Annotated in this window: 90 protein-coding genes, 1 pseudogene and 1 riboswitch (2 of these 92 running past the window's edge); of the genes and pseudogenes, 45 read left to right on the top strand and 46 right to left on the bottom strand. The window is 70.5% G+C overall.

Annotation, left to right across the window (positions count from 1 at the left end; genetic code table 11):
* On the top strand, nucleotides 1–185 hold the end of the coding sequence (locus tag NR792_RS20525) for a hypothetical protein (RefSeq protein ID WP_375754356.1). It extends 358 nt beyond the left edge of the window; 185 of the gene's 543 nt are visible here — the last part of the coding sequence; its start codon lies off the left edge, out of view; it ends in the stop codon at nucleotides 183–185.
* A gap of 261 nt (nucleotides 186–446) precedes the next feature.
* Nucleotides 447–2,132 carry a right-handed parallel beta-helix repeat-containing protein gene (locus NR792_RS20530; RefSeq protein ID WP_375754357.1) on the top strand — a complete coding sequence of 562 codons (1,686 nt, stop codon included), beginning with the start codon at nucleotides 447–449 and terminating at the stop codon, nucleotides 2,130–2,132.
* An 8-nt stretch (nucleotides 2,133–2,140) separates the two neighbouring features.
* Here NR792_RS20530 and NR792_RS20535 read toward each other — a convergent pair whose 3' ends face one another.
* Entirely contained in the window at nucleotides 2,141–2,569 is a 429-nt protein-coding gene (locus NR792_RS20535) for a spore germination protein GerW family protein (RefSeq protein ID WP_375754358.1), read from the bottom strand.
* Between the two features lie 126 nt (nucleotides 2,570–2,695).
* Complete coding sequence (locus NR792_RS20540; protein ID WP_375754359.1) at nucleotides 2,696–3,451, bottom strand: DNA alkylation repair protein; 756 nt, start codon at nucleotides 3,449–3,451, stop codon at nucleotides 2,696–2,698.
* Between the two features lie 188 nt (nucleotides 3,452–3,639).
* Here NR792_RS20540 and NR792_RS20545 point away from each other — a divergent pair, with 188 nt between their 5' ends.
* On the top strand, nucleotides 3,640–4,059 hold the full coding sequence (locus NR792_RS20545; RefSeq protein ID WP_375754360.1) for a TerB family tellurite resistance protein: 420 nt from the start codon (nucleotides 3,640–3,642) through the stop codon (nucleotides 4,057–4,059).
* 14 nt (nucleotides 4,060–4,073) lie between these two features.
* Complete coding sequence (locus tag NR792_RS20550; protein ID WP_375754361.1) at nucleotides 4,074–5,330, top strand: M48 family metallopeptidase; 1,257 nt, start codon at nucleotides 4,074–4,076, stop codon at nucleotides 5,328–5,330.
* 30 nt (nucleotides 5,331–5,360) lie between these two features.
* Here NR792_RS20550 and NR792_RS20555 read toward each other — a convergent pair whose 3' ends face one another.
* The 5 genes from NR792_RS20555 to NR792_RS20575 all read right to left on the bottom strand — a co-directional run bounded on the left by NR792_RS20555 (nucleotide 5,361) and on the right by NR792_RS20575 (nucleotide 11,531).
* Complete coding sequence (locus NR792_RS20555) at nucleotides 5,361–5,633, bottom strand: hypothetical protein (protein WP_375754362.1); 273 nt, start codon at nucleotides 5,631–5,633, stop codon at nucleotides 5,361–5,363.
* 55 nt (nucleotides 5,634–5,688) lie between these two features.
* The gene (locus tag NR792_RS20560; protein WP_375754363.1) at nucleotides 5,689–7,749 is read right to left on the bottom strand and encodes an endo-1,3-alpha-glucanase family glycosylhydrolase; all 2,061 of its coding nucleotides are present in this window, start codon (nucleotides 7,747–7,749) and stop codon (nucleotides 5,689–5,691) included.
* Nucleotides 7,750–7,892: 143 nt separating this feature from the next.
* Nucleotides 7,893–9,371: an FAD-dependent monooxygenase gene (locus NR792_RS20565; RefSeq protein WP_375754364.1), complete on the bottom strand. Its 1,479-nt coding sequence runs from the start codon at nucleotides 9,369–9,371 to the stop codon at nucleotides 7,893–7,895.
* A 158-nt stretch (nucleotides 9,372–9,529) separates the two neighbouring features.
* A complete protein-coding gene (locus NR792_RS20570; RefSeq protein WP_375754365.1) occupies nucleotides 9,530–10,561 on the bottom strand; it encodes a fatty acid desaturase in 1,032 nt (343 codons plus the stop codon).
* A gap of 91 nt (nucleotides 10,562–10,652) precedes the next feature.
* On the bottom strand, nucleotides 10,653–11,531 hold the full coding sequence (locus NR792_RS20575) for a hypothetical protein (RefSeq protein ID WP_375754367.1): 879 nt from the start codon (nucleotides 11,529–11,531) through the stop codon (nucleotides 10,653–10,655).
* Between the two features lie 355 nt (nucleotides 11,532–11,886).
* Between NR792_RS20575 and NR792_RS20580 the strand changes: the two genes are divergently transcribed.
* Nucleotides 11,887–13,509, top strand: coding sequence for an FAD-binding oxidoreductase (locus NR792_RS20580; RefSeq protein WP_375754368.1), 1,623 nt, complete (start codon nucleotides 11,887–11,889; stop codon nucleotides 13,507–13,509).
* 52 nt (nucleotides 13,510–13,561) lie between these two features.
* Here the strand turns inward: NR792_RS20580 and NR792_RS20585 are convergent, their stop codons facing one another.
* On the bottom strand, nucleotides 13,562–14,284 hold the full coding sequence (locus NR792_RS20585) for a polysaccharide lyase (RefSeq protein ID WP_375754369.1): 723 nt from the start codon (nucleotides 14,282–14,284) through the stop codon (nucleotides 13,562–13,564).
* Nucleotides 14,285–14,507: 223 nt separating this feature from the next.
* Here NR792_RS20585 and NR792_RS20590 point away from each other — a divergent pair, with 223 nt between their 5' ends.
* Complete coding sequence (locus tag NR792_RS20590; protein ID WP_375754370.1) at nucleotides 14,508–14,885, top strand: hypothetical protein; 378 nt, start codon at nucleotides 14,508–14,510, stop codon at nucleotides 14,883–14,885.
* A gap of 290 nt (nucleotides 14,886–15,175) precedes the next feature.
* Nucleotides 15,176–15,274 (top strand): annotated as a pseudogene (locus NR792_RS20595) (IS5/IS1182 family transposase); the annotation flags it as partial.
* Nucleotides 15,275–15,390: 116 nt separating this feature from the next.
* Here NR792_RS20595 and NR792_RS20600 read toward each other — a convergent pair.
* Together NR792_RS20600 and NR792_RS20605 are read right to left on the bottom strand one after the other, a co-directional pair.
* Entirely contained in the window at nucleotides 15,391–16,551 is a 1,161-nt protein-coding gene (locus tag NR792_RS20600) for a hypothetical protein (protein WP_375754371.1), read from the bottom strand.
* A gap of 346 nt (nucleotides 16,552–16,897) precedes the next feature.
* Nucleotides 16,898–18,400 (bottom strand): acetyl-CoA acetyltransferase, encoded by a 1,503-nt coding sequence (locus NR792_RS20605; protein WP_375754372.1) that lies wholly within the window; start codon nucleotides 18,398–18,400, stop codon nucleotides 16,898–16,900.
* A gap of 158 nt (nucleotides 18,401–18,558) precedes the next feature.
* Between NR792_RS20605 and NR792_RS20610 the strand changes: the two genes are divergently transcribed.
* Nucleotides 18,559–18,999 carry a nuclear transport factor 2 family protein gene (locus NR792_RS20610; RefSeq protein WP_375754373.1) on the top strand — a complete coding sequence of 147 codons (441 nt, stop codon included), beginning with the start codon at nucleotides 18,559–18,561 and terminating at the stop codon, nucleotides 18,997–18,999.
* Between the two features lie 36 nt (nucleotides 19,000–19,035).
* Here NR792_RS20610 and NR792_RS20615 read toward each other — a convergent pair whose 3' ends face one another.
* Nucleotides 19,036–20,478 carry a PLP-dependent aminotransferase family protein gene (locus NR792_RS20615; RefSeq protein WP_375754374.1) on the bottom strand — a complete coding sequence of 481 codons (1,443 nt, stop codon included), beginning with the start codon at nucleotides 20,476–20,478 and terminating at the stop codon, nucleotides 19,036–19,038.
* An 83-nt stretch (nucleotides 20,479–20,561) separates the two neighbouring features.
* Here NR792_RS20615 and NR792_RS20620 point away from each other — a divergent pair, with 83 nt between their 5' ends.
* The 3 genes from NR792_RS20620 to sthA all read left to right on the top strand — a co-directional run bounded on the left by NR792_RS20620 (nucleotide 20,562) and on the right by sthA (nucleotide 23,882).
* Complete coding sequence (locus NR792_RS20620; RefSeq protein ID WP_375754375.1) at nucleotides 20,562–21,017, top strand: cupin domain-containing protein; 456 nt, start codon at nucleotides 20,562–20,564, stop codon at nucleotides 21,015–21,017.
* A 186-nt stretch (nucleotides 21,018–21,203) separates the two neighbouring features.
* Nucleotides 21,204–22,391, top strand: a complete 1,188-nt coding sequence (locus NR792_RS20625) for a PPC domain-containing protein (RefSeq protein ID WP_375754376.1) — start codon at nucleotides 21,204–21,206, stop codon at nucleotides 22,389–22,391.
* A 93-nt stretch (nucleotides 22,392–22,484) separates the two neighbouring features.
* Entirely contained in the window at nucleotides 22,485–23,882 is a 1,398-nt protein-coding gene (sthA, locus tag NR792_RS20630) for a Si-specific NAD(P)(+) transhydrogenase (RefSeq protein ID WP_375754377.1), read from the top strand.
* A gap of 64 nt (nucleotides 23,883–23,946) precedes the next feature.
* Here the strand turns inward: sthA and ahcY are convergent, their stop codons facing one another.
* Entirely contained in the window at nucleotides 23,947–25,377 is a 1,431-nt protein-coding gene (ahcY, locus tag NR792_RS20635) for an adenosylhomocysteinase (protein WP_375754378.1), read from the bottom strand.
* 92 nt (nucleotides 25,378–25,469) lie between these two features.
* Nucleotides 25,470–25,542: riboswitch (S-adenosyl-L-homocysteine riboswitch) on the bottom strand.
* 199 nt (nucleotides 25,543–25,741) lie between these two features.
* On the opposite strand from ahcY, the gene NR792_RS20640 reads away from it, so the two are divergent.
* From NR792_RS20640 to NR792_RS20650, 3 genes are all read left to right on the top strand, one after another.
* A complete protein-coding gene (locus NR792_RS20640; RefSeq protein WP_375754379.1) occupies nucleotides 25,742–27,061 on the top strand; it encodes an alpha/beta fold hydrolase in 1,320 nt (439 codons plus the stop codon).
* A gap of 103 nt (nucleotides 27,062–27,164) precedes the next feature.
* Entirely contained in the window at nucleotides 27,165–27,980 is an 816-nt protein-coding gene (locus NR792_RS20645; protein WP_375754380.1) for an SDR family NAD(P)-dependent oxidoreductase, read from the top strand.
* 86 nt (nucleotides 27,981–28,066) lie between these two features.
* Entirely contained in the window at nucleotides 28,067–30,850 is a 2,784-nt protein-coding gene (locus NR792_RS20650) for a cation-translocating P-type ATPase (RefSeq protein ID WP_375754381.1), read from the top strand.
* A 4-nt stretch (nucleotides 30,851–30,854) separates the two neighbouring features.
* On the opposite strand, the gene NR792_RS20655 is transcribed toward NR792_RS20650, so the two are convergent.
* Complete coding sequence (locus tag NR792_RS20655) at nucleotides 30,855–32,300, bottom strand: glycosyltransferase (RefSeq protein ID WP_375754382.1); 1,446 nt, start codon at nucleotides 32,298–32,300, stop codon at nucleotides 30,855–30,857.
* Between the two features lie 8 nt (nucleotides 32,301–32,308).
* Nucleotides 32,309–33,661, bottom strand: coding sequence for a universal stress protein (locus NR792_RS20660; protein ID WP_375754383.1), 1,353 nt, complete (start codon nucleotides 33,659–33,661; stop codon nucleotides 32,309–32,311).
* Nucleotides 33,662–33,942: 281 nt separating this feature from the next.
* On the opposite strand from NR792_RS20660, the gene ppsA reads away from it, so the two are divergent.
* On the top strand, nucleotides 33,943–36,300 hold the full coding sequence (gene ppsA, locus NR792_RS20665; RefSeq protein ID WP_375754384.1) for a phosphoenolpyruvate synthase: 2,358 nt from the start codon (nucleotides 33,943–33,945) through the stop codon (nucleotides 36,298–36,300).
* Nucleotides 36,301–36,307: 7 nt separating this feature from the next.
* Here the strand turns inward: ppsA and NR792_RS20670 are convergent, their stop codons facing one another.
* Nucleotides 36,308–39,196 (bottom strand): PAS domain S-box protein, encoded by a 2,889-nt coding sequence (locus tag NR792_RS20670; protein ID WP_375754385.1) that lies wholly within the window; start codon nucleotides 39,194–39,196, stop codon nucleotides 36,308–36,310.
* A 163-nt stretch (nucleotides 39,197–39,359) separates the two neighbouring features.
* Here NR792_RS20670 and NR792_RS20675 point away from each other — a divergent pair, with 163 nt between their 5' ends.
* Both NR792_RS20675 and NR792_RS20680 read left to right on the top strand, forming a co-directional pair.
* Nucleotides 39,360–40,658 carry a universal stress protein gene (locus NR792_RS20675; protein ID WP_375754386.1) on the top strand — a complete coding sequence of 433 codons (1,299 nt, stop codon included), beginning with the start codon at nucleotides 39,360–39,362 and terminating at the stop codon, nucleotides 40,656–40,658.
* An 18-nt stretch (nucleotides 40,659–40,676) separates the two neighbouring features.
* Nucleotides 40,677–41,732, top strand: coding sequence for a zinc-binding dehydrogenase (locus NR792_RS20680; RefSeq protein WP_375754387.1), 1,056 nt, complete (start codon nucleotides 40,677–40,679; stop codon nucleotides 41,730–41,732).
* Between the two features lie 15 nt (nucleotides 41,733–41,747).
* On the opposite strand, the gene NR792_RS20685 is transcribed toward NR792_RS20680, so the two are convergent.
* A complete protein-coding gene (locus NR792_RS20685; RefSeq protein WP_375754388.1) occupies nucleotides 41,748–42,680 on the bottom strand; it encodes a hypothetical protein in 933 nt (310 codons plus the stop codon).
* A gap of 117 nt (nucleotides 42,681–42,797) precedes the next feature.
* Here NR792_RS20685 and rraA point away from each other — a divergent pair, with 117 nt between their 5' ends.
* Together rraA and NR792_RS20695 are read left to right on the top strand one after the other, a co-directional pair.
* On the top strand, nucleotides 42,798–43,295 hold the full coding sequence (rraA, locus tag NR792_RS20690; protein WP_375754389.1) for a ribonuclease E activity regulator RraA: 498 nt from the start codon (nucleotides 42,798–42,800) through the stop codon (nucleotides 43,293–43,295).
* A 116-nt stretch (nucleotides 43,296–43,411) separates the two neighbouring features.
* On the top strand, nucleotides 43,412–43,648 hold the full coding sequence (locus NR792_RS20695) for a hypothetical protein (RefSeq protein WP_375754390.1): 237 nt from the start codon (nucleotides 43,412–43,414) through the stop codon (nucleotides 43,646–43,648).
* Here the strand turns inward: NR792_RS20695 and NR792_RS20700 are convergent.
* Entirely contained in the window at nucleotides 43,645–44,586 is a 942-nt protein-coding gene (locus NR792_RS20700; RefSeq protein WP_375754391.1) for a LysR substrate-binding domain-containing protein, read from the bottom strand. The genes NR792_RS20695 and NR792_RS20700 overlap by 4 nt on opposite strands.
* Before the next feature lie 130 nt (nucleotides 44,587–44,716).
* Here NR792_RS20700 and NR792_RS20705 point away from each other — a divergent pair, with 130 nt between their 5' ends.
* Both NR792_RS20705 and NR792_RS20710 read left to right on the top strand, forming a co-directional pair.
* Entirely contained in the window at nucleotides 44,717–46,186 is a 1,470-nt protein-coding gene (locus NR792_RS20705; RefSeq protein ID WP_375754392.1) for a catalase, read from the top strand.
* A 15-nt stretch (nucleotides 46,187–46,201) separates the two neighbouring features.
* A complete protein-coding gene (locus NR792_RS20710) occupies nucleotides 46,202–46,735 on the top strand; it encodes an ankyrin repeat domain-containing protein (RefSeq protein ID WP_375754393.1) in 534 nt (177 codons plus the stop codon).
* Between the two features lie 36 nt (nucleotides 46,736–46,771).
* Here NR792_RS20710 and NR792_RS20715 read toward each other — a convergent pair whose 3' ends face one another.
* The 7 genes from NR792_RS20715 to NR792_RS20745 form a co-directional block, all read right to left on the bottom strand.
* Nucleotides 46,772–47,533 carry an immunity 52 family protein gene (locus NR792_RS20715; protein WP_375754394.1) on the bottom strand — a complete coding sequence of 254 codons (762 nt, stop codon included), beginning with the start codon at nucleotides 47,531–47,533 and terminating at the stop codon, nucleotides 46,772–46,774.
* A 12-nt stretch (nucleotides 47,534–47,545) separates the two neighbouring features.
* Entirely contained in the window at nucleotides 47,546–47,836 is a 291-nt protein-coding gene (locus tag NR792_RS20720) for a hypothetical protein (protein ID WP_375754396.1), read from the bottom strand.
* Nucleotides 47,837–47,877: 41 nt separating this feature from the next.
* Complete coding sequence (locus NR792_RS20725; RefSeq protein ID WP_375754397.1) at nucleotides 47,878–48,066, bottom strand: hypothetical protein; 189 nt, start codon at nucleotides 48,064–48,066, stop codon at nucleotides 47,878–47,880.
* A 137-nt stretch (nucleotides 48,067–48,203) separates the two neighbouring features.
* Nucleotides 48,204–49,496, bottom strand: coding sequence for a serine/threonine protein kinase (locus tag NR792_RS20730; RefSeq protein WP_375754398.1), 1,293 nt, complete (start codon nucleotides 49,494–49,496; stop codon nucleotides 48,204–48,206).
* 175 nt (nucleotides 49,497–49,671) lie between these two features.
* Nucleotides 49,672–51,504 carry a serine/threonine protein kinase gene (locus tag NR792_RS20735; protein WP_375754399.1) on the bottom strand — a complete coding sequence of 611 codons (1,833 nt, stop codon included), beginning with the start codon at nucleotides 51,502–51,504 and terminating at the stop codon, nucleotides 49,672–49,674.
* 11 nt (nucleotides 51,505–51,515) lie between these two features.
* Nucleotides 51,516–52,418, bottom strand: a complete 903-nt coding sequence (locus tag NR792_RS20740; protein WP_375754400.1) for a DUF2381 family protein — start codon at nucleotides 52,416–52,418, stop codon at nucleotides 51,516–51,518.
* Nucleotides 52,419–52,483: 65 nt separating this feature from the next.
* Complete coding sequence (locus NR792_RS20745) at nucleotides 52,484–54,388, bottom strand: transketolase (RefSeq protein WP_375754401.1); 1,905 nt, start codon at nucleotides 54,386–54,388, stop codon at nucleotides 52,484–52,486.
* A 205-nt stretch (nucleotides 54,389–54,593) separates the two neighbouring features.
* Here NR792_RS20745 and tal point away from each other — a divergent pair, with 205 nt between their 5' ends.
* Nucleotides 54,594–55,715: a transaldolase gene (tal, locus tag NR792_RS20750; RefSeq protein WP_375754402.1), complete on the top strand. Its 1,122-nt coding sequence runs from the start codon at nucleotides 54,594–54,596 to the stop codon at nucleotides 55,713–55,715.
* Between the two features lie 117 nt (nucleotides 55,716–55,832).
* On the top strand, nucleotides 55,833–57,293 hold the full coding sequence (locus tag NR792_RS20755; RefSeq protein WP_375754403.1) for a hypothetical protein: 1,461 nt from the start codon (nucleotides 55,833–55,835) through the stop codon (nucleotides 57,291–57,293).
* A gap of 57 nt (nucleotides 57,294–57,350) precedes the next feature.
* On the opposite strand, the gene NR792_RS20760 is transcribed toward NR792_RS20755, so the two are convergent.
* On the bottom strand, nucleotides 57,351–59,159 hold the full coding sequence (locus NR792_RS20760; RefSeq protein WP_375754404.1) for a fibronectin type III domain-containing protein: 1,809 nt from the start codon (nucleotides 59,157–59,159) through the stop codon (nucleotides 57,351–57,353).
* Nucleotides 59,160–59,339: 180 nt separating this feature from the next.
* Here NR792_RS20760 and NR792_RS20765 point away from each other — a divergent pair, with 180 nt between their 5' ends.
* Complete coding sequence (locus NR792_RS20765) at nucleotides 59,340–60,599, top strand: ATP-binding protein (RefSeq protein ID WP_375754405.1); 1,260 nt, start codon at nucleotides 59,340–59,342, stop codon at nucleotides 60,597–60,599.
* 161 nt (nucleotides 60,600–60,760) lie between these two features.
* Here the strand turns inward: NR792_RS20765 and NR792_RS20770 are convergent, their stop codons facing one another.
* Nucleotides 60,761–61,939 carry a glycoside hydrolase family 5 protein gene (locus tag NR792_RS20770; protein ID WP_375754406.1) on the bottom strand — a complete coding sequence of 393 codons (1,179 nt, stop codon included), beginning with the start codon at nucleotides 61,937–61,939 and terminating at the stop codon, nucleotides 60,761–60,763.
* Nucleotides 61,940–62,032: 93 nt separating this feature from the next.
* On the opposite strand from NR792_RS20770, the gene NR792_RS20775 reads away from it, so the two are divergent.
* Nucleotides 62,033–63,028, top strand: coding sequence for a serine/threonine-protein kinase (locus NR792_RS20775; RefSeq protein ID WP_375754407.1), 996 nt, complete (start codon nucleotides 62,033–62,035; stop codon nucleotides 63,026–63,028).
* Nucleotides 63,029–63,386: 358 nt separating this feature from the next.
* Here NR792_RS20775 and NR792_RS20780 read toward each other — a convergent pair whose 3' ends face one another.
* Nucleotides 63,387–64,709 (bottom strand): sigma 54-interacting transcriptional regulator, encoded by a 1,323-nt coding sequence (locus tag NR792_RS20780; RefSeq protein WP_375754408.1) that lies wholly within the window; start codon nucleotides 64,707–64,709, stop codon nucleotides 63,387–63,389.
* On the opposite strand from NR792_RS20780, the gene NR792_RS20785 reads away from it, so the two are divergent.
* The gene (locus NR792_RS20785; RefSeq protein ID WP_375754409.1) at nucleotides 64,708–66,369 is read left to right on the top strand and encodes a serine/threonine-protein kinase; all 1,662 of its coding nucleotides are present in this window, start codon (nucleotides 64,708–64,710) and stop codon (nucleotides 66,367–66,369) included. The two genes, NR792_RS20780 and NR792_RS20785, sit on opposite strands and share 2 nt — an antisense overlap.
* On the top strand, nucleotides 66,366–67,328 hold the full coding sequence (locus NR792_RS20790) for a PEGA domain-containing protein (protein WP_375754410.1): 963 nt from the start codon (nucleotides 66,366–66,368) through the stop codon (nucleotides 67,326–67,328). The genes NR792_RS20785 and NR792_RS20790 overlap by 4 nt, the downstream gene beginning before the upstream one ends.
* 49 nt (nucleotides 67,329–67,377) lie before the next feature.
* On the opposite strand, the gene NR792_RS20795 is transcribed toward NR792_RS20790, so the two are convergent.
* The 6 genes from NR792_RS20795 to NR792_RS20820 form a co-directional block, all read right to left on the bottom strand.
* On the bottom strand, nucleotides 67,378–68,454 hold the full coding sequence (locus NR792_RS20795) for a FadR/GntR family transcriptional regulator (protein ID WP_375761655.1): 1,077 nt from the start codon (nucleotides 68,452–68,454) through the stop codon (nucleotides 67,378–67,380).
* 296 nt (nucleotides 68,455–68,750) lie between these two features.
* The gene (locus NR792_RS20800) at nucleotides 68,751–69,911 is read right to left on the bottom strand and encodes a hypothetical protein (RefSeq protein ID WP_375754411.1); all 1,161 of its coding nucleotides are present in this window, start codon (nucleotides 69,909–69,911) and stop codon (nucleotides 68,751–68,753) included.
* A 44-nt stretch (nucleotides 69,912–69,955) separates the two neighbouring features.
* Entirely contained in the window at nucleotides 69,956–72,121 is a 2,166-nt protein-coding gene (locus NR792_RS20805) for an Ig-like domain-containing protein (protein WP_375754412.1), read from the bottom strand.
* A 33-nt stretch (nucleotides 72,122–72,154) separates the two neighbouring features.
* Nucleotides 72,155–73,573 carry a glycosyl hydrolase gene (locus tag NR792_RS20810; RefSeq protein ID WP_375754413.1) on the bottom strand — a complete coding sequence of 473 codons (1,419 nt, stop codon included), beginning with the start codon at nucleotides 73,571–73,573 and terminating at the stop codon, nucleotides 72,155–72,157.
* Nucleotides 73,574–73,847: 274 nt separating this feature from the next.
* Nucleotides 73,848–74,234 carry a hypothetical protein gene (locus tag NR792_RS20815; RefSeq protein WP_375754415.1) on the bottom strand — a complete coding sequence of 129 codons (387 nt, stop codon included), beginning with the start codon at nucleotides 74,232–74,234 and terminating at the stop codon, nucleotides 73,848–73,850.
* A gap of 141 nt (nucleotides 74,235–74,375) precedes the next feature.
* On the bottom strand, nucleotides 74,376–74,804 hold the full coding sequence (locus NR792_RS20820; protein ID WP_375754416.1) for a hypothetical protein: 429 nt from the start codon (nucleotides 74,802–74,804) through the stop codon (nucleotides 74,376–74,378).
* A gap of 7 nt (nucleotides 74,805–74,811) precedes the next feature.
* Between NR792_RS20820 and NR792_RS20825 the strand changes: the two genes are divergently transcribed.
* On the top strand, nucleotides 74,812–75,840 hold the full coding sequence (locus tag NR792_RS20825) for a hypothetical protein (protein WP_375754417.1): 1,029 nt from the start codon (nucleotides 74,812–74,814) through the stop codon (nucleotides 75,838–75,840).
* 7 nt (nucleotides 75,841–75,847) lie between these two features.
* Here NR792_RS20825 and NR792_RS20830 read toward each other — a convergent pair whose 3' ends face one another.
* The gene (locus NR792_RS20830; RefSeq protein ID WP_375754418.1) at nucleotides 75,848–76,873 is read right to left on the bottom strand and encodes a serine hydrolase domain-containing protein; all 1,026 of its coding nucleotides are present in this window, start codon (nucleotides 76,871–76,873) and stop codon (nucleotides 75,848–75,850) included.
* 234 nt (nucleotides 76,874–77,107) lie between these two features.
* On the opposite strand from NR792_RS20830, the gene NR792_RS20835 reads away from it, so the two are divergent.
* Complete coding sequence (locus tag NR792_RS20835) at nucleotides 77,108–77,986, top strand: ATP-grasp domain-containing protein (RefSeq protein WP_375754419.1); 879 nt, start codon at nucleotides 77,108–77,110, stop codon at nucleotides 77,984–77,986.
* Between the two features lie 58 nt (nucleotides 77,987–78,044).
* On the top strand, nucleotides 78,045–79,367 hold the full coding sequence (locus tag NR792_RS20840) for a hypothetical protein (RefSeq protein ID WP_375754420.1): 1,323 nt from the start codon (nucleotides 78,045–78,047) through the stop codon (nucleotides 79,365–79,367).
* Between the two features lie 19 nt (nucleotides 79,368–79,386).
* Here the strand turns inward: NR792_RS20840 and NR792_RS20845 are convergent, their stop codons facing one another.
* Genes NR792_RS20845 through NR792_RS20855 form a run of 3 tightly spaced genes read right to left on the bottom strand, consistent with a single transcriptional unit; the run spans nucleotide 79,387 to nucleotide 83,478 of the window.
* Complete coding sequence (locus NR792_RS20845; protein ID WP_375754421.1) at nucleotides 79,387–81,291, bottom strand: DUF4038 domain-containing protein; 1,905 nt, start codon at nucleotides 81,289–81,291, stop codon at nucleotides 79,387–79,389.
* 48 nt (nucleotides 81,292–81,339) lie between these two features.
* The gene (locus NR792_RS20850) at nucleotides 81,340–82,590 is read right to left on the bottom strand and encodes a hypothetical protein (RefSeq protein ID WP_375754422.1); all 1,251 of its coding nucleotides are present in this window, start codon (nucleotides 82,588–82,590) and stop codon (nucleotides 81,340–81,342) included.
* Between the two features lie 45 nt (nucleotides 82,591–82,635).
* Complete coding sequence (locus tag NR792_RS20855) at nucleotides 82,636–83,478, bottom strand: helix-turn-helix domain-containing protein (RefSeq protein ID WP_375754423.1); 843 nt, start codon at nucleotides 83,476–83,478, stop codon at nucleotides 82,636–82,638.
* Nucleotides 83,479–83,694: 216 nt separating this feature from the next.
* Between NR792_RS20855 and NR792_RS20860 the strand changes: the two genes are divergently transcribed.
* A complete protein-coding gene (locus NR792_RS20860) occupies nucleotides 83,695–84,867 on the top strand; it encodes a zinc-dependent alcohol dehydrogenase (RefSeq protein WP_375754424.1) in 1,173 nt (390 codons plus the stop codon).
* A 68-nt stretch (nucleotides 84,868–84,935) separates the two neighbouring features.
* On the opposite strand, the gene NR792_RS20865 is transcribed toward NR792_RS20860, so the two are convergent.
* Together NR792_RS20865 and NR792_RS20870 are read right to left on the bottom strand one after the other, a co-directional pair.
* Entirely contained in the window at nucleotides 84,936–85,802 is an 867-nt protein-coding gene (locus NR792_RS20865) for a hypothetical protein (protein WP_375754425.1), read from the bottom strand.
* Between the two features lie 30 nt (nucleotides 85,803–85,832).
* On the bottom strand, nucleotides 85,833–86,786 hold the full coding sequence (locus NR792_RS20870; RefSeq protein ID WP_375754426.1) for a GNAT family N-acetyltransferase: 954 nt from the start codon (nucleotides 86,784–86,786) through the stop codon (nucleotides 85,833–85,835).
* 252 nt (nucleotides 86,787–87,038) lie between these two features.
* Here NR792_RS20870 and NR792_RS20875 point away from each other — a divergent pair, with 252 nt between their 5' ends.
* From NR792_RS20875 to NR792_RS20900, 6 genes are all read left to right on the top strand, one after another.
* Complete coding sequence (locus NR792_RS20875) at nucleotides 87,039–88,160, top strand: polysaccharide export protein (RefSeq protein WP_375754427.1); 1,122 nt, start codon at nucleotides 87,039–87,041, stop codon at nucleotides 88,158–88,160.
* On the top strand, nucleotides 88,157–90,364 hold the full coding sequence (locus tag NR792_RS20880; protein ID WP_375754428.1) for a polysaccharide biosynthesis tyrosine autokinase: 2,208 nt from the start codon (nucleotides 88,157–88,159) through the stop codon (nucleotides 90,362–90,364). The genes NR792_RS20875 and NR792_RS20880 overlap by 4 nt, the downstream gene beginning before the upstream one ends.
* Nucleotides 90,365–90,396: 32 nt before the next feature.
* Nucleotides 90,397–91,680: an O-antigen ligase family protein gene (locus NR792_RS20885; protein ID WP_375761656.1), complete on the top strand. Its 1,284-nt coding sequence runs from the start codon at nucleotides 90,397–90,399 to the stop codon at nucleotides 91,678–91,680.
* Between the two features lies 1 nt (nucleotide 91,681).
* Entirely contained in the window at nucleotides 91,682–92,905 is a 1,224-nt protein-coding gene (locus tag NR792_RS20890; RefSeq protein WP_375754429.1) for a glycosyltransferase family 4 protein, read from the top strand.
* Nucleotides 92,902–94,227: a lipopolysaccharide biosynthesis protein gene (locus NR792_RS20895; protein WP_375754430.1), complete on the top strand. Its 1,326-nt coding sequence runs from the start codon at nucleotides 92,902–92,904 to the stop codon at nucleotides 94,225–94,227. Before NR792_RS20890 ends, NR792_RS20895 begins: the two co-directional genes overlap by 4 nt.
* Before the next feature lie 68 nt (nucleotides 94,228–94,295).
* Nucleotides 94,296–95,042, top strand: coding sequence for a sugar transferase (locus tag NR792_RS20900; protein WP_375754431.1), 747 nt, complete (start codon nucleotides 94,296–94,298; stop codon nucleotides 95,040–95,042).
* Here NR792_RS20900 and NR792_RS20905 read toward each other — a convergent pair.
* Together NR792_RS20905 and NR792_RS20910 are read right to left on the bottom strand one after the other, a co-directional pair.
* Nucleotides 94,963–96,114, bottom strand: coding sequence for an aminotransferase class I/II-fold pyridoxal phosphate-dependent enzyme (locus NR792_RS20905; protein ID WP_375754432.1), 1,152 nt, complete (start codon nucleotides 96,112–96,114; stop codon nucleotides 94,963–94,965). The two genes, NR792_RS20900 and NR792_RS20905, sit on opposite strands and share 80 nt — an antisense overlap.
* A 122-nt stretch (nucleotides 96,115–96,236) precedes the next feature.
* Nucleotides 96,237–97,601 (bottom strand): hypothetical protein, encoded by a 1,365-nt coding sequence (locus tag NR792_RS20910; protein WP_375754433.1) that lies wholly within the window; start codon nucleotides 97,599–97,601, stop codon nucleotides 96,237–96,239.
* 358 nt (nucleotides 97,602–97,959) lie between these two features.
* On the opposite strand from NR792_RS20910, the gene NR792_RS20915 reads away from it, so the two are divergent.
* Nucleotides 97,960–98,763: a GNAT family N-acetyltransferase gene (locus tag NR792_RS20915; RefSeq protein WP_375754434.1), complete on the top strand. Its 804-nt coding sequence runs from the start codon at nucleotides 97,960–97,962 to the stop codon at nucleotides 98,761–98,763.
* Nucleotides 98,764–98,834: 71 nt separating this feature from the next.
* Here NR792_RS20915 and NR792_RS20920 read toward each other — a convergent pair whose 3' ends face one another.
* Nucleotides 98,835–100,817 (bottom strand): polysaccharide biosynthesis protein, encoded by a 1,983-nt coding sequence (locus tag NR792_RS20920; RefSeq protein WP_375754435.1) that lies wholly within the window; start codon nucleotides 100,815–100,817, stop codon nucleotides 98,835–98,837.
* 387 nt (nucleotides 100,818–101,204) lie between these two features.
* Here NR792_RS20920 and NR792_RS20925 point away from each other — a divergent pair, with 387 nt between their 5' ends.
* The 4 genes from NR792_RS20925 (at nucleotide 101,205) to NR792_RS20940 (ending at nucleotide 107,390) form a co-directional block, all read left to right on the top strand.
* A complete protein-coding gene (locus NR792_RS20925; RefSeq protein ID WP_375754436.1) occupies nucleotides 101,205–101,834 on the top strand; it encodes a histidine phosphatase family protein in 630 nt (209 codons plus the stop codon).
* Between the two features lie 120 nt (nucleotides 101,835–101,954).
* Entirely contained in the window at nucleotides 101,955–104,615 is a 2,661-nt protein-coding gene (locus tag NR792_RS20930; protein ID WP_375754437.1) for a winged helix-turn-helix domain-containing protein, read from the top strand.
* A 189-nt stretch (nucleotides 104,616–104,804) separates the two neighbouring features.
* A complete protein-coding gene (locus tag NR792_RS20935) occupies nucleotides 104,805–105,959 on the top strand; it encodes a trypsin-like serine protease (RefSeq protein WP_375754438.1) in 1,155 nt (384 codons plus the stop codon).
* 108 nt (nucleotides 105,960–106,067) lie between these two features.
* Nucleotides 106,068–107,390, top strand: coding sequence for a hypothetical protein (locus NR792_RS20940; protein WP_375754439.1), 1,323 nt, complete (start codon nucleotides 106,068–106,070; stop codon nucleotides 107,388–107,390).
* 1 nt (nucleotide 107,391) lies between these two features.
* Here NR792_RS20940 and NR792_RS20945 read toward each other — a convergent pair whose 3' ends face one another.
* Both NR792_RS20945 and NR792_RS20950 read right to left on the bottom strand, forming a co-directional pair.
* The gene (locus tag NR792_RS20945) at nucleotides 107,392–108,498 is read right to left on the bottom strand and encodes a ferrichrome ABC transporter substrate-binding protein (RefSeq protein WP_375754440.1); all 1,107 of its coding nucleotides are present in this window, start codon (nucleotides 108,496–108,498) and stop codon (nucleotides 107,392–107,394) included.
* 94 nt (nucleotides 108,499–108,592) lie between these two features.
* Entirely contained in the window at nucleotides 108,593–109,786 is a 1,194-nt protein-coding gene (locus NR792_RS20950) for an LLM class flavin-dependent oxidoreductase (RefSeq protein ID WP_375754441.1), read from the bottom strand.
* A 57-nt stretch (nucleotides 109,787–109,843) separates the two neighbouring features.
* Between NR792_RS20950 and NR792_RS20955 the strand changes: the two genes are divergently transcribed.
* Nucleotides 109,844–111,655 (top strand): DNRLRE domain-containing protein, encoded by a 1,812-nt coding sequence (locus NR792_RS20955; protein ID WP_375754442.1) that lies wholly within the window; start codon nucleotides 109,844–109,846, stop codon nucleotides 111,653–111,655.
* 58 nt (nucleotides 111,656–111,713) lie between these two features.
* Here the strand turns inward: NR792_RS20955 and NR792_RS20960 are convergent, their stop codons facing one another.
* Nucleotides 111,714–112,136 carry a hypothetical protein gene (locus NR792_RS20960; RefSeq protein WP_375754443.1) on the bottom strand — a complete coding sequence of 141 codons (423 nt, stop codon included), beginning with the start codon at nucleotides 112,134–112,136 and terminating at the stop codon, nucleotides 111,714–111,716.
* Between the two features lie 121 nt (nucleotides 112,137–112,257).
* Here NR792_RS20960 and NR792_RS20965 point away from each other — a divergent pair, with 121 nt between their 5' ends.
* Nucleotides 112,258–112,530 carry a DUF2277 domain-containing protein gene (locus tag NR792_RS20965; RefSeq protein WP_375754444.1) on the top strand — a complete coding sequence of 91 codons (273 nt, stop codon included), beginning with the start codon at nucleotides 112,258–112,260 and terminating at the stop codon, nucleotides 112,528–112,530.
* Between the two features lie 17 nt (nucleotides 112,531–112,547).
* Here the strand turns inward: NR792_RS20965 and NR792_RS20970 are convergent, their stop codons facing one another.
* Nucleotides 112,548–114,137, bottom strand: a complete 1,590-nt coding sequence (locus NR792_RS20970) for a family 43 glycosylhydrolase (RefSeq protein WP_375754445.1) — start codon at nucleotides 114,135–114,137, stop codon at nucleotides 112,548–112,550.
* Between the two features lie 162 nt (nucleotides 114,138–114,299).
* Here NR792_RS20970 and NR792_RS20975 point away from each other — a divergent pair, with 162 nt between their 5' ends.
* Nucleotides 114,300–114,501: the 5' end (the start) of a siderophore ABC transporter substrate-binding protein gene (locus NR792_RS20975; RefSeq protein WP_375754446.1), read on the top strand. Its footprint extends 803 nt past the window's final position; the window shows 202 of its 1,005 coding nt (coding positions 1–202); it begins with the start codon at nucleotides 114,300–114,302; its stop codon lies off the right edge, out of view.

Genomic DNA, 114,501 nt, shown 5'->3' on the forward strand with positions numbered 1-114,501 from the left:
TGCGGAAGGAGGAGCTCGAGACGCTGAAGGTGAAGCCGCTCGAAGTGCTCCTGGGTCCGCGGACGAAGGCCGCGGATCAGCAGCTCAAGTCCTATTACTGCCTCCAGCGCTCCGTCGGAAACATCCCCCCCGAAGCAGTCACCGCCCATGCCGCGTTCTTCAAGTGGCTGGACTGTGGGCCCTAGGTTTCCGCTCCGACGGTGATGACGACGCGGCCCACGGGCTTCACCTCCCCCCGGCACAGAGGCCTCCCTGCGGAACCATTGAATTCTTCCAGGATTGGCACTGTCCTCGGCATCCCGAGGGTCGGCTGACGAACGCGTTCGCCGGAAGTTTCGTCAGCCAGTCCCCGGTCGTCCCGGGGCGGGCGCTGTCCTGCGCCCGGACGTCCCCAAAGCGTGCACTCCTGGATTCGGATCATCCTCAAAGTCCAGGAGTGAGTCTCAATGACGCGGGTCAAGTCATCCGGTGCGGGCCTGTTGCGCACGTCGCGCACCTTCATCCTCACGTTGCTTTCGATGGGAGTCGCCGCAGGCTGTGCGGGACCGGAGGCGGAGGCGGAGCCGCAGGACGCAGAGGGGCGGCTGCTGTCCCAGCAGTCGGCGGCGCTGGTGACCTCCGCGGGGGCGGACCCGGCGGTGAAGCCTGGCTTCTCCTGGGTCCCCGCGGTCACGCCGCCCGCCACGCATTGGGTGAACAACGTCACCGGCGACGACGCCCGCGTGACGCCCACCGAGCTCCAGCCCTGGCGGACCATCAAGAAGGCGGTCGGCGCGGTGCCGGCCGGCTCCGTCATCCATGTGCAGAACAGCGGCATGCCGTACCGGGAGCACGTGCAGCTGTCGCGTGCGGGCTCCGCCACCGCGCGCTTCATGCTCGTCGGCGTGCCGTACGGCACCCACACCGACCTCCCCGAGTGGCGGGACGTGATCGGCGTGAAGCAATCCCAGGTGAAGTTCCTCTCCAGCTACTGGATCGTGAAGGGCTTCATCTTCAACAAGGTGGATTCCACGCATAACAACTGCGTGAGCATGTCTGGCTCGGACAATGCGCTCATCGAAGTGCACTGCCACGGTGCCCATGGCGTCCCCGCGGAGCATGCCATCAGCATCGCCGGCTCCAATCAGCTGATTCGCAAGTCCAAGTCCTACAACAACCTCGCGACGGGCTGCACGAGCAACTGCGACATCCACGGGTTCAGGGTGGGTCCGGGCTCCAAGCGCATCGTCCTCCAGCAGAATGAGGCGTGGAACAACAGCGGCGATGGGGTGCAGTGCATGGGCTCGGAGAGCGACGCCACGTTGGGGGACGCGGAGGATATCTGGATTGAGGACCACCGACTCCACGACAACAAGGAGCAGGCCGTCGACCTCAAGAGCTGCAACCGGGTGACGATCGCCGGGACTGACGGCGTGGATGGCAGCAAGTTCTACTCGCAGGCCCCGGGTGGCGCGATGGTCATCCACTTCAAGGCGCGCAACATCCTGGTCGAGAAGACCCGCTTCTGGAACAACAGCCACGGCGTGAACATCGGGGCGTATGGGACCGGCCACGACATCCAGAACGTCGTGCTTCGCCGCAATGTCTTCTTCGATTTCACCATCGACCCGGCGCAGCCCGGCACCCAGTCCGCCCCCAAGGGCTACGGCATCCTGATGTCGAAGGTCAACAACGTGGACATCTATCACAACACCTTCGACAACATGCCCGGCGGAGGCATCTACGTGGGCTTCGCCGCATGGACGGGCAGTCTCGTGAATGCCAGCTCCAACGTGCATGTCTGGAACAACATCTTCAACGACGTCTCGCTCTGGGCCATCAAGTGGAGGAGCGCGTACGGGCCTGGCTTCTCCAGCAAGTACAACCTCTATCACCGCGATGCGGGAGCGGCGGTGTTCGACATCAACCACGCCTCGAAGAGCTTCGCGGCGTGGAAGGCGGAGAGCGGGCAGGACACGGTGGGCAGCAGCGAGCAGAGTCCGCAGTTCGTCACCAACCCCCAGGCGAACGACTACTACACGCTGAGCACGTCGCCGGCGCGCAATGCCGCCCTCAACGACACCGGTCAACCGCAGCCGTGTGCCGGCACCCAGGCCCCTCCGGACATCGGCTTCAAGGAGACGTGCACCTGAACGACCGCTCACGATTCTCGATCGGCTCGGAGGGTACGCCAGGCGTGCCGCGGGAGGCGGGCGGAACGGCGTGCGCTCAGCAGGCGGCGGAGGCCGAAGAGGAGGAGCGCCGTGCCCGCGAGCAGCTGCGCTCCCCGGATGATGCGATTGACGTCCACGGCGGGAACCCAGGTGACGTTGCCCTCGCGGATGACGAAGGCGCCCGCGGGTCTGGCCTTCAGACCGAAGCCACTGCCGGAGCCGCTGCTCTTCAGGGCGTCGCCCTCCACTCCGGCCTGCTGGGGCACCGTCGGCCCTTCGCCGCCCCCTCCGCCGCCGCCGCCGGCCACCAGGGCCGCGGGAATCACGGTGACTCCGTCCTGCTGGATGGCCTCTCCGTAGACGCGCTTCACGGAGATGCTGTCGCGGGCCCGGTCGATGACCTCATTGACGTCCATGGCGTCCCCCCAGATGGGATGTCGGTGTCCTCTCAGCGAGAGGTGGACACGGTGCGGCATGAGGCCCGGATGGGCAGGCCGGCGGGCCGTGGGGCGACACGGGGAGCAGGGGCTCGCACCGCGAGCTCAGGACTTCTTGTACTCCAAGGCCAGCAGCGCCTTGCGTTGCTCCGGCTCCAGCCGCTCAATGGCATAGCGCAGGGTGTCCCGCTGCATCCCGGAGATGTTCTCCTGGATGAACCCCACCACCGCCTCCCGGTGGTGGTCCGCCGCGACCTTCAGCAGCCACCCCACGCTCTTCTGCACGTACGGCTCGGGATCCGATAGCAACTGGCGTGCATTGCCGAGGATCACCTCGCGGGGCAGCATGTATCGGGATGAGCGGATCTCGCGGCTCACGAACTTCACGAGCGCGACGTTCGCCGCCCTCCGACACCAGGGGGAGCGGGACCCGGTCCAGTGTTGGATCCGGGTGAGGGCGGGCGTCCGGGTGAGGAAGAACGGATACATCACCGTCAGACACAGGTCGTCGCACTGGGCCCAGGTCCAGACGGAGTGCTCCAACCAGTACCGGAAGCGGTCCAGCAGCGATTCGTCGAACGCGCGCCTGACCGCCTTGCGGACCATGGCAAACCCCAGGAGCACCTCCTCATGGTGGGTCGCATGGGCGAGCAGGTCCTCGGTCACCGCCAGGCAGTCCTCGGGCGACAGGCCCTTCTGTTTGACGAGCGCATCGGCGATGCGCCGCACCTCCGCGTTGCTGACCCCCAGGGCTCGGATGTCCGTGGGGAAGTAGCGGCGTGTCGCCTCGGCGAGGCGAGGGTCGCTCCGCGACTTCAGGGTGCTTCGAAGCTCGTCGCTCACGGCATGGGGCGCGCGCATGGACCAATCCAGCGAATGGAGGACCCAGGGTTGTACGCACGTTCAGTCAACGGCACCACCGCCTTCTTCATGAGGCGACCGTCACCCCATGGACCTTCTGTGGCGGCTGCGATTAGCCTCTTCCCCGTTCGCTTCACACCGGAAGCGGATTCCATATCAACGGGGGGAAAACCATGGGTCTTCTGAGCATGTTCCGCAGCGATGTACCGGCCAAGAAGGCGTCGGATGACGTGCTGCTGCTCCATACGATGCTCCTGATGTCCGGCGCCGATGGCTTCCTCGACCAGGCCGAGGTGGAAGCGGTCGAGGCCTACTTCACCCAACTGCCAGAGTTCGAAGGCAAACAGTTCCAGGACGTCTACGCCGAGGCCAAGAAGCTCGTGGCCCGCTATTCCAACCTGCGTGAATCCGTGAAGGCTCTCTCCGGATTCTCCAGCGAGAAGGTGCGCAAGAAGGCGTTCGTGCTTGCCGCGGACCTGGCCATGGCCTCGGGGGATGTGAGCGAGTCGGAGGACGAGCTGCTCACCGCCATGCAGCGTGTCCTGGAGATCGACGACGGCACCGTGCAGAAGGTGCTCGACGTGCTCGCCATGAAGTACGCCCGCTAGACAGGAGCCACGCCATGGCGAACGTGAATCCGAGCTCCTTCCAGTCCACCCTCGACCGCAAGCTGCGCACCGAATTGCTGGCCGACAAGGACGTCAAATGGGCGCTGCAGCGCGTGGACAAGGTGACCACGGGGCTCGGCTTCACCGCGCGACGACGGCTGCTCGCCAACTCGCTGCGGCTGACGCGCTCCATGGCGCCAGCGGTCGCCGAGGCGCTGGCCGACTGCAAGGAGATGCTTGGCTATGACAAGCCCGTCGAGGTCTTCGTCAAGCCGGATCCGATGATCAACGCCTCGGCGGTCCACAACCCGTCGGGGCATCCCCTCATCGTCCTCTCCTCGCGGCTCATCGAGGTATTCACCGAGGCGGAGCTGCGCTTCGTCATGGGGCACGAGCTGGGCCACCTGACGTTCGAGCACTTCGCCATTCCCATGCCCGTCACCGCCATCGCCGAGGACGCGGCGGGTGTCATCGTCCCGCGCCACACCGCCCTCAAGCTGTACCTCTGGTGCCGGGCGGCCGAGGTCAGCGCGGACCGGGCCGGCCTGCTGTGTGGCAAGGACCCGGATGCCGCCGCCAGCGGCTTCTTCAAGCTGGCCAGCGGGCTTGCCTCCGGCTTCGTGAAGCCGGACCTGGAGGCCTATTCGCGCCAGGTGGACTCGCTCGTCTCCGCGCCCTCGGCCCGCGCGAAGCCGCGCGACGACGACGACACGCTGGACTGCTTCAGCACCCACCCCTTCAGTCCCCTTCGCGTGCGCGCCGTCGTCGCCTTCTCGAAGTCGAAGACCTACCGCGCGCTGGTGGGCCACGCCGAGGGGGGCGAGGGCCTGTCGGACGAAGAAGTGGACTCCATCATCGAGCGAGACTTCCGGGAGATGGACGCGTCCTACCTCGAGGAGCAGTCCCCCCACGCCGAGTTGCTGCGGCGGGCCCTCTTCCTGGGCGGGCTGCTGGTGGCCCACGCGCATGAGGGCGTTTCCGAGCGGGAACTGCAGGCGCTCGCCGCGCTCCTCGGCTCCGAGCACGTCGGCGTCCTGCCCTCCATCGACGCCGCCCGGCGCGAGCTGACGGACGTGGCCGCCCGGGTGCGCGAGAAAGCCCCCACCTCCGAGCGGGCCCGGCTGCTGCAACACCTCACCCTGGTGGCGGCCGCGGATGGCAACGTGGCGGAAGAGGAGTTCATGGAGCTGCAGGGCCTGGCCGCGGCCCTGTCCGTTCCCGTGTCGCTCGTCGATGAGACGCTGCGCGGAGCCGCCCACCCGCTGGATTGAGGCGCTGATGCTGGCCTGGCCGCGGGCCCTTCAGTAGTAGCTCGCGCAGCCAGCCCAGTTGGCCATGTAGCACTCACCCTTGTAGACGCGACCCGCGTCGCCAGGGCACTTCCCCGGCGCCGAGGACTTCACCTTCACCCAGCACTTCGGGCGCTCCTCCAGGGAGGAGGCAAAGTCGTCGTCGTCCAGCTCTGATGCGAGGTCTTGCCCCTCCACCGTGCGGCCTCGAAGCACGACAACCGCCACTGCCGTCCCAGCAAGGAGGACGGCAATGACAATCGCGAACACCCTCATCCGGCTCATGACGGCTCCTGGCGAGGCAGGAAGGATACAGCGGTTCGGCGCTCCTCGAGCGTCTTCAGCGCTTCAGCCACATCGGCTCGCCGGGGCACAGCCGGCAGCGGGCCTCTCCGTTGGCACAGGAGGCCGCGCAGGACGGGAGCGCCGCGCGGGCCGAGCTTCCGGCGCGGTACAGCAGGTCCTGGTACGCGATGGAGCCCACGACGGGGTGCATGCTCTGCAATTGCACCACGGTGGCCCCCGAGCGCTTCAGCCGGAAGGTCGGCGTCCCCACCGCCAGCGCCGTCCGGATGGCCTGCACGCCGCCCGCCGTCTTGTCCTCGCCGTAGGTCGTCGTGCCCTGCGTGATTTCAAGCCGGCCCGCCGACGTGAGGAAGCCCACCAGCTCCACGTCATTCGTCGCCGGGCACCCTGCCTTGCACACCGCGAGGTTCGCGGACGTCTGGGTCGTGGGCACGAGGGACTGACGGTGGATGCGGTGGTTGTAATACAGCACGTCGCGCTCGATGGTCGGCCGCGTGCCCGTCTTGAACCACTGGATGTAATACGCGGTCATGTCGTACGCGGGCCACTGCTTCCCCGTCGACGGCCGGATGTTGTGGTGCTCGTGCTGGTCGTTCCAGGTGACGATCTGGACTTCATCCAGGCCGTCGGCAATCACGTTCTCCCAGATGGAGCGGAGCGTCAGTGAGTTGCGCGCCTCCCAGAAGGCCTTGTCCTTGGGCCGGTAGTCCTGGCTGCTCATCGGGTGTATCCACGACTTGCCGTATCCGGCCGCCTTCGTCTTCAGGCTCCCGGAGTACCCCGCCGTCGTCACCGGGACGGCCGTCCCCCACCCCGCGTAGGCATCCCCGACGTTCCTGTACTCCTCGAAGAGCGCCGTGCTCCCCGTGCCGAGGAAGACGGGCACCAGGTACAGGCTCATGCCCAGCTCCGTCGACGCGCGCTGCTTCACGGTGGCGTAGAACGCCGCCGTCCGGCCCTGCGCGGCGGGATTGAAAAGGCCAACGACATACTTCCCATCCGGCCGCCGCAGGAGCGCCGCGTAGCCCTTCAGCTGGCCCAGGATGCGAATCATCCGGTCCTGGTCCCCCGCCTGGCTCCCCGTGCTCAAAATCGTCATGTCGAAGTTGGGGATGATGTCGAAATTGCCGGCCTGCGAGGCCGCGTCGGCAATCGTCTTCGCCCGCGTCCACACCGCGCCGTTGCTCACGTCGCTGTCGGTCCACAGGTTCAGATAGAAGCCATCAATGCCAATCCTCGCCGCGAGCTCGATTTCGTCCTTCGCGTCGCGAAGCCGCCAGTCCGTCTCCGTGCGGGGCAGTCTCGGGAGCGGCCGCTCCCGCATCATGCCGCCGTAGGCCGCGTGGGTTCCGCCCTCGCCATTCACCGCGATGTAGTTGCGCTCGTAGTAGTCGTTGGACGTCGGGTTGGTGTTGTCCATTGACACCGGGTAGTAGTGCCAATGCGCATACACCCGCTTCGCCGAATTCCGGAGCGTGGTGCGCGGCACCGCGGTGAACGGCCACTCACACGGGCCACAGTCCGGCCCGCAGTCGACTCCCGTCTCCGTGCCGTTGCGCACCCGGTCCGAGCAGGTCGCGGCGGGCGTCACGCTCAGCGGAACGCTGTACTGGTTGTCGCTCTCGCTGGTCTCCGCCGGCAGGCGGTTGATGTCATCCACATGCGCGAGGAGCGTGTGGGCCCCCGCCGTGGCCGGCGCGGTCCACACCTTCGTCCCCGCGGGGCCGGAGTTGGCGGTGAGCGTGACGCTGGCCCCTGGCGCGAGTGAGCTTGTGTGCGTGTCCGACCACGACACCTGCGTGCCGTTCACCCAGAAGGAGAGGCCATGGATGATGCCCGCGGGCGTCGCGACGTTCCCCGCGTTCTGGATGGTCGCGCTGAAGGTGACGGCACTGCTCGGGGCCACCGCGGTCGGGCTCACGCCCGTGACGACGAGGTTGTAGCCGTCCACGAGCGCATCCTGCCGTGAAGCCAGGGGCTCTTGGAGCGGCTCCCCGCCACAGCCCATCCATGCGGCCAGCAGCCCCAGGGACAGGGCCTTCCATGCGCTCTTCGAGTCGTGCATCACCGGGTGCATCCAGAGGCTCCGTTCCATTTCCCGCCACCGACTGCCGCGCCAGCGCGGGCTGGCTGGCGCGTTCCATGGGCGGGCGGGCTCATTGTCTGGGTGAAGCGGAACGGGTTGCTTCGGGAACAGCGATGGCCGCGTCATTCCACCTGCGCGCTCGAAAGTTCTACCTACGCCGCACGCGGCGGCCCGAACCATCGGGTCAGGGCCTCACGCAGGCCCTGGTCCGTGCCCTCCCCGACCCACGCGACGTGTCCGTCCGGTCGGATCAGCACCGCGACGGGCGCCGTGACCGCGCCAAGCACCGGGAGTTCCCACGCCCCCGCGTAGCGAGCAGCGACCCTCCGAACCCGGTCCGCCCAGGGCGTGACGTCGAGGGTGCCGGGCTCGCCCAGGTCGAGCAGCACCGGCCGCGCTTCGTGCAACAGGTGGAACACGCGCCGGGGGCCGTCGGCGGTGACCACGTCGAGGTCCGGCATGCGGCGCCCGAGCAGCGGGTGTCCGTTGCCCAGGTCGTAGTGGACGTCCAGCCCTGACATCATCGCCGCGTACTGCTTGCGCGGCCCGTCCATCCGCAGCAACTCCGCCAGCGTCTCGCGCACGGCGTCCATCCGCGCGTCACCGCGGCTCAGCGCGGTCTGCGCCATGGTCTTGCGCAGCGCACGGGCCGCGACGGGGTGCCGCTCGGCCTGGTACGTGTCGAGCAGGTTCTCCGGCGAGACGCCGCGCACGACCTGGGCCAGCTTCCACCCCAGGTTCACGGCATCCTGCACGCCGAGGTTGAGCCCCTGCCCGCCCATCGGTGAGTGCACGTGCGCCGCGTCGCCGGCCAGGAGCACCCGCCGGTCCCGGTAGGACGCCGCCTGCCGCGTCATGTCGGTGAACCTCGAGAGGGACGTGGCGCCGCGCAGGCCGAAGTCCGTCCCGTAGAGCGCGACGAGCCCCTCGCGCAACCCCTCGAGGGTCGGCGCTTCGCCCGTGACGACCTGCTCCTCTCTCAGCACGACGCCCACGCGCCCGCCCTCCAGCGGGCCCATGGCGTAGGTGCCCTTCTCGTCCCGGCGGATGCCGAACGCCGGCGCTCCGGTCATCTCGACCTCGGCGATGAGGTAGCTGATGGACGCGTCCCAGCCCGGGAACTCGATGCCTGCCGCCTTGCGGACGAGGCTGCGCCCCCCATCGCACCCGACGAGGTACTTCGCCCGCAGCGCACGGCCGTCGGACAGCGAGACGTCGACGCCGGTGTCGTCCTGCGCGAAGCCCGTCACCTCGCACCCCCGGTAGATGGGCACCGCCAGCTCGCCCACCCACTCCGCCAGGATGCGCTCGAAGCGCTCCTGCATGAGCGCGAGCCCATGGTTGTGGCGCGTCGGGAAGTCGCTGAGGTCCAGGGGCGCCTGCCCGAACGCGACGTTCTGGACCGCCTGCCCTTGCGAGGTGAAGCGCTCGACGACCCCTCGCTGATCGAGCACCTCCAGGCTGCGCGCGTGCAGGCCGCGCGAGCGCGAGCCGGCGACGTCCTGACCGGCGCGCCGCTCGACGATGACCACGTCCACCTGCGCCAACGCCAGCTCCGCCGCCAGCATCAGCCCGGTCGGGCCCCCTCCAGCAATCACCACCGCGTGCTGCGTCACCACGTCCGTGTGCATCGCTCGGCCTCCCGCTCCTGGGTCGGAAACGGGCAATGGTGGAGCATGACCGGGGGGGCTTGCGGCAACACCCGGGGTCTGGCATTTGCTGGCAGTGGAGAGAAGGTCGTGCCCCCCCAATCCGGGAGCGCCGAGCGGCCGAGCCCCTGAGAAGGCTTCTACCGGGAGTAGATCCCCTGCAGAAACCTTCTCAGCCCGTCGATGACGCCCTTGCGGACATTCGCGTGGTAGAAAGAATCCTTCTCGAAGTGGGGAGACAAACGTCTCCTGGCTTCCGGAAGATGATGAAAGGGAATCGAGGGGAAGATGTGGTGGGTCATGTGGTACTGGGTTCCCACCGGACAGAAGAGAAGAGTGCTCAGACCTCTCTCTTCAATCTCGACACATTCCGCGATGTGCTCGTTCCAGGGAATCGGAGCGTCCCCCATGCTGAAATACTTGTGGGTCACCGCGAGAGCCCTGATGCCGTTGATCACGCCCACGAAGGTGATGATCGAAGCCCAGACGACGATGGCGCTCCAGTGAAGCCTGCCCGCCAGGACGAGGAGCACCAGGGCCCAGAGATAGACAAAAGTGACCATCTCCTGAAGCGACCAGGACTTCAGCACGGACGCATCTTCGCTGATTCGACGCGCGAACCGGGACTTCATCCCCATGAAGGAGGCCTCCCTCAGCACCAGCTGCCGGAGCTTGGAGTGAAGGTAGCTGACGGGCGTCAGGATGCAGAACCGGAGGATCCCCAGGTAGGGGAGGAACAGATTCATCCCCAGGAACTCAATGAGCCCCCAGGTCGGGGCCTTCTTGAAGTTGATGTACTCCGGGTCAAGGCTCGTTCCGTACTTCCTTGAGTGATGGTCCAGGTGGTTGTCACCGTAGATGAAGGCCGGAATCGCAAACAGGCCGCCTACGAGGATGTTCCAGGCCCAGAAGAACGAGCCGAACCTCCTTTGATCCAGGTGAGCAAGCTCATGGGTGAACGTCACGGCGTGGTAGACGCAGATGACGGAGACACAGAAGACACAGAAGAACACGAGGTCGAACCGGAGGCTGTTCGCCCTGTGGATCAGAAAGCCCAGGGAGGCCCAGGACAGGAGGGTCGCCAGGAGGAAATAGCTCCAGAACACCCTCATGTCGGGTTCCAGGAGGTCGTTCAAAAGCGGCTTCAACTCCTTGAATTTAATCTCGCTCACGGCTCGTCCTCGCCGTTCTCGTCCGGGGCCTGGGGGCGAGGAACGAACGAAACAGGATGTGTGTCATGGATGGATTTCGGGGGAACCGGCGTCAGGAGTAGGCCAGGGCAGGCACGGACTGGGACGGCCGGGAGGGGGGCATCGGGTGCGGGAGCGCGAAGGGCAGCACCGAGCCCAGGTGTGCCCGCTCTTTCGGACCGAGGGCGGCAATGACATCCGGGCGCAGCCGGGTCAGGTGCGCCACCGCACGCGCCCGAGGGCCCTGGAATCGCTCCAGGAAGTCCGGCTCCGCCGGGAACTGGAAGCCGGGCTCCTCCCGGACGATATAGAAGTGATAGGGGTTGGCGAGGGAGGGACGGGAGCCAAAGCGTTGCAGGAGCTCACGCGGGGCGTCCTTGACGCGCAACCGCAGGCAGATGCCCAGGGCCTTCTCCGACAGCCCCTGGTACCTGCGCGGCTCCCCCACGCGCTCGACCGGGAGGAAGCTGCGATACATCACCTCCGCGTCCGGGTGAACGGTCATCACCATGTCGTCCACGCCCAGCAGGGCCGAGGTCCGGTACACCATCTTGTTGAGCAGGTACACCACGCCCACGTTCCGGTGGCGGCGGGTAATGCACAGCGCCCCCACCTCCGCCAGCCGCCGGCCCTGGGCCCGCAGGCCCCCCATCACGTCCGCGAAGGTCTTGTCCAAGGGGATGCCCAGCGGGGAGTCCACATGCAGCGACACCGTCCCCACCACCTCGTCGTCGACCTTGGCCACGAGGACCACCGTCGAGGGGAGCAGCAGGTGCGGCGTGACCTGCACGCCCTCGGGGCGCGGGGAGATCAACCCGCGGTGCACGTAGCCTTCGTGGAGCACCCGCGCCGCGGCCTCCAGCTCCGCGGGGCTCTCCGCCACCTTGACGCTCACGCGCGACAGGCTCGCGGGGTCGATGCGCGAGAGCGAGCGGACCAGCTGCTCCTGCATTTGCTGGGGAAGCCATCGCAGACACTGTCGGACGAGATGTTTCATTGCCGGCCCGCTGAGCAAGTCCTGGACCACCCCCGAAGCACGCGATCCGTCCTTGTGGAGGCTCGCAGCGCGCGTCGAGCGTGACAGCCCTTGAACCGTGGACAGTTCCCCACAGTCTGTTGGGCACTGCCCACGAAAGGCCGGATCCGAGCGGCGGTGCGGTCGCGGGTCCTGGAGCTGAGTTCACAATTTTTTCATTGCACCTGGCGCGCTTCAATGCATCTTTAGACAGACGCATCCCCCAGCGTGCCTCGCAAGTGATTGCGACCCTGCCGCGTCCCCCACTCCGCCAGTTCACGGGTCCACTGCCATGTCCCTCGCTTCTTCCACTGAGTTGTCCGCGCAGACCCTGGAAGCCCTGGCCGGAGTTGTCGGTCCGCAGTGGCTCCGCACCGGAGAGGAGGCCTGGAAGCGGGGCACGAGCACCACCTCCGTGAGCAGGCGTGTCCCCGCGGTGGTCTTCCCCGCGTCGACGCGAGAGCTCGTGGCCCTGGTGGAGCTGGCCAACGCGAAAGGGCTGGCCCTGTACCCGGTGAGCACCGGCCGCAACTGGGGTTACGGCTGCGGGGCGCCCGTGCGGGATGACTGCGTGGTGGTGGACCTGTCGCGGATGAACCGCATCGTGTCGCTCGACGCGGAGCTGGGCCTCGTCACCGTCCAACCCGGGGTGACGCAGGGGATGCTGAGCCAGTACCTCCGGGAGCACCGGCTTCCCTTCCTGGTGCCCGTCACGGGGGCCGGCCCGGATTGCAGCCTGCTGGGCAACGCCCTGGAGCGCGGCTACGGCATCACCCCGCATGCGGACCACTTCGGCGCCATCACCCGGCTGGAGGCGGTGCTCCCAGACGGCTCGCTGTACCGGTCCGCGCACGGGGACCTGGGGGGACCGCGGGTGGACCAGGCCTTCAAGTGGGGCGTCGGCCCGTACCTGGACGGGCTCTTCTCCCAGAGCAACCTGGGCATCGTCACCGAGCTCACCTTCGTGCTCGCCCGGAGGCCCGAGCACCTGGAGGCCTTCTTCTTCTGGGTGCGCGAGGACGCGGCGCTGGAGGACGCGGTGGGTGCCATCCGCGAGACCCTGCGGGACCTGGGCGGCGTGGTGGGCGCCATCAACCTGCTCAATCCCCAGCGCGTGCTGTCCATGGTCGCGCCCTACCCGCGCAACCGGGTGCCGAGCGGGGACGTGCTCTCCACGGAGCTTCTGGCCGAGCTGTCCTCCCAGCATGGCGTGGCGGCGTGGACGGGCACCGGGGGCCTGTACGGCACGCGCGAGGTGGTGCGCGCCGCGCGGAGCACCATCCAGAAGAGGCTGGGGCCGGTGGCGCGTCGCCTCGTGTTCCTGGGGGCGGACCGGGCCCGCATGCTGAGCCAGTGGCTCCCCCGGCTGCCGCTGGGACTCGGCGCGAAGCTGTCCCCGCAGGTGCGCACCCTGTCCAACGTGATGAGCGTCCTGGAGGGTGTCCCCACCCAGATGGCCTTGCCGCTGGCCTACTGGAAGTCAGGCCGGCGCCCGCCGGAGGGGACGCCCCTGAACCCGCACGCGGATGGCTGCGGTCTGCTGTGGACCTCTCCGCTCGTCCCCATGGTGCCGGAGCTGGTGCGCACCTACGTACGGACCGTGCGGGAGGTCGCCGCGCGGCACCGCATGGAGCCGCTCATCACCCTCACCTCGCTGTCCGACCGCTGCTTCGACAGCTCCATCCCGCTGCTGTTCGACCGGGAGGATCCGGACGAGGCCTCCCGCGCGCTCGCCTGCCAGCAGGAGCTGCTGGACACCTGCCGCCGCGAGGGATTCCTGCCCTACCGCGTAGGGACCCACACCATGCGCTGGCTCGCCGAGCAGTCGCCCCAGGCCTGGCGGCTCACCGAGAACATCAAGCGCGCCCTGGACCCGCGCCAGGTGCTCGCGCCGGAGCGGTACTCCGGCCTGTAATCCACCGAGACACGGGCCCCTTCACGTCCTTGCTCCAGGCGGCGCGGTAGGACTAGGGAGCCGCGACCGGGGGCATCACTTCTTCCAGCGTCGTCGCCATGGTGAAACCATCATGGTAGAGCGAGGCTGTCTGCGGGATGGTCGCATCCCGGTAGTAGCCGAGCTGGAGGTAGCCCGCCGTGTCCGGGTAGCGCGTGGCGATGTTCCGCTTCGGCACCACCAGCTGGCCGTTGTAGTACAGCTCGATGAAGCCGACATTCGGGTCGGGCGACCACTTCACGTGCATCACGAAGTCGTTCCATTGATCCCGCTGCACCGGCGCCTGCCACAGCACCTCGCCCGAGCTTCCTCCGACGCGCATGTTCATCGTGTCGTTGATGACGAAGAACTCGAGCGGCGGGGAGCCACAGCAGCCGTCATGGTGCCATTGCGTGAACACCTGCCACCGCGGTGAGCTGGGGAAGTCCTGGGGAAACAGGGTGCTCCACTTGTAGAAGTACTCGGAGCCGTCCGGCTCATAGGTACCGTAGACCAGCTCGTTGCGATTGCCGCTGGCGTTGATGGGTTTGTCTCCCTGCTGGACGGTCACCTTCAGCGCCTTGTTGCCATCCCGGACAAGGTCGCCCTCCACCTGCATGCGGTCCGGGGTAACAGCCCAGGCCTCGCTGTACTGAGACAGGTCGCCGGTCTCGAAGTCTCCCTTCCAGACAACGGATGCCTGGGCAACGAAGGGCACCAGGAGCGCCAGGGGTGCGAGTTTCAGGAGTCGAAGCATCTTGGTCCTTTTGTCCGGGGGTTGAAGAGGACAGACAAAAGAAACCCGCCCGCGCTTCCCGCTGGCTTGCGCGCGCGGTCAGCGGAACGCCCCAGCAGTCGCCTCTCCTGGAGGCTCGCAACAGTGGCCCATGGCCAGGCCGTCACCTGTCCGGGCGATGAGGGGCGACGGGCAGTTCGTGCATTCGCCTCCAGCTTCCTGAGAGGACCCTCATGAGGCGCAAATGAAGAAGCTCGGATACAGCCTGCTCCTCGGGGCAGGGCTACTCACGGGGCCGCTCGCCGCGGCGCAGGGAACGTCCGCTCAGAAACCCGCTACCCCTTCCCTGGCCACGCCATCCGCGCAGTCACAAGCCGGCTGTCCCTGCTGGATGATGGGCGGCGGCATGGGAGGCGCGGGGATGAGCTACCCCATGCACGGCATGGCCGATGTGAAGGTCGAGCAGACTCCGACAGGAGCCGTCCTGCGGCTAACCGCGAAGGATCCCGCCAAGGTCAGCGAGGTCCAGCGCATGGCTCAGAGGATGGAAGGGTGCATGAGCTGGAGTGGTGCGCAGCAGGGCCGGCCGTCCGCGCATCCGCCTGCACAGCGGCAACCCTAGGAGGAAGATCGCGCGCTCCCGGCAGTGCTTGGCGAGGCGGGGCCTCGGCTTAAGCCCAGTGCCAGAGGATGTCCTCGCCGGGTCCGGCGACGGCGTGCCCTTCACTGCAGACAGGCTCCTCCTTCCGTTCCGCCTTCTGCTTCCTCAGGCGGACGACTCGCCTCTTGCGGCTTCGGCTACGCTCCCACTTGGAGATCCAGTCCGAAGGTTCCTGCCGAGCTGGAGCCGCCGGCAGATGCCATGCGTCGACTTGGGGTGTGCCTTCAGGCCTGCGCGCGAGTTGGCACAGGATCAGCCGCTACCGGCGCCTGCTGGCGCGTTGGGAGAAGCGAGAGGACGCCTACGTCGCGATGTTGCACTTCGAGCTGGGCATCATCACCCGAGTTTAAGAGCGCGAAAGAGCGTGCGGCGGCAGCTCTTTTGGGTAGGCCCAGGGCTTGAGCTCGGCGCCGGAGAGGACGCACACGGACACTTCGTGCGGGCTCCCTCCGGCGATCCAACGAAGCTACTTGCAGATGCTGCTGCCGTTGGGCGCATAACCGCACCGCTTCGGCGCGCAGCACTCGAGGCCATTATCGCAGACATCACACGACAGCTCGCAAGTCCCCCCAACACAGCTGCTAGGCCAGCCGCAATGGCTGCCACATGCCCCGCAGTTATCGCTTGAATTGAGGTTCGTCTCGCAGCCGTTACTGGAGACCCCGTCGCAATTAGCCCAACCCGCAGCGCAGGCGGCGCAAGTCCCCCCAGAACAGATGTTAGGCGAGCCGCAATGGCTGCCACATGCCCCGCAGTTATCGCTTGAATTGAGGTTCGTCTCGCAGCCGTTACTGTAGACCCCGTCGCAATTGGCCCAACCCGCAGCGCAGGCGGTGATGGTGCAGGAGCCCGCCGAACAGCTCGAGGCGGTCGCATTGGCTGTGTTCGCGCAGGTCAGCGGCTGGCCGCCACATGCACCAGCGCCGTCGCACACGTCACTCGTGGTGCAGGCATTCCCGTCGTTGCACTGGGTGCCAGCCGCCTTGGGCGGGTAGACGCAGCCATTCTGGGTCCAGGTGCCTGGCGACACACGGCATTCGCTCGGCGCACTGGGGCAGAGAATGAAGTTGGGGACGATGTTCAGCTTGAACGCGCCATTCCGCGAGGTCGGCGGCTCATAGCTGTCGACGACTATCCGGATCTGGGCACCAGCAGCAAGGTTCATCAGGGTGACCGATGAGCTGACGATGGGGTAAGGCGCATCGGCATTGTCATTGCACCCCAGCAACGCAGTCGCGCTGTTCTCGCTGAAGGTGTAGATGTGCAGGACGCTGTCGAGCAGAGAGCCCGTGCCCAGGGTACTGAAGGTGTAGCTGCCGGACTGCGGAGCAGTCCATTTGAAAGACAGGTCCGAGCCTCCAATGCCATCCGCACAGGACACGGGAGGGGTGAACTCGTTGGCCGCATTATACACGTTGCCGGACGTCACGGGCTCGCCCACGTTGGAGCCGAGGTCGACATAAAGCCTCTGCTTCATCTGCTCCAGGTTGGCCGGCTCCTTCCCCGCGGCAACCTCGTCTGCGACACCGCACGCGGCGAATGCCACGACACCAGCAACAGCCAGTGAAATTATCCAACGGCTATTCATATGCTTCATTTCAAAGCCCCCCAAGAGGAACAGGAGCAACCAGGATACATAGCTTTGCCTGGAAACGAAGCAGAATATTCCTATTGACAATCACAAATGGCGCCTGCGGAGCGAGACGCGGAGAGGCATAATCAGAGCCTGTTGAGCTGGACCAGAATGTTGCGGCAAGAGCGGTGCTCCCGCCGACGCTGCGAGGAGGACAGCGGTGTGACCCGATTCAACAGGCTCCAAGTTCGCACACGCCCTCTGCGGCGAGTCGCTTTTGCTGCTACGCACTTTGGAATTGGCACCTGCTATTGAAGGTGCCTCTTCGCTGTCCGCTTGCCTTCGAAGACCGCTACAAACAAGTGCTTCCCTCAGGCCATGAGCCCATCCGCTGTGAAGGTTATGCCCGGTGCCAGAGGATGTCCCCACCGGGTCCGGCGACGGCGTGCCCTTCACTGCCGACAGGCTCCTCCTTCCCGTCGCACAGGAAGTCGATGCCCGCGGTGTCCTGGGCCGGGACCTTCGCGAGGAAGCGCTCACCGGACGCGCCGCATCCGACGATGACGCCGAACCTGGGGCTGCCGTCGCGTTCGTACAGCACCGTGTACGTCTCGATGCGGCCGGGGCCGGTGAAGTCCTCCACGAACGGAGGGACGGGGCCGCGCGCGGCGTCCGCTTCCGCCTGATGCTCGAAGGATTGGGGGAGCGTTCCGGCGGGCGGCGGCTCCCGCGTGAGCACGAGGCTGTGATTGTGCGTCGCGAAGCCCCCGTTGCCGAAGAGCAGACCGTGACGCCCCTGCTCGCGCAGCCGCTGCACCATGCTGACCACAGCGTGGCTCATGTAATTGGCGATGGGGCCACCGCCGAACGTGAGGCCGCCGAACACGGTGGCGGGCTTCTCCAGCGGCCAGCCCAGCACCCGGCGCGCCATCTTCGGCACGCACGGGAAGCAGCTGTAGAGCTCCACGAAGTCCAGCGCGTCGACGGTCAGCCCGTTCAGCTCCAGCGTGCGTCGCAGGGAGACCGCCATGCTCGGCGAGCGCGCGTAGCCATCCCTCGCCAGGAAGTCTTCCGGTTCGTGCGCCGCCACGCCCCGCCCCACGTACACGAGGCGGTCCTCCGGCACGCCGTGCGCCAGGGCCTTCGCCAGGCTGGTGACGAGGAACCCCGCCCCCTGGTTGACGGCGCTGTTCGCCACCATCCGCTTGCAGTACGGAAACGCGATGGGCCGGTTGGACGGTGACGGCGTGACGATGGCCTCCACGGACGCGGGCTCGCGGATCCACGCGCCCGGGTTGCCCGCCGCGACCTGGGAGAAGCGCGACCAGAGTTCGCCACTCTCCCGCTGCGCCTCCGCCAGTGTCTGGCCATACGCGGCGCGACCGGCGTTCTCATAGAGGGGATAGACGTCGACGGGCGAATTGAGGCCGTAGCGCCGCCGGTAGGCCGCGTGCGCCTGGACGCCGATGGTGGTCGCGGCGTTGTGCGCGGAGGGTGCATCCCCGGCCGCCAGCGCCGCGCGCCGGGCCGCGGTGCGCAGCGCCTCGCCGCCCACGACCGCGGCGACCTCCGCCTCCCCGGAGGCAATCCGGTTGGCGGCCTCGTGGAGCAGTCGCACCGGGCTGTCTCCGTTGGCCTCCGCTGTCTGCTCGTGGAAGCGCGGCCGGGCCCCCAGCCGCTCCGCCAGTGGGAGCGGCAACGGCCCCATCTGGCGGAACGAGAGCTGATCCACCACCGCCAGCGAATCCAGCCGGGAGAGCCAGCCTCCGCCGGCGTCCACGTCCGCCGCCCGCAGCGCGGCCTCCATCAGCCCCAGCGAGTCCAACCCCCGCAGCGGATCCTCCGGACGGTCGTTGACCTGCCCCACGCCCACGATGACGGGAATCCTGTTCGCGTCCTTCATGCCTCGGCTCCGGGTCCGTTCCGCAACGCCCTGCTCCCACGATGCGGCCTTCACGGTCAATGCGCCACAGGTCGTCAACCGGGCAAGCAGCTGGTCCGCGTCGCGGCCCTTCCGTCGCCGCGATAGCCTGCGGTTTCCACCCACGCACGGAGCCTCGGATGAAACTCCAGACCACGCTGACCACCGTCCTCGCCCTCGCCACGGGCGTCGCGGAAGCCCGGGACCCCGCGCAGGACGAGCGCGAGCTGCTCAAGGTCGAGGCCGCGCTCTGCCGCGCCTTCGAGACCGCCGACGTCGCCACGCTGCGCAAGAGCCTGGACGCGCGCTTCACGCTCACCGACTCCAAGGGCACGGTGACGGACCTGGAGCAGAACCTCGCGGAGGTGGCGAAGAAGGACCCCGTCTACGAGGTCTTCCGCAACCACCACCAGAAGGTCCGCCTCTACGGCGACGCCGCCGTCGTCACCGGCATCACCACCCTCAAGGGCCACTCCGGCAAGACGCAGTTCGCGGGCGACTACCAGTTCACCGACACGTGGGTCTACCGCGACGGCCAGTGGAAGCTCGCCGCGAGCCACGCGACGCGCCTGTCCAAGTAGCCGGCTTCACGCCGCGTGCACTCACGGCATCGGCCTTCAATCCCTCATCACTCCCGCCCCCTGGATGAGGCTGGCCCCCAGCCGCTTCAAGCCTTCCGGGATGCGCGCGGCCGGAATGCCGCCATACCCCAACACCAGCCCCGCCCGCGCGCGCGGCCCCGCGAAGTAGCGCGACAGGGTGATGAGCCCGACCCCCGCGGCCCGGGCCCTCGCCACCGTCTCCCGCTCCAGGGCCAGGCCACCCCGCCGGAAGGTGGCGCTCAGGTGCAGGCCCGCCACGGAGGGCACCACCTGGAGCCAGTCCCCGCAGTGGCGCGCCAACCCCTCCGCCACACCGGAGTGCCGCGCCTCGTACTCCCTCCGCATCTTGCGGATGTGCCGCGCGAGCAACCCGCTGTCGATGAACCGCGCGAGCGCGGCCTGCTCAGGCACCGGGCTGTGCCAGTCCATCACGCGCCGGGCCCACCGCAGCTCCCGCTGGAGCGACGGCGGCGCGACAAGGAACCCCAACCGCAGCATGGGGACCATCACCTTCGAGAACGACCCCACGTAGAGCACGCGCCCGGAGCGGTCCATCCCATGCAACGTCTCCAGGGGCCGGCCGCCGAAGCGGAACTCGCTGTCGTAATCGTCTTCAATCACCACCGCGTCCCGCCGCTTCGCCCACTCCAAGAGCGCCACCCTGCGCGCTGACGACATGGGCATGCCCAGCGGGAACTGGTGTGAGGGCGTGACGTAGACGAGCCGCGCGGTGTCCGGCAGCGCCGCCACGTCCAGCCCTTCCGCATCCACCGGAATGGGCACGACGCGCGCGCCCAGCGACTGGAACACCTGCCGCGCGGGCGGATAGCCCGGCTCCTCCATGGCGACGCAGTCTCCCGGCTCGATGAGCACCCGGCCCACCAGGTCCAACGCCTGCTGCGCGCCATTGGTAATGAGCACGTCCTCCGCGTCCGCGCGCACGCCCCGCGCGAGGCCCACGTGCCGCGCCACGGCCTCCCGCAGCCCCCGGTGCCCCGCCGCGTCCACGTAGCCTCCGGACAGCGTGGACGCCCGCAGCTGGCGCGCCACCAGCCGGCGCCAGGACTCAAAGGGGAAGCGGGAGACATCCGGGCTGCCCACGCCAAAGTCATACGCGGCGGGGGCCAGGGGCGCGGGCAGGTCCGGCAGCGCGCGCCAGAAGGCCCGGGCGCGCAGCGGCACCTGCGCCTCCCGCCCTGCCCTGCCGCGCGGCCGGGACGCCTCTCCCCGCACGAAGCTGCCCGCCCGCGTGCGCCCCGCGATGAGGCCTTCGGCGGTGAGCCATTCATACGCCACGCCCACGGTGTTGCGCGCCACGTCCAGGCGCAGCGCCAGCTCGCGGGTGGGCGGCAACCGCTCCCCGCGCCGCAGGCGCCCGTCGAGGATGGCGGCGCGCATCCCCCGGTAGATCTGCCCGGCCAGGTCCCGGCGGCCCTGGAGCTCCACATGGAAGTCCATGCCGCATCCTTCCACGGATTGGCCCAATGGGATTCGTCAATCCTGGCCCCTCCACCGGGCCAGTGACGGAGCACTCTTCCGCCATGACCCATTCCTCCTACGCCTCCCACCCCGTCGACCCCGAACGCATGCCGTGGATCCCCATGGGCCGGCCCGGGCTCGCGTTCAAGCCGCTGCGCTTCTTCCGCGACGGCAGCGGCTGGATGTACCTCTTCCGCCTGGAGCCCGGCACCCGCATCCCCCAGCACCGCCACACCGGCGAGACGCACGCATTCAACATCTCCGGGCGCCGCCAGCTGCTCGACACCGGCGAGGTGATTGGCCCGGGCATGTATGTCTATGAGCCGCCCGGCAACGTCGACAGCTGGCAGGTCGTGGGCGACGAGCCCGTGGTCCTGCTCATCAACGTGAAGGGCGCCATCGAATACCTGGGCGAGGACGGCCAGGTGCTCAAGAGCGTGTCGTCCGCGGACCGGCTGGAGACGTACCGCCGCTGGTGCCAGGAGCACGGCGCAGAGTTCCTCGCCACCTGCGAGTAGCTTCCCAGGCCGCGAGAATCCCCCGCCCCGCGCCCCCTTCCGGCCCATGCGCTCCGTGCGGGCCGGCCTCACGCGGAATGTCAGACACGCTTGTTAGCTTTCGTGTTGTCCGAGGCCCGGCGAGGGCAGGCTTTCGCCGCCCCGGGCGACAAGCGTTCTCACAAACCGAGGAACATCTTGAAACGTATGGGATTGAAGTCTTTGGCGGCGGTGTGGCTGACGTGTGCCCTGACGGGCTGTGGCGCGGAGCTGGAGCAGGGCCCGGAGGCGGAGCTGGAGAACGCCCCCGAGGCCGTTGAACAGGCCCCGGTGACGCAGAAGGGGCCTCCGCCGGAGCGGCGGCTCCAGGCCGAGGCCGTGGACTGCACCAGCACCTCCACGCTGAGCAACGGCGTGCCCGCGTCCGGCGTGGGCCAGGAGGCAGGCGCCTGGTCCTGCACCTACAAGCTCTCCGTGCCCACCGGGGCCACCCAGGTGGAGTTCAAGACCAGCGGAGGCACCGGCGACGGCGACCTGTACGTGCGCCGGGGAAGCACGCCCACGGAGGCGGCGAACGACTGCAAGTCGGCCAGCGGCTCCAACACGGAGAGCTGCGCCCTCACGGTGACGTCCTCCGGCATCTACTACGCCCGGATGTATGGCTACAGCACGTTCTCCGGCGCGACCATCACGGGCACCTACACCCTGACCACCGGTCAGCCGGGCTGCACCAGCACCAGCCCCATCACCAACAACTCCACCACCTACGGCCTGAGCGCGGCTCCCGGGACCTTCTCCTGCGACTACACGCTCGAAGTCCCGTCGGGGGCCACGAGCCTCACGTTCAACACCTACCTCGGCTCCGGTGGCATGGCCCACCTCTACGCGAAGCGAGGCAGCGCGCCCACCCTGGCGTCCTATGACTGCAAGGGCACCACGGGCGGAGGCAACAACCAGTCGTGCACCGTCACCAGTCCCACGGCGGGCACCTGGCACGTGCGCCTGTACAACGCGGACTCCTCCATGACGCTCACCGGCGCGGCCCTGCGCGGGTCCTATGTCACTGGCGGCACGGGCAACCCGGGCACCGGCACGCTGACGAGCGGCGTTCCGGTGACGGGCATTTCGGGCGCGCAGGGGTCGTACCGCTACTGGACCATCACCGTGCCGGCCGGGAGGGCCTCGCTCCTCGTGCAGACGTATTTCGGCACGGGAGACGCGGACCTGTACGTCCGCCAGGGGACGCAGCCCACGGAGTACACGTCCACCTGCAGCTCCGCCGGCACGGGCTCCACGGAGTCGTGCCTCATCAACGCCCCGACGGCGGGCGTCTACCACGTGATGATCAAGGGCTACTCGGACTACTCCGGGCTGACGCTTCAGGCGTCCTACTGAAGTCGTCCCATGAACCCTGATGTGTGAAGCAGTGCCCGGCCCTGGGGGTGATTTCTTCCCCTGGGGCCGGGGTTGGGGGAACACTCCGGCCCCATGAGCGCTCGGCGGTTCGACGTGGTGGTCCTCGGCTCCGGTCCGGGGGGTGAAGGGGCTTCGATGAAGGCGGCCAAGTCCGGCCGCAAGGTGTGCGCCGTGGAGCAGGGCGCGCTGGTGGGCGGGGCCTGCACGCACACCGCCACCATCCCCTCCAAGGCCCTGCGCCACGCCGTCCAGCGGCTGCTGGACGTGCAGCTGGACCACCCGGAGCTGAGAGCGGACCTGGCCCGGCACACCACCTTCAAGGACATGGTGCGCAAGGCGACCAACGTCGTGTCCAAGCAGGTGCAGCTGCGCACGACCTTCTACGAGCGCAACCGGGTGGAGCTGGTGGTGGGCCGCGCGAAGTTCCGGGACGCCCACACGGTGGAGGTGACGGAGCCGCGCGGGTCCATGGAGCTGCTCACCGCGGACGCCTTCGTCATCGCCACGGGCTCCCGGCCCTACCGGCCCGCGGGCGTGGACTTCCGCCACCCGCGCATCTTCGACTCGGACACCATCCTCAAGCTGAGCGAGTCCCCGCTGTCGATGATCATCTACGGCGCGGGCGTCATCGGCTGCGAGTACGCCTCCATGTTCCGGATGCTCGGCGTGAAGGTGGACCTGGTGAACACGCGCGACCGGCTGCTGTCCTTCCTGGACGACGAGATCTCCGACGCCCTCTCCTACCACCTGCGGGAGCAGGGCGTGCTCATCCGCCACCAGGAGGAGATGGTGTCGGTGGAGCCGCACGACGACAGCGTGGTGCTGCACCTCAAGAGCGGCAAGCGGCTGAAGGCGGACGTCTTCCTCTGGGCCAACGGCCGCTCCGGCAACAGCCAGGACCTGGGGCTGGAGGCGCTGGGCATCGCGGTGGACTCGCGCGGGTGCATCCAGGTCAACGACGGCTACCAGACGTCCGTGCCCCACATCTACGCGGTGGGTGACGTGGTGGGCGCCCCGTCCCTGGCGAGCGCCTCCTATGACCAGGGCCGCTTCGCCGCCACGCACATCGTGGAGGGGCGGATGGAGCTCAAGCTGGTGAAGGACATCCCCACCGGCATCTACACCAGCCCCGAAATCAGCAGCCTGGGCCGCACCGAGCGCGAGCTCACCGCGGCGGGCGTCCCCTACGAGGTGGGCCACGCCTTCTTCAAGAGCCTGGCGCGCGCGCAGATTACCGGCCGCACCGTGGGCATGCTGAAGCTGCTGTTCCACCGGGAGACGCGAGAAATCCTGGGCATCCACTGCTTCGGGGACAACGCCTCCGAAATCATCCACATCGGCCAGGCCATCATGGCGCAGGACTGGCCGGGCAACGGCATCGACTACTTCATCAACACGACCTTCAACTACCCCACCATGGCGGAGGCGTACCGCGTGGCGGCGCTCAACGGCCTCAACCGGCTGTTCTGAAAGCACGAAGGGCACCGCGGGCCTCAAGCCCACGGTGCCCCGGGTGTGTCACGTCAGGCAGCGGCTAGTAGCGGTAGGTGTCCTGCTTGTACGGGCCGCTCTTCTGCACGCCGATGTACTGCGCCTGCTCGGGGGTGAGCTCCGTGAGCTGGGCGTTGAGCTTCTTGAGCTGGAGGCGGGCGACCTTCTCATCCAGGTGCTTGGGCAGCACGTACACCTTGCCCACCTGGTACTTGTCGCTGTGCGAGTACAGCTCGATCTGCGCGATGGTCTGGTTCGCGAAGGAGCTGGACATCACGTAGCTGGGGTGACCGGTGCCGCAGCCCAGGTTCACCAGACGGCCCTTGGCCAGCAGGATGATGCGCTTGTTGTCCGGGAAGATGACGTGGTCGACCTGGGGCTTGATCTCCTCCCACTTGTACTTCTCCAGGGAGGCGACCTCGATCTCGTTGTCGAAGTGGCCGATGTTGCAGACGATGGCCTGGTCCTTCATCTTGGCCATGTGCTCATGGGTGATGACGGACTTGTTGCCCGTGGCGGTGACGAAGATGTCCGCCTTGTCCGCGGCGTAGTCCATGGTCACGACGCGGTAGCCCTCCATCGCGGCCTGGAGCGCGCAGATGGGGTCGATTTCGGTCACCCACACCTGGGCGGACAGCGCGCGCAGGGCCTGCGCGGAGCCCTTGCCCACGTCGCCGTAGCCCGCGACGACGGCGATCTTCCCGGCCACCATCACGTCCGTGGCGCGCTTGATGCCGTCCACCAGGGACTCACGGCAGCCGTAGAGGTTGTCGAACTTGCTCTTCGTCACGCTGTCGTTGACGTTGATGGCGCGGAACAGGAGCGTGCCCTTGTTGGACATCTCCTGGAGGCGGTGCACGCCCGTGGTCGTCTCCTCGGTGACGCCGAGAATCTTCGCGCTCTTGCGCGAGTACCAGGTGGCGTCCTCGGCGAGCTTGGCCTTGATGGAGGCGTACAGCTCCGTCTCCTCCTCGCTCTGGGGGTTGGCGATGACGGACAGGTCCTTCTCCGCGCGCTTGCCCAGGTGCATGAGCAGCGTGGCGTCACCGCCGTCGTCGAGGATCATGTTCGGACCCTCGTGGTCGCTGCCGGCGGGGCCGAACTCGAAGATGCGGTGGGTGAAGTCCCAGTACTCCTTGAGGGACTCGCCCTTGTGGGCGAACACCGGGGTGCCGGCCTCCACCAGCGCGGCGGCGGCGTGGTCCTGCGTGGAGAAGATGTTGCACGAGGCCCAGCGCACCTGCGCGCCCAGCGCCTGGAGCGTCTCCACCAGCACGGCCGTCTGGATGGTCATGTGCAGGGAGCCCGTGACGCGCGCGCCCTTGAGCGGCTGCTGCTTCGCGTACTCCTCGCGGATCGCCATGAGCGCGGGCATCTCGCTCTCGGCGATGCGGATCTCCTTGCGGCCCCAGCTGGCGAGCTTGAGGTCGGCGATGGCGTAGTCGTGATTCTGCTGCTTGGTAACCGCGGTCATGGTGTGGCTCCGGATCCAGGGGGCGCGCCGTGCTGACAAGAAAGAGGCCGCGCCCTGGAAAGAAAGGCCGCCTCACCCTCGCAAGAAACGCGTACAGGTGAGCGCCGTTGGGTCATTCGGCTTCGAGCCTGGGGCCGGGAAGGCCTCGCAACGCTCCTCGAAGTCGCGGGGGAAACTACGGGAAGGCGCCCCGAATTTCAAAGGGAGATTGCCTTTCTGGAGGACAGCCGGAAGTCGCACCTGGAGGTGTCCTGGCGGACAACCGGAGGGGGTGTCCTGGGGAGTGGGAGGACCTGCCCTTCCAGGCCATGGGCACGCGAAGGGGCTGTCACGGAATCTTCGGATTCCACTTTTCCCAGGAGTCATGATGTCCGCCTCGCACCGCTCGCTGTGGGCGCTGGCCGCGCTCGCCGTCCTCCCCTCCGCCTGTGCGCACCGGGGCCCCCCGACACCCCGGGAGGGGGACATCGACTGGGACGTGCGCGAGTTCTACCGGCCCCCCTCCCCGCTTCCGAACGAGGCGCCCGGCCATGTGCTCGCCCACGAACCGCTCACGGGGCCGGCCGCGTTGGAGGACACCTCGCGGAACGAGCGCGTGCTCTACCTGTCGAACAGCGGGGGACCGGGCGAGGCCCCCATCGCCGTGTCGGGCATCATCGCGGTGCCGGAGGGAGACGCCCCCACGGGGGGCTGGCCCGTCGTGACGTGGGCGCACAGGACGCTGGGCATCGCGGACAAGTGCGCGCCGTCGCGGGACGAGCTGGGCGCGACCCCCCGTTACTACAACCAGGCTCCGCACCGGCTGCTCAACCAGTTCCTGAAGCAGGGCTGGGCCGTCGTCATGACGGACTACGAGGGCCTGGGGACGAAGGGACGGCACCCGTACCTGCTGGGCAACTCCGAGGCCTACGGCGTGCTGGACATCGTGCGCGCCGCGCATGCGCTGCATGGCGGAAGGCTGTCGAAGAAGTTCGCCATCGTGGGGCACTCGCAGGGCGGACAGGCCGCGCTGTTCGCCGCGGCGAGGGCGCCCGAGCGGCTGAAGGCAGACGGCCTGGAGCTGGTGGGCGTGGTGGCCTACGCGCCGGCCGCCAACATGGAGACGCTGTTCTACGCGGGCACGGTCCAGCCGAAGGCGAACCCCAACTCCGCGTTCATGCCCCTGTTCCTGACGGGCGCCATCGCGGGCAACCCCTCCGAGCTGACGCCGGAGGACATCCTCCAGGCCGGTGCCCAGCGGTTGTACGCGAACGTCGACACGCAGTGCCGTGTGGAGCTGAGCGAGCCAGGCTCCTGGGGCGGCCTCGTTCCGGCGGGGAACGTCCTCAAGCCGGACGCGCCCAGGCTGAAGCTGAGCGCCCAGCTCCGCGCGATGGAGCCCGGCGTGCTGACCCTCACCACGCCCGTGCGGCTCGTCCAGGGTGCACAGGACGAGCGCATCAACCCCGCCCAGACCGCGCTCGTGAGCGCGGGGCTCATCAGCCGCGGGGCCCAGCTGGAGTACGTCGGGTGCCCGGTGGCGGACCACTTCGGCGTGCTGGGGGATGACCTTCCCGGAACCCTGGCCTGGCTGAAGCAGCGGCTCACCGGTGAGGCCCCCACGGGGCCCGTGCTCAGCTCCTGCCAGCTCATCGACCCGCCCCCCGGGACGCCGCCGTCAGTGCCCGCGTCCCCGGCCCGCTAGCGGGGGCCCGCGCCGTGGCCCAATCACAGACAGCCAGGCCTGGCGCGCGCGTGATGGGCACGCCGACCTTCAATCCCCGAGCGCACCCTGTCAGGCTGGGAGCATGACAGACCTCATCCTGACCGGTGCCTCCCGTGGGATTGGACATGCATTGGCCCTGGCGCTGGCTCCGGCCAGGGACCAGCGGCTGCTGCTCGTGGCTCGTGACGCAGGCCGGCTCCAGGCGCTGGCGGCGGACGTCGAACGCCTTGGCGGTCAGGCCCTGGCGGTGCCGGGGGACCTGGGGACGGTGGAGGGGGCGCGGAAGCTGGGCGAGCGCCTGGCGGAGCTCGTCACGCCGGGGGCGACGCTCGTGCACAACGCGGGGCTGTGGCCGTCACAGCGGGTACTCAACGCGGACGGGTTGGAGACGTCGTTCGTCACCAACCACCTGGGGCCGCTGGTGATGCAGCGCTCGCTGCTGGAAGCCGGCCGGCTGCGGCGCATCCTGGTGGTGAGCGGAGGCCTCCTCGTCATGGGCCGCTTCGATGCCGCGCGCACCCCCACGGGCGAGGACTTCTCCAGCCTCCGCACCTACTGCAACACCAAGCTGTGCTTCGCGCTGGCCATGCGGGACGTCGCCGCCGCGCACCCGGAGGTGGACGTGGTGGTGCTCCACCCGGGCGTGGTGCGCACGGACCTGGCCGCGCGGCCGGGGCTCGTGGGTTGGCTGCTGTCCCAGGTGAAGCGCGCCTGGGAGCGCCCGGAGGTCTGCGCCGCGCGGCTCGCGCGCATCCTCCAGCGGGAGCGCTGGTCCCCTCCGGGGGATGCCCGCTGGCTGATGGAAGAAGCCGAGCAGCCGTGGCCCGCCGTCACGCAGGACGCGGCCACGCGGCAGGCGCTGCGGGACACCACCGCGCAATTGCTCGCGTCGCGCTGACGGACAGCCCTGCCCGTGGAGGCCTGGCGCCTCCTCAGGCCCCTTCCGCGCGCGGGCGTGGCCAGCTTCCCCGTGGGAGGCACGCCATGCAGGAGCCGTCACACCCCAGGAAGCAGGCCGGCCTTCGTGCCCCCGACGCGCCCTCCGTGCCGTGGCATGCGCTGCCCCCGGAGGCCGTGCTGGAGCGGCTCTCCAGCGCGCCCCAGGGGCTGACGGAGGAGGCGGCCCGGGAGCGGCTTGCGCGCCACGGCCCCAACGTGCTGGAGCGCTCGCGGCCGGACAGCGCGTGGAAGCTGCTGTGGCGGCAGATCGACAGCCCGCTCATCTGGGTCCTCATCGCTTCGGCGGGACTGGCCATCCTGCTGGGCAAGGTGACGGACGGGCTGGTCGTGGCGGCCGTCGTGGTCCTCAACACCGTCATCGGCTTCGTGCAGGAGTACCGCGCGGGCCGGGCCATCGAGGCGCTGAACCACATGGTGCCGGAGACCGCGCAGGTGCTGCGGGACGGACACCCCGTGGCACGGCCCGCCGCGGAGCTCGTCCCCGGTGACGTCGTGCAGCTCGCGTCCGGCGACCGCGTGCCCGCGGACCTGCGCCTGTTGCGCTCCCGCAACTTCCAGGTGGAGGAGGCCGCGCTCACCGGAGAGTCCGTCCCCTCCAGCAAGCACGTCGCGGCCGTCGCCGGGGACGCGGTGCTGGGAGACCGGGCGAGCCTCGCCTTCGGCGGCACGCTGGTGACGTCCGGCACCTCCACCGCCGTGGTGGTGGCCACCGGCGGCGCCACGGAGCTGGGCCGCATCTCCCACCTCATGGAGCAGGCCGCGGACCTGAGCACGCCGCTCACGCGCGAGCTGGCCCGGCTGGGCCGCGTCATCTCGGCCGGCATCGTCGTGCTGTCCGCCGTGCTGCTGGGGGTGGGGATGTTCCGGGGCTATGCCTTCAGCGACGCCGTGCTGGTGGCCATCACCCTGGCGGTGGCCGCCATCCCGGAGGGCCTGCCCGCCATCGTCACCATCGCCCTGGCCATCGGCGTGCAACGCATGGCGGCCCGCCGCGCCGTCATCCGCAAGCTGCCCGCCGTGGAGACGCTGGGCAGCACCACCGTCATCTGCACCGACAAGACCGGCACCCTCACCCGCAACGAGATGACCGTGCAGGCGCTGTGGACCGGGCGCGGGCACTACGCGCTCACCGGCGTGGGCCATACCCCGACAGGACAGCTCCTGCGCAACGGGCGCCCCGTGGAGGAGCTGCCCGGGGACGTGCACGCGCTGCTGCTCGCGGGCGTGCTCTGCAACGAGGCCGACCTCCAGCCGCGCGAGGGGCGCTGGGGCATGACGGGCGACCCCACCGAGGGCGCGCTGCTCTTCGCCGCGAAGAAGGTGGGCCTGGGCGTGACGGAAGCGCGCGAGCGCCATCCCCGCCTGGACGCCATCCCCTTCGAATCCGAACACCAGTTCATGGCCGCCCTCCACGCGGACGGCCCGGAGGCGCGCGGCGAGCTGTTCCTGAAGGGCGCCCCGGAGGTGGTGCTGCGCCGCTGCGGACCGGGGACGGACCGGGACACCGTGCTGACGGAGGTGGAGCGCATGGCGCGGCAGGGGCTGCGCGTGCTCGCCTTCGCGCGCAAGGGCATGCCCCGGGCGGACGCGCTGCGCCCCCAGGACGTGGAGGACGGCTTCACGCTGCTGGGCCTGCAGGGGATGATCGACCCGCCGCGCGAGGAGGCCGTGGCCTCCGTGAAGGGCTGCCACGCCGCGGGCATCCGCGTGAAGATGATGACCGGCGACCACCTGGGCACGGCGGAGGCCATTGGCCTGCAGCTGGGCATCCACTCCCCGGGACACCCGGGCCTCACCGGCGCGCACCTGGCCAGCATGAACGACGCGGAGCTGGCCCAGGCGGTGAAGGACACGAACGTGTTCGCGCGCCTGGCCCCCGAGCACAAGCTGCGGCTGGTGAGCGCGCTCCAGGCGCAGGGGCACGTGGTGGCCATGACGGGCGACGGCGTCAACGACGCGCCCTCGCTCAAGCAGGCGGACATCGGCGTGGCCATGGGCATCACCGGCACGGCGGTGTCCCGCGAGGCCGCGGACCTGGTGCTGACGGACGACAACTTCGCCACCATCGTCGCCGCCGTGGAGGAGGGCCGCCGCGTCTACGACAACCTCGTCAAGTCGCTCGCCTTCGTGCTGCCCACCAACCTGGGGCTCGCCCTCATCCTCATGCTGGGCGTGACGTTCTTCCCCCTGCAGGAGGCCGGCGGCGTGCGCGAGCCGCTGCTGGCCATGCGCCCCACGCAGCTCTTGTGGATCAACCTGGTGGCCACCGTCACGCTGGCGCTGCCCCTGGCCTTCGAGGCGAAGGAGCGCCACGTCATGCGCCGCCCGCCGCGCGCGCCGGACACGCCCGTCCTGAGCCGCTTCGTGGTGATGCGCACCGGGTTGGTCGCCCTGCTGATGGCGGCGGGCGCCATCGGGCTGTTCCTCTGGGAGTTCGAGCGCCAGGGCGGCACCCGCGCGGCCTCCAGCGGGTACGCCCTGGCCGAGGCGCGCACCATGGCCGTCAACACCGTGGTCAGCTTTCAAATCTTCTACCTGTGGCTGTGCCGCGCGCTGACGGGCTCCACGCGCGAGGTGGGCTTCACCAGCAACCGCACCGTGTTCGTGGGCATCGCGGCGCTGGTGGTGCTCCAGGCCGCCTTCATGTACGTGCCCTTCTTCCAGCGCCTCTTCGGCTCCGCGCCGCTGTCGTTGGGGGACATCGCGCGCTCGGTGCTGGTGGGCGCCTGCGTGCTGCCCGTCGTGGGCCTGGAGAAGTGGCTGCGCTCCCGGCGTCAGGAGGCGGGACGGAGCGTGGGCGCCACCTGAGCCGCTACGAAGCGTCCGCGCGCACGTCCAGCTCCCGCAGCAGGGCCGCGAAGTCGGTGAGGTGGCGGACGGCGGTGAAGCGGGAGCGCACGTGCTCGTGGGCCTGGGCGCCCAGGCGGAGCGACAGGAGCGGGTCGTCCAGGAGCCTGCGCACGGCGGCGGCGAACTCCGGCAGGCAGGACGGGTCCCGCACGAGCAGGCCATCCACCTCGTGGCGCACCTGGTCCTGGAGGCCGCCCACCGCGCTGGCCACCACGGGCCGCGCCTTCCACATGGCCTCCGTGACGGTGAGCCCGAAGCCCTCCCGCAGGCTCTTCTGCACCACCACCGCCGCCTGCCGCTGGAGCGCGTTGACGATGGCGGCGTTCTCCTCCAGGTCCACCATGGGCAGGCAGGCCAGGTGGACGCGCTGGCGCAGCAGGCGCGGCTGCTCGCGCAACGCGCCGAGGACGGACTCGAACGTGGCCGCCCCTTCGGGATCATCCGTGACGGACGTCACCGAGGGGCCGGCGAGCACCAGCTCCGCGCGAAGGCAGGGCGACTGCCGCAGGAGCAGCGCGAAGCCCCGCAGCACGCCCACCGGGTCCTTCAGCGAGTCCCACCGCGACACCTGCACCACCAGCGGCGCGTCCGGCGCGGGCGCGGTGCCCAGCCGCACGATGTCCGCTCCGCGCGACACCCGGGCCGGCACCCCGTCCGTCCGGGTGAAGACGGGCTCGGGGAGGCCCGGCGTCAGGCCCAGGAGCCCGGTGTGGCCCAGGATGGCGCGCGCGACCTCCGGCGCCAGGGGCTGGTTCTTCACCGCGAAGATGTCGATGGACGGCGGGATGACGACCGAGCGGTCCGCGAGCAGCGGCGGCACGTAGGCGGCACGGGAGAAGACCGCGAGCCGCGCGGCGGCGAGCCCCGGCGCGAGGAAGGCCCACGCCTCCTCCACCTCCGCGTTGGGTGAGTCCCGCCCGATGTGGCACCGCCAGACCACCCGGGCCCCCACGGCGGCGAGCGCCGGGGCCAGCCCCGCGGTCTGCGGGTCGTGCAGCAGGACCACGTCCCCCGAGCGCACCAGGACGAGCAGCTCCTCCGCGTTGTCGCGAAGCACCTCGTCGTAGCAGGCGCGCTCCGCGGGCCCCAGCGGCGAGCCGTCCCCCGGCGAGCCATGCAGCGCATGGTGCAGCCGCTTGGTGATGCGGAAGAAGTCGGGCGTGCCCTCCAGCACCATCCAGCGCGTGTCCACCCCCGCGCCCCGCGCGTAGGCGAGCAGCCGGGGCAGCATCTCCGCCACCCCGCCGCCCCGGTCCGTGGAGTTCACGTTCCAGAACGTGCGGCCCCGCATGAGCTCCCGGGCATGCTCCGCGTTCAGCTGGAGCGCCTGCCACTCCGCCGCCGTGAGCTCCGGCTGGAACCGCGCCAGTGAGCCGGCCTGCACGTGGACCTCGAAGGGCTTGAGCATGGAGGCCGTCACGGCAGCGCCGGGTGTTTGACCACCAGCACCGGCCGGCGGCTCCGGGCCACGACCTCCTGGGCCACGGACCCGAGCACCGCGCGGAGCACGCCCGTCCGTCCATGGGAGCCCAGGCAGAAGATGTCCGCCGCGTACCGCTCCGCGGCCTGGCAGAGGGCCTGCGCGGCCTGGACCCCCGACAGCAGCTCCACCCGGACGGTGACGCCCCGCCGGGCCGCTTCGCCGGGAACCAGGGCCTCCAGCTGGCGCCGCAGCGCCTCCTCGTCCCCCGCGTCGCCCAGCGTCACCGCGGGCCAGAAGTCCGCGTAGACGACGGGGAGGGGGGACTCGATGACGTGCGCCAGGATGAGCTCCCCGCCCCGGGGCAGCAGCGACAGCGCGTGGGGGATGGCCAGGTTCGCCAGCCGCGAGAAGTCCGTCGAGACGAGGACGCGCTGGATGGACGGGATGTCCATGGGCACCGCGGCCTCCCGCGGTCCCTCCACCGGCACGCACGCGACCGCCGCCACCGGCGCGAGCTGGAGCGAGGGGAGCGACACGGAGCCGTGCCACATGCGCCGCATCCCCCGGCGCTGGTGGGTGCCCAGCAGCAGCAGGTCCGCCTTCGCCTCCTGCGCCAGCGTGGCGAGCGGCTCCACCACGCTCCCGTAGCTCATGGCCATCCGGAGCTCCGCCCGGGGCTCCCCGATGCGCGCCAGGCGCTCGCGCAGGTCCCGCTCCAGGATGGCCTCCACCCCCGGCGGCCCCTGCTCCGCGCGGTACAGCCCGAGCCGTCCGTACTCCGTGGCGGGGTTGTAGACGTGGGCGACCGTCAGCTCCACGGGGCCCGCGCGGCGCAGCTCCGGGAGCCAGCGCAGCGCGACCTCCGCGCTCTGGGAGAAGTCGTCCGCCACGGTGACGCGCAGGGGGCGCCGACCTTCGCACCACTCGAGGAAGGGCGCGGCCAGGCGGACCATCAGGAACGGGCAGTGCGCGGCCTGCGCGACGCGCGCCGCGATGCTGCCCAGCCGCCAGCGCTTCTCCGAGCGCCAGCCCAGGGCCGACGTGACAATCAGCCGCGCCCGCAGCTGCTCGGCGTGCGCGACGAGCGCCTCGTCCGGCAGGCCCAGCCGCACCCGCGGCTCCACGCTCAGGCCCTCGCGGCGCAGCGGGGCGGCCTCGGCCTCGAGCCGCGCTTCGAGCTCGGGGATGGCACCGTCGTGCTCGGCCGGCCAGTCCCGCCGGAGCATGCGGGGCTCCGCGGCATGCACGAGCGACAGCGGCACGCCCGTCTTCCTCGCGATGGCGGCCGCGACGCGGACGGCGCCCTGGGCGTGCTCCGAGAAGTCGGTTCCGACGACGATGGCCATGCCGCCCCCTTTCCGGGTGGCTTGCCCTCCGAGCGCCGCGAAGAGGAGCCCCCGAGCGGAACGTCTGGCCCGGGGCCCGCGGGCGCAAGGCCCCCGGGGGAGGTGCGGGGGGCCGGTCAGGGCCTCGCGTCGGCGCCCACCGGTGCGCGCCCGCCTCCCGCGCGTGGTGGCCTGCGTTCCGGACGCGACAGGCCCAGCTTCAAACGGAGCGCGGCCGCACCGTCCCGCTGGCCCCCACGGGATGAGGCCTTCCCTCTTCTTCCGCGCCAGGAGCCGCGACCATGGACCCGTCCCTCGATGTGGAGCCGCTTGCCCGGGAGCCAGCATCCCAGCGGATGCCGCCCGCCTCCATCCTCTGGTTCGACGCGCTGTCCCGGGAGGACGTGGCCCAGGCCGGCGGCAAGGGCGCCAACCTGGGCGAGCTGACCCGCGCCGGACTGCCCGTGCCCCGCGGGTTCGTCATCACCGCCGCCGCCTTCCATTCCGCGATGGAGCCCGTGCGCGACCGGCTGCGCGAGCTGTGGAGCCGCGTGGATCCGGACGAGCCGCGGTCGCTCGCCCGCCTCACGCAGGACCTGCGCGACGTGGTGCTCCGGGCCCCGCTGCCTGACTGGCTGCGCATCGCCGTGCTCGCGTCGTACCACCAGCTGCAGGAGTGCCCCGCCGTGGCCGTCCGCTCGTCGGCCACCTCCGAGGACACCGCCACCACGTCCTTCGCGGGGATGCACGAGTCGTTCACCAACGTGGTGGGCGACGACGCGCTCCTCGACCGGCTGCGCGCGTGCTGGGCGTCCGCCTACGGCGAGCGCGTGGTGGCCTACCGCAAGGCGCAGGGGCTCACGGAGGAGCCGGAGATCGCCGTGGTGGTGCAGTCCATGGTGGACTCGGCGCGCTCGGGCGTCATGTTCACCGTGGACCCCGCCAGCGGCAACCCGCGGCACATCGTCATCGAGAGCGCCTTCGGCCTGGGTGAGGTCGTCGTGGGCGGCCAGGTGGAGCCCGACACCTACGTCGTGGACCGGACGGGCCCGCGCCTGCTGGAGACGCGCGTGGGCGTGAAGGCCTTCCAGTGGGTGCGCGACGGGGAGGGCCGCGAGAAGCGCGAGGTGCTCCCGCCGGAGCGCGCCCGGGCCCGCGTCCTCACGGACGCGGAGGTGCTGGAGCTGGCGCGGCTGGGGCTGCGCGTGGAGCGGCTCTACGGCGCGCCCCAGGACATCGAATGGGCGGAGCAGGACGGCCGGTTCTACCTGGTCCAGTCGCGTCCGGTGACGACCGTGGGCGCGGCCCCCGGCGAGGCTCCCAGCGAGCCTGGCCCCGTGGCCTCCCCGGGAAGGCCGCTCGTGTCCGGGCTGGGCGCGTCCCCCGGCACCGTGTCCGGCCGCGTGCGCGTGCTGCGTGAGGCGCGGGAGGGCTCGCGGCTGGAGGCGGGGGAAATCCTGGTGGCGCCCATGACGTCCCCGGACTGGGTGCCCGCGCTGCGGCGCGCGGCGGCGGTCGTCACCGACAGTGGCGGCATGACGTGCCACGCGGCCATCGTCAGCCGCGAGCTGCGCAAGCCCTGCGTGGTGGGCACGCGCACCGCCACGAAGGTCCTGCGCGACGGGGAGGAGGTCACCGTGGATGGCGCCACCGGCACCGTGCGAGAGGGCCGCGCCCCGGCGGTGCCGTCCGGCGCCGAGGCGGGACCGCGGGCAACAGCAGGCGCGCCGCTGCGGCGCGAAGCCGCCGCGCCGGAAGCGCTGGGCACGCGGCTGTACGTGAACCTGGCCCTGCCAGGGCAAGCCGAGGAGGCGGCGGCGCTCCCGGTGGACGGCGTGGGACTGCTGAGGGCGGAGTTCATGCTCACCGAGGCCCTGGGCGGCGTGCACCCGCGAAAGCTCATCACCGAGGGCAGGGGCCGCGAGTTCGTCGAGCGGATGTCCGGCGCGCTGCTGTCCATCACCCGCGCCTTCCGGGGCCGCCCGGTGGTGTACCGGACCACGGACTTCCGCACGAACGAGTTCCGGGGGCTGGAGGGCGGAAGCGACTTCGAGGCCACCGAGTCCAACCCCATGATTGGCTTCCGGGGCTGCTACCGCTACCTGCGCGAGCCCGAGGTGTTCCGGCTGGAGCTGGAGGCGCTCGCCCGCGTGCGCGAGGAGACGCCCAACCTCCACCTGATGATTCCCTTCGTCAGGACGAAGTGGGAGCTGGAGGCGTGCCTGGAGGCCGTGGACGCAAGCCCGCTGGGACGGCAGCGCGGGCTGGAGCGCTGGGTGATGGCGGAGGTGCCCTCCGTCGTCTACCGCATCCCCGAGTACGCGCGCATGGGCATCCGCGGCGTCTCCATCGGGTCCAATGACCTGACGCAGCTCATGCTCGGCGTGGACCGGGACTCGGAGCTGTGCGCGGAGCTCTTCGACGAGGAGGACGCGGCGGTGCTGGACGCCATCGTCCGCATCATCCGGGCCTGCCACGCCGCGGGCATCACGTCCTCCCTGTGCGGCCAGGCCCCCTCCAACCGCCCCGCCTTCGCGGAGCACCTGGTCCGCGCGGGCATCACCTCCGTGTCCGTGGACCCCGCGGCCGTCGGCGCCACGCGAAGGGTCATCGCGGCGGCGGAGCGGCGGGTGCTGCTGGAGGCCGCCTTGCGCGGGTAGGCACGCGTCAGATGTGCGCCCCGGCGTGCACCCCGGCGGACCAGCCCGCGGGCAGCGTGAAGGAGAACGTGCTCCCCGCGCCGGGCGTGCTCTCCACGCCCACCTGCCCGCCATGGGCCGCCACCAACCCCTTCACGATGGCGAGCCCCAGCCCCGCGCCCTCCCTGCGCTTGGGCCCGGCCTGCCAGAAGCGCTCGAAGATGTGCGGCAGGTCCTCCGCGGGGATGCCGGGGCCCGTGTCGCTCACCTCGAAGCGGACCTGTCCTCCCTCCGGCAGGACGCGCAGGGCGATGCAGCCTCCCTCGGGCGTGAACTTGAACGCGTTGCCCAGCAGGTTGGAGAGGATCTGCAGCACCCGCTCCCGGTCCGCCAGGACGCAGGGCAGGTCCTCCGGCACGTGGGCCACCAGCCGCAGGGGCTTCGCCTCCGCGAGCGCGCGGTATTGCTCCACGGCTTCCTGGACGAGCGGCGCCACCCCCAGGGGCTCCCGCTCCACCGACAGGACGCCCCCCTCCATCCGCGCCACGTCCAGCAGGTCCTGGATGAGCCGGTTCGCCCGCTGGACCGACCGCTGGAGGGTGTCCAGGTGCCGCCGGGTGCCATTGCCGGGAGGCAGGCCCTTCTCCAGCATCCCGGCGCTGAGCTGGATGACGTTGAGCGGGGCGCGCAGGTCGTGGGCCACGATGCGCAGGACCTCGTCGCGCATGCGGCTCGCCTGCCGGGACCTCTCGAACAGGCGGGCGTTGTCCAGGGCGAGCGCGGCGCGGCGGGCCAGCTCCTCGGCCAGGTCCAGGTCCCGGGCCCCGTAGCGGCGCCCGGAGCCGTACGTCGCGAGGATGAGGGCCCCCAGGTTCCGCCCCCGGCTGCGCAGCGGCACGATGATGAGCGACTGGAGCTCCAGCAGGCGCAGCTGCTCCAGGTGCTCGGCGTTCAGCGCGGACGTTTCGAGCACCTCTGGCGGGACCTCCGGCAGCAGCACCGGCTGGCCCGTGCGCAGCACGAAGGCGACGATGCCCGCCGGGGGGAAGGGGTTCGGCCCGTACGCCGTGGTCAGCGACTTCAGCCGCGCCGCCGTCCGCGGATCCTCGGCCGCGCTCTCCACCCGCTGGATGCGCCCGTCCGCGTCCAGGCTGGCCACCACGCACCCATCCGCCAGCGCCGGCACGGCGAGCGTCGTCACGGTGGCCAGCGTCGTCCGGGACGCCAGCGACTCCGCGAGCCGCGGTCCCACGTCCGCCAGGAAGCGCGACGCCTGCTCCAGCTCCTGGCGCGCCGTGATGTCCTGCATCTGCGAGACGAAGTGGATGGGTCTTCCCCGCGCGTCGCGCACCACCGCACCCCAGACGATGAGGGCGATGCGCCGGCCGTCCTTGCGCACGTAGTGCTTCTCCCGCTGGAAGGAGTCGATTTCACCGCGGCGCATCCGCGCGGCGTTCTCCTGGTCCACGGCCAGGTCCTCCGGCACGGTGAGGTCCTGGAACGACCGGTGGAGCAGCTCCTCGCGGGAGTAGCCGACGAGGTCGCAGAGCGCCGCGTTGACGTGGAGGAAGCGGCCCCGCAGGTCCACCAGCGCCATGCCGACGGGTGCCCCCTCGAACGCGGTCCGGAAGCGCTCCTCGCTCAGGCGCAGCTCGTCCTCCGCCTTCCGGCGCTCGCTGATGTCGCGCAGGATGACGGTGAGCAGCCGGGTGCCCTCCACGTCCAGCTTGGAGATGCTGGCCTCCGCGGGGAACGGCTCCCCGGCCTTGCGCCGGCCGAGGATGGGCAGCCGCTCGCCCATGTGCCGGGACGTCTCCAGTCCCTGCGCGAAGTGGCGCACGTGCCGCGCGTGGAGCGCCGGCAGGCTTTCGGGCAGGAGCAGGTCGAGCGGCTGCCCCAGGGCCTCCTGCGCGGAATAGCCGAAGATGCGCTCGGCGCTCCGGTTGAACAGGACGATGCGCTGCGCCTGGTCGATGGAGATGACGGCGTCCGCGGCATTCGTGACGATGCCGCTGAAGCGCGCCTCCGACAGCCGCAGCGACTGCTCCGCCCGCCGCCGGCTCGCGTCCAGCCGCGAGAGGGTGTTCGCGTTCCAGAGGGACACGGCGAGGATGGCCGTCATGGTCAGGAGCACGAAGAACGTGGTGCCCGCCGCCGTCCCGTAGAGCCCCAGCCGCTCTCCCAGGAGCCGGATGGCGCCCGCCACGGGAACGATGAACAGGACCGCGAGCAGGAGCCGCCGCGCCGACTGGCCTCCCAGGTCGTCCCGCAGCAGCGCGTGCATCAGTCCCCGCTCTGGATGGATGGAGAGGACGCCCACCGACAGCAGCAGCAGGGCGAGCGCCATGGGGAGCCCCAGCGGCGAGGGGGGCCCCTCCGCCACGTGCAGCGGCGCCAGCCCGAACCAGTGCTCCTGGTACAGCCCGCTGATGAGGCGCCAGGCCGCGAGCAGCAGGGCACCGGAGGCCAGCCACCGCGCGGGGTGCCACCCCTGGCGCGTGCGGACATGCAGCATCCCGAGCGACAGCCCCGTGAGCAGCAGGCCCACCTCGCTTCCCGTGGCATGACGGATGAGCCCCGCGACGCCCAGGAGGACGGTCACCGTCGCCAGGGTCCACCCCACCGTGCGCCGCCGCCATCCGCGCGCCGCTTCGGCATGAAGCAGCCAGAGCCCGCCCCCCGCCGCGACGAGGCCCCAGGCCTCGCCGGTGGACGCAAGGCTTTCGTCCGCCGGGACGGGCTCCGGGAATGGCAGGGCCTGGCCGAGCAGCATGAGCGCGCCCACCAGGACGGCGAACCCGCTCGCGACGGGCACGGACCTCGCGAGCACCCGCGCGAGCCGGAGTGGACGGCCTGGACGGGCGCGCGCGGCCACCAGGGGCCAGGGCAGGCGACTGACCGGAACAGGGATCCGCATGACACCCCTGTGAGAACCTGGGGTCCGACGCGGGGCCCGGCAATGCGTCCTGCTCCCATGGGCGCGGGAAACCGCGAGCGGCCTGGCGCGCGCCGCGGCTCCTCCCTTCCTCCAGGGAGGGACACGCGACGGGGTGACTACGTTCAGGACAGGGGAGCCCGACATGAACATCGCGTGCACCACCAATTTCTCGGATGCCTCCCGGCGCGCATGCGAGACGGCGGCCCTGCTCGCCCGGCGCATGGACGCCGCGCTGCTGCTGGTGCATGTGCTGCCGGCCAACGTGGCGCGGACCTTCGGGGAGCGCGCCCACGAGGCCGTGGAGACCACGCTCCAGGAAGAAGCGCGGAGGCTGGAGGCGCTGTCCGGCGTGGGCGTCGAACCCGTCGTGCGGACAGGCGAAGTGGAGAAGGCGCTGAGCGGGCTGGTGACGGAGCGCGACCTGAGGCTGGTGGTGACCGCGGCGCCGCGCGAGGAGACGCCCTTCCTGGGCCTGGGGGGCACGGTCGACCGGCTGGCGCAGACGCTGACGACGCCCTTCCTGGTGGTCCGCGAAGGCGGAGCGCTGGAGGCCTGGGCGCGCGGCGGGGGCCCCCTGCGGGTGATGGTGGGCGTGGACCGCTCGCGCCCCTTCGAGGTCGCGCGGGACTGGGTGAAGGCGCTCTCCCACTTCGGGCCGCTGGAGGTGGTGGGCGGCCGCATCTTCTGGGTCTCCGAGGAGGCGAAGCGGCTGGGGCTGGTGCATCCGCGCAGCTACAAGGACGTGTCGCTGGAGCTGCGGGAGGCGCTGGAGCGGGAGTCGGACGCGCTGCTGGAGCCGCTGCGCATGCCCGGCGTGACGGTGCGGTCGCGGCTGGAGCCGGGGCTGGGCCGCGTCGCGGACCACCTGGTCGCGCTGGCCGCCGAGGAGCACGTGGACCTGCTGGTGGTGGGCACGCACCACCGCAAGGCGCTCGCGCGGCTGTGGAGCGTGTCGCAGCACGCGCGGCGGCTGGCCTCCATGTCCGTGGTGAGCGTGCCGGTGCTCACGGCCGAGCAGGGCATGGCGGAGGAGCCGCCCCGGGTGCGCGCGGTGCTGGCCACCACCGACTTCACGGAGCCGGGGGACCGCGCCGTCGCCTACGCCTTCGCGCTCACGCCGCCCGGGGGGACCGTGCACCTGCTGCACGTGGAGCCCGCCAACGCGTCGCCCGAGGCCGTCCAGGCCGCCCGGCGCCAGCTGGAGCTGCGGGTGCCGCCGACGGAGCAGGAGGGGCTGCACAAGGTGGAGCTGTCGGTGCTGACGGGCGACGACGTGGCCGGCGTCATCACCCAGGCCGCGGAGCGCTACTGCGTGGACCTGCTGTGCCTGGGCACGCACGGCCGCACCGGCGTGAGCCGCGCGGTGCTGGGCTCGGTGGCGCAGCAGGTGATGGCCCGCAGCGACCGGCCCGCGGTCACGGTGCGCATGCCGCGCGCCTGAAGACAGACGAGGTGAGCCATGAAGGCAACCGTGTTCCGGGGCACCCAGAAGGTGGGCGTGGAGGAGGTGGAGAAGCCGAAGGCGGGCGCGGGCGAGGCCGTCGTCCGGGTGACGCTCACCACCATTTGCGGCACCGACGTGCACATCCTGCGCGGCGAGTACCCGGTGAAGCCGGGCCTCACCGTGGGCCATGAGATGGTGGGCGTCATCGACGAGCTGGGGCCGGGCGTGACGGGCTACCAGGTGGGGCAGCGCGTGCTGGTGGGCGCCATCACGCCGTGCGGCCAGTGCCGGGGCTGCCTCTCCGGGCACGCGGCCCAGTGCGGCCACGGAGAAGGCCTGGAGGCCATGGGCGGCTGGCGGCTGGGCAACACGCTGAACGGCGCGCAGGCGGAGTACGTGCGCGTGCCGTTCGCGCAGGCGAACCTGGCCCCCATCCCGGACGAACTGCTGGACGAGCAGGTGCTGCTGCTGGCGGACATCGCGTCCACGGGCTTCAGCGGCGCGGAGTCCGGCGGCGTGAGGATTGGCGACGCGGTGGTGGTGTTCGCGCAGGGGCCCATCGGCCTGTGCGCCACCGTGGGGGCGCGGCTCATGGGCGCGTCGCTGGTGATTGGCGTGGACGGGGACGAGGCGCGCCTGGCCATGGCGCGCAAGCTGGGCGCGGACGTGGTGCTCGACTTCCGCCACCAGGACGTGGTGGCGGAGGTGAAGCGGCTCACCGGCGGCGGCGTGGACGTGGCCATCGAGGCGCTGGGCACGCAGCAGACCTTCGAGAGCGCCCTGCGCACGCTCAACCCCGGCGGCACGCTGTCCAGCCTGGGCGTGTACTCCGGGAAGCTCCAGCTGCCCTACGACGCCTTCGCCGCCGGACTGGGGGACCACCGCATCGTCACCACGCTCTGCCCGGGCGGCAAGGAGCGCATGCGGCGCCTGATGGAGGTGGTGCGGGCGAAGCGCGTGGACTTGACGCCGCTCTTCACCCACCGCTTCGCGCTCGAGGACATCCGCGACGCGTATGAGCTGTTCAGCCAGCGCAAGGACGGCGTGCTCAAGGTCGCCATCCGGCCTTGAGCACGCCGGTGGGTGCTAGCGCGGCGCGAAGGTGCCGTCGCTCAGCGGACCGGAGATGCTCCCCGCGTTGCTGGAGGAGAGCTCCGCGAACCCGCCGTTGAACGCCGTGGGCTGCAGGAGCGCGTAGCCGTCCGCGTCCAGGCCCAGGGAGAGCTGCGAGGGCTCGAGCTCGAAGGACATGCCCCGCTCCAGGTTCTCCAGGCGGATGGGCTCCACGAAGGGGTTGGACGGACCGGAGGACTCGATGCGGAGGTGCAGCACCTGGCCCTGGAGCGCGGCGACGAACTGCTGCTGGAAGGCCGAGCCGGTGGCGCCACCGAACTGGACGGTCACGGGCGCGGTATCGATGGTGACCCGCTTGCGGCCGAACTCCGTCGAGCGCGTGACGATCGCGGACTCGAAGCTGATGGCGAACGGAATGCTCTTGCCGGCCAGCTCGTAGAAGAGGTCCGGCGAGCCGGACGAAGGCGGCGGGCGGGGCGCGAACTGGAGGGTGCCGGCAATCCAACCGCCAGAGTCCACGCCGATGCCCACGTTCGCGTTGCCGTCCTCCGGCACCTTGAACAGGAAGCGCACCGGGCGCGTCTCGCCCTCGCCCAGCGTGAACGTCATCGGGTTCGGCGACACCAGCGTGGCCTGCACCGCGACGCCCGGGGCGTCCGTGCGCTCCACGTGCCAGTCACCGTTCATCTGGATGGAGTACGTTCCGGCCGTGAGCGGCAGGCTCACCGACTCCGCGGACGTATCCGTGATGGTGGCGTTCTGCGGGCCCGTGATGTCGAACGTCGCCCCCACCAGCTTGTAGCTGCGCCCCGCCGACGTCGACACCAGCGGCAGCTCCAGCAGCCCCTCGCCGTCGCGAAGCACCGGCGTGGACGTCTCGGAGACCTCACCACACGCGACCGCCAGCAGCGCAATCGCTCCCACGAACCACTTCAGCATTTGCATGGACTTCCCCCTCAGGAAGGTGGTGACGATAGGATTTTGAACAATGAACGGTCAAGACAGACGGACCCGCACGCTCAATCACAGCCACACCCGGCCGGCGCGTGCATCCTGCGGTTCATGAGTGACACCCCTGACGCCAAGACCGCCGACCTCTGTGACGCCCACGCGGGAACTCCGCACTTCCAGGTGGCCGAGCCTGGATTCCAGGACTACGGCGGGCGCCGGAGCTTCTCCGGCCCCATCAGCACGGTGCGCGCGCCGGAGGACAACTCCCTGGTGCGCAAGGCCTTGGAGGAGCCCGGCCAGGGCCGCGTGCTGGTGGTGGATGGCGGAGGCAGCCGCCGCTGCGCGCTGGTGGGCGACGTGCTGGCGGCGCTGGGCCAGAAGAATGGCTGGGCGGGCGTGGTGGTGAACGGCTGCATCCGCGACGCGGAGGAGGTGGGCCGCACCGCCATCGGCGTGAAGGCGCTGGGCACGCACCCGCTCAAGAGCGGCAAGCGCAACGAGGGCCAGCGCGACGTGGAGGTGCGCTTCGCGGGCGTCACCTTCATTCCCGGCCACCACCTCTACGCGGACGCGGACGGCATCGTCACGGCGGAGCAGCCGCTGCGCTGAAGGAGGAGGGAGCGGCCCCAGGGCCCCCTTCCGCCCTCCTCCCCGCCAGCCGGCCCGGCGTCCCCCGGCGGCCAGCCGCCGCCCGCGTCCCCATCGTCCGGACTGGAGGTGAGGACATGGCGATGAACGAGGATGCGGAGAAGAAGGTCGACCTGAACGCGAAGGAAGAGGAGCTGCGCCAGCGCAAGGCCGACTCGGGGGATGAGTCAGGCCAGGGCCGCCCCCGCCGGGACGACAACGACGTCTATCCCCGCAACCGGGGCCCGGAGAACTACGGCACGCACGGCGGGCAGAAGGAGCCCGGCGCGAACGCGCCTGAGCGGACCGGCCCCAAGGAGGAGAGCGGCCGCTAGCGGGATGCGCTCGGAGCGGCCCGGGACCTCGGGCCGCCGGGCCACACGGAGCGCAGCGTCCCCGCGATGGTGCGCAGCGCTTCCGCCCTCGGGTGCCCGGGACGCCACGCCAGCACGAGCGTCCGTCCGGGCTCCGGCGGCGCGAAGGGCCGCACCACCAGCTGCCCCTGCCGGTTCTCCATGCGCACCGCGAGTTGGGGCAGCAGCGTGACGCTGCCCGACGCCATCACCATCTGCGCGAGCGTCGTCAGGCTGGTGGCGCGGAAGTCCACCTCGCGCGCGCCCACGCGCGTGCACAGGGCCAGCGTCTGGCTGCGGAAGCAGTGCCCGTCCTCCAGCAGCAGCACGTCCTCGTCGTCCAGGTCGGCCAGCCGCACCTGCTTCTTCTTCTCCAGCGGATGCCCCGGCGGCGCCGCGACGACGAAGGGGTCCTCCGCGATGACCGCGTGCTCCACCTGGCGCCCCAGCTCCGCGTCCAGCGCGAGCACCGCCGCGTCCAGCCGGCCCTCGTCCATGTCGCGCATCAGGAGCGCCGTCTTCTCCTCGCGCAGCCGCAGCTGGAGCTTCGGGTAGTGCTTCACCAGCGCGGGCACCACCTCCGGCAGCACGTAGGGCGCCACCGTGGGGATGGCCCCCAGGTACAGCGGCCCCGCGAAGGGGTCCCCCATCCGCGCCGCCGCCTTGAGGATGTCCTCCGCCTCCGCGAGCACCCGCCGCGCCCGCGCCACCAGCTCCGTGCCCTGCGGCGTGAGCATCACCCGGCGCGCGTCCCGCTCGAAGAGCTTCACGCCGAGCACCGACTCCAGCTGCTGAATCTGCGCGCTCAGGGCCGGCTGGGAGACGTGGCACCGCTCGGCCGCCCGCCGGAAGCCCAGCGTCTCCGCCACCGCCACCAGGTACTCCAGCTGCCGCAGGGTGATGTCGTTGAGCGAGGCCATGGTCCTCCCTGGAACCGATAACCCCTGCCTATCACTCCCATCCAAACGATGTCTTGGCCCAATCAGGGGGACCTCTCTACCTTTCCCCGCGTTGAAGTGCCCCTGAAGCCTCACGCAAAGGAAAGCGGCCATGTCCCAGCGCCCCACCCTGACGACCGAAGCGGGAGCCCCGGTCTCCGACAACCAGCACTCGCAGACGGCCGGCCCCAGCGGCCCGGTGCTGCTGCAGGACCACCACCTGCTGGAGAAGCTGGCCCGCTTCAACCGCGAGCGCATCCCGGAGCGCGTGGTGCACGCGGTGGGCTCCGGCGCCTACGGCACCTTCGAGGTGACGCAGGACCTCACCCGCTTCACCCGCATGAAGGTCTTCAGCGCGGTGGGCAAGCAGACGGAGGCCTTCCTGCGCTTCTCCACCGTGGCGGGCTCCAAGGGCGCGCCGGACACCGCCCGCGACCCTCGCGGCTTCGCGGTGCGCTTCTACACGGAGGACGGCAACTGGGACCTCGTGGGCAACAACACGCCGGTGTTCTTCCTGCGGGACGGCATCAAGTTCCCGGACTTCATCCACTCGCAGAAGTACGACCCGTACACGAACTGCCAGGAGCCGGACAACGTCTGGGACTTCTTCTCCCACTCGCCGGAGGCCACGCACCAGTTCACCTGGCTCTTCGGTGACCGCGGCATCCCCGCGACGCTGCGGCACATGGATGGCTTCGGCTCGCACACCTTCCAGTGGGTGAACGCGAAGGGCGAGCGCTTCTGGGTGAAGTTCCACTTCAAGACGGACCAGGGCATCCGCACCCTCACCACCCCGGAGGCGGAAGCCGTGGGCGGCAAGGACCCGCAGCACCACCAGCGAGACCTGTACCAGGCCATCGACCGGGGCGAGTTCCCCTCGTGGACGCTCAAGGTGCAGGTGATGCCGGAGGCGGACGCGGCGGACTACCGCTTCAACCCGTTCGACCTCACGAAGGTGTGGCCGCACCAGGACTACCCGCTGATGGAGGTGGGCAGGCTCACGCTGAACCGCAACCCGGAGAACTTCTTCGCGGAGGTGGAGCAGGCGGCCCTGGACCCGTCGCACTTCGTGCCCGGCATCGGCCCGTCCCCGGACCGGATGCTCCAGGCGCGCCTGTTCGCCTACGGCGACGCGCACCGCTACCGGCTGGGCATCAACAGCACGCAGCTGCCGGTGAACGCGCCCAGGGGCGTGAAGGGCGGCGCGCGCAACTACGGCCGTGACGGCGCCATGCGCTTCGACGGCAACGGCGGCCGCGGCCCCAACTACGCGCCCAACAGCTTCGACGGCCCCGCCCAGACGGACGAGTCCCCGGGCACGGGCTACGCGGTGAGCGGCATGACGGGCACCTTCGTCCACGGCAAGCACGCGGAAGACAACGACTTCGTGCAGGCCGGCGCCCTCTACCGGCTGATGGACGAGGCGGCGAAGGCGCGCCTGGTGGAGAACCTCTCCGGCAGCCTGGCGCAGGTGCGTCGTGAAGACATCATCACCCGGGCCATCGCCCACTTCCGCGCGGCGGACGAGGAGTATGGTTCGCGCATCGCCACCGCCGTCCAGCAGAAGCGCCGTGCTCGCTAGGAAGGAACACCGACCATGAGCCCCCCGAACGACAAGAACGCCGCTCCGCCCTCCGCCGAGGACGCCGCCCTGATGGATTTCGTGAGGGGCGCCTTCACGCTGGTCCGCGCGGGAGACGCCGGGAAGCTGCGCGAGATGCTCGACGCGGGGCTTCCCGTGGGGGTGCGCAACGAGCGGGGGGACTCGCTCCTGATGCTGGCCAGCTACCACGGCCACGTGGAGGCCACGCGCCTCTTGCTGGAGCGCGGGGCGGACCCGGAGCAGCCCAACGACGCCGGGCAGACGCCCCTGGCCGGCGCGGCGTTCAAGGGCAACCTGGACATCGCCACGGTGCTCCTGAACGCGGGCGCGAACGTGGACGGCACGGGCCCGGATGGCCGCACGCCGCTCATGTTCGCGGCCATGTTCGACAAGCTGGAGATGATGGAGCTGCTCATCCAGAACGGCGCGAACGCGAAGGCCCGGGACGCGGACAAGCGCACCGCGCTGGACTACGCGCGGTCCATGGGCGCGGCGCGCGCGGCCGAACGGCTGGCGCCGCAGCCCTGAGTCCAGTTCAACAGGCGCCCTTCGTCGGCTCGTGAGTCAGGACGCCGCGGACCGCATGAGCCCTGCTCGGGCCAGCAGCTCACGCACCTGCCGCGCCAGTGCGAGGTGCTCGGGGTTGGCCACCGTGAAGCGCTCGGGGGTCAGGATGATCAACGTGCCCCGGTCCTCCACGGGCTCGATGCGTACGGGGGCGGGCAGTGGTGGCACCGTGCCCCGCTGGCTGGGGAGGTAGGTCACCCAGCCGAGCCACGGGTCGGCCTTGTCTTCCCCATCCTGTAGGTCCCGATGCGCGTGGGACAGTGCCACTGCCCAGTCGGGTTCCCAGGCCAGCGCCATGCTGCGCGTCACGTCCGTCAGCACGGATGCCGTGAGGAGGCGCTCCGCGCTCTCCCCCTTCGACGGAAGTGACAGGACACATACATTGGCGGAGCTGTTCTGCGCGTAGCTCCCGCAGGTCATATCCACGGACACCAGTTCCTTGGGAAGACCATCGTTGTATGCGCTGACCATCAGCCCCAAGTGCTCGATGGCAGGTCCGCCCGGCTCGCGGTTGACGCCACGCCGGAACGCTTCTGTCAGCGCGGGCAGGTCAGGAGGCATGAGGGGCGTCTTGCGCCCCTTGCCGCGCGGCTTGGGAATCTTGTTCCAGTTCGCCAGCAGGGGGTCGCATGCAGCCAGCTGGTTGAGGAAGACCGCCGCCCGTTGGGCACACGACTCAGGGGACTCTCGTCGCGGTCCCCAGTAGGCCCCGGCGTAGTAGGTCTCTGGATGGGTCTGGGATTCAGCGTGGGTCGTCATGCGGTGCTTCTCTCAAGGGACCAATGGCCGTGCTGAAGTGTGGATGACGGCAATCTCGGAGATGCCATTTCCCTCCAGCAGTTTCCGGATGGAATCCGCTGCATGCTTCTCGGCGACGTGCCACTCGATGCGGATGCCTGCGCTCCGGACCATGTCACGCTGCCTGATGGCCTGGTCAATGAGCTCATCGACCTTGCCCGATGCGGCGAACCAGTCCTTCTGCTCGGTGCGCCCGGTGAGTGCCCACGCCAGATAGCCGTCGGGTCGCAGCACCGCGATCTGCTCCCGGGTGAAGCGCTCCACCCGCCGCGACAGCTCCTGCCGCGTGACTTCGCCTCCCTCCATCACCTCGCGCAGGATGAAGCCGCGGCCATGCGGGGCGGCAGCGTGTCCAGCGTGACGGGCTTCCGCAGGAGGACGCCCAGGAGCCGCACGGCCTGCGCGGGTGTGAGCGTGCCGCTCGACAGGGGCTGCTCATCCCGTGCTTCCAGCCTCGCGTTCGTCAGCAGTTGCTCCCAGGCATCCGTGCGCACACCTGAACTCGCGATGGAGCGGACGGCATTTGCTCCTGGAGCGCGTGCCCTCGCGGACTCCCGGGGCGAGTAGCGCAAGGTCCTGCTGGAGACAGCCTGCGCGCAGCCCGTGAAGAGAATGACCGCGCAGCACAACTTCAGACTGTTGGCGGCCGACTCCCAGCCCGGCGCGCTCCAGGGCCTGGCACCGTCGTCACCTCGTCCAGGTGGCGCGTCGCCGTGGCTCGCTTTCGTGAGCCTCCTCGACTCGTGGGTGCGGTCGGAATTCCGTCCGGATGGGGCGTGGCGAACATGGGCACTGCAATTCCGCCCTCATCATCCGGCACCTCAATGTCCCAGATTTGGTTCCCCGCTTCCGCGAGAGCCTTCTGAACCTCCTTCACCGCGTCTTCCCCCGAGTAGGATGGCAACTGTGCCAGCCGCGCGCGAAAGAGGCCCTCCAGCTCCGACGCCGAGGCCAGGCGCTCCGAGGGTTCAGGCCGTAGCAACATGTGGAGGATGTCGCGCAGGGGCACTGACAGCCCTTGCGCCGCATGCTCCACGTCCACGGAACGGTAGGACATGGCGCACCGGATGATGTCCTCCGCGAAGGGCGGCAGCGTCAGCCCCAAGGAGGCCACGGACGCCGCCAGCACCTTCTCCCGTTCCTCCCGCGACAGGCGAGCCTCCACCCCGACCGCGAGCAGGTGGCCCGGGTCGTACAGGTGCCGGCCGGTGGCGAACTCCAGCAGCGTCAGTCCCAGGGAGAAGAGGTCAGCCCGCGCATCCACCGCGTCGCCCATCAGCGCCTCGGGCGCGGCGTAGAGGACTTCACCTTGGGGCCGGGGAAAAGACGTCGCCACGCGGCCCGTCAACCGGGAGAGGGCCACGCCGAAGTCCGTCATCCGCACTTCACCGCGCGGCCCCAAGCGGATGCGGCCCGGGTTGACGTCACGGTTGACGATGCCCAGCGGCGTGCCCGCTTCATCCGTGCGCGTGTGCGCGTAGTCCAGCGCCTTCGCGACCTCCACGCCCACATAGAGGACGAAGGACTCGGAGAAGTAGCGCCCGCGCGCCTGGGCCACCGACAGCAGCGTGTTGAGGGACAGGCCCTCCAGGTTCTCCATCACCACACACAGTCCATGCGTCATCTCGACAAGTCCATGGACGCGAGCGATGCGCGGATGCTGGAGGTAGCGCGCGAGCCGCACCTCCTCCTCCAACCGTGCCCGCGTGTGCTGGAAGCCTTCGGGCAGCTCTTCTCCTTGCGGCAGGGGAATGCACTTGAGGACCACGCAGTCGCCCAATCCCTGAGGCGTCCGGACGAAGGCGAGCAGGACGCGCTCCCCCAGCCGCCCCACTCCCAGGTCCCGGAAGAATTCGTAGGAGGTGTCCCCCTGCGTGAAGAGCACGACGCCGCTGGAGAGCGGCGGGTTGGATGGATGGGCCATGCGGATACCCCTTGCACCCGCGCGAGAGGAGTTCGCGCGAAGGAAGGTGCAAGGTAGGGCTCGCAGCCCCCGTGGGGAACGACGCGGCGGGTTCAACGTTCCCCGAAACCCCTCTCACTCCGGGTGAGAAGGACAGGGGCCTAATCGTAAACAGGCGTTACGTTCGGCAGGAGCGTCAACGCCAACGTTCGACTGCGAGGCCGGCCAAATTGCGGCGGGTCACGATCTCGCCCGGCTTGGATTCTTCTTCGAGAGTGGGCCACCCGGGTGCATCCGAATCCCCCAATTCGATGCAGACCGGCACCCTCTGGCCATTCGGAAGCCGGGCTTCGGTGTAGCGCGCCAGCAACCGGTCCTTGTTCCCCGTCCACAGGTAGCCGGAAAGCAGCGTGCCTTCGGGGAGTGCGGACACTTCGTCGGTATACACTTCGCCCGTTACGGGCCCCTCGCGGTAGACCCCAAAGTCCCCCATGCCCTTCTGACGCGTGTCCACCCAGAAGGGGACAGTGGTCTCCTTCCGCATCCCAAGACCGCCGTCCTTCTTCTTGTTGAACATCGCCTTGCGCGCGGCCTCGGGGCATTCCGCGGATTCAGGACGCACCTGGGCTCCCGGGCATCCCATCTGAAGGGCGGCGGCGGCGGTCAGGCCCGCGCACGTCTTGAGGAAGCCCCCCCACTCCGCCGGGGGCCACCCCTGGGAAACGGCCAGAGGCTTTGGCTTCCTGGAGGATTCGGGCGGCGATGAGAGGGGCGAGGGAGCGCGCTTCACGGGAGGACTTTCCTTCGGCTTGGGTGCGGACACGGGAGAGGCTACTTCAGGGGGCTTCGTGGCGGGCGCTAGAGGAGAAACAGGTTGCTTCGTCGCTGGGGCCTCCTGCCGTGCGGAGGAGGGGGTTACCGGCGCTCGCTGTGCAGCCGGAGGAGATTCCGAGGGCGTCGTGAAGCGCCAGAGCACGAGGCCGCCCAAGAGCACGGCGAGCCCCACCATGAAAGCCCCTCGCATGTTCGAGAGGCCACGCCGGGCAGCAGGGGCGGGCTCGTCCTGTGACGGCGCGGGGGGCAGCGCTTCGGGGGCGAGTTGAACGTGGGCCTTGGGGACGTGGAAGGGCTCCCTCCACGCGACTCCCACCTCGGGCAGCAGTGCCGCCAACTCGCGCTTCATCACCTCCGCCGTGGGGGCCCGCTTCTCCGGGTCCCGGGCAACAAAATGGAGGACGGCCGCACCCAGCGCCGCCGGCACCCGAGGGTTGAGCGAATGTGGCGCGGGCAATTCCAACCTGCCCCCCAGAAACATGGCCGGAGATTCACTCCAGGGGCGCGCAATCGTCAGCAAATCGTAGAGGCAGATGCCCAGCGCGTAGATGTCATCCGTGGCCTTGAACTCATAGCGCGCTTCGGACTCCTCGCCGTGCTCGCGCAGGAACTTCGTGGCTTCGGGGGAGCGGTAGCGCCGGGTGCCGGGCGGCAGGGGGGAGTCAGTCAATTCGGGCGCCTGCGCGTAACTGCCCACGCCGAAGTCCAACAGGAAGGGCTCGCCGTCGGAAGCGCGCACGAGGATGTTGCTCAACTTCAAGTCACGGTGGAAGACGCCCCGCGCGTGCACGTGGGCCAGAGCGGAAGCGAGCTTGACGAAGAGGGCTACCACCTCGTGCGCCGTGGGGTGCGTCTTCTCCATCCACTCGCCCAGCGTGTAGCCCTCCACGTAGTCCTCGACGACGTAGAGCCAGCCCCGGGTCGCGTCGTTCCATCGGCCGTGGGCGTATGTGCGCACGATGTTGGGATGGCCGCTCACCTGGGCCAGGCAGACCATCTCCCGCATCAGGCGCGCGTCCGACTGCTCCGCATCTCCACTGCTGGCGCGGTGCATGGCCATCTTCAGCGCGAAACGCTGGCCTTCCTTCTCCACGAGGTAGACGGCGCCGAAGGAGCCCGAACCCAGGGCCTTCACCACGCGCCAGCCATCCACCATCTGCCCGGGCTTCAAGCTGGCGGGAATGAAAAGCAGCATGGCCCGCGCTTCTAGAACATCAGGGAGGGGATGAGAAGGCGCCGCCCTCCCGTGCTGTCGCGCAGTTCCACCCGACGGTCACTGCCTTCGGGCCAGTCTTCGCCACGGAATTCCACCACGACCCGCGCCAGCCCTCCTGGGACGACGTGCGGCTCTCTCATCGTCACCGTGACGGCACTGGAACGGACTGGGGACAGCCGGGCCTCCGTGGGTGTCCAGGGCGCCAACCCTTCATTCGTGACGTCAAGCGAGAGCGCGACCCACCCTTTCCCTCGGAAGAGGGTGACACGCTCTGCCTTCAGCCCGTCAGTGAGCTTCATTGGCTGCAACGTGGGCTCTTTCGCCTGGACGCCGTCAGAGCCCATCGTCCCGGCCAAGATCATGCCCGAAGGCCCTGTGGCCGCGCTTCGTGCCCGAAGCGAAGCCAATTCGGCATCCTTGCCCGCACACGCGGCGCGCACCTCGTCCAGTTCAGCCTGTACCGCCTCGGCCGTGCGCGGCAACCGGGACACCTGGACCTGCACATCCACCTGCGTGGCGTTCGTGACGAGCGCAAACACGGCCCGTGCTGGTGACAGGCCGTCCGCGAATGGCACGGTCAGCAGGACGCGCTCGCCCGCTGTCACGTCGCTCGTGGGCCTGAGCATGACCAGCCGGTCATTGACCACGAACAGTTCCAAGCGGTCCTTGGCGTCCCCAAGCTTCACACCCGCGCGGTCCACAGAGGAGTCGAACTCCAGCGCGGTGAGGGAGCCCGAAGCAACGTGCAGTTCCACCGGATTGCCAGTTGCGGCCTGAGAGAGCGCCACGCGCCGCTGCACCAACTCATGCCCTCTTGAGGGCTCCTGAGCCGTGACGTTCGTGCCCAGCAGGAGAAGGGACAGCAGGAGCAACGGACGGGAAACCAGGAGCACCGGCGGGCGACCTCCGAGAAGACGGCGCCGACCGTAACAGGTGCCGTGGGGTCGCTGTGCCCGGGCTACGCGTTCGTGTGGCCCCAGGCGTTCTCGGACGGCCTTCCCCGGCCGTCCCCTCCGCGGGCCGTCTCCTCTACCCACGCGGTGACGGCCTCCACGATGTGCCCGGCGTCGATGCCGGCGGCGTCCAGCAGCTCCGCGGGCTTGCCGGAGCCGGGCATCTTCGTCACCGCGAGGCGCACCACGGCGGGCAGCGATTCGCGCTCGCCGGTGAAGGCCTCCAGCACCGCGTCCGCCAGGCCCCCTTCCGCCCAGTGGTCCTCCACCACCAGGAGCCGCCCTTGTGTCTCGCGCGCGGCCTTTCGCAGCGTCTTCGCGTCCACCGGCTTCACGGAGTACAGGTCGATGACGCGCACCGCGATGCCGTCCTGCTTCAGCAGCTCATGCGCCTTGAGCGCTTCGTGCAGCGTGATGCCGGCGCCCACCACCGTCGCCACGTCGTGGTCGGACTGACGCAGCACCTTGCTGCCGCCAATGGGGAAGGCCTCCGTCGCGGGGTAGAGCACCGGCGTCTTCTCGCGCGTGCTGCGCAGGTAGGTGATGCCCTGGCGCTCCACCACCTGCGCCAGCAGCTTCGCGGTCTGGTTGGCGTCGCTCGGGTAGAGCACCGTGCTGCCGCCCACCGCGCGCATCATCGCCAGGTCCTCCAGCGCCATCTGCGACGGCCCGTCCTCGCCAATGGACACGCCCGCGTGGCTTCCGCACAGGTGCACCGTGGCGTTGGAGATGGCCGCCATGCGGACCTGGTCGTACGCGCGTGAGAGGAAGGCCGCGAAGGTGCTCACGAAGACCTTCTTGCCCAGCACCCCCAGGCCCACCGCGCTGGACACCATGTTCTGCTCCGCGATGAACATCTCGAAGTAGCGCTTCGGGTGCGCCTTCTGGAACTCGTTCGCGTACGTGGAGTTGGACACCTCCGCGTCCAGCGCCACCACCTCCGGCCGCGCGTTGCCCAGCGCCAGCAGCGCGTCGCCGTACGCCTTGCGCGTGGCCTCCTTCTGGCCGACCTCGTACGTGGGCAGTTGGAGGGGCGCGGGCCTGTCCTCCACGGTGGCCTTCAGCGCCTCCGGCTTCTTCACCTGGATGCGGACGTGGCGCTCCCCGCCCAGCTCGCGGATGGCGTCCTGTGCCTTGTCCTCCGGCAGCGGCTTGCCGTGCCAGCCGTCCTGGTTCGCGATGAGCGAGGAGCCGTGCCCCTTCTGCGTCCGGCAGATGAGGCAGGTGGGCTGGCCCTTCTTCGCCTGCGCTTCGGCGAAGGCGCGGTCGAGGGCGCCCAGGTCGTGGCCGTCCAGGGTGACGGCGTTCCAGCCGAAGGCGCGGACGCGGGCCGCGTAGGCCTCCAGGTTCCAGCCCAGCTCCGTCTCCCGGCTCTGCCCCAGCCGGTTCACGTCAATGATGGCGCACAGGTTGTCGAGCCCGTAGTGGCTGGCCTTGTCGAACGCCTCCCACACGGAGCCCTCCGCCGTCTCGCTGTCGCCCATGAGCACGTACGTGCGGAAGGGCAGCCCGTCCAGGCGCGCGCCCAGCGCCATGCCCACGCCCACCGCAAGCCCCTGTCCCAGCGAGCCGGTGGCCACGTCCACGAGCGGCAGCACGTGCGGGTTCGGGTGGCCCTCCAGGCGGCTGCCGAACTTGCGCAGGGTGAGCAGCTCCGCGTCGTCGATGGCGCCCGCCGCCTTGAAGGCGGAGTAGAGGACCGGGCAGGCGTGCCCCTTGGAGAGCACGAAGCGGTCGTTGTTGGGGGCCCTGGGCTGCTGGAAGTCGAAGCGCAGGTACTTCTGGAAGAGCACGGCCAGGATGTCCGCCGCGGACAGGGACGAGCTGGGGTGGCCCGAGCCCGCGGCCGTGGTGCAGCGGATGCTGTCCACGCGCAGCTGCGCCGCGAGGTCCGCCAAGGTGTCCGCCATCGTTTCGCTCCGGGTTGGGGGGCCAAAGGGTGTGCCCCCGCTACTGTGTTGACTGCCCCGGCTTGCGAGAAGCGTTGCCCCCCGCTGGCCCTCGTCCCAGGCAGAATCCGCGAGTGCCTGCCCGCCCGGCCGGACCTGGGGGGCGGGGCATGCGCAACTTGAAGGAACGCCATCCGGGAGCCTCGTGCCCCCGCCGGGAGAACCCATGAATCCGCTGCGACAGCTCGCCGAGTTCGGCCAATCCGTCTGGGTGGACAACCTCCAGCGCAGCTACATCACGAAGGGCACGCTGAAGAAGTTCATCGACGAGGACGGGCTCAAGGGGCTCACCTCCAACCCCACCATCTTCCAGAAGGCCGTGTCCGGCAGCGACGACTACCAGGACCTCTTCGACGCGGCGAAGGGCAAGGGCGTCAGCGGCAACGACCTCTACGAGCAGCTGGCCGTGCGCGACGTGCAGGGCGCCGCGGACCTCCTCAAGACGGTCTACGACGCGACGAAGGGCCAGGACGGCTACGCGTCGCTGGAGGTGTCCCCCCGGCTGGCGCTGGACACGCAGGGCACGCTGGAGGAGGCGCGGCGGCTGTGGAAGACGCTCGCGCGGCCCAACGTGATGGTCAAGGTCCCGGGCACCGTGCCCGGCGTCCCGGCCTTCGAGCAGCTCACCGCCGAGGGCATCAACATCAACGTGACGCTGCTCTTCAGCCAGGAGCGCTACAAGGAGATCGCCGAGGCCTACGTCTCCGGCCTGGAGAAGTTCGCCGCGTCCGGCGGGGACGTGAGCCGCGTGGCGAGCGTGGCGTCGTTCTTCATCAGCCGCATCGACGCCATCGTGGACAAGGAGATTGAGAAGAAGCTGAAGGCGGGCGCCACGCCCGAGCAGCAGAAGGCGCTGGAGGGGCTGAGCGGCAAGGTGGCCATCGCCAACGCGAAGCTCGCCTACCGCACCTTCAAGGAGGTCTTCGGCGGCGCGCGCTGGAAGGCGCTCGCGGCGAAGGGCGCGAAGGTGCAGCGCGTGCTCTGGGCGAGCACCAGCACCAAGAGCCCGAAGCTGCGCGACGTGCTCTACGTGGAGGAGCTCATCGGCCGCGACACGGTGAATACCATGCCGCCCGCCACCATCGACGCGTTCCGGGACCACGGCAAGGTGCGCCCCAGCCTGGAGGAGGACCTGCCGGCGGCGGAGGCGACGATGCGCCAGCTGGAGGCGGCGGGCATCTCCATGAAGACGGTCACCGACGAGCTGGCCACGGACGGCATCCGCCTGTTCTCCGAGTCCTTCGACCAGCTGCTCTCCGCGGTGGGAGAGAAGCTGAAGAAGACCTAGCGCGGGAGGCCCGGCCCGGGAGGGAGCGGCGACACTCCCACCTCCTCCCAGTGCCCGTTGGAAGGCAATGCCTTGCACCCCACCCTTCCGGCCGCCTTGGACCGGAAGGAGCTGTGCATGCGTGTCAGGAATTGGGGTGCCCTGGTAGGGCTGGCGCTGGCGGGCTGCGGGGGCGTCCCGGAGCAGGAGGACGCGCGGCGGGTGGAGGCGCAGGCGTGTCCCCCCGGGGTGGCGTCACGGGTGCGCGTCGTCATTCCTCCCAGCGCGCCCCCGGGCAGCGAGGTGACGAACCTCACGGACGTGCAGGGCACGCTCTACTTCGCCACGCAGCTGCGCGACAGCAGCGCGGTGCTCTGGCGCAGCGACGGCACGGAGGCGGGCACCGTCCAGGTGAGGGCGTTCGCGGCGGAACCGCTGGGCTTCCCCCGGCTGTCGGACATGGTCGCGGTGGGCAACCGGGTCTTCTTCCTGCTCAACACCGTGGCCACCGGCACGGAGCTGTGGGTCAGTGACGGGACGGCGGCCGGGACGCGGCTCGTGGAGGACCTCACCCCGGGGGCGGCCGGCTCCGCGCTGCTCCACCTCACCGAGGTCAACGGCCGGCTCGTGTTCTTCCGGCTGACGACCGCGACGGCGACGGAGCCCTCGCGCACGGAGCTGTGGCGCTCGGATGGGACGGAGGCGGGGACGCTGCGGGTGCGCGACTTCGGCGCGGACTCGGGGCTGGACTTCAACACGCTGAAGGTCGGTGGCGCGCTGCTCTTCTTCCTCGCGCAGGACACGGGCACCACGCTGTGGCGCACCGACGGCATGCTGGCGGGGACCACCGCCGTCAAGCGGCTGGACGCGGGCCGCACCTTCATCCTCGACGTGGGCCGCGCGGGGGACCAGTGGCTATTCCTCTTGCTGGATGGCCCGAACTACGAGGTGTGGAGGACGAACGGCGCCGAGGCGGGCACCGCCCGGCTGGACGCGTTCGGCCAGTACACGCGGCTGCTCGGGGCGCTGGGAAGCAACGTCTACGTGTGGTCCGAGCAAGCGACCACGCGGCGGCTGAGAATTGACCGGCTCTCGCTGGCGGGCGGGGGCAAGGCGCTCGTCACCACCCTGCCCAATCCGTACGCGGACCAGGAGTTCGCGACGCCCTACGTGCAGATGTCGGCCGTGTCGGGCAACGCGCTCTACTTCTCCATGGCCATCAACAGCCCGGGCCCCTCTCCGCTGGACGTGTCGCTGTGGGTGACGAACGGCACGGCGGCGGGGACGCGCGACCTCTTCCGCCAGCTCAGCCGCAGCGACGAGTACCTCTCCCCCATCTTCGCCACCGGCACGGGCGTGGTCCTCTTCGCCGGTTCGCCCGAAGGCGGCGCCACCGAGCCCTGGTTCACCCGGGGGACCGTGGCGACGACGGGACAGCTGGCGGACATCCAGCCGGGGCCCGGAGGCTCGTCGCCCGTGGGGTTCACCCGCTCGGGCAGCCGCGTCTACTTCAGCGCGCTCGACGACACGCTGCGGCCCCAGCTCTGGTCCGTGCCGGCGTCCTTCTCCTGCCCGCCCGGGCCGGCTGCGGCGAGGTAGCGGCCTGACGCCACCGCCCACCGGTGGGTTCCCGGTGGACGGTGACACTCCACCCGGCTACCGGTAGGTGTCCAGGTAGGCGCGGTGGCTGTTGGAGAACTCGAAGTGGGTGAACTTGTCCCAGTTGATGGACCAGGTCATCAGCCCCTTGAAGCCGGGGTAGCCGCCGGCCTGGCGCAGCACGTAGGTGCCGCCGAAGGACTGGCCCTTCATCAGGTAGTCCAGCGCCTTCTGCACGTTGGCGGGCGTCGTGTAGCCCCCGCCCGCGGCCTGCGGCGAGGACGGCAAGCCGATGACCACCTGCTCCGGCCGGAGCGCGGGGAAGACGGCGCTCGCGTTGCCCCCCACCGGGAAGCCCTGGAGCAGCATCTCCGCCATGGCCACGTGGAAGTCCGGCGTGCCCTGCGCGTAGGCGCGGCCGTCCAGCCCCATCACGGTGCCGGTGTTGTAGTGCTGCACGTGCAGGTACGTGAGCCGGTCGCGCAGCGCGTGGATGACGGGGAGGTACGCGCCCCACGGGCCGCCGTAGGCCGCGTAGCCGCCCTGCACGTAGGCCGTCTCCGGCGCCATGGTCAGCAGGAAGCCTGACCCGTTGTCGTTGAGCAGCTGCCGGGTGCCGGCGATGAGGTTCTGGATGCGCGGCGTGGTGGGGTTGCGGAAGTCGGTGTCCCCGCCGTTGAGCGCCAGCGACGCGCCCTCCAGGTCCAGGTCCAGCCCGTCAAAGCCATACGTGCTGATGAGCCCCTGCATGCTGGTGACGAAGGCCTGCTTCGCCGCCGCGTCGTCCAGGTGGATGGTGCCGTTGGCGCCGCCCAGGGAGATGAGCACCTTGCGGCCCTGCGCCTTGAGCGCGGCGATGTCCGCCTTGAACTCCGCCACGGTGGCGTTGTACGGCGTGAAGCCCATGGTTCCCGACGGCGCGCCCACCACCGGCTCCGCGAAGGCGACCTGGATGACGTTGAACTTGGACGACACGTCGCGCAGCCGGATGTTGGTGGAGCCGTTGTCGAAGTTGTGCCAGTAGCCGACCAGCACCTTGCTTCCGGAGGGCGCCGTGTTGCCCGTCGTCACGGCGACGCTGTTGCTCGCGGAGGAGCGGTTGCCCGCCGCGTCGCGCGCCTTCGCGGTGAACGTGTAGGTGGTGTTGGCGGCGAGCCCCGTCACCGTGGCGCTCGTCGTGGTGCTGGTGGCCGCGGCGCTGGTGCCGTTGTTGACGAAGATCTCGTAGCCGGTGACGCCCACGTTGTCGCTGGACGCGTTGAACGCCAGGGACACGCTGGAGGCCGTCACGCCGGTGGAGCGCAGGGAGCCGGGCGCCGTGGGGGCCTGCGTGTCGAGCGGGGGGCGCGTGGGCGTGGTGGTGCTGAACGCCGCGCTGGCCGCGGAACGGTTGCCCGCCGCATCGCGCGCCTTCACGGTGAACGTGTAGGCGGTGTTCGCGGCGAGCCCCGTCACGGTGGCGCTCGTCGCGGTGGAGGTGGCCGAGGCGGAGGCGCCGTTGTTGACGAAGACCTCGTAGCCGGTGACGCCGACGTTGTCGGAGGACGCGCTCCAGCTCAGCGACACGCTCTCATACGTCTTGGAGGGGGACGTCAGTCCGGTGGGGGCGGTGGGGGCCTGGGTGTCCGCGGGCGGAGTGCCGGTGCGCTCCAGCCACAGGGCGAGCACGTTGGGCGGCTCCCAGCCTGGCAGGGACGTGTGGGACTGCCGGCAGTCGTAGCCCTTGCCGCCATAGGACGCGATGTCGCCCACGGCGTAGGCGACGCCTGGGGCCCAGGCCCCCCGGTCCGCGGCCAGGGCCAGGGTGGGCAGGAGCAGCAGGAGCGCGGCGAGAGCCGCGCGGGACGAGGAACGAGGGGGATGCATGCGGGGGAAAGCCTCCCGGGAAAAAGGGTCCGGGAGACACAGAGGGCGGGCCCTGGCAAAGCGGGTCAATCCGTCCGGAGAAATTCCCCGGCTTCCCCAGATGGTTGGACAGCGAACGGAGGACCTGGCGCAGGGGCTCGAAGTGCCGTGTCCACCGCCCCCCGAACTAAAGTCCCCGCCATGAAGTTCCTGGGTGAGTTGGACGAGGTCTCTCTTGGGCGGACGCAGCGGTGCAACCGCCGCCTCACGGATCCGAACCGGCTGCAGGCCATCCGGGACACCCGGCTGATGGACACGCCGCAGGAGGAGGCCTTTGATCGCCTCGCCCGCCTGGCGGCGCAGCTGCTCAACGTCCCGCTGACCATCATGTCCCTGGTGGACGCGGAGCGGCAGTTCTTCAAGGCGGACTTCGGGCTGCCCTCGCCGTTCCGGGAGACCCGGACGCTGCCCATCGACGCGTCGCTGTGCCGCTACACGCTCGAGGGGGACCCCATCATCTCCTCGAACGCGCCCGCGGACCCGTTCCTGAAGTTCCATCCCTCGACGGGGCCCTGGGGCATCGTCGCGCTCATCGTGCTCCCGTTGATCAACCCGGACGGGCACGTGCTGGGGACCTTCTGCTGCATCCAGCCCACGGTGCGCGAGTGGAGCTCGCAGGACCTGACGGTGATGAAGGAGCTGACGGCCTCCATCATGACGGAGGTCAACCTCCGCGATCAGATCCAGAAGCTGAAGACGGAGCAGAACCTCCGGGACACGTTCGTCGCGGCGCTCACCCACGACCTGCGCACGCCCCTGACCGCGGCGAAGATGAGCGCGCAGCTGCTGGGCAGGCGCCATGCGGACCTGCCGAACGTGCAGTCCTCCGTGTCCCGGGTGACGTCGAGCCTGGACCGCGCGGAGCGGATGATCCAGAACCTGCTGGACGCCAACCGCATCAAGGCCGGCAAGCGGGTGGGCCTGGAGCTGGGCGAGTGCGACCTCCACACGGTCGTGGCCCAGACGCTGGACGAGCTCGCGGCGGTCTATCCGGAGCGCTTCGTCCTGAGGGCACAGGGCGCGTTCAAGATGCGGGCGGATCCGCTCGCGCTGCGCCGCATCGTGGAGAACCTGGCCTCCAACGCGGCGAAGTACGGCGCGCCGGGCACCCCCATTGAAGTCCAGCTCGACCGGAGCGGGAGCCAGGTGATGCTCCAGGTGCGCAACCAGGGCACCCCCATCGCCGCGAGCGAGCTGCAGACCATCTTCGAGCCCTTCCACCGCACCCGCTCCGCCACGGAGAGCGCGGAGAAGGGCTGGGGGCTGGGCCTGCCCCTGGTGAGGGGACTCGCGGAGGCGCACGGAGGGAAGGCCTCCGTGACGAGCCGCGCCGAGGACGGGACGTGCTTCACCGTCACCCTTCCGCTCGAAGCCGCGTCACACCAGCGCTTGTCGGCCTGAAGGGGCGGAGCATGCCCGTGCCCGCCCATGCGAGGATTCCATGGGCATCGACGAAGCCGTCGAGGGGGCCCTCGACCACGCCATCGAGAGCCTGGAAGGACTCGCGCGCTGAAAGCCCCTGTCCTGTGTTGTGAACAGGGGCTGTTCACGGGACAGGACAGTCAGCTCGCCGAACCGCAGTGGCTGTTCCGGTAGTCGCCGGTGAAGGCGCCCAGGCTGGGCTTCTTCTTCGACAGGTTCCACAGCGCCTTGCCGAAGTCCGTCAGGTTGGTGGGCGTGGTCCAGTGGTCCACCGCGTGGAACTGGCCGGAGGTGGTGAGGAAGAAGGTGTCATCCCAGTTCGGGTTCGCGTGCCACCCGATGATGCCCACCCCGTAGGTGGGCGCGTTGTTGAAGGCCACCATGCTGCCCGCCTTCAGCCGGGGCACGTCCGCGTCCGTCTTGTTCCAGCCCGTCTCCCCCACGATGAGCGCCAGGTTCTTGGACTGCACCGACTTCACGTACGCCACGAACTCCGCCGTGTGCACGTTGCTGCCGCCGGCCTCCGCCCACGCGTTGTAGACGTGGATGGAGAAGAGCGTGTTGCACTTGCCGTCCGCCAGTCGCGGCCCGTACGTGGGGATGAGGTTGCCGGGCACGCCCCAGCGGTTCCACTCCTGTCCCGCCACGCCGCCGTCGATGACGACGACGTTCTCCGCGCCCGTGTTGCGCACCGCCGCGCGCAGCGTCCCCAGCACGCTCAGGTAGTCCGTCACGGCCTCGCCCCAGATGGGCTCGTTGAGGAGGTTGAACCAGACGTAGGTGTTGTTCTTGTACTTCTGGGCGAGCGCGGCCCAGGCGTCCCGTGTCTGGGCCAGCTTCGTGGCGTCCGTCTTCCCGCCGCTCCAGACCTTGTCGTGGAACTCGAGCATCACGACGATCTTCTTCGCCGTGAACGCCTGCACGATGCGGTCGATCTTGTCGAAGTTCGGCTTCGACTTGTCTCCGGACACCAGGCCGAAGGTGTTGTACTCCGGGTGCGCCAGCTGCGCGCCGTTGATGCGCACGAGGTTCCAGCCCCACTTCGCGGCGGCGTCCGCGCGGTTCTCCGTGTCGCGCTGGAAGAAGTCCCAGCCGTCCAGGTTGGCGCCCACCGGATAGAACTTGTTGCCGCTGGGGCCCACGATGTCCTTGCCCACGATGTAGAAGCGGCCCGTGGGGTTGGGCGTCGCGGTGGCGGCCTGCTCCACGTCGGCGGCCTCCAGCACGGGCGTTTCCAGTTCGGGAGCGTCCTGCTCGGGCCCGCCGCACGCGGTGAGGCCACAGGCCAGGAGGAGCGACCACTTCAGGGGGCGGAGCATGTGTCTGCCTTTCGGGGGTGAGGGGGTGCCTCGGGGGGTCGTCACGGCACAAGGCAGGTTCCGTGCCATGCGCGGCTGTTAAGGTCCGCGCCCATGCCGCAGGGCCCGAGCCTCGATGACTTCGTCCTCCTCAAGCGCCTGGCGCTGGGCGCCATGTCGGAGGTGTTCCTCGCGGAGGTGAAGGGTGGCGTGGGGCCGGACCGGCTGGTGGCGCTCAAGCGGATGCGCCCGGAAGTGGCCGGTGATGACGCATGGGTGCGGCAGTTCCTGGACGAGGCCCACCTCTCCACCCTGCTCCACCACCCGGCGCTCGCGAGGCTGCGGGCCTTCGGGCAGCAGGACGGGCTGCTGTTCCTCGTGTTCGAGTACGTGCACGGCCTCACGCTGGCGCAGCTCCTGGACGCGCGCCGCGCCGCCGGGCTGGGCCCCCTGCCGTGGCCCCACGCGGTGCGCATCGCGCTGACCGTGGCGGAGTGCCTGGCCTACCTGCATCCGTTGCGCGGACGTGACGGACAGCCGCTGGGCCTCATCCACCGCGACCTCCATCCCGGCAACGTGATGCTCTCCGACACCGGAGCGGTGAAGCTGCTGGACCTGGGCATCGCGCGCCGGGTGGGAAGGCTCACCGAAACCCAGCCCGGACAGGTGAAGGCCCGGCTGGAATACGCCGCGCCGGAGCAGCTCCGCGCCGAGCCGCTGGATGCGCTGACGGACGTGCATGGTCTGGCATTGACGCTCCATGAGCTGCTCACGGGCGTGCCGCCGCTGCGACGGGACACGCCGGCCGCCACGATGGACGCGGTGTTGACGGACGTACCGCGCAAGCCGGGCGGGGTGCCCGCAGGGCTCCAGAAGGCAGTGACGGCGGCGTTGTCCAAGACGCCGTCGAAGCGCCCTTCCCTGCTGGAGCTACGGACGGCGTTGGATCAATCGCTGCGCTCCGGGGCACCGCTGGTGGGCCAACCGGAGCTCGCGGAGCTGGTGGCGCCGTTCCTGCCCGGCGCCGGACGGCTGCCCTGGGAGCCGGACCGCTCAGGCGAGGCCGCCACCGCCACGCTCACCGGAAGGTCCACGCGCACGAAGGGCTGAATCCTCCCGGCGCGGGTCAGCCCCCCGTCACGATGGCAGCATCGGTCCTACCGCGCGGATCATCGCTGCCGAGCGTCCCGCGTCGCCGGTCCTTCCGTCAGGTCCACATACCGGAGGGCTGATGCTTCCCTGAGCGGGGGGCTATCCGTCACGGTGCGGCGCCAGTCCTGCCGCGCGGAGTATCGCTGCCAGACAGCCCCCAGGCACTGGCCCATCAAGGCGTGACACATCGCGGAAGGCTCGCCTCCTCCGTGCGTACCGACGGAGTGAAGCGCATGTCCGGCGTTGGCCCTTCAAGGCCTGGCACATCGCGGAGAGAGCGCCCGCCTCCTCCGCTCCCTCCGCGTGGTGGACGGCGTCAGCCTCCGGCCTTCAGCCCGTAGCGGTGGAGCAGGCCGTGGACGTGGCTGCGCGCCAGGCCCGCCGTGCGCGCGACCTCGGAGATGTTGTTGTCGCACTTCGCGAGCAGCGCGGTGAGGTACTCGCGCGTGAAGGCCTCCACCATGTGCTCCTTGGCCTCCTTGAAGGTGAGCGCGCTCAGGTCCTTCGTCGCGGTGACGGCGCTCACCGGCTTCGCGTCCGGCAGCTCCACGTCCCCGGCAGCGAGGACGCGGTGCACGAAGTTGCGCAGCTCGCGCACGTTGCCCGGCCAGTCGTAGCCCACCAGCCGCTGCACCAGCGCGTCCGTCAGCGGGAAGTCCGGATGGCCCGCCTGCTCGAAGACGTGCCGCGCCAGCAGGGGGATGTCCTCGGCCCGTTCCCTCAAGGCGGGAACGCGCACCGGCACCACCGCCAGCCGGTAGTAGAGGTCCGCGCGGAAGCGGCCCGCCGCGACCTCCGCCTTCAGGTCACGGTGCGTGGCGGCCACCACGCGCACGTCCACGTCGCGAGCGGCGTTGTCCCCCACGCGGCGCACCGTGCCTGACTCCAGCACGCGGAGCAGCTTCGGCTGGAGCTCCAGCGGCAGCTCGCCCACCTCATCCAGGAACACCGTGCCGCCGTGCGCGTTCACGAGCTGTCCCTGGCGGTCCGCGTGCGCCCCGGTGAAGGCCCCCTTCGCGTGGCCGAACAGCTCGCTCTCGATGAGCGACGGCACCACCGCGCCGCAGTCCACGATGACGAACGGCTTCGCCGCGCGAGGCGAGGCCTGATGCAGCGCCTCCGCGAGCAGCTCCTTGCCGGTGCCCGTCTCGCCCAGCAGCAGCACGGAGAAGGCGGAGCGCGCGGTGCGCTCCAGCACGCCGAAGAGGCGCTGCATGGCGGCGCTCTGTCCCAGCGCGCGGCCAAAGGACGTGCGGGGCGCGGGAGTTCCAGCCTCGTCGCTGGCCTCTGGAAGCACGAGCAGCGTCGTCTTGCCCAGCGTGAAGCGGGCCTCGCTCGCGACCGTCACCTCGTGGACACGCACGCCCAGGGACCACGTGCCGTTGCGCGAGCCCACGTCGCGCACCCGCACGCCCTCCGGCCGGGCCTGAAGCTCCAGGTGCACGCGCGACACCGTCGGGTCGCTCAGCTTGAGGCCCCCTTCGACCTGGGTGCCCACGAGCAGCGTGCCTTCGAGGAGGACGTCCCGGCGTGCGTCGGGGCCTGTCTCCACCACCACCCGGAAGCGGGGGCCATGGGGTTCAGGTCGCCCCTCCGCCAGGGCACCAGGGGAGAGCGGCTCGGTGGAGGAAGCACCCATGGGTTATGGCAACATAGGGCCGCCCATGGCGCTCCACAAGCAACCCTCACCGTGCGCCACCTGTGGGCTGCCCCTTCCCTTCGCGGGCGCGCCTTGCGTGGAGTGCACCGTCATCACGCAGCACGCGGGCGAGGCCGGATGGACCGCGCGAACGTCGACGCGTCCACCGCTCAAGACGGGCGATCTGCTGGAGGGCAAGTGGCGGCTGGAGGAACTGCTGGGCGCGGGCGGCATGGGCCAGGTGTACCGGGCGCTGGACGTGGCGCTCGAGCGGACCGTGGCCATCAAGCTGCTGCACGAAGCGCTGTCTGAAGACCCGGAGAGCGTGGCGCGCTTCGAGCGGGAAGCGCGCGCGATGGCGAGGCTGGAGCATCCGCACATCACGCCCATCCACGCGGTGGGACAGGAGCGCGGCCGGCCCTTCATCGTGATGAAGCACCTGGAGGGGATGTCACTCGCCCGTTACCTGAAGTCGGTGCCGGGACCGCTGCCCGTGCCGGAGGTGCTCGCGCTGGCGCGGCAGGTGTGCGCGGGCTTGGACTTCATCCACCAGCGTGGGTGCGTGCACCGCGACATCAAGCCCGGCAACATCTTCCTGTCACCCGGAGGGCGCGCGACGCTGCTCGACTTCGGCATCCTCTGGGAGCACCGGGGAGACGAGGCCACCCGCAGCGGCCTGCGGCTGGGCACGCCCAGCTACATGGCACCGGAGCAGGCGCGCGGTGAGCCCGTGGACGGGCGCGCGGACCTGTATTCGCTGGGCCTGGTGTTGCTGGAGATGCTGACGGGCCTGCCGCCGTCGAGCACCTGCCGGCTGCTGGGCGAAGGCCCCCGGCACGCGGCGCAGGCGCTCCGTGAGCAGGCCCCCTGGTTGTCATTGCCGCTGGCGGAGGTGCTCGTGAAGGCCACCGCGATGGCTCCGGAGCAACGCCACGCGGGGGCGCTCACGTTGATGGCGGCGATGGAGGAAGCGGCGCGCGCAACCGTGGAGCAACCAGCGGCCGTTGTCCCCGCGCGGCCACCCGAAGTGCGAGGAAAGCGCTGGCGTTCGCTCCTCCTGACGGCGCTCGGTGGAGCGGGCGTGGGTGCGCTGTTGTTCGGGATGCTGGCGCTCCGGCAGGAGCTCACCGGTGTATCCGGTGCAGTGACCGCATCCGACCCCAAGCCAACCGCGCCCGTGGGCGCCGCCGCGGACACCGGGCCCGAGGACTCCTCCGCCCTCGACGGCACCGCCGCCCGAAAAGCTGCTGACACAACGCCCACACCCGAGCTGCGCACCGGGTCCAACACCTCGACGGGAAGCACATCCGGTATTGAGCAGGAGACGGGCAGCACAACAGGCCTTGCCGGGCCTGCCACGAAGACATCGCTCCGCCGGAACAGGAGCCAGACACGGTCGTTGACGGCCAGCGCGAAGCAATCCTCCGCACAGGCGCAGGCTCGCGGCGAACTGCGTGTGGTGACGGTGCACGACGGCAAGACGGTCTGGGCCGACGTCAGCGTGGACGGCAAGCACCTGGGTGCGACGCCTCTGGCCGTCGACCTCCCCGGAGGACGGCACTCCGTCCGCGTGACGCGCGACGGCTTCCAGACGGAGCAGCGGCAGGTGGACGTCGCCCCGGGCATCAAGGCCGTGGTCCGCATCGAGCTTCGTCCATGAGCACGCCCCAGGTAGTGATGTCCTTGCTGCTCGCCGCCGCGGGCCCCTTCGCGGAGAACCGCGACCTGGAGGCCGCGCTTCAATCCCTCTCCGAAGCGGACTTCGAGGCCGCGCTCGTCCACGTCGAAGCAGGGCTCCGGCAGGCCCGCGACGAAGCGCACGTCGCGCAGCTGCGCCTCGTGCAGGGCGAGGTCTACGCGGCGCTCCGTCAGTACGCCCAGATGGAGACCGCTTTCGCGCGGGCGCTCGAAGCCAACCCGGACGCCCGTCTGGATCCGGAGCGCGTGCAGCCCACCGTGGTCGCCCTCTTCGAGAGCCTGCGCGGTCGCCTCCAGGGCACGCTGTCCATCGACGTCGACCCCTCCGGAGCGGAGCTATGGCTCGATGGACGAGGGTTGGGACAGGCGCCCTGGCAGGGTCCGGTCCCCATCGGGACCCATACGCTGGAGGTTGGACCCAGCCTTACGCCCATCCAGGTCAAGGTCCGCCCAGGCCAGACGGAGCAGGTGCGCGTCGTCCTTCCGGCGGCTCCCACCGCGCAGCCTTCCTTCTTTTCCGCGCTCGCATTCAGCGCGCAACTGCGGGCCGCCTTCGGGCTGTCCCCGACATCCGGGGCCGGCCTGGAAGCCGGTGCACGACTCTCCGGGACGTATGTCTTTGGCGAACTCAACGCCACGGCTGGAAGCCGTTTCGGTGCCGCCCTCCGCCTGGGCGCCCAGGTCCCGCGACTCATGGGCCCCGTGACCCTCTCGCTCTCCCTGGATGGCTATGCCGTGGGAGGCCCCGTGCTGTTCGGCGGCGGCCTGTCCGCAGGCGCGAGCCTCCCCCTCTCCACGAAGCTCGACGTCTTCGCGGAACTGAGCGGACGCTGGCTGCCGTCGAGCACCGACCACCAAAGCACGCACCTGCTAGGCGTCACCGGACTGCGCTTCACACCCAGCGGCCAGGCAGGTCGCTAGGAGTCCGTTGATACGCCCAGCGCGGAAAGCATGGCTGGGGAGTATCCGTTCACGAAGGAGGTGGCCCCAGAGAATGGGTCATGAAGCGCCAGAGGCGCCGAGCCCATCGGCCCAAGAAGCCCCGGGTGCCGAGAAGCGAGCCGCCTTCCTTGTGTACCGTCACACGGGTTTGTCCGCGGGAACCCGTGGCGGGAGGATCGGGCTGGAGCGGCTCCTCCGGAGACGAAGCGTCCCACTCCCTGGCGCGCGCCTCCTCGGGCTCGCTTGGGGTGAGCCCTGAGGCGGTTGGCGCGAGGCGGCCGAGGTCCCGCTCCTCGACGCAGGGATGTTGCGCAAGCGCCTCACCGCGCTCACTGGCTGCGGCGGGGTCGCCGAGGAAGCACTGTTGGGCGTGCGGAGCTTCGGAGGACACATGCTCCTGGGGAGCGGGAGCGAAGCGGTCGAGCACCCCTTCATCGCACGTCTTCATCAACGCCGGCAGCTGGTGCTGGAGCGCCCGCGCGTCGCGCTCTCCCAGGGCGTGCATCGCGCACCAGGCCCACTGGCGCACCGACTCGCCACCCATGAAGGACAAAAGCCGGGCCGCGTTGCCTCGCAAGGCCCGCTGTAGCGATTGAATGAGGAGCAGATGCCCTGGACGGTCCGCCGCCTGGGCCGCCAGTCGCAGCAACTCGAATTCCAACTGCGCGCACCGCGCCCCGGGCTCCCATTTCGCCACGTCACTGAGCCTGAAGCAGGCGCCAGCCAATTGGTCCAAGACTGCCTCGGAGGCTTTCGCGCAGCAGTCGACCAGCAGATCCACCAGCACCTGCCGCTTGAGGCTGAAGAAGCCCTCCAGGAGCCGCCGGCACTCCTCGGAGCGCTCGTCATGCAGCGCCAGGCCCAGGTTCTCCAGTGTCAGTGATTCGTCCAGCGCCACCACACGCGTGATGCGCCCGGGGCGCTGCACCACCAGCCCCCGCGCCGCCAGCCGTCGCAGTGCCTCGCGGATGGTGCCCCGGCACACTCCATAGATGCGCGCCAGCACCTGCTCCGAGCCCAGCTGCCCGTTCCTCGGCAGCCTTCCCAGAAAGATATCGCGCTCCAGCTGCTCCTCTACGTACGCCACGAGCCCCACCTGCACCATCACCGTCGCCCTCCTTGCCCCAGCCTCGCCCATCCAACCAGACGGGTCTGACATGGACGCGAGGCCCACCGTCCTCTCCAACCGCCGGGCCGGCGTGCCCTTCGGCCCGGGCGGTGAAAACCTGTCCGACTGTCGGACAGGTTTGGCGAAACCGGGCTCCAGGTGGGCGCCTCCGCCGGTGACCACACCTTGGCGTCCGCTCCAGCGCCACGTCACGGCCCCCCCCGCGCTCCGCGAGCGGCGCGTCCTTGCGGAGACCTTCGGGTCGCAGGGTGGATTGACCGGCCGCTGATGACCTACCTGGCTCGCCTGCGGCGAAGGCAGACGCCCACGAGCACCGGCAACGCCAGGACTGCTCCCGGAGCGGAAGTGCACCCCAGGTCCGTCGTCCACGGCCCGCCGCCCTCGTCGTCCGAAGGCAGCGCTTCCACCTCGACCGTCAGCGCCCCGGGAAGGAAGTCCGCGTGCGACGCCTCCCACGTCACCGTCCGCGCTGTCCCCTGGGGCCGGAAGTACACGCGGCGCTCGGAAGCTCCCGTGGGCAACACCACCCGCGTCACCGGCGAATCGCAGTCCGCCTCCGCGTGGAAGCCGCCCGCGCCCCCCTGCACCGCCAACGCCACGTCGGCGTCATACGGCGCGGGCGCGAGCGCCCCCGTGGAGGACGCGTGCAGCGACAGGTCCACCGCGAGGCAGTCCTTCGTCCCCTCCATCACCGGCCGGCGCAACTCCAGACGACTGGCCATGGGCGCGTCCGAAACGCGCACGTCGTCGAAATCCAGGGAGCCGGTGAAGGTGCCCGTGTCGCTCCACGGCTCGCCCACCACCACCGTGTCCACCACGTTGGCGTCATCGCGCAGGTCCAGCCCGGTCAACCCCTGGCCCTGCTCGACGCCATCCACCCACAGCCGGGCCTCCGCGGACGCGGTCCCCAGTCCCCGGACGCGCAGCTCGACCAAGGACCAGCGCTCCGCCTCCACCTTCGCACCGTGAAGGCTGACATAGGTCCGGCTCGCCCCGTTGCGCAGCGCCAATTCCCAGCCGGGCCCCGGTGCCAGCAGGCGCAGCTCCACCAGCGCTGGCAGCCCCTGCATGACCACCACGCTCCCCACCGCGCCCACGGCCCGCATGCGCAGCCAGGTGCGCATGTGGACCTCCGACGCCAGCGGGGTCACGTTGGCGTTGATGCCGGCCTGGGAGCCCGACGCCGTGGCGCGGTCCACCACCGTGAGCCCATAGCGCCCCCGGTGCGCTCCCGCCGTCCCGCTGGTGAGCGTATTGGCGCCCACCGCCCCCGAGTCGTCCCACCGCCCCGGAGGCGTGTCCTCCGGGAGCAGCGTCCCCGTCTCGAAGTCGTCCGCGAAGCCCTCGGACGCCTGGGCGGACATGAACGGCAGGAGCAGCCAGCCCGCCAGCACTCCACCCCAGACCCTGGCCCTTCCCGCGCGCATCGGCATGAAGTCTATCAGCATGACGTGTGGGAAGGGCCCCGGTCCTCCGGCTAGCGGAACACCGTCAGGTCCACGCGGTCCGCGTTCAGCGTGTACCCGGACGACGCCGCGTTCTTGCGGCCCGACACCTTGACGGTCAGCGTGTGCGTCCCGCCGGTCAGCACCGCGCTGGTCCACAAGAGCTTCTGCTCCTGGCGCGTGGCGGAATAGAAGTCCACGTCCACCGCCGTGCCCCCGTCGATGGACACCGACGCGATGCCGTGGTGCGACGCCACCGAGCCGTACAGCTTCGCCTGCGTGCCGTTGAAGCGCACCACGTAGGTGGCGTTGGTCGTCGCGGAGAAGTGGTCATCGCCCTTGAACTTGCCCGTGCCGGTGCCCGCCTCCCAGGTGCCCGAGTACTCGAACTGCTCCAGGCCGGTGCCCACCACGCTGTCGTTGAGCTGGACCGTGGTCGTCGTCTGGCTCGCCGCCGTCACCGACACGGCCGTGCTGGAGCCCACGTTGTTGGCCGCGTCATACGCCTTCACCACCAGCGAGTGCGCCCCGGCGGTGGCGGCCCAGGTGAAGGAATAGGGCGCCGTCGTGTCCTCGCCTACCTTCTGGCCATCCACGAACAGCTCCGTCTTCACCACGCCAACGTTGTCGCTGGCCGTCGCCTGCACCGTCACGTTCCCCACCGCCACCGTGCCGCCGGTGGGCTGGGTGATGCTCGCGGTGGGCGCCGTGGTGTCGCCCTGCGTCGCCGTCATCACGTCCACGCGGTCCGCGTTGAGCGTGTAGCCAGAGGACGCGGCGTTCTTGCGGCCCGACACCTTGACGGTGAGCGTGTGCGCTCCGGACGTCAGCGCCGCGCTGGTGAAGAGCAGCTTCTGGTCCTGGCGCGTGGCGGAATAGAAGTCCACGTCCACCGCCGCGCCGCTGTCCACGGACACGGTCGCGATGCCGTGGTGCGACGCCACGGAGCCATACAGCTTCGCCTGCGTGCCATTGAAGCGGACGACGTAGGTGGAGTGGGTGGTGGCGGAGTAGTGGTCATCCCCCTGGAACTTCTCCGCGCCGGTGCCGGTCTGCCAGGTGCCGGTGTACTCGAACTGGTTCGCGCCCGTGCCGACGGTGTTGTCATTGAGCTGCACGGTGTTGCCCGTGGGCGGAGGCGGCGTGGAGGGCAGCGGGAAGTCCTTCATCATGGGCAGCATCGGGTCGCTGGGGCCGTAGCTCAGCTCGCAGCCGGACGGCGCCACGGGCTGCCAGTTCCAGATGAGCACCGCCGCCGCCCGGCCGGAGATGTATTGCTGGAACTTCTGGCGCATCGCATCCCGGCGGACCGTGAGCGACGTGCGGCAGCCGCTGGAGCCAGAGGCGATACCCGTCTCGCCGATGATGAGCGGCTTGCTCAGCGCGTCCATCGCGCGCAGCGCGGGCGCGAAGTGCGGCGACACGATGGTGTTGCCGTTGTTGTAGTCGTAGTCGTACTCATGCAGCGAGCCCACGTCGATGTTCGGCAAGTCGTGGAGGTCCTTGAAGCCCGCCTCGCCGCCATACGCCCAGGGCGCCCACGAACCGGAGCTGACGAGGTGGTTCGGGTCGATGCCCTTGATGGTGGTGCTCACGTCGTTGAAGAACGCCTTGATGGTGGCGTTGTCCGCATCCCCCGGCTCGTTGAGCAGCTCCCACATGCCCACCGACGCGGAGTTCTTGAACTGCGTGACGACCTGCCGCACCCACGGCACGTAGTTCGTCCTGTAGCCGCTGGCGTACCACACCGGGTACTTGCCGCTGCCATCGCTGCCCTTGTAGCCGTCCCACTCGCCGCAGTAGCTGCGGCCGTCCGCCAGCGTGAGGATGAGCTTCTGGTTGTACTTCTCCGCCGCGGCCACGACCTTCTGGATGCGGTCCAGGCCCGAAGGCCGGAACGCCCAGGTGCGCACCAGGCTGTTGGGCCGCAGACCCGCGAAGAACGCGTCCAACTGCGCGTCCGTGGGCGCCGCGCCACAGCCCGTCAGCGTGAAGGCGTTGGTGCCCACCATCTGGTACGGCGCGCCGTTCAGGTACAGCTGCGCGCCCTGGCGGTAGAGGAAGTTGGCGGGGACCGCCAGCCCGGAGGTGTTGGAGGTGAGGCCCTCTTCGCCCTCCTCCGGCAACCCGTTGCAGGCGGCCAGCAGGGACAGCGAGAAGAGCCCGAGGAGACGGCGGGCGGAAGAATGCATTCGCATGTGTTGGACTCCCGGAAGGAACGCGTGGGTGGCTCAGAAGAGCTGCTGGTACTTCGCCGCCGAGTTGGGCATGCGGGTGGTCGGGTTGAGGATCCACCGGCGGTTGTCCCGGTCCACGTTGAAGAGGGACTCGTAGAGGACCTTGCCGGCGCCGGTGCCGCCGTTCGCCTTGAAGAAGTTGAACATCTGCTCGATGAAGACGGGCGAGTCGCCGTTGTCCGCGTTGCCGCTCCACTCGGAGATGGCGAGCGGCAGGCCCACGCTCTTCGCGAACTCCAGGTGCTTCGCCAGGCCCTTGGGCGCGCCGTAGCCGTCCGTCTGCTGGATGGCGTTGTTCCAGTCCGCCACCGTCGCGACGTAGGGGTACTGGTTGTAGTAGTCCACGCTCATCACGTCGACGTAGGCGGCGCCGGGGAAGGTCTTGCGCCAGTCGATGCCGGAGTTCACGGACTCGCGGTTGACGCTGAACACCAGCTTCGCGGCGGGGAAGATCTCCTTCTGCAGCGCGCGGTAGCGCTTCCACGCGGCGATGAAGGCCGTGGCGTTGCTGGAGGTGACCTTCCAGGAGTACCAGTCGCCGTTCATCTCATGGGCGAAGCGGATGTAGACGGTGCCCGGTCGGGTGCCCCACTTCGTCTTCAGCGCGGTGAGCGACTGGCGCCAGCGCGCGTCGTACGCGCCCGTCGCAGCGGAGGCCCAGGACTCGGTGTCGCTGATGGCGCCCACGGCGATGTCCAGGCTCTGCTGCCAGGTGGCGTACTCGCCGCCGGAGGACAGCTGGCCCAGGCTCACGGAGGCGCTGTTGTTGTCCGCCCAGGTGGCGGCGAGCTTCACGGGCGTGCCGCGCCAGGTGCCGAACGCGCCGGACGCCACGCCCATGCCGGAGGCGCCGGAGAGCCACGGGCCGGACGTGCCGGTGCCGCCGCCGGTGCCCACCGTGAACGCCAGTCCCGAGCCGTCGCGCCAGACGCTGGAGGCGTCCTCCCACGTCGGATAGGCCTCCCAGGTGCCCAGCGGATCCGCGGAGGCAATCACGCGCGTCGCGGTGAGCGTCACGCTCTCGCCCGGCTGGAGGGTGCGGTTGGTGATGCGCGGCGTGAGGTCGTAGAACGGGCCGCCCGCGTGCGTGCCCCCCGGGGCGCGCGACGTGAGGACGATGTTCTTCGCGGTGACGGCGGTGGTGCCGTTGTTCTTGTAGGTGACGCTGGCGCTCAGCGTCTGGCCGCGCTCCAGCGAGGTGTCCACCACGGAGATGGACGTGGTGATGGTGAGCGCGCCGGAGGTCTCCACCGCGGCGGACGCGGTCTCAAGCGAGGGCGAGGAGTCATCCAGGGGAGCGGCCTCGTCGAGGGGGCCGCCACAGGCGGTGGACAGGGCCAGCAGTGCCGCGGTCACGAGGCCGGTGAGGCCGGCACGTGAGAAGGACGTGGAACGACGTGCGGAGGGGGACACGGAATGCCTTTCAGGACAGGAGGGGAGACGTGCTGCCGCCGCCGCCTTGAGCAATGGCTGTGCCGGACCTGCTTCCGTGGAAATCCCAGGACTTCCGGACGTGGACGGCGCGCTGGCTCCGGGGCGCTGACCTCTTGGGAGGACAGGACCTGTCCTCTCGACAGGACAGGGGGACGTGTCGCGGTTGCTTGCGTGGCCTGCGCTCCAGCGGTCGCCGGAGGACAGGAAGGGTGCGCGCGTCGCACGTGTGCCTTGCAGCGCGGCTGTGGGTGCACTAGCCATCGGGGGACGAGGGCCGACGGCGCCGACCGCTCGGGTCCTCCGAGGATGACTTTATGGCCCAGCGCCGCCCGACCCGACCTTCCGCCTCCCCTGATTCGTCCAAGTCCCGCAGTGCCGCTGGCAAGGCCGCCACGAAGCCCGGGGGCCGTCCCGCCGGGGGCAAGGCTCCCGCCCCGGCGAAGAAGGCCGGGGTCGCGAAGCCGGTGGCGCAGGCGCTGAAGACCGCGGCCTCGAAGCTGAAGCAAGCCGCGAAGGCGGTGAAGAACGCGGCGGCGAAGAAGCCCGCGGCGAAGGCACCGGCCCCCAAGGCAAAGCCTGACGCGAAGGCCGCCGCGAAGGCATCCACCGCGAAGTCCTCGCAGGCACCGAAGGCTTCCACCGTGAAGTCCGCGCAGGCTCCGAAGGCGCCTGCGACCAAGCCAGCCGCACAGGCTCCGAAGGCGTCCACCGCCAGGTCCGGTGCTCAGGCGTCGAAGACCGCCACGCAGGCTCCGAAGGCTTCTGCGACCAGGCCCGCTGCTCAGGCTCCGAAGGCTCCTGCCGCGAAGTCCAACGACAAGGCTCCGAAGGCGCCTGCTGCGAAGTCCGCCGCACAGACGCCGAAGGCCCCTGTTACGGAAGCTCCGAAGGCTTCCGTCGCGAAATCCGCCAAGCAGGCTCCGAAGGCCTCCGCCGCAAAGGCAGCCAGCTCGAAGTCAGCCTCGCAGTCCTCTCTCGCACTCGAGGCAACGGAAGCGCCGACCGGACCAGCTTCGAAGGCTTCCACATCGAAGGCTGCGGGACGGGCCTCCAAGGCTTCCACGGTGGAATCCGAGCCGACCGAAAAGAGCCCGAAGGCTTCCGACTCGAAGACCTCCGGACAGTCCTCCAAGGCTCCTGCGTCAGAGCCCGCGCCGACGGAGGAAAGCCCGAAGGCCTCCGAATCGAAGCCCTCCGGACGGTCTTCCAAGGCTCCTGTGTCAGAGCCCGCGCCTACGGAGGAAAGCCCGAAGGCCTCCGCGTCGAAGGCCTCCGGACGGTCTTCCAAGGCTCCTGCTTTAGAGCCCACGCCGACGGAGGAGAGCCCGAAGGCCTCCGAATCGAAGCCCGCTGAACAGCCTCCGGAGGCCCCCGCGGCGGAGCCCACGTCGGCCGGGGAGCCCCTGAAGGCGTCCACGTCGGAACCCTCCGAGCAGTCCACTCAAACCGCGGAGCCGGCGGCATCCGCCGCGGAAACCCCTGAGCCGAAGACGGGCGCCAGCGAAGCCCCTTCGAAGCGTGCGGGGAAGACGCCCAGGGGTTCCTCCGCGAAGAAGGCCTCCGCCGAAGCAACTCCCGCCCCGCAGGAGGCTCCGGCGTCTTCACCTCCGGAAGGCGCCTCGGAACCCACCACGCCCGCGACCCAGGCGGAGGCGGGCTCCACCGACGCCGCACCCGCGAGCACCGAGGAAGGAACGACTCCCGCCGCGGAGACGGCCACCGCCGAAGCCCCCTCGCGCAAGGCCGCGGGCCGTGGCGCGAAGCGAAAGGCCTCCGAAGCCGAAACCGAAGCCGCTGAACCCACGGCCGCACCGGAAGAGCCGCCCACCTCCGCCACCTCCAGCGAGGAGCCTTCGTCGAAGTCGAAGCGCGCGGCCAAGGGCACGGCGCGCACCACCGAGGAGCCCGCTGCCCCCGCGCCCTCCGCACCGGCGAAGCCCGCGCGCACCGTCGACCCCCAGTACCTCATCCTCACCGGCGGCTCGCCCTTCCTGCGCGCCATCGGCTCCGTGCGCCGCCCGGAGGGCGAACCCCTGCCAGGCTTCGGCAACCTCGCCGTGACCAAGATGTCCGCGGCCCCGCTGCCCACCGAGCCGGGCTCGTACGAGTTCCGCTTCCAGGCCAGCAACGGCACCGGCGACTTCAAGCTCGCCCAGCGCAGCGAGAACGGCGCCCCGCGCAACGTGCGCGACTTCGCGATGGCGTCCTCGGGCGGCTTCCAGGTCTACCGCTTCAGCATCCCCTGAGCGCGTCTCAGGGCAGGAACCGCGACATCAGCGCGAGCCCCGGCGCCTCCAGGGGCACGCGCCCCCGCAGCGCGGCGAACAGCGACCAGCCGTGGTCCGCGAGGAGCACCACGGCCGCGTCCGCCGCGACGCTGAGGCCCATGAAGCCCACGTAGCCGCCCATCACCGACGAGCGCCACGCCACGTCCTTCCCGCGCACCTGGGACACGTTCCACCCCAGGCCGCGCTGGAAGGGCCCGGCCTTCACCCGGGGCGCCTGCATCCGGAACAGGGCCTTCGTGAAGGACGTCTCCCCCCGCCCCAGGCCGGTCTCCAGGAAGCGCATCACGTCCCCCACCGTGGAGTGCAGCGCGCCCCCACCCGGCAGCGCCGGGAAGGTCCAGGGCGGCACGGGCTTGCCGCGCGCGGTGTGGCCCTGCAGCAGGCGCGGGGCCAGCTCCTCCGTGACGCGCGCCGTGGTGTCCAGGAGCCCCATGGGCTTGCAGAGCACGTCCCGCATCAGGTGCCCGTAGTTCAGCGCCATGCGCCGGGACAGCGCGTGGCCGAGCACGCCCATCCCCAGGAAGGACTCGGAGGACGGGTGCGGCGGCGGCCGCCGGGGGTGGTAGTCACGAAGGAACTCGCCGAAGAGGGCCGCGGAGTAGTGGCCGAACGGGTCGTCCGGGTTCCGGGGCGCCGCGTCCAGGTTCGGCGGCAGGTGCGGCATCCCGGAGGTGTGCGTCGCCAGCTGCTCCAGCGTGATGCTCCGCGCGACCTCGTCGCTCAGCAGCGACAGGGGAATCATGTTCGCCAGCGGCTCGTCGAGCCGCACGTCGCCGCGCTCGGTCATCACCGACAGCAGCGCCGCCGTGAAGACCTCCGTGAGCGACCCCAGGGAGAACAGGGCGTCCGTGGCCGGAGGCGTCCCCCTGCCCCGCAGGCCCTCGACGTGCAGCGCGCCCCGCCACGTCATCGCCGCGCATACGGAGGCCGTCGGGTAGCCGCGCAGGTAGGGGCGCAGCTCCGCGTGGAGGAGGTCGGAAGGGTTCGACATGGGGTGGCGCTTTACGGGCCCGCCGCCCGGTGAAGCAAGCCTTCCCGAAGCGCTTCTGTCAGGCATCCCCGTGCGGGGGCGTCCGTCCCCTGGAAGGCCCTTTCGTCCAGACATGCCGCCCGCGGTCGCGCCCTCCGGCGCCCGCCGTGGCCGTGTCAGGTCCCGCGTGTGCCCGCGTCAGCGTGGGCCCACCGCTCCCCTTCCCCAGCGCTTCCTCGACGAAAGGCCACCTGGATGCCCAGTTCCCCTGCCGCGAAGGCCATCCTGTTCGGGCGCAACCCACACCAGCCGGACCCGTTCGACGTGGAGGCCGACGCGGCCGAAGCGCTGGGCGTGGACACGTACCAGGCGGACCTCTCCGCCCTCCTGTCGGGCGACGCGGCGAGGGCGCTCACGGGGGTGCCGGAGCGGGGCCACCTCCGGCTGCTGTACCGGGGCTGGATGCTCACGGAGGAGGAGTACGGCGAGCTGGATGAAGCGGTGCGGGCGCTGGGCCACCGGCTGATGACGACGCCCGAGCAGTACGCCGCCGCGCATTACCTGCCCCTCTGGTACCCCCGGCTGGCCGGCTACACGGCGCGCTCGGTCTGGACGGAGGGGCCGGACGCGGCGGAGGCGTGGCGGGCGGCGCGGAAGCTGGGGCCGCCGCCGTGGATCCTCAAGGACCACGTGAAGTCCGCGAAGGAGCGCTGGGCGGAGGCGTGCTTCGTGCCGGCGGACGCCACGCGCGAGGACTTCGAGCGCACCTGCCAGAACCTGCTCGACGCGCGCGGCGACCGCTTCGAGCGGGGCTTCGTGGTGCGCCGCTACCTGCCGCTCAAGGTCTACGGCCGGACGCCCGCGGGGCCCGCGCACCTGGAGTTCCGCCTGTTCTTCGGCCGGGGGCGGTTGATTGCCGCGGAGCCGTACCACGAGTTCGACGTGGAGGTGCCGGACTTCTCCGCCTTCGAGCCGCTGGGCCAGCGCATCCCCTCCCCGTTCTTCACGCTGGACGTGGCGATGCTGGAGGACGGCGGCTGGGCGGTGGTGGAGGCGAATGACGGCGGCGTGTCCGGCCTGCCGCCCGGGTTGGACCCGCGCGACCTCTTCGCCGCGCTGCTCGGCCCGCGCTAGCCCGTACGGTGGGGAGACGGGCTCCGCCAGGAGAGGGCCGGTGCTAGCGTGCGCGGGCATGACGGACTCCGCCCGTGCGCGCCGAGGGTTGCGCCACCGCATCGCCGCCCTCCTCCTCGTGGGACTCACCGCGTGCGGCGGCTGCCAGAAGACCGACGCCGAGCGCGCCGCGAAGGAGCGCGCGGAGATCGACCAGCGGCTCCGCGACTCGGCCGCGCTCGTGCCCTACCGCGCGCTCAAGCTCACCGTGCGCGCGGAAGATGACCCTCGGGCCCCGGCGGAGGTGGCCCTGCTCTGGAAGGCCCTGGCCGAGACGCGCGCGCTGCCCGACAAGCCCGTCAACGACGAGGTGACGCGCGCGGCGGCCCGCACGTACCTGGACCTGGGCATCGCCTTCTACAAGGCGCGCAAGACGCTCCAGACGCGCGACGAGGACGAGTTCCCCCTGCTGTGGACCCGGTGGGCTCGCGGCGCGTCCGTGCCCCTGCCCTCCTACGACGCGGGCCAGGAGCACGCCTTCCTCGCCGCCGCCCTGCTGGCGCTGGACGCCGCGGAGAAGTCCGACCGCATCCCCGCCACGGAGCTCGTCTTCTACGAGCTGTCGCGCGCCACGCCCGCCCCCACCTGGCCCGCGCCCCTGCGCGCCGCGGTGCAGGCCAGCCGGGGCGCCGCCTTCTGCCAGGCGGGCTACCACTACGCCGCCGAGGAGGAGCTGACCGCCTTCCTCACCGAGACGGAGCGCCTTCCGCCGGAGGCCTTCCCCGCCCTCCAGCAGGGCACACCGGCGCAGTCGCGCGAAGCGGTGCTCGCGGCCGGGCACTTCCTGCGCGCCTGGAACCGCATGGGCCTGAAGCGCGAGCGCGCCGCCGAGGACGACATCGAGCAGGGACTGCGCTCGCTCCAGACGCTGGGCGTGGAGAACGAGCTGACGTGGTGGGGCTGGGCCTTCATCCACACCCGGCGCGGACGCTACGAGGAGGCCGCGGCGTCGCTCGACAAGCTCGCGGCCAGCCCCTACCTGGAAGAGATGGAGCGCCGCGAGGTGCACGCCAACGCGGAGGCCCTGCGCAAGCACGGGGACAGCCTGCCCTTGTTCCAGCAGACGCGCGCCACGGTGCTCCTGGGCCGCACGCTGCTGGCGCGGGCCGGCGGCCTGGAGCACGTGCTCACCGTGCTCCTGGGGCCCGACCGCGCACAGCGCCTCTACGCCCCGCTGGTCTGGATGGACCGGGTGCGCCAGCGCACGGCGGGGCTCTCCCCGGAGCAGGTGGCCCAGGGCGCGGGCGAGACGCTCGACCGCGCCCGCGAGGTGGGCAACCGCGGCTGGAAGGCCCTCCAGGAGCGCCTGGACCAGGGCACGACCCAGGACAGCCCTCCGTGAGGCGTCCAGGGGCCACCCGTCAGTGGTGGTACACCTCGATGCCCGACAGGTTGGCGGTTCCGCCGGACGTGGCCACGTCGAGGGCGCCGTCCGTGACGGAGACGGTCCAGGGGCCCAGACGCTTCCACACGCCGGGCGCGCCGCTCACGTAGTCATCCTGGACGAGCAGCCCCTCCACGCGGAGGTCGAAGGTCTTCGTCGCGTTGTCCTCCCACACGTAGAGGAAGACGTCGTAGGTGCCGGAGGGCACCGCGCCCAGGCGGACCTGCGCGGCCGTGCCGTAGACGGAGGAGCGGATCATCCGGGCGCGGTCCGCGTCCGTCGCCGGCACCAGCGGCACGGCCTGGTTCTCGAAGAGCGTCCCGGTGAGGGTGAGGTTCGCCGCGCCGCTGCTGGCCTCCCACGTCCGGCCGTCGATGGTGAGCGCCGGCCCGTTGAGGTTGATGGCGCGCAGCAGCGTCCCCGGCGGAGGCGTCGTGCCCGCGCGCTCCGCCACCAGCACCGCGTCCGTGTAGCCCGAGGGCCACGCGAGCGCCTTCGTCCCGCTGCCCGCGTACGTCCCGATGGGCGTCTTCGCGCCGCCCGCGCCCGGGTTCCACCAGGACAGGCTCACGCCCGCGCCGCCCAGCGCGGCCAGGTTGACGACGATGTCGGAGCGCGACGTGGGCAGGTACGCGAGCGCGAAGCTGTTGTCGCTCGCGGTGGCGGACACGCCGTAATCCAGGCCGCCGTTGGTGGAGGTGGAGCCATAGCCCCCCGCCAGCAGCTTCCGGGTGTTGCCCGAGCGGTGGTCCGGCCGCAGCAGGTGCGTCCGATAGCCGGCGAGGAACGACGCGAAGGTCTGGATGTCGGTGGCCGACGAGGCCGCCAGCGCCGGCTTCCAGCCCGAGTCCATGTCCCAGACGTTCTCATGGCCATACGCGAAGCCCGCGCCGCCGCTGAGCGCCGTCCACCAGGCCTGCGCACGCAGGCGGCGGCGGTCGAGCACGGGCGAGGACGTGCGCGCGTCGTAGTACGACTCCGGCATCACCACGGGCCGCACGGTGGCGCGGTTGTAGTCGGTGAGCACGGTGCCGTAGGTCTTCTCGTTCGAGTACGCGAAGTGCACCGTGTGCCAGGGCTGCGTCTCGAAGTACGCGGCGGACGAGGACGTGCGCTTCGCGTGGTACGACATCAGGTGGCGCTTCGCCTCGGCATTCCGGATGGCGTTGGCCAGGGCGTTGGTCGCCTCCACGCGGTCGCTGGTGTCCAGGCCCGAGGGCACCCCGGCGGTGTCCCCGATGGGGTTGTTGTCACCGCCCAATATCCAGAAGAGGTTGTTCTTCGCGCCGAAGCGCTGCCCCAGGAAGGTGCCGTAGGTGTTGGAGGCGGCGGTCGTCATGTAGGGCCGCCAGTCCGCGCCCGCGTAGCCGTACCAGGCCACGGCCGCGGCCACCTGGATGCCGCGCTGGCCGGCCTGGTCGATGACCCACTCCACGTGGTCCCAGTAGTCGTACCCCGCCGTGTCGGTGGGGTCCGTGGTGGCCACGGCCGTGACGGCCGGGGACGCGGGGTTCTTGTTGTTGAAGGGCACGTCGCCGTAGACGTTCTGGGTCCACTGGCTCAGCATCGGCAGCAGCATCACCTGCACGGTGTTGAAGCCCTTCGCCTTGCGGTCATCCAGGTAGAGCTTCACGTCCGCCTGGCTCAGCTTCGATGGCAGCGCCCACGGCGTATCCGCGACGTACTGGAACGGGGCGCCCGTGGCGGTGACGAGCGAGCGGTTGTCGGCGCTCGCCCGGATGGGGTAGTCCGCCAGCGTGAGCGGGTTCGCCGCGTGAAGGACCTCCGGCGACTCCGTGGCGGGGACGTCTTCCGCGGGGCCACAGGCCCCCAATCCCAGCGCGAGGAACAGCAGGCACGACGGTCGGAAAAGCGGACGCACGGAGGCTCCTGGACGGGTTCATCCAGGAGATTACGTCTTTCCGTGAAGTCATGGAGAGGTCTGTGATGAGGCCTCGCCCAGCGCCTTCACCGGGTAGTGCCCCGGGGAGGCGCGGAAGCGGCGCTCCAGCTCGCCGGGCTTGAGCACGCCCTGCTCGAACAGGCCCAGCAGGAAGGCCTCGTACGTCCCACCGCGTGAAGGGCCTGCGCGCTTCAGCTCCTCGTAGAGCACGAAGGCCAGGACGTGGATGCCGTCGTCGTGGTCCCGGAAGAACTCCGCGCCCGTGAGCGGGCGGCCCTCCCGGGTCCGCAGCAGGCCCTCCCGCTCGCTGACATAGACGTCGATGGCCTCCGCGCAGTCCTCCTCCGTCAGGCCGTGCGCGGTCGTGTAGCCGAACGCCGGGTCATGCTCGCGCACGAGCCGCTGGAAGTAGGGGTCCGCCTCCAGCGCCTTCAGCTTCGCGTCCAGCTCGCCCTCGCGGGTGAACGGCGGATGCAGCAGCTCATGCACCGCCGTCTTCACCGTGACGTTCGCCGGATACGTCGCGTCCGTGAGGAAGTTCCACCCCGTCACCCGGATGCCGTGCGGCTTCGCGAACTTCAGGACGTGCGCGTTCAACGCCTCCACCTGGAGGTCCCTGCCCAACAGCTGCTCATCCCAGCCCACGACATCGTACGGCGCCACCTTCGCCGCCAGCCCCGCGATGGCCTGCTCCACCGCGGGCAGGTACTCCGCGCGCCAGATGCGCGGGAATTCCACGCGCACGAGGAACGCCAGCAGGACGCCCAGGTCCTTGCGCACGTCCTCCATCACCGCGAAGCCGTCCTCCTTCCCGTACGACGTGGCCAGGAAGTCCGCGCGCATCCGCCCCCACGCCGCGTCGTCCGCCACCGTCGCAGCCAGGCCCTCCACCGTGGTGGCCCCCGTCACGGAGAAGACCAGCGTCAGGAACGGCCCCACCATCTTCCCGCCCTGCTTCGCCATCCGCTCGGTGAGGTGCGCGAGCGCGGCCTGCTCCGGGGCGTCCAGCAGCGCGGAGAAGCGCTGGAACTCCCCTGCGTAGAAGCGCGTGTAGAACGCGTCCCCTCGCAGCAGGTTGAGCAGGCACAGCGCGTCGTAGGCCTCGGACGGACGCAGCACCCAGCGCGTGCGCCCGGAGTCCACGCGGCGCGTCGCTGACTCCAGAGGCTCAGGAGCTTCTGGAGCCAGGGGCACGGGCCGGGAGCCCGCGCAGGCGGTCCACAGCAGCACCGCGGCCAGGGCCACGGCGCGGCGGAAGGAAGGCGATTCCAGGGTCATGCCCCGGACATAGGACCGCCCGCCCTCCGCCGTCTTGGACGGAACCTACCGCCTGGAACCGGATGCACGTCCCGCCAGCCGCCGGTACTCCGCCGGGGTGAGGTGCAGGCGACGGCGGAACTCGCGCGTCAGGTGGCTCTGGTCGCAGTAGCCCGCGTCCAGCGCGATGTCGCCCAACGGCCGCGCCGTCTCGCGCAGCGCCCGGCCCGCCCGCTCCAGCCGGGAGCGCCGCAGGTACTCCGCCGGGCTGCACCGGTACGCCTGACGGAAGGCCCGCCCCAACCGCAGCGGGCTCACCCCCGCCTCCCGCGCCAGCGCCGCGAGCGTGGGCGGCGGGCCCCGCGCCGCGTCCAGCAGCTCCCGCACGCGCACAAGCCACGCCGGAATCCCGGAGCCCTTCACCGGCGCTGACGCGCGCACCGCCTCCGCCAGCAGCTCCAGCGACAGCCCTTCGATGGCCAGCGCCGCCACGTCGTCCGCGCGCCGGAACTCCTGGTACACGCGCGCCCCCAGCGTGGCCACCCGCACCGACGCCAGGTCCACGCGCGGATCCAACCCCGCGACGAGCGCCCCGCGCGACCGCCACGACGCCTCCGAGAAGTCGATGTTGAAGGTGCGCGTGCGCACGTCCCGGATGCGCTGCGCGTGCTCCAGCCCGGGCGCCTGGAAGGCGACCGACCGGGCGGTGCACTCCCGCGCGCGGCCCTCCACCACGTCCGTGAAGCCCCCCTCCAGCGTGAGCCGGAAGCCCGCGTGCAGGTGCCGGTGGGACGGCAGCCGGACGCCCGGGGCGTACGTGCTCTCCGTGAGGACGAGCCCCGCCACCTCCACGCGATGGAGCGGCGTGCCCAGATAACGGCCGAAGTCGAGGACGGGTGCGGAGGCCACACCCCTTTTTGCATCGGCCCCGGGTCCCATTGCATCCCCGGACGTGGATTCCGCCGCGCTTTGTCCAGGGGTGAGGTGGCGCCAGGGCCGGGCGCGCCCCTCCCTCTTCCGAGCGCCAGACGGCCAGACGGCGGCAGGCCGGGAGCGTTGGCCATGCACGTTGCAAGTCCCCAGCTTTGCCCAAACGCCTTTCAACGACCGAAGGAGCCCCACCCGATGAAAGCCATCTGCTGGCATGGCCACGGCGACGTCCGTTACGAGTCCGCCCCGGACCCGAAGATCGAGGACCCTCGCGACGCCATCATCCGCGTCACCCGCACGGCCATCTGTGGCTCCGACCTGCACCTGCTGGACGGCTACATGCCGACCATGAAGAGCGGCGACGTCCTGGGCCACGAGTTCATGGGCGAGGTGATGGAGATCGGCTCCGGCGTCACCAAACTCAAGAAGGGCGACCGGGTCATCGTCCCCTTCAACATCGCGTGCGGCGAGTGCTTCTTCTGCAAGAAGACCCTCTTCTCCCTCTGTGACCGCTCCAACCGCAACGCGGAGGTCGCCGCGAAGATGATGGGCTACTCGCCCTCCGGCCTCTTCGGCTACTCGCACATGCTGGGCGGCTTCTCCGGCGGCCAGGCGGAGTACGTGCGCGTGCCGTACGCGGACGTGGGCCCGCTCAAGATTCCGGAGGGGCTCACCGAGGACCAGGTCCTCTTCCTCACCGACATCTTCCCCACCGGCTACATGGCGGCGGAGAACTGCGAGATGGAGAAGGGCGACACCGTGGCGGTGTGGGGCTGCGGCCCCGTGGGCCAGTTCGCCATCCAGAGCGCGTGGATGTTCGGCGCGGGCCGCGTCATCGCCATCGACCACGTGCCGGAGCGCCTGGCGCTCGCGAAGTCCTGGGGCAAGGCGGAGACCATCGACTTCACGAAGCAGGACGTCTACGAGACCCTCAAGGAGATGACCGGAGGCAAGGGCCCGGACCGCTGCATCGACTCCGTGGGCGCGGAAGCGCACGGCACCGGCAGCCTGGACGCCGTCATCGACAAGGCGAAGGCCGCGGTGAAGCTGGCCACGGACCGGCCGCACGCGCTGCGCCAGGCCATCCACTGCTGCCGCAAGGGCGGCACCGTCTCCGTGCCCGGCGTCTACATCGGCTTCCTGGACAAGGTCCCCTTCGGCTCCTTCGTCAACAAGGGCCTGACCATGAAGACGGGCCAGACGCACACGCACCGCTACACGCGGCCCCTGCTGGAGAAGATCCAGTCCGGCGCCATCGACCCCACGCGGCTCATCACCCACCGCGCCCGGCTGTCGGACGGCCCCGCCCTCTACAAGAAGTTCCGCGACAAGGAGGATGGCTGCATCAAGGTCGTGATGACGCCGTAGTCCCTCCTGAGCGTCATCACGAATGCGAGCGGGCCCGGAAGCTTCCCCTTCCGGGCCCGTCGTGTTGCTCAGGCCTGCCCCGTCAGCCGGTAGTACGCGTGCGGGCGGCGCCAGCGGATGAAGGCGCGCGCCAGCGGGTTCATGCCCCAGTGGATGGGCACCGGATCCACCACGAAGCCCAGCTCGTCCTTGAACTGCTCCAGCTGCGCCACCTCGCGGGCATGCAGGCCGCCCACCAGCGTCCGGGCCCCCTGCCGGCGGCAGACCTGCGCGAACTCGTAGATGAGGCCGGTGGAGATGTTCGTCGGCAGCGCCCACGTCGCGTAGTAGGCGCTGAAGCCATACGCGACGCCGTCCACGATGTAGCCGTCCAGGTAGCCGCCCAGCTTGTCGTCCACCAGGCCCGCCAGCACGCACCAGTGGTCCGACGTGAAGTACTGCCGCAGGCCCTTGAGGTACTCGTCCAGCGTGGGGATCTTCTTGTGCTGCGTGCGCGTCAGGGCATCGCGCACGACGCCATAGCCCTGCTCCAGGAGCAGCGAGGGCCCGGTGAGCTGGACGATGCGCACCGTGCGCTGGGCCTTGCGCAGCTTGCTGCGCCGGTTCGAGTTCAGGCGGCTGGTGTCATACGTGTCCAGGTCCTTCAGCCGCACCACCGGGACCTTGCCCGTGGCGGCGTTCGCCGTCTCCGGCGTCAGCGCCGCCCGGTAGCCCCAGGCCAGCGGCGTGGGCGGCGTGGCTTCATCCGGCGTCAGCCGCGCCAGCAGGTGCACGGGCTGGAAGAAGCCGGGCGCCCCCGACTGCTCCCAGTAGTGCCCCCGGTGGGAGATGACGCGAACGCCCTCTTCTCGCCGGCGCTCGGCGAGCTCCCGCTCCGTCAGGCACGTGAAGCGGGCATCCGCGACATCGCGGAGCTGGGGAAGTGACAGGACCATGGAAACCCCTCCACCAACGGCACGGGAACGTCAGGAACGGGGCGCGCGGTAGGCGGGGAAGAAGTCCCCGCCCGCGTGCCCCTGGGACAGCTGCGCGTACGCCTCCGGGTCACAGATGAGGTCGTGCGTGTAGAACCGGGACGTGGCGTTGGCGAAGCCGCGCTTGTACCGCTCGACGCCATCCCCCGGCCGGACGCCGCCGCCCAGGTGGACGGAAGCCTCCAGCTTCTCCGCCAGCTCCACCATCACCGGGAACTCGTTCTTCGCCGGCGAGTGCACCAGGTACGCGTCCGCCGTGCCGCCAATGAAGTTGTGCAGGAGCCCGTCGCTCAGCACCACCAGCGCGGCGGAGGCCACCGCTCCGTCCGGGGCGCGCGTCGTCACCAGCCACGCGAAGGGGCAGGTGAAGACCTCCTCGAACCACGCGTCGGTGAAGAAGTACCGCTCCCCGGCCTGGTTGCGGGCCAGGGTCTGCCGGTAGATGGACTTGAGCGCCTCGCGCTGCTCCCGCGTGGCGTCCTTCACCGGCACGGCCGCGCTGACGTAGCCGCGCCGGAAGTTGCGGCGGATGTCCGCGCCGTGGTCGCCGCGGAAGCGCAGCGGCAGCCTCGGGTCGATGAGGCACACCTCCGTGCGCAGCCGGCCCCCCGCGAAGCAGTACGGCCCGCCAATGCGGTCGCGCAGGAAGATGCTGACCAGCTCCGTGCCCCGCCAGTCGATGGCGTCCACCGGCACCTCGGAGAGCCCGTTCAGCTCCGCGCCGGGAAACCCATACGGCGACACCGCGTCCCGATAGGACGTCCCCTCAATGGGCCGCACGATGAGCGGCACCCGCAGCGCCCGCCCCGCTCCGTCCTCCACGATGAGGCTGTGCGTCACCCCTTCGGCGCGCAGGTGCTGCGCGGAGCGGAAGTAGTCAGACGACACGGCGCGATGGCCTTCGTCAGGGACGAGGATGGCTCTCCACGGTGTCACTCGGTTCATGATGGTTTCCCCCGGGGCGGAAGCGCGCGGGCGGGCGACCGCTTGAAACAACCAGAGGGTATGGGGATGGCCCCCGGCTCCGACACCGCCCCCCGGGGAGCAGCGCGATGTCCTCATTCCGGCGCTTGGCTCCGTTCCGGCCCTCCAGGGCAGGGCATGTGTCACCTCGCCAGCGAGCCCTAGCGGCTTCCAGACATTTGGCATTGTCCAGGGCTTACGATTGCTTGGTTTGTCCGGGAGATTCCCCGCCTTATGAAACACGCCCTGCTATTGGCCGCGGTGTTCTGCATGAGCGCATGTGCCTGGGGCCCAGGAATGCAGATGGACGAGGATGCCTTCCGGGAGCGCTACGCCGGAAAGGCAGACGCTGGCACGGATGGCGCCTACGAAATCGTCCCCATCGACGCGTCCCTCCTCAGCCACCAGCTGGAGGCGCGCAGGCAGGCGCGGCCCACGCCGCGGGTGGATCCGCTGGCCCAGGTGGCCACGGACTATGACTACCGGGTGACGGCGCACGACGTGCTGAGCGTCATCGTCTGGGACCACCCGGAGCTCACCATCCCCGCCGGCGAGTTCCGCTCCGCGGAGGCCACCGGCCACCCGGTGGCGGCGGATGGGACCATGTTCTACCCCCACGTGGGGAACATCCCCGTGGCGGGCAAGACGCTGCGGGAGATCCGCGAGCTGCTCACGCAGCGGCTGGCGAGCGTCATCGAGAAGCCCCAGCTGGACGTGCGCGTGGTGGGCTTCCGGGGGCAGAAGGTCCAGGTGACGGGGGAGGTGGTGGCGCCCAGCACCCTGCCCATCACCGACGTGCCCCTGCGCGTGCAGGACGCCATCGCCCAGGCGAAGGGCTTCTCCACGGAGGCGGACCTGCGCACCGTCACGCTCAGCCGGGGCGGCGCCACCTTCACGCTGGATCTGCAGGCCCTCTACGAACAGGGGGACACGAGCCAGAACTGGCTCCTCCAGGACGGCGACATCGTCAACGTGGCGGACCGCAGCCGCAACAAGGTCTTCGTACTGGGAGAGGTCCGCAAGCCGTCCTCCCGCGTGATGGTGAAGGGGCGGATGACGCTGGCGGAAGCCATTGGCGACACCGAGGGCTTCGACCCGCGCACGTCCAACCCGGGCCGCGTGTATGTCATCCGGGGAAGCTTCGACCGCCCCTCCATCTTCAAGCTGGACGCGAGCTCGCCGGACGCCCTGCTCCTCGCGGAGCAGTTCCAATTACAGCCACGCGACGTTGTCTTCGTCTCCGCGCACGACTTGACGCGGTGGAACCGCATCATCGATCAAATCCAGCCAACAGTTCAGCTGCTCTGGCAGGCAGTGGATATCGGAGACAGAACCATCATCATCGAAAACCCATGACGAGCCCCCCCCAACGCGTGGCGCCCTCCCGCCCCGGCCCCGGCACGCAGGATGATGAGCTGGGATTGGGCAGATACCTGGCCATCCTGGGAGAGCGGCGCGGGACCATCGCGGCGTCCGTGGCCCTGGCCCTGGCCCTGGGCGGGCTGTATCTGCTCACCACGGCGCCGGTGTACCGGGCCAATGCCATCCTGCGCATCGAGCAGAAGGGCAGCAGCCTGGGCCAGCTGGACGAGCTGATTCCAGACGCCCCCAGCATGGCGGCCCCTGAGATGGAGGTCCTGGGCTCCAGGGCCCTCCTGGGGCGCGTGGCGGACGCGCTGCACCTGGGCGTGAGCGTGGAGCCCCACCACTTCCCGCTGGTGGGCGCGGCCTGGGCCCGCGCGCACGAGGGGCCGGAGCTGGCGGCGGTGCCGTGGTGGGGTGGGGCCTCGTACGCCTGGGGCGGGGAAGAGCTCCAGGTGGAGCGGCTGAACGTGCCCACGGAGTGGGAGGACCTGCCGCTCACGCTCGTGGCCGAGGCCGACGGCGCGTACACCCTGTGGAGCCCCGAGGGGCGCGTCGTGCTCCACGGCGCTGTGGGCACCGGCGCCCAGACGGAAGAAGGCGCGGCGCAAGAGGTGGAGCTGTTCGTCACCGCGCTGCGCGCCCGGCCGGGGACGCGCTTCCAGGTGATGCGCCGCTCGAAGCTGGAGGTGGTGGAGGACCTGCAGCGCACGCTGCGCATGGGGGAGAAGGGCGCCGGCACGGGCGTGCTCAACCTGACCCTGGACGGGCCAGACCCGGTGCTGGCCACCACCACGCTCCAGGCCATCGCGGACACGTACGTGCGCTCCAACGTGGAGCGCCGCAGCGAGGAAGCGGGCCGCACGCTGTCGTTCCTGGACAGCCAGCTGCCCGGCCTGCGCCAGGGCCTGGAGCAGGCGGAGGCCGCGCTGCGCGACTACCGCGCCAACAAGGGCGGCGTGGACCTGGCGCTGGAGGTGCAGGCCGTCCTCAACCGGAGCGCGGACCTGGACAAGGACATCTCCACGCTCTCGCTGGAGCGCTCGGAGCTGCGGCAGCGCTTCACCGAGCACCACCCGCTGCTCATGGCCATGGAGCGCAAGCTGGCGCGCCTGCGCACGGAGCGCACCGCGCTGGAGACCCGGCTCAAGGGCATCCCGGACGCGGAGCGGGTGTCCGCCCAGCTCACGCGCGACGTGAAGGTGGCCAACGAGCTGTACCTCCAGCTGAACAACAAGGCCCAGGAGTACCGGGTGCTCAAGTCGAGCACCATCACCAACGCGCGCCTCATCGACGCGCCCGTGGTGACGCGCCTGCCCGTGCGCCCCGCGAAGCCGGACGTGTTCGCGGTCAGCCTGGTGCTGGGGCTGACGTTCGGCGTCGCGCTGGCCTTCGCGCGGCGGTCGCTGCACCCGGGCGTCACCGACCCCGCGGCCCTGGAGTCCGCGCTCGCGGTGCCCGTGCTCGCCAGCATCCCCACGGGCCCCCGCCGCGCGGCGGAGCCCCGCCTCCCCTCCCACATCCTGGCGCGCAGCCTCCCCCGGGACATCACCGTCGAAAGCGTGCGCGGCCTGAGGACCCGGCTCCAGCGGGCCATGAAGGAGGCGGGCAGCCACGTCGTCGCCCTCACCGGCACGGCCCCCGGCGCCGGGACGTCCTTCACCGCCCTCAACCTGGCGTGGGTGCTGGCGGAGACGGGCCAGCGCGTGCTGCTGGTGGACGCGAACCTGCGCGGCGGCTGGCTGCACCGGTGCTTCCGCGAGGCGCGCGTTCCCGGCCTCCATGAGGTGCTGCGGGGCACCGCCACCCTGGAGGAGGCCCTGCTGGAGGAGACCTCGCCGCCCGGCCTGTCGTTCCTGGGCGCGGGCGCGCTCCCGCCAGACCCCGCGGAGCTTTTGGCCGGCGCGGCGTTCGACACGCTCGTGGCGCGCGTGTCGGCCGAGTACGACGTCGTCCTCTTCGACACGCCCTGCATCCTCGCGGTGACGGACGCGGCGCTCGTGGCCCGGCACGCGGGCGTGCGGCTCGCCGTGGTGCGCGCGGCGACCCAGTCCCTGCGCGAGGTGGCCACGGCGCTGCACCACCTGGAGCAGAGCGGCGTGCCCGCCCAGGGCGTGGTCCTCAACGGCGTGCCGCGCTCCCGTTCCGGCCGCGAGGTGAGCGGCGTCTACCAATACGAATACCCGTCCGCGAGCTGAAGCCCCACCGGGAGCCAACCACCGTGAGCTGGATGTGCTGCACAGGACTGGGCTTCATCGCGGCGCTCTATGTGCTCGCGGGCCGCTGGGGCTTCCACCGGCTGGGCCTCGCGGTCAATGAAGAGGTGGACACGAACCTGGTCCAGGAGCTGCGGCTGTGGATCGTCCTGTGCGGGGTGCTGCTCGCCAGCGTGGGGCTGCTGCACCGCGCCCGGCGCGACGCGCGCCCCGGCGAGGCGCGCTTCGACCCGCCGCTCATCGCGGCCCTGCTGGGCTTCCTGGGCTACATGGCCGCCAGCATCGCCTGGACGCCCGACCCGCTCTTCTCCCTGACCAAGGTCGCCGACCTCGCGCTGGTGGGGCTGATGTGCGTGGGCTTCGCGCTGGCCGCGCTCCGCCAGCCCGCGCCCCGGGTGCTGGACGCGTTCTGGGGCGCCGTCGTCGTGGCCACGGGGCTGCTCGCGCTCACCGCCGTCAAGCAACTGCTGGGGGGCGGCGGGAGCGCGCGGCTGGCGGTGATGGGCGGCGGGCCCAACATCCTCGCGCGGCTCATGGGGCTGCTCTCCATCGGGGCGCTCTACTTCTGGTACTGGAGGGGCCAGGCGTGGCTGTGGATTCCGGTGGCCGCCACCGGCGTCGTGCTGGCGCTGCTCACGGGCTCGCGCGGCGGCTCCGCCGCCATCGTCGCGGGCCTCACCACCTGCCTCGTGGTGGGGCGCGTGCCGCTGCGCCGGCTGCTGCTGCTGCTGCTGCTGGCGGCCGCCGCCATCACCGTGGTGACCCTGTTCTCCCCGCTGGGGGAAGCGCTGAGCAACTCCGTGCAGGAGCGCTTCTTGCGCCTCACCCTCAACTACGAGACGGGCGCGGGCGGCTCGGTCCACAACGAAGGCAAGGTGTACCTGTCCGGGCGGGAAATCCTCTACGCGAGGGCCCTCCAGCTGGGCCAGGACTACCCGGTGGCGGGGGCGGGGCTCGCGGCGTTCCCCGCGCTGCGCCTGGGCGTCTACCCGCACAACCTCTTCCTGGAGGTGTTCTGCGAGGGCGGCGTCGTGGGGCTGCTCCTGCTCGCGACCGTCCTCGCCACCTTCGTGCGCTCGGCGCTCCTGCGGCGCCAGGGCCTGGACGGCGCCACCGTGGGCGCGGCGGTGCTGGTGCTGCTGGGCGCCCAGTCCAGCGGTGACCTCTACGACAGCCGGGCCCTCTTCCTCTTGATGGTGATGGCCTCCGCGACCGCGGCCCCCGGACGGAAGCCCGCGCACGAGGGGCCTCCCCTCCCCCACGCCCTTCCCCAACCTTCATTCACAGGAGCCGTCTGACATGCGCATCGTCTACCTGCACCAGTACTTCAACACCCCCACCATGCACGGGGGCACGCGCTCCTATGAACTGGCGCGGCGCCTGGTCTCCATGGGCCACGAGGTCCACATGGTGACCTCCGACACCCGCACGGACGCCGGCACGGGCAGGGGCTGGCGCGAGTCCAACGAGAGCGGCATCCAGGTGCACTGGCTGCCGGTGCCCTACAGCAACGCCATGAGCTACCCGGACCGCATCCGGGCCTTCAGCCACTTCGCGGTCAACTCCACGCGCCGCGCCGCGCAGCTGCCCGCGGACGTCTTCTTCGCCACCAGCACGCCGCTCACCATCGCGGTGCCGGGCATCGCCGCGTCGAAGTGGAACAAGCGGCCCATGGTCTTCGAGGTGCGCGACCTGTGGCCCGCCATCCCCATCGCGGTGGGCGCGCTCAAGAGCCGCTCCGCCATCATGGCCGCGCAGCTGTTGGAGAAGGCCGCCTACGCGGGCGCGGAGCACATCGTCGCGCTGTCGCCGGGCATGAAGGCGGGCGTGGAGGCGGCGGGCGTGCCGCCGGAGAAGATCACCATCATCCCCAACCTCTGCGACCCGGAGCGCTTCGGGGTGCCGGCGTCCGCGGGCCAGGAGTTCCGCCAGAAGTACGCGTGGCTGGGGGACCGGCCCATGGTGCTGTACGCGGGCACGCTGGGGCTGGTGAACGGCGTGGAGTACCTGGTGCGGGTGGCCGCGGAGATGCGCGGGCTGGACCCGGAGGTCCGCTTCGTCATCATGGGCCAGGGCCGTGAAGAGATCCTGCTGCACGGGCTGGCGGAGCGGCTGGGCGTGAAGGGCGTGAACCTCTTCTTCCTGCCCAGCGTGCCCAAGGCGCAGGTGCCCGCGGTGCTGAGCGCGGCCACCATCGCCACGTCGCTCTTCACGGACGTGCCGGGCATGCAGGACAACTCCGCCAACAAGTTCTTCGACGCGCTCGCCGCCGGGCGGCCGCTGGCGCTCAACTACGGCGGCTGGCAGGCGGAGCTGCTGGACAAGGAGCCCTTCGGCCTGCGGCTGCCGCCCAAGGACATCCCCGCCGCGGCGGCCATGCTGGCGAAGCGGCTGCGCGACCCGCGCTGGCTCGCGGAGGCCGGCGCGCTGGCCGGGAAGCTGGGCCGGGAGCGCTACTCCGCGGACATCGCGGCCAAGCGCCTCTCGGAGGTGCTGCAACGCGCGGCGGCGGCCCGGTCATGAACGGGCGCTCGGTGGGGGGAAACTTCGTCTGGTCACTCTCCGCCGGGCTCGTCTACGCCCTCGCGCAGTGGGGCGTCCTGGTGGCCTTCGCGCGGCTGGCCACCATGGAGGAGGTGGGCCAGTTCGCGCTCGCCCTGGCCATCACCGCCCCGGTGCTGCTGATGGCGCGCATGCAGCTGCGCACGCTCCAGGCCACCGACGCGAAGAGCGCCTTCGGCTTCGAGCACTACCTGGGCCTGATGGTGCTCAACGTCGCCGCGGGCGTGGCGGTGTGCTGCGCCATCGCCACGGTGATGGCGGACTCCCTCCACGCGGGCTGGGTCATCGCGCTGGTGGCGCTGGCCAAGGGCTTCGAGGCCGTGAGCGAGGTCTTCTACGGCGCGCTCCAGAAGGCGGAGCGGCTGGGGCTCATCGCCCGGTCCACCATCGCCAAGAGCGTGCTGTCCGCGGTGCTGGTGCCGCTGGCGCTGTGGCTCACGCACAGCCCCATCGCCGGCGCGGCGGCCATGGCGTTCGCGTGGGCCATCGTCCTCTTCGTCTTCGACGCGCGGGCGCTGCGGCGCGAGTTCCCCGGCGTGCGCCCCTGGAGCACCCTCTGGCGCACGCCGTGGCGGACGGAGGGCACGCGGCTCAAGGCCCTCTTCCTCTTGTGCTGGGTGCTGGGCCTCACCGCGCTCCTGGGCGCGCTCAGGCCCAACCTCCCCCGCTACACCCTGGAGGCGCACGCGGGCCAGGCGGAGCTGGGCATGTACGCCGCGCTCGCGTACTTCGCCGCGCTGGGCGGCCGGGTGGTGCACTCGCTGGGGCAGGCGGTGAGCCCCCGGCTGGGGCGCTACCACGCGGCGGGGGAGGCGCGCCGCTACGGCAGGGCGCTGGCGGGCTTCGTGGCCGCGTCCGCGGGGGTGGGCCTGTGCGCCATCGCCGGCTCGGCGCTGTTCGGCCGGTGGGCGCTGACGCTCTTCTACGGCGCCGCCTACGCCGGGAACCTCACGCTGTTCGTCTGGCTGATGGGGGCCGCGGCGCTGGAGTACGTCTGCCTGAGCCTCGCGGTGGGGCTCACCGCGGCGCGCGAGCTCAAGGGCCAGGTGGTGCTGCTCGTCGTCTCCGTGGCCGTGGTGGCGCTGGGCAGCGCGGTGTGGGTGCCGCGCGTGGGGCCGGTGGGGGCCGCCTGGGCCCTGGGGGTGGGCTGGGTGTCTGAACTGGGATGCAGCATCTGGCTGACCTGGCGGGTCTGGCGGCGGCTGACGGCGCCCAAGCCCGTGCAGGTGCTCCATTCCGTCCCAACCGCGCAGGTGGATGCCCGGGAACGGACAGCAGGCTGAGTCCGGGGGGCCGTGGTGGCGGGCCGTGAGCATTTCTAGCCTCACCGGCTTCAAGGAGCGACGTCCCCATGCAAAGACAGGCAGGAACCGGGCTGTTCCTCAAGCGGTGCATCGACGTGATGGCGGCGGGGGTGGGCTTGCTATGCCTTGCCCCGGTGATGGCCGCCACGGGTCTGTTCGTCCGCGTGACGATGGGCAGCCCCGTCCTCTTCCGGCAGTCGCGCCCGGGCCGCAAGGGCAAGCTGTTCACCGTCCTCAAGTTCCGCACGATGCTGGAGGCCACGGACGCGAACGGCCAGGCGCTGCCGGACGAGCAGCGCCTCACCTGGGCCGGGCGGCTCCTGCGCTCCACCAGCCTGGATGAGCTGCCGCAGCTGTGGAACGTGCTCCGGGGCGACATGAGCCTCGTGGGGCCGCGCCCGCTGCTGGTGGAGTACCTGCCCCGCTACAGCGAGGAGCAGGCGCGGCGCCACGACGTGCTGCCCGGCGTCACCGGCTGGGCCCAGGTGAACGGCCGCAACGCGCTCAGCTGGGACGAGCGCTTCCGGCTGGACGTCTGGTACGTGGACCACTGGAACCTCGCGCTGGACGCGAAGGTGCTGGCGCTGACGGTGGTGCGGGTGCTCCAGCGCCAGGGCATCTCCTTCGCGAGCGAGGCCACCCTGCACAAGTTCATGGGCAACCCGCCGCCGGCCTCCAACGTCGTGCCGCTCCGGCAGCAGGAAGCCAGCGCCGTCAGCCCGCCGTCCGCAGCCCCTGCCTCCGGGGAACGTCGCGGACCACCTCCACCACCCGCTCGAGCTCCTGTCGTGTGAGGTTGGAGCCGGACGGCAGGCACAGGCCGTGGCGGAAGAGGTCCTCCGCCACGGCGCCGCGCCGCCGCTCGAAGGTCGCGAAGACGGGCTGCAGGTGCATGGGCTTCCACACCGGCCGCGCCTCGATGTTCTCCCGCTCCAGCGCGGTGCGCACCGCCTCCCGGTCCGCGCCGAACGCCTCCGGGTCGAGGGTGAGGGTGGTGAGCCAGCGCGTGTGCCGGCCCCACGGCGCCTCGGGCATGAACTCGATGCCCGGCAGGTCCCGGAAGGCCTCCGCGTAGAAGGCGTGGTTCGCGCGGCGCGCGGCCACCCGGTCCTCCAGCACGTGCAGCTGCCCCCGCCCGATGGCGGCCAGCACGTTGCTCAGCCGGTAGTTGTAGCCAATCTCCGAGTGCTGGTAGTGCGGCGCCGTGTCGCGCGCCTGCGTGGCCAGCTTGAGGGCGTGCTGGACCAGCTCCCCGTCCGCGGACACCAGCATCCCGCCGCCGGAGGTCGTCAGGATTTTGTTGCCGTTGAATGAATAGATGCCCACGCGGCCCACCGTGCCGGGGGCCCGCCCCTTGTACGTGCTGCCCAGGGCCTCCGCGGCGTCCTCCACCACGGGCACGCCGTAGCGGTCGCACGCGGCCATGATGGGATCCAGGTCCGCGCTCTGGCCATACAGGTGGACCACCACCACGGCGCGGGGCAGCCGGCCCACGCGGGCGCGCATGGACAGCTCCTCCTCCAGCAGCGCGGGGTCCATGTTCCAGGACGTGCGCTCGCTGTCGATGAAGACAGGGGACGCGCCCAGGTAGCGGATGGGGTTCACCGACGCGGAGAAGGTGAGCGTGCTCACCAGCACGTCGTCGCCGGGACCCACGCCCACCAGCTGGAGCGCCAGGTGGAGCGCGGCCGTGCCGGAGCTCAGCGCCAGCGCGTGCGGGGTGCCCACGCAGCGGGCGAACTCCTCCTGGAAGGCATCCACGTGGGGACCCAGCGGGGCAATCCAGTTGCTCGCGAACGCGTCATCGACGTAGCCGCGCTCGAGCGCGCCCATGTGGGGCGAGGACAGGTAGATGCGGGAGGACATACGAAAGCTCCAGGCAGGACCGGGCATTCGGAACCCGGCATTGCCTGGAGCGTTCGCACACTCCCTCCTCCCGCGCGCTCGGGCGGGAGGAGGAGGTGTCTGTCCGTATTGTGGAACTCGGCTTACAGCGCCGAGCCCGCGCCCAGCAGCTTCGCGTTGAGCGCGGCGTTGCCGTAGAACTGGGTGTTCTGGCCCACGGAGTGGGTCTCCAGACGCTTCTGGAGGTCGGCGTTGTAGCGGCCCAGCTTCATCAGGCCGTCATTGAACCAGCCCGTGCCGGTGCCGGAGCCGTCCACGTAGTTGCTGTACCGCTTGGCGGACGGCCAGATGACGTTGTTGAGCGTCACGACGAACTTGCGCATGTCCGCGTCCGTCCACTCCATGCCCGCGTCGTGGGCTTCCACGAGGTAGGCCATCACGCCGTTGCCGTGCGCCACGTCCTGGCCGGGGCGCCGCTTGGAGCCCCACTCGGCGGCCCAGAAGTACGCGCTGGCGTTCACCGGGCTGGTCTGCAGCTGGCCGCGCAGCGACGAGGTGTTGTTGGGCATGTCACGGTTGATGTTGTTGAAGACAGTCAGGTACTGCGCCTTCTTCGTGGCGTCCGTCGTCATCTTCGACAGGTCCATGGCGATGTAGGCCCAGTGCGACGCCATGTGGGTGTTGACGCGGTAGATGTAGCTGTTCGCGCCGCGCTTGAGCCACTTCTCGAACATGTTCCGTTCGGTGAACGCCAGCAGCTTGTCGTACTGCGTCTTGTACGTGCTGTTGTTGTAGAGGGCAGGCGTCTCACGGATGGTGCGCAGCATGCGCGTCACATAACGCCAGCAGTAGCTCTCAAAGAGAGGGACTTCCTGGCCCAGCGTGTCCGAGCGGGCGGACGCCCAGCCCAGGTAGCTGTCCTTGAACTGGCTCCGGGGCAGCGAAGAGGAGACCTTCGCGTTCTTGACCATGTTGTTCACATACAGCAGGGCCCGGTCCATGTACTGCGTCTTGCCCGTGGCACGGTACATCGCGGTGTTGCCATCGATGCCGTAGGACAGGTCGTAGAACTTCCAGCTGTCCAGGGAGGTGCTCTTGGGGAGGAAGCTCGAGGTGTGCTCCGAGTTCCAGCGGTTCAGGAAGAGCGTCTCCCAGCCGGCGACCGTGCGCAGGCTGACGGCGGCCTGGGCAGTGGTCCCCAGGCTCTCCTCGGTGGTGGCAGGCGCTTCCGCGGCTGCAGGGACGTCCGCCTCCGGAGTGGAGGGAACCGCCTCGGTCTCAGGCTCGGAGGGAGCCGCGGCAATCTCTTCGGGGGAAGAGGGAGCAAGCGTGTCCCATTCCGGGGAGGCGACTTCGGTGCTGCCCGGGGTGGTGTCTCCGTTGTCAACGACCGCGCTGGAGCTGTCCTGCTCGGGGTTGGGGCCACACGCGCCACCGACCAGCAGGCTCAGGGACAGCAGGGACGACAGGGCGCGACCAGACGTGTTGCGACGACGAGGTTCCAACATCAGGGGGGTCCTGTGGGGTAGCTCCCGTTGACAACCCGGTGCGCTACCCTGTTGTGGGAACGCCGGAGTGCGTTCACAGGTCGCCAGAAGCATTTGGCGACCCGATGAATTCCTTTGTGATTAGACAAAGAATAAATCACGACTGCCTGTGAGTGTTCAGTCCAGGGCCACATGGGCCTGTCCGCCTGAGCCGGTTGGGAGATGTATGACGAGGACAGGGCAGGCGAGCGCCATGCTGGTTCCCGACGCGGGAGCCTCGGCGCGGTCCGGGGAGTACTTCCGCTCCGAGCATCACCTACGCGCCGAGCAGGTCACCCATACGCTGGTCATCAAAAACGATACAGACAGGACGTTGCGCGTGCCACTCATCGTGCGAGCGATTGAGGGGACGGCCTATCGCGACGCCATTTCTCCGTATGGGTTTCCAGGCGGCGCGGTGGACGGCTGGAGCGAGGTGCCAGCACCCGCGGTGGACTGGCGGGCCACGGAGCTGGTCAGCATCTTCGTGAGGGAGCGGGTCCAGGGACCGCACTGCTTCTCGGGAGGCACGGCGCGCAACGAGGTCTTCTTCGTGGACCCGTGCCGCCCGCTCACACTGCGGGAGATGCACCGCCGGCACCTGCGGCGTAACGCCCGGCTGGGCTTCGTGAGCACCGTGCGTGCGGCCCGGGACGCGCCGCCCGAGGAGCGCGCGGGGTTCCGGGACGTGTACCGGCAGACCATGGTCCGGGACCAGGCGTGTCACCGGTACTTCTTCTCGGACGCGTACTTCGAGGAGCTGTTCGCGTCCCCGGCCGCCTGGCTCGCGACGACGCGTGCGCCGGACGGCGCCGTCGCCTCCGCGGCCCTGGTCGTCCAGAGCGATGGCCTGCTGCACTACTACCTGGGCGGCACGGCGGATGCGCACCTGGCGCGCTCGCCCGCGAAGAACGTCTTCGGAGAGATGATCGACCTGAGCGCCCGGCTGGGGCTCCCCCTCCACCTGGGGGGCGGGCTCACGCCGGGGGACGGGCTGGAGGACTTCAAGCGCGGCTTCGCCAACGCCAGCGGGCGCATCCACACGCACGAAATCATCTGCGACGCGGCCGCGTACGCCGCGCTGGCGGAGGGCTGTCCCGCGGGCGGCTTCTTCCCCGCCTACCGCGCGCCGCCCCCGCCATGACGAAGCCCCGGCCTCCCGCGCCGGAGCACGGGAAGCCGGGGCCTCGCGACCGGCGGACAGGTCGCGTGGGGTCAGGCGCTGACGTTCTTCTCCGCGGCGGAAGCCTTCACCCCGGGGAAGGCGGGCAGCACCTTCGCCACGGCCCCCGGCATCTTCGACGGGGTGTACGCGGGGATGAGGTCCTGGAGGGCGCGCTTCACGTCATGGACGTCACCGGCCCTGGACGCGCGGTCCAGGCGCTTGAGCTGGAGCTGGAAGTCCGCGGGCGGCGCGGGGCTGCGGGCCACCTTGATGCGGTTGCGCACCTGCTGGGTGAGCTCCTCCTCCTCGGACATGAGCACCTCCTCCAGCTTCTCCCCCGGACGCAGCCCCGTGTAGACGATGGGGATGTCCTTGTCCGGCACCAGGCCCGTCATGGTGATCATGTTCGCGGCCAGCTCCGCGATGCGGACCGGCTCGCCCATGTCCAGGATGCACAGCTCGCCGTAGCCGCCCAGGCCGGCCAGCACCACCAGGCCCACCGCCTCCGGGATGATCATGAAGTAGCGGGTGCAGTCCGGGTGCGTGACGGTGACGGGGCCGCCCGCCTGGATCTGCTGCTTGAAGAGGGGCACCACGCTGCCCGCGGACCCCAGCACGTTGCCGAAGCGGACGGCGCAGAACGTGGTGCGCGACGTCGCGGCGATGTCCCGGATGACCATCTCCGCCAGCCGCTTGGAGGCCCCCATCACCGACGAGGGCTTCACGGCCTTGTCGGTGGAGATGAGGATGAAGCGCTCGGCCCCGCAGGCGTCCGCCATGCGCGCCACGTTCTGCGTGCCGAAGACGTTGTTCTTGATGGCCTCCTCGGGCGAGTCCTCCATCAGGGGCACGTGCTTGTGCGCCGCCGCGTGGAAGACGTACTGCGGCGCGAACTCCACGCCAATGCGCATCATCCGGTCCAGGTCGCGGATGTCCGCCACCACGGAGTGCACCGGCACGTTCGGGTAGCGCGACTGCAGCTGGCGCACCAGCAGGTAGAGCTCGTTCTCGTTGATGTCCACCACCACCAGCGACGCGGGCGAGTGCCCCGCCACCTGCCGGACGATTTCACTGCCGATGGAGCCCGCGCCGCCGGTGACGAGGATGCGGCGGCCCGTCACCAGCCGGTGCACCTCCTCATGGTCGAAGGCGATGGCGTCGCGGGGCAGCAGGTGCTCCGGGGACAGGTCGTGCAGCATGGCGGCGGTGATCTTCTGGTCCAGGTAGGCGAACGAGGCCGGGATGATCTTGAAGCTGACGCTCTGGTGCCGGCACAGGCTCAAGAGGTGCCGCGTGCGCTCCGGGGACAGCCGGGGGATGGCGATGAGCACCTGCGTCACCCGGTGCTTCTTCATCAGCTCCGGCAGCGCGTCCAGGACGCCGAGCACCGGCTTGCCGTTGAGGAAGGTGCCCTGCTTGCCCGGGTCGTCATCCACCAGCCCGATGACGTGCCACGGGCTCGTCCGGTCGCGCAGCAGGTCGCGCAGGAGCAGGTCCCCGGCGCTGCCCGCGCCCACGATGAGGGTGCGCTGCGAGCCCAGCGCCCGCGCTCGCCGCTGGTCCAGGTACCACTGCCGCGCCATGCGCGGGGCGAAGCGGTGGAAGCCCAGGAGCGTGGTGGTGACGAAGAACTCCAGCGCGACCACCTGCCCCGGCAGCGACTCCGCGAAGAAGACGGTGCGCAAGAGCTCGAAGACGATGGTGGCCGCGAGGCTGGCCAGCTCCAGCCGGACCGCCTCGTGGATGCCGGAGCGGTGGAACGACCAGCGGTGCAGCCCCAGCGACACGAGCGTCACCAGGCGCACCGCGACCAGGAGCGCCATGGCGCGGGGCAGCACCTCCCGGCACGCCGGAGGCAGCCCGTCAGCGAAGTGCAACACCGTGGCGAAGAGCAGCGAGCAGGCGATGAGGACCGCGTCCACGCCCAGCATCCGCAGCCAGCTGAAGCGGTGAGCCCTTCGCGGAGCCTCCTCCGAGGCCTCCCGCGGCTCCACGTCCATGCTCAGCGCATCCAGCTTCTGACCGTGATTCATCGAAGTCTCCCCCCTCCGACCTGGCGTTCACGGAAGATCCGCCGTCTTCCACGCATAATCAGGAAGACACGCCTTAGCTCGGATATCGAGGAAAGATGGCCTCGTCTCCAGCGAGACCCAAGCCGTCCAGGAGTGCAGTCCGACTCCGTGGCCGTGGGGATGCGTGGCATTGAGCAGACCTCCTGCCCCGCGGTGTGGAAACCCAGACATGCCCCGGGCCCTCCAGGCGCCGGAAGTCCACAGCCTCCAGGTCCGCCAGGGCTGTGTTTCAACCATGCGACACGCGCCGGGAGGAAGGGATGGGCCGCCCGTGGCGCGATGGCCACGGCACCTGACTGACACTCCGCGAGCCTTGCTCCCCTGGAGCCCGCCCGCCACGCTGGCACCATGACGACCGAATTCATCCTGCTCCGGCACGGGGAGACGGAGTGGAACGCCCTGGGGCGCCTGCAGGGGCACCTGAACAGCTCGTTGAGCCGCGAGGGGCTGCGGCAGGCGGAGGCGCTCGCGGCACGCCTCGCCACCCTCCCCTTCCAGGCCCTCTACAGCAGCGACCTGGACCGCGCGGTGCAGACGGCGGCCCGCATCGCGGCGAGGACGGGCCATGACGTCCAGCGGGATGCGCGGCTGCGGGAGCGCGGGCTGGGCATCCTCGAAGGGCTGACGCGCGCGCAGGCCGGCGAGCGCCATCCGGAGGTCTTCTCCGCGTACGCGGAGGGCCACGCGGACTACGTCGTGCCCGAAGGCGAGAGCGCGTCGCAGCGCTTGCGGCTGGCGCTGCACTGTCTGGAGGAGCTGGGCGCGCGCCATGCGGAGGCCCGCGTCGTGGTGGTGACCCATGGGGGCGTGCTCAGCGCCCTGCTGCGCCACTGCCTGGGCATCCCGTCCGCGGCGCCGCGTGCCTTCTCCGTCCTCAACGCGGGCTGGAACCAGTTCGACCTCCACGCGGGGGCCTTGCGGCTGGTGACCTGGGGAGACGTCAGCCACCTGCGCGCGCTCAGCCTGGACGACACCTGAGCCGGCCCGCCGCGCTCGGCCCGGGACAACCCCAGGCGTCCTCGAGCGCCCCGCCGTGCTGGAGTTCCACCGGGACGGCCCTGCCGGAGGGGGCCCGGTGGCCCTACAATGGAGCGCGCCATGCGCACGCCATCCGCTCCGGGGCTGGGACCGCCCGCTGTCTTCGTGGGCCGCGCCCAGGAGGTACGGCGCCTGGGTGACATGCTGAAGCGCGTGCACACGGGGGTCGTCTACGGGCTGCCCGGGGCGGGCAAGTCCGCGCTGGTGGCGGCGGTGGCCGCGAGGCACCGGGGCCCCGTCGTGCACCGGCGCGTGCGTCCCGGGGACACGCTGGACACGGTGGTGGACGACGTGCGCCGGCTGCTCTGTGACGCGCCCGTGGCCCAGGCCTTGTCGGACGCGTCGCGGCTGGAGGCGCTGGCGGGGGAGCTGGAGGCGCGCCGCGCCCTGTGCGTGCTGGACGACCTGCACGTGCTGGGGCCGCCGGAGCGCGCGGCGCTGGTGGAGGACCTGGGAGGGCGGCTGCGGCAGGGCACGCTGCTGGCGACCTCGCGCGAGTCGGTGCCCCGGCACGCGGCGAGCCCGGACCGGGTGGAGCTGCGGCTGGAGGGCCTGGCGGAGGAGGCCGCGCGAGAGCTGTGGCGGGAGCTGGACGCGCTCTACGGCGAGCGCGACGGCTTCGACGCGGCGTGGGAGCGCTCGAGGGGCCTGCCCTTCCTCCTGCGCCGGGCCCACGCGGGCGACACGGGCGGAGACGAGCCGGTGCGCGCGGCGCTGGCGGCGCTGCCCGGGGACGAGCGGCGGCTGGCCGCGATGCTCGCCTTGAGCCAGCTGCCCCTCACCGCGGCCACGCTGGAGCAGGTGCTGGCGGACACGCGGGAGCGGATGCCCGCGGGCGAAGCGCTGCGCCAGCTGGGCGCGAAGCTGCTGGTGGAGACGGACTCGCGGGGCCGGTACGGCGTCCACGACCTCGTGCGCGAGGCGATGGTGTCCCTGCTGTCCCCGGACGAAGCGCGCGCCGCGCACGAAGCGCTGCTGGAGGTCCTGGAGCGCGAGCCGCTGCCCGCCGTGGTCCGGGTGCGCGGCGTGTGCCGCCACCTCCAGGCGCTGGGCCAGCACGAGGAGCGCGCGGCCTTCATCGTCGCGCAGGCGGAGCCGCTGGTGCGCCACGGCGCCGCGGACGAGCTGCTGGGCCTGCTGGACTCGCTGCCCGCCGGACTGCGCACGCCCCAGGTGCGGCTGGCCCACGCCCGCGCGCGGGTGCGGCTGCTGGATTTGCGCCGCGCCTACCCGGAGCTGCTGGCCCTGCGCGCCTCGCTGGAGGCCGCCGCGGGCGCCCCGGCGCCGGAGTCCAACGAAGCCCTGCGCGAGGGCGTGGGCGCCGTGCTGGTGCGGGTGGCCCTCTTCGCGCTGGAGCCGGAGGCCTGCGAGCGCACGCTGGAGGCCATGCCGGTGCCGAGCAGCGCGGAGGTCTTCCTCCAGCAGCTGCTGGCCTGGACCGCGCTGCGCTTCTTCCAGGGGCGGCTGGACGAGTCCCTGGCCATGCTGGACAACGCCGCCGCCGCCACCGGGGACCGGCGCGTGCTGGGGTGGTGCGCCTACGCCCGCGCGCTGATGCTCTGGATTGAAGGCCGCGACAGCGAGCTGGCGGAGCCCCTGGCCCAGTGCGTGTCCTTGCTGGAGGACGCGCCGCTCGACTCGCGGGGCCCGCTGGTGGCGGCCATGTCCGCGGGCATCCTCAGCCGGCTGGGCCGCTTCACGGAGGCGGACGCCGCGCTCGCGAGCGCCCGGGAGCGGCTGGGCCAGCTGGGCGCGCCCCGCCTCGCGCTGGAGCTGGACTGCATCGAGGCGTGGGTGCGCGGAGAGCGGGGCCAGCGGAGAGCGGCGCTCGCGGCGCTGCGGGAGACCGAAGGCCGCGCGGAGAAGGCGGGCTACCTCTTCGTCCGGCTGCTCTGCCGCGTGGGCGCGGGCCGCATGCTGCTGGAGCTGGGCCGCCGCGCGGAAGGAAGGGCCCAGCTGGACGCGGTGGAGGAAGAGGTCCGGGCGCGCGGCGTGGTGGGGCTGATGCGGGCCGCCCGGGTGGCGCGCACGCTGGACGTGCCGGGGCCGGAAGCGCCCCCCGTCCCCGTGGAGCCCCGCGAGGTGCGCCCCGGCATCGCCGCCCGCCAGCGCGCCCTGGCCGCCCTGGCCGACGCCCGCGGCGCGGACGCCCCGCGCGCCACGGCGCTGCTCACCGCGCTGGAGCCCCTGTCCCGAGGCGAGGACTTCGTCCTGGAGCACACGCTGGCGCACCTGACCCGCGCCACGCTCCACCGGCACGCGGGCCGGACGCGCGAGTCAGCCGAAGCCCTGGCGGAGGCCCTCCGCACGGGCACGGAGGGCGGGCTGGACCCGGAGCTGATGGCGGAGCTGACCCGGCCCCTCGCCTCCGCCCCGGAGGCCCCACGCCCCCAGCAAGCGCCCGCGCCGGAGCAGGTGGTGCTGGACGCCCGGCGTCACGAGCTGCGAGCCCCGGGGAAGACCGTCTCCCTGGAGCGCCGCGCCCTGCCGCGAAGGCTGCTCTACGCGCTGGCGCGCCAGCCGGGGCGCACCCTGTCGAAGGAGGACTGCGTGCGCGCCATGTGGAACGCGGACTACGACCCGCGCCTGCATGACAACGCGCTGCGCGTCCACGTGAGCCACGTGCGCGACATGCTGGAGGGCACCGGCACCCGCGTGGTCTTCGAGGACCCCGGCTACCGGCTGGAAGTCACTCCGGGCTTCACCTTCGTCACGGAGTAGACATCCGCGGACCGGGCAGTGCGTCACGGCTGTGACACGCTGTAGCAGCCGGGCAACTCCATTACAGGAGTTATCCAGTTACGATAAATTACAAGGCAGGGTGTTTACATTTCCTTCTGGATTCCTCCAGAATCCCGGCGCTTCATAATTTCCCTCAAAGCCGAGGTTCACATGATTTCAGGTCAGGTCGTGCGTCGCTGGGCTGCCGCCAGCGTGGTGTCGCTGCTGGTCGTCGGTTGCGGTCCCCAGGCCACGGAGGAGAAGCAGGCGCAGCCGGAGACCCCGGCGCCGGCCGCCACCTCGCAGGAAATCGTCGGTGGCACGGCCACCACCATCGGGGCGAACCCGTGGCAGGTGTCGCTGCAGAGCAGCGGCGGCAGCCACTTCTGCGGCGGCTCCATCATCAACGAGAACTGGATCCTCACCGCGCAGCACTGCGTGAACTCGGGCGGCAGCATCTCCAAGCCGGGCCGCATCGTGGCGGGCGTCACCAACCGCACCACCACCACCGGCGGGCAGGTCCGCACCGTGGCCCAGGTGTTTGTCTATCCGGGCTACGTGGACGCGAACGTGGGCAAGGACGCGGCGCTGCTCAAGCTGTCCTCGCCGCTGGACCTGAGCGGCGCGAACGTGAAGGCCATCCCGCTGGTCACCGCGGCGGACGCGGCGGCGGGCGTGACCAACCCCGGCGTCGTGGCGCGCGTCACGGGCTGGGGCACGCTGTCCAGCGGCTCCTCCTCGCTGCCGAGCACGCTCCAGACGGTGGACGTGAACCTCATCAGCAACGCGGACGCGCAGGCGGACTACCAGGGCCAGGAGGTCATCTCCGCGGACCAGCTGGGCGCGAAGGCCCCCGGCAAGGACTCCTGCCAGGGTGACAGCGGCGGTCCCCTCACCGTCCTCAAGGGCGGCACCCGCGTGCTCGCGGGCATCGTGAGCTGGGGCTACGGCTGCGCCGACGCGCAGTACGCGGGCATGTACGGCCGCGTGTCGTCCTTCGAGAGCTGGATCACCACCACCATCAACGGCTCGTCGCAGCCGACGGTGACGCTGCTCAGCCAGACCAACCTGTCCGGCTCCGCCAGCACCTGGAAGCACTACGCCATCACCGTCCCCGCGGGCGCCTCGTCCCTGACGGTGGAGCAGGCCGGCGGCACGGGTGACGCGGACCTCTACGTGCGCCAGGGCTCGCAGCCCACCACGACCGCGTACAACTGCCGCCCGTACCTCAGCGGCAACGCGGAGACCTGCTCCTTCTCCGCCCCCGCGTCCGGCACCTGGTACGTCTCCGTGCGCGGCTACTCCTCGTACTCGGGCGTCTCCGTGAAGGCCACGGTGCCGTAGTCGTCACCTGACGCTCCCGTGAGCGTGAAGCCCTCTTCCTCCCGAGCGGAGGGAGGGGGCTTTCGTGTTTCAGCGACCCTGGGTGAGAGGAATGCTACACCCGAGGTCATGGCCCGGCCCGTCCCCAGAGCTTCCCGCTGTCCCCACTGCAACGCGCCCTTCACGCCCCAGGCCTCGAAGACGCACTACGTCTGCGGCTACTGCGGCCACGCGTTCGACCTGGAGGGCCCGCTCCCGGCGCACCCCGTCCCGCCGCGCGCCCCTCCGCCGCCCCCGGCGAACAAGCAGGCCCTCATGGTGGTCATGGGCCTGGGGGTGATGCTCATGATGGGCGTCATGGGCGCGGTGTTCTTCCTGGCCACCGGCCCCGCGGATCCGCCCCCGCGCCGCCCCGCCGCCGTCGCCCGGCCCGTGCCCCCTCCGGTCATCCCCGCGCCGCCCGTCGAGCCCCCGCCCCCGCCCCCGCCCGCGCCCGTCGAATGGGCGGAGCAGGGCACGCCCGTGTTCGTGGACATCAACGGGGATGGGACGGAGGACATCGTCGGTCACGCCAGCCGCCACGTCGGAGGCTCCGACTCCAGCCACTTCATCGCCGCGTTCGACGGGCGGACGTTCCAGAAGCTCTGGGAGTCGCAGCCTTCGGAGGGCCCGGACGCCGGGAGCTACACGAAGGTCATCGCCCAGGGGGGCCGGCTGGTGATGAGCGAGCAGCGCGCGGTGGAACTGCTGGAGCTGGAGACGGGCAAGCGGCTGGGACGCGTGCCGCTGACGGACTCGCCGGGCCGGCTCTGCATCCCTCCGGGGGACACGACGTCCGTCTGGGTGGGGGTGGTGGACGGCCAGCACCTGCTCTTCGACACGCGCACGGCCACCGCGAAGTCCGCGCCCCGGGTCCCGAAGGGCTGCGCCACGCAGCCCCTGAGCCCCCAGACCTGCAACATGCGCCGGCCCGCCGGGCACCCCACCACCTGCGAGCGCTCCAGCTACCCGCCCTCCGACATCCGCGGCTTCTCCACGAAGTACCTCTACCGCGCGAACGGCTACACCCTGTCCCTGGGCACGCGGTGGCCGGGGACGCAGGTGCCCCTGGTGGGCCTGTACGCGCCGGGCAACCGCAAGCCGCTGTGGCACGGCGTCGTCGCGGACCGCGACCCGCTCGAGCTGCGGGACGTCGCGCCGGAGGTGGCGGAGATCGCCCCGGATGCCGTGTACGTCATCTACGAGCTGGCGAAGGGAGGCCAGCGCCTCATCCGGCGCGACCTGCTCACCGGCGCCGTCGCCTGGGACGTGGCCCTGCCCGCGTTCCACTCCATCTCCATGCTCAACGTCCTGTGGGTCCGGGGCGACCGGGTGTACGTGCCGCTGTGGGGCGACTTTCACGTGCTGGACGCCGCGACGGGCAAGCGCCTCGGCGGCCTTGGAGCGAAGTGAGTCAGTAGATGGAGATGAGGTGGACCCGCACGCGGGGGTTGCCCAGGTACTCCTCCAACCGCCAGCGGGTCCGCATCCCGTCCTCGCGGATGCCCACGCCCCCGTCGGTGGGGGCCTCCGCGCTGGCGAGCGCGTCGCGCAGGTGGGCCACCGCCCAGGTGTCGAACTTCGGGTCCCCGGAGCCCTCCAGCACCTGGAGGTCAATCAGGCTGCCGTCGCGCGCCTGCCGCACCTCCACGATGGCGACGAGCGCGAGGATGGGGGCGGTGACGTCCGTCATGTACATGTTCGCCGCGCGCCCGGCCTCCACGGCCGCGCGCAGCCGGTCGGACGTTTCGCCGCGGATGTCCCGCTCCTGGGGCGCGAAGGGAGTGCCCGTCCGGCCGAACCGCTCGATGGCCTCCAGCTGCTCGCGCTTCAGCCGGCCGAGGACCACCTGCTTGTTGGGAGGGGGCGGGTTCACGAGGCGCTCGGCGAAGCCCTGGCGCAGCTTCGCGAAGTAGGGCGGCGTCGCGCCGGAGGCCCGCGCGGACGCGGTCGCATCCTTGGCCCAGCCATCCACCCGCTGACGCGCCTCCTCCGCCTCACGGGCCGCCAGCGCCTTGGGGTCCGGCTCCGACCCCGGCACGTTGCGGAGCGTCCGCCCCGTTGACGGAGGACCCTTCAGCAGCCCACCGCCCAGGAGCCCGGGCGGCTCCAGCTGGAGCGGGACGTCCCGGACCGGGGGGGATGCGCGCTCGGGTGCTTCCGCGAGGGGCGCCGGAGCAGCGCTCCCGGTGGGCGAGGGAGCCTCGGCGGGCGCTTCGTCCTTCGCCCGCGTGGAGGGCTCGCGCTCCGCCAGGGGAGCCGGCGCTTCGTCCTTCGCCCGCGCGCGCGGGGAGGGTTCGCGCTCCGGCGGATGCGCGGGCGAGCGAGGGGGCCGCGGCTTCGCTTCGGGCTCGGGCGGCGCGGGGCGTGCGTCCCGGGTGACGACCTCCAGCTCGATGACCCGCGGCGGCTCGTGAGGCCGGACGCGGCCGGACGGGCTCCGCGACAGCGCCACGAGGAGCGCCACGTGCAGGAGCACGGACACCCCGAGCAGGAGGAGCAGCTGTGAGCGGCGGGACACGAAGGTCAGCTTGCTCCGTCCCACCGCGCGGGAGAAGGGGCGCGGAGCGTGGGTGTCGCGTCCCCACGCTCCCCTGCCCTCCCATCATCGCCCGCTAAGGCGCCGCCGGTGTCCTGAACTCCGGGATGAGCTCGCCCGTGAGGCGGATGCTCTTCAGGACCTTGTCGTGCGCCAGCGCGCCCACCTGGTGGAAGGACATGAGCGCGTCGATGCCCAGCGCCTGGTAGCGCTTGAGCCCCGCGCGCACCTGGTCCTGCGTCCCGACGATGAGCGAGTCCTGCGCGCTCAGCACTTCCCAGACCTGCTCATCCGGCACGGTCTCACCGGACATGATGCGCCCCAGCAGGCGCTGCGCCTGGGACTGCGGCGCGTTCGGATCCTTCTTGCGCAGGTACTGGCCCGTGAGGCCTCCGCCCGCCGGGTCCTTCGCCAGCGCCTCCAGCTCCGCGGCCGTCTTCACGAAGGCGTCCTTCGCCTCGAAGAAGGTGAACGACCCGCTCGTGTACCAGGCGGCGGCCTTCGCGGCGCCGTTCTCCATGGCCTCGCGCTCGCTGTCCGCGCAGTGCACGAAGGTGAAGAAGGCGACCTGGTCGTTGACGAACTTCCCCACCGGCTCGCAGCGCGTGCGCAGGGCCTCGCGGTAGATGTGGATCATCTCCGCCACCTCCTCCGGAGACGCCCAGAGCGTCACGCCCAGCGCGCCCACGCCGTTGCGTCCCGCCTGCTCGAACGACGCGGGGCTGGAGCACGCCTGCCACAGCGGCGGGTGCGGCTTGCGGTACGGCTTGGGGATGACGGTGACGTCCTTGAGCTTCAGGTCCGGCCCGTCCCAGGACACCTTGTCCTGGGTCCACAGCTTCGGCACCAGCTCGAAGGCCTGCTGCATCTGCCCGCGCGTGGAGTCCGGCTCGATGTTGAAGGTGCGCCACTCCGGGATGGTGCTGCGCGCCAGTCCCAGCTGGAAGCGCCCGCCGCTCAGGTGGTCGATGAAGGCCGCGCGCTCCGCGATCCGGATGGGATGGTTGAAGCGCGTGGGCGCCAGCACCGACGAGTGTCCGACGTGCAGGTTCTTCGTGCTCCGCGCGATGGCGGTGAGCATGATCTCCGGCGCGGAGCTGTAGCTGAACTCCACCGCGGTGTGGTGCTCCACCTGCCACCAGACGCCGTACCCCATCTCATCCGCCAGCCGCGCCTGCTCCAGCGTCTCCTGGATGATCTGGTGCTCGTGGTCCGGACCGCTCCAGCGCTCCTTCGGATGCTGCATCTCCGAAAAGATATCGAGCCGCATGATGTCCCCCTGAAATCAGTTTAAGCTGATTTTACCCCAAACGTTGGATGGAACACCATGCGCACGAACACCACGGGAACACGGCTGCCGCGTGTCATTCCCCTGGCCCTGGCCTTGTCTGGCTGCGGCATTGAGACAGGCGATGAAACACCTGGAAGCCAACGCCAGGCGCTCACGACGTTGACGGCGTCCGAGGACGCCTACGTCCATGAGAGCAACGCGGGCTCCAACTACGGCGCCGCCACGTCGCTGTACGTGAAGACGGACGCGGGCACCAGCCGCTGGGCCTACCTGAAGTTCTCGCTGGCGGGCATCTCCGGCGTCAGCAGCGCGCGGCTGCGCGTGTACGGCAGCGCGTCCTCCAACACGACGCTCCAGGCCTTCCAGACGGCGGACGGCTGGGCGGAGTCCTCGCTCACCTGGATGAACAAGCCCGCCGTGGGGCCCCTGGCGGGCAGCGTGGCGTTGAGCACCACCGCGCAGGCCTACGACCTGGACGTCACGGCCTACGTGAACGCGCAGGCCGCGGGTGACGGCACGGTGTCGTTCGTGCTTCAGGAGACCGTGGGCAAGTACACCACGCTGGTCAGCAGCGAGGGCGGCGCGAACGCTCCGCGCCTGGAGCTCACGACGAGCGGCGGCGGCACCGGCGACACGCAGCCTCCGTCGGTGCCCGCGCAGCTCACGGCCACCGCCGTCTCCAGCAGCCAGGTCAACCTGGCCTGGAGCGCGTCCACGGACACCGTGGGCGTCACCGGCTATGCGCTCTCCCGGAATGGCACGTTCCTGAAGAACGTCACCGGCACCTCCACCAGCGACACCGGGCTCGCCGCCTCCACGACCTACAGCTACACGGTGAAGGCGCTGGACGCCGCGGGCAACGCCTCCGCCAGCAGCGCCGCCGCCACCGCGACGACCCCGTCCGGCGGCGGCACGTCGTGCGCGAACGCCCTGAGCTCCACCGCCAGCATCCAGGCGGCCCTGAAGGGCGCCGCGCCCGGCGCCGTCATCCTCCTGGCGCCCGGCACCTATACGGGCAACCGTCAGAACAGCGGCGACCCCGGCGGCCAGGGCCTCTTCTATTCAGGCCAGAGCGGCAGGTCCGACAGCCCCATCGTCCTGAAGAGCTGCGACCCCGCGAACCCGGCCACGCTCCAGGGCACCTCCGTGAAGGACGGCTCCTACGGCCTCCACCTCACCGGTGACCACTGGCAGGTGCGCGACCTGCGCGTCATCACCGCGCAGAAGGGCATCGTCGTCGACAACGGCAACCACAACCTGCTGTCCCGCGTGGAGGTCCACACGATTGGCGACGAGGCGGTCCACTTCCGGGACGGCAGTTCCTACAACACGCTCGAGGCGTCGCGCATCCACGACACGGGACGGTATCAGCCGCAGTACGGCGAGGGCGCCTACGTCGGCTCCGACGAGAGCAGCCCGTACGAGCACGTCGTCCTGGGCAACGTCATCCGCACCACCGTGTTCGCGGGCGGCATCACGGCGGAGCACATCGACATCAAGGAGGGCGCGGACGGCACGCTCGTGGAGGGCTGCACCTTCCAGGGCGCGGGCATCTCCGGTCAGAACAGCGCCGACAGCTTCGTGGACGTGAAGGGCGTCAACACGGTGGTGCGAAACAACCGCGGCGACCGCCAGGGCAATCCCCTGGTGCTGGATGCCTTCCAGGTCCGCACGCACGGCAGCAGCTACGCGACGGGACAGAACAACGCCTTCTCCGGCAACGTCGTGGACCTGAACGACTCGCCGGGCTACGTCGTGTACGCCACCAGCCAGACCACGGGGACCACCGCGCAGGGCGACGTGCGCACCGGCGGCGGCAACCTCTACAGCAGCAACGTGAACGACTGACGCGGAACTCCCGCGCCGTCCGGAACGAGCGTCGCTCCGGACGGCGTGGGTCAGGCGGCTACTCCACCCAGTGGACCTTGCCCAGGCCCGCGGGGATGAGGTCGCAGACGTAGAAGATGTCGTCGTACGGGTAGCTGTCGTAGACGCCGCGCGCGGGGATGCAGCGCGCCTGGTTGGGATACGGCGCGTTGAACTCCGCGGCCAGCTGCTGGCAGTAGGCGTTGTCGCCCTCGCCGCCGCACTCCTCGGTGCACTGGTCCGCGCGGATCCAATACGGGTTGTAGAGCGGGTACGAGTCCGCCTCCGTCCAGCACAGGCCCGTGGAGCACTGGCTGTCCGCGGAACAGCCCTGGCCCACGGCGTTGAGCCCCTGCTCCTGCTGCGTGGGGGCGGGGGTCTGCTGCTCGGGGGCCGCGCCGTTGCCACAGGCGAGCAGCGCGAACGAGAAGAGGGTCACGGGGACGGCGAAGAGGTTCCGCATCGGGGGAAGTCCTTTTCCGGGAGAAGGGGGAGTCCGGAGAGAACCACTTCAGGCCCGCCGAGCCAAGTGACGTTCTCGCGGTGCGCTACGCTGGTATTTCTTCACGCAAAGGACTCCGCCCATGTGCCGCAGCATCAAGACGCTGTTCAACTTCGAGCCCCCCGCGTCCGACGCGGAGGTGCGGGCGGCGGCCCTGCAGTTCGTGCGGAAGCTCAGCGGCACCAGCGCCCCCTCGAAGGCGAACGAGGAGGCCTTCCAGCGCGCCGTCGAGGACGTCACCGAGGCCGCGCGCCGGCTGGTGGACTCGCTGGTGACCACCGCCCCGCCGCGCAACCGCGACATGGAGGCCATGAAGGCGAAGCTGCGGTCCGCGAAGCGCTTCGCCCCGCGCTGAAGCGGGACCGCCCCGGCTCAGGGGATGTTGATGCGCGAGTGCAGGGCCCGCCCGTCATACGCGGCGGCGCCGCAGCGCGCGTGGGCCCAGTCGCCATTCACCGCGGAGCAGATGCGGAAGGCCTGGATGTTGGAGTACGGCACGTTGAGGCCCGCCGTGTCGCAGCGCCCCTGGTAGGTCCAGGACAGACTCTTGTTCACGGCGCCCACGCCGATGCACGGGCCAATCCACGCGCCCGTGTCCCGCCGCTGCACGTCGATGGAGTACTGCGCCGTTGTCTCCTCCTCGCTCCACTCCAGGTCCACGAAGGGCGTGACGCCGCCGGGCAGCTCCAGCGACACGTCGTCGGAGATGCCGTCATAGGCCTTCTCCACGAAGGGTCCCCAGACGTTGTTGTTGGAATAGAAGATGCGGAACGCGGCGATCTCCCCCTTCGTCACCACGCGGTCGCCCGCGCTGCGGCACACGCCGTCGAACACCGTCTTGTTCGCCTGCCCCAGCAGCACCACGGACGTGCACGGCCCCACCACCGAGCCATTCTTCAGCACGACGTCCAGCGAGTAGCTGTACCCGGCGAGCCGGTTCCAGCGCACGCTCACCTGGTTGAGCGACGTCATCGTCCCGTCCGCCTTGAACGCCACGCGCTGCTTGTACGTGCTGCGGGACGTGAGGTTGCCCGCGCTGTCGAAGGCGCCCTGGTGGAAGATGTTGAAGTACTCGCCCCGCCGCTCGACGATGACGTTGTGGCCGTGGGACTGCACCAGCCGGCCCGCCGAGTTCTTCAGCGGCAATGACAGCCGCCGCACCGCCCGCGCCCGCGTGAGCTGGGGAACCGTGTCCGCCATCACGTAGTACATGGCGTACTGGCTGTTGTACCAGCCGCCGCTGAAGACCATGTAGTAGCGCCCGTCGCGCTTGAAGAGCTCCGGCGCCTCGTTGATGCCCTCCTCATAAGAAGGCGTCGCGAACACCGCCGGGCCCGCGTGGTTGTAGACGGTGCCGGGCGCGGCCAGCTTGAACGAGGAGATGTTGTTGCCGTTCTGGAACCAGACGTAGAAGAGCCAGCGGTCCACGCCGTCGTTGAACGTCGCCGAGTCGATGCGGATGTTCCGGTTGCACCCCTGCGGCAGGCACGCCGTGCCGATGGTGGTGCGCGGCCAGGTGGTGTTGGCGTTGATGGGCTGGGGCGCGCCGAAGGCCAGGTTCAGGTCCGGCGCCGTGGCGACGAAGGTCGTCACCTCCTGGCCGGCGGGAGGACACGCCGCGCCGTTGGGCACCCGGTGGCCGGAGAAGTGGAGCTGGTAGACGCTGCCCGTCTTGCTCAGGTCCGGCGCCCAGAGAAAGCAGTAGTCGTAGGTCGCGTCCGCCGCGGACGGGTTGTAGTCCCGCTTGAAGCGGAACGCCGTGAGGTCGTTCGACTCGTACAGCGGCAGCACCACCCCGTTGCCGGTGCCGGTGAGGAAGAACAGGTCGTCGTTCTCCTTGTAGACGTCCGGATCCGCCAGCCACTGCATCAGCAGCGTGCGCGCGTTGTCCTGCGCATGGGCGGTCCCGGCGAGGGCCGTGGACAGGAGGGACAGCAGCAGGACGGCACGGAGCGGCTTCATGGCACTTCTCCCTGGAAGTCTTGAAATCCAAGCTTCCAGGGAAGGCCCGGTGAGCGCAAGGTCGATGGGTTTTGACCGTCCGGCGGCGATCCGCTATATCCCAATTCGATAATGAATATCAATATCACTTGATATCACATATCCCTCTGGACGGACCTCTTCGTGAGCACCTCTCCCCGGCGCTTCTCTCCCCTCGTCACGGCCCTCATCGGGGTCGCGGTCTTCGGCGTGGTGTTCTTCGGCCTGCGCGCCTTGCGCACTCCCACCCTGGAGGGCGCGGCGCCGGCGGCGGCTCCCGCGCCGGGGGCGGGCCGGACCATCGCGCACGCGCAGGGCAGCACCGTCGTGGCCCCGAACCCGAAGC

The organism is Corallococcus exercitus, from assembly GCF_042231735.1.
Taxonomy (GTDB): Bacteria; Myxococcota; Myxococcia; order Myxococcales; family Myxococcaceae; genus Corallococcus; species Corallococcus exercitus_B.

Coding starts and splice junctions, on each gene's coding strand:
- NR792_RS20830 (WP_375754418.1), bottom strand. CDS start 76,873: ATGTCGAACCCTTCCGACCTCCTCCACGCGGAGCTGCGCCCCTACCTG.
- ppsA (WP_375754384.1), top strand. CDS start 33,943: ATGGACCCGTCCCTCGATGTGGAGCCGCTTGCCCGGGAGCCAGCATCC.
- NR792_RS20655 (WP_375754382.1), bottom strand. CDS start 32,300: ATGCTCAAGCCCTTCGAGGTCCACGTGCAGGCCGGCTCACTGGCGCGG.
- NR792_RS20760 (WP_375754404.1), bottom strand. CDS start 59,159: ATGCATCCCCCTCGTTCCTCGTCCCGCGCGGCTCTCGCCGCGCTCCTG.
- NR792_RS20905 (WP_375754432.1), bottom strand. CDS start 96,114: ATGTCCTCCCGCATCTACCTGTCCTCGCCCCACATGGGCGCGCTCGAG.
- NR792_RS20865 (WP_375754425.1), bottom strand. CDS start 85,802: ATGGTCCTGTCACTTCCCCAGCTCCGCGATGTCGCGGATGCCCGCTTC.
- NR792_RS20580 (WP_375754368.1), top strand. CDS start 11,887: ATGTCCCTCGCTTCTTCCACTGAGTTGTCCGCGCAGACCCTGGAAGCC.
- NR792_RS20535 (WP_375754358.1), bottom strand. CDS start 2,569: ATGGACGTCAATGAGGTCATCGACCGGGCCCGCGACAGCATCTCCGTG.
- NR792_RS20880 (WP_375754428.1), top strand. CDS start 88,157: ATGACGAGCCCCCCCCAACGCGTGGCGCCCTCCCGCCCCGGCCCCGGC.
- NR792_RS20625 (WP_375754376.1), top strand. CDS start 21,204: ATGGGATTGAAGTCTTTGGCGGCGGTGTGGCTGACGTGTGCCCTGACG.
- sthA (WP_375754377.1), top strand. CDS start 22,485: ATGAGCGCTCGGCGGTTCGACGTGGTGGTCCTCGGCTCCGGTCCGGGG.
- NR792_RS20805 (WP_375754412.1), bottom strand. CDS start 72,121: ATGCGAATGCATTCTTCCGCCCGCCGTCTCCTCGGGCTCTTCTCGCTG.
- NR792_RS20645 (WP_375754380.1), top strand. CDS start 27,165: ATGACAGACCTCATCCTGACCGGTGCCTCCCGTGGGATTGGACATGCA.
- NR792_RS20795 (WP_375761655.1), bottom strand. CDS start 68,454: ATGGTGCAGGTGGGGCTCGTGGCGTACGTAGAGGAGCAGCTGGAGCGC.
- NR792_RS20550 (WP_375754361.1), top strand. CDS start 4,074: ATGGCGAACGTGAATCCGAGCTCCTTCCAGTCCACCCTCGACCGCAAG.
- NR792_RS20560 (WP_375754363.1), bottom strand. CDS start 7,749: ATGGAACGGAGCCTCTGGATGCACCCGGTGATGCACGACTCGAAGAGC.
- NR792_RS20620 (WP_375754375.1), top strand. CDS start 20,562: ATGACCCATTCCTCCTACGCCTCCCACCCCGTCGACCCCGAACGCATG.
- NR792_RS20755 (WP_375754403.1), top strand. CDS start 55,833: ATGCGTGTCAGGAATTGGGGTGCCCTGGTAGGGCTGGCGCTGGCGGGC.
- NR792_RS20745 (WP_375754401.1), bottom strand. CDS start 54,388: ATGGCGGACACCTTGGCGGACCTCGCGGCGCAGCTGCGCGTGGACAGC.
- ahcY (WP_375754378.1), bottom strand. CDS start 25,377: ATGACCGCGGTTACCAAGCAGCAGAATCACGACTACGCCATCGCCGAC.
- NR792_RS20585 (WP_375754369.1), bottom strand. CDS start 14,284: ATGCTTCGACTCCTGAAACTCGCACCCCTGGCGCTCCTGGTGCCCTTC.
- NR792_RS20575 (WP_375754367.1), bottom strand. CDS start 11,531: ATGCAGGAGCAGCTGGTCCGCTCGCTCTCGCGCATCGACCCCGCGAGC.
- NR792_RS20925 (WP_375754436.1), top strand. CDS start 101,205: ATGACGACCGAATTCATCCTGCTCCGGCACGGGGAGACGGAGTGGAAC.
- NR792_RS20775 (WP_375754407.1), top strand. CDS start 62,033: ATGCCGCAGGGCCCGAGCCTCGATGACTTCGTCCTCCTCAAGCGCCTG.
- NR792_RS20960 (WP_375754443.1), bottom strand. CDS start 112,136: ATGCGGAACCTCTTCGCCGTCCCCGTGACCCTCTTCTCGTTCGCGCTG.
- NR792_RS20610 (WP_375754373.1), top strand. CDS start 18,559: ATGAAACTCCAGACCACGCTGACCACCGTCCTCGCCCTCGCCACGGGC.
- NR792_RS20850 (WP_375754422.1), bottom strand. CDS start 82,590: ATGACCCTGGAATCGCCTTCCTTCCGCCGCGCCGTGGCCCTGGCCGCG.
- NR792_RS20770 (WP_375754406.1), bottom strand. CDS start 61,939: ATGCTCCGCCCCCTGAAGTGGTCGCTCCTCCTGGCCTGTGGCCTCACC.
- NR792_RS20955 (WP_375754442.1), top strand. CDS start 109,844: ATGCGCACGAACACCACGGGAACACGGCTGCCGCGTGTCATTCCCCTG.
- NR792_RS20790 (WP_375754410.1), top strand. CDS start 66,366: ATGAGCACGCCCCAGGTAGTGATGTCCTTGCTGCTCGCCGCCGCGGGC.
- NR792_RS20910 (WP_375754433.1), bottom strand. CDS start 97,601: ATGTTGGAACCTCGTCGTCGCAACACGTCTGGTCGCGCCCTGTCGTCC.
- NR792_RS20900 (WP_375754431.1), top strand. CDS start 94,296: ATGCAAAGACAGGCAGGAACCGGGCTGTTCCTCAAGCGGTGCATCGAC.
- NR792_RS20590 (WP_375754370.1), top strand. CDS start 14,508: ATGAAGAAGCTCGGATACAGCCTGCTCCTCGGGGCAGGGCTACTCACG.
- NR792_RS20940 (WP_375754439.1), top strand. CDS start 106,068: ATGGCCCGGCCCGTCCCCAGAGCTTCCCGCTGTCCCCACTGCAACGCG.
- NR792_RS20540 (WP_375754359.1), bottom strand. CDS start 3,451: ATGCGCGCGCCCCATGCCGTGAGCGACGAGCTTCGAAGCACCCTGAAG.
- NR792_RS20885 (WP_375761656.1), top strand. CDS start 90,397: ATGTGCTGCACAGGACTGGGCTTCATCGCGGCGCTCTATGTGCTCGCG.
- NR792_RS20715 (WP_375754394.1), bottom strand. CDS start 47,533: ATGACGACCCACGCTGAATCCCAGACCCATCCAGAGACCTACTACGCC.
- NR792_RS20895 (WP_375754430.1), top strand. CDS start 92,902: ATGAACGGGCGCTCGGTGGGGGGAAACTTCGTCTGGTCACTCTCCGCC.
- NR792_RS20835 (WP_375754419.1), top strand. CDS start 77,108: ATGCCCAGTTCCCCTGCCGCGAAGGCCATCCTGTTCGGGCGCAACCCA.
- NR792_RS20930 (WP_375754437.1), top strand. CDS start 101,955: ATGCGCACGCCATCCGCTCCGGGGCTGGGACCGCCCGCTGTCTTCGTG.
- NR792_RS20605 (WP_375754372.1), bottom strand. CDS start 18,400: ATGAAGGACGCGAACAGGATTCCCGTCATCGTGGGCGTGGGGCAGGTC.
- NR792_RS20950 (WP_375754441.1), bottom strand. CDS start 109,786: ATGCGGCTCGATATCTTTTCGGAGATGCAGCATCCGAAGGAGCGCTGG.
- NR792_RS20870 (WP_375754426.1), bottom strand. CDS start 86,786: ATGAACCGAGTGACACCGTGGAGAGCCATCCTCGTCCCTGACGAAGGC.
- NR792_RS20650 (WP_375754381.1), top strand. CDS start 28,067: ATGCAGGAGCCGTCACACCCCAGGAAGCAGGCCGGCCTTCGTGCCCCC.
- NR792_RS20640 (WP_375754379.1), top strand. CDS start 25,742: ATGATGTCCGCCTCGCACCGCTCGCTGTGGGCGCTGGCCGCGCTCGCC.
- NR792_RS20970 (WP_375754445.1), bottom strand. CDS start 114,137: ATGAAGCCGCTCCGTGCCGTCCTGCTGCTGTCCCTCCTGTCCACGGCC.
- NR792_RS20685 (WP_375754388.1), bottom strand. CDS start 42,680: ATGCAAATGCTGAAGTGGTTCGTGGGAGCGATTGCGCTGCTGGCGGTC.
- NR792_RS20890 (WP_375754429.1), top strand. CDS start 91,682: ATGCGCATCGTCTACCTGCACCAGTACTTCAACACCCCCACCATGCAC.
- NR792_RS20695 (WP_375754390.1), top strand. CDS start 43,412: ATGGCGATGAACGAGGATGCGGAGAAGAAGGTCGACCTGAACGCGAAG.
- NR792_RS20660 (WP_375754383.1), bottom strand. CDS start 33,661: ATGGCCATCGTCGTCGGAACCGACTTCTCGGAGCACGCCCAGGGCGCC.
- NR792_RS20555 (WP_375754362.1), bottom strand. CDS start 5,633: ATGAGCCGGATGAGGGTGTTCGCGATTGTCATTGCCGTCCTCCTTGCT.
- NR792_RS20705 (WP_375754392.1), top strand. CDS start 44,717: ATGTCCCAGCGCCCCACCCTGACGACCGAAGCGGGAGCCCCGGTCTCC.
- NR792_RS20530 (WP_375754357.1), top strand. CDS start 447: ATGACGCGGGTCAAGTCATCCGGTGCGGGCCTGTTGCGCACGTCGCGC.
- NR792_RS20710 (WP_375754393.1), top strand. CDS start 46,202: ATGAGCCCCCCGAACGACAAGAACGCCGCTCCGCCCTCCGCCGAGGAC.
- NR792_RS20615 (WP_375754374.1), bottom strand. CDS start 20,478: ATGGACTTCCATGTGGAGCTCCAGGGCCGCCGGGACCTGGCCGGGCAG.
- NR792_RS20545 (WP_375754360.1), top strand. CDS start 3,640: ATGTTCCGCAGCGATGTACCGGCCAAGAAGGCGTCGGATGACGTGCTG.
- NR792_RS20670 (WP_375754385.1), bottom strand. CDS start 39,196: ATGCGGATCCCTGTTCCGGTCAGTCGCCTGCCCTGGCCCCTGGTGGCC.
- NR792_RS20730 (WP_375754398.1), bottom strand. CDS start 49,496: ATGGCCCATCCATCCAACCCGCCGCTCTCCAGCGGCGTCGTGCTCTTC.
- NR792_RS20765 (WP_375754405.1), top strand. CDS start 59,340: ATGAAGTTCCTGGGTGAGTTGGACGAGGTCTCTCTTGGGCGGACGCAG.
- NR792_RS20680 (WP_375754387.1), top strand. CDS start 40,677: ATGAAGGCAACCGTGTTCCGGGGCACCCAGAAGGTGGGCGTGGAGGAG.
- NR792_RS20860 (WP_375754424.1), top strand. CDS start 83,695: ATGAAAGCCATCTGCTGGCATGGCCACGGCGACGTCCGTTACGAGTCC.
- NR792_RS20800 (WP_375754411.1), bottom strand. CDS start 69,911: ATGCCGATGCGCGCGGGAAGGGCCAGGGTCTGGGGTGGAGTGCTGGCG.
- NR792_RS20875 (WP_375754427.1), top strand. CDS start 87,039: ATGAAACACGCCCTGCTATTGGCCGCGGTGTTCTGCATGAGCGCATGT.
- rraA (WP_375754389.1), top strand. CDS start 42,798: ATGAGTGACACCCCTGACGCCAAGACCGCCGACCTCTGTGACGCCCAC.
- NR792_RS20785 (WP_375754409.1), top strand. CDS start 64,708: ATGGGTTATGGCAACATAGGGCCGCCCATGGCGCTCCACAAGCAACCC.
- tal (WP_375754402.1), top strand. CDS start 54,594: ATGAATCCGCTGCGACAGCTCGCCGAGTTCGGCCAATCCGTCTGGGTG.
- NR792_RS20840 (WP_375754420.1), top strand. CDS start 78,045: ATGACGGACTCCGCCCGTGCGCGCCGAGGGTTGCGCCACCGCATCGCC.
- NR792_RS20565 (WP_375754364.1), bottom strand. CDS start 9,371: ATGCACACGGACGTGGTGACGCAGCACGCGGTGGTGATTGCTGGAGGG.
- NR792_RS20920 (WP_375754435.1), bottom strand. CDS start 100,817: ATGAATCACGGTCAGAAGCTGGATGCGCTGAGCATGGACGTGGAGCCG.
- NR792_RS20700 (WP_375754391.1), bottom strand. CDS start 44,586: ATGGCCTCGCTCAACGACATCACCCTGCGGCAGCTGGAGTACCTGGTG.
- NR792_RS20675 (WP_375754386.1), top strand. CDS start 39,360: ATGAACATCGCGTGCACCACCAATTTCTCGGATGCCTCCCGGCGCGCA.
- NR792_RS20780 (WP_375754408.1), bottom strand. CDS start 64,709: ATGGGTGCTTCCTCCACCGAGCCGCTCTCCCCTGGTGCCCTGGCGGAG.
- NR792_RS20965 (WP_375754444.1), top strand. CDS start 112,258: ATGTGCCGCAGCATCAAGACGCTGTTCAACTTCGAGCCCCCCGCGTCC.
- NR792_RS20735 (WP_375754399.1), bottom strand. CDS start 51,504: ATGCTGCTTTTCATTCCCGCCAGCTTGAAGCCCGGGCAGATGGTGGAT.